This window comes from Bacillus sp. HMSC036E02 (assembly GCF_001836235.1).
Lineage (GTDB): Bacteria > Bacillota > Bacilli > Bacillales > Bacillaceae_G > Bacillus_A > Bacillus_A cereus.
On the sequence record NZ_KV827806.1, the window covers coordinates 115,344 to 222,212 of the forward strand.

Here is a 106,869-nt window from a genome sequence, read left to right on the forward strand (position 1 = left end):
CCTTCAAAGTTACGAAGTACAACTTTATCTGCACTTTGTGAGATTAAATAGTTTGGTTGAAGTGCAATTTTACCGCCTCCGCCTGGCGCATCAACAACGAATGTCGGAACAGCATAACCAGATGTGTGTCCACGTAAACCTTCAATAATTTCAAGACCTTTAGATACTGGTGCACGGAAGTGACCGATACCTTCAGATAAGTCACATTGATAAATGTAGTATGGACGTACACGGATTTTTACTAAGTCATGCATAAGTTTTTTCATAATTGGAACGCTGTCGTTAATACCAGCTAAAATTACTGCTTGGTTTCCGACTGGAACACCAGCATTCGCTAACATTTCACATGCCTTTTTCGATTCTTCAGTAATTTCAATAGATGTATTGAAATGTGTATTTAACCATACTGGATGGTATTTTTTAATAATGTTACATAAGTTTTCTGTAATACGTTGTGGGAATACTACTGGTGCTCTCGTTCCGATACGAATAATCTCAACATGCGGAATCTCTCGTAAATTTTTTAATACATATTCTAAAATTTTATCGTTAATTAGAAGTCCGTCACCACCGGAGATTAATACATCTCGTACTTGTGGCGTTTCACGAATATAAGCAATTGCATCATCTAATTGTTTCTTCGGTACACCCATTCCAATTTGTCCACTAAAACGACGACGTGTACAGTAACGACAATACATAGAACATTGATTCGTTACTAAGAATAGTACACGGTCCGGATAACGATGTGTTAGCCCTGGAACTGGTGAATCTTCGTCTTCGTGAAGTGGGTCTTCTAAATCATATTTTGTTTTATATAACTCTTCCGAAATCGGTACTGATTGCATCCGAATCGGACAGCGTGGATCATCAGGATTCATTAGCCAAGCATAGTACGGTGTAATGTTTAACGGGATCGTTTTCGTTGAAATTTTAACGCCCTCTTCTTCTTCAGGTGTTAAGTTAATCACTTTTCTTAAGTCATCTAACGTTTTGATCGTATTCGTTAATTGCCAAACCCAATCATTCCATTGCTCTTCAGTAACATCTTTCCATAATTCGATATCCTTCCAGTGACGATTTGGTTTGTATACATCATGTAACATTGCTATTCCCCCTTTTTATACGCTCATCCTTTATATAAGCAATAGTTATGCCAACTTTACATTGTTGATAAGTAAATGTGCGGAGAATCCTATTACATAAGCAAAAAAATATTTTTAAGCGTTGTATGAAATCAATACTTAACATCATATTCATTACTTTTTATATATGTAAACGCTCTTTTATTGGTGCAAACACACAAAAACCGCCGATTATTCGGCGGTTTTGTCGTACTTGCTCAGTTTATATTGAAGCGTTTGACGAGGGATACCCAACATTTTTGCGGCTTGTAATATATTCCCTTCCGTTTCAATCAACGCTTGATCTATTAATTCTTTTTCTGTTTGATGAAGTGCTTCTCTAAGTGGCATTATACCCTTCTTCTTCGAAAACTTCTCTTTCCGAAATGTACGTGGTAAACAATTGGCTGTTAATGTATTCCCTTCTGCAATAATAACAGCATGTTCAATCGTATGTTTTAACTCCCGGACATTTCCAGGCCACTGATAAGCTTGCAGTCTATCTTTCGCTTCCTCATCAATTTGAAGTACACCTTTTTTATAACTTTTATTATATTCTTTCAAAAAATAAGATGCTAATAATAGTACATCCTCAGTTCTTTCACGAAGCGGTGGGATATATAATGAAAATACGTTTAAGCGATAATATAAATCAGTGCGAATTTTATTCTCTCGTAAACATATTTCTGGAGGCTGGTTCATTGCGGTAATAACACGAACATCTACTTTTCTCGTCTTATTATCACCAATTCTTCTAATGACTCCATCTTCTAACACTCGTAACATTTTTGCCTGCAAATCAAGAGGCATTGAATTCAGTTCATCTAAAAATAATGTACCACCATCAACAAGTTCAAATAGCCCAGCTCTTTCAATCGCTCCCGTATAGCTTCCTTTTGTCGTTCCAAACAATAAACTTTCTAATAGCGACTCTGGTAAAGCTGCACAGTTTTGTGCAATAAATGGCTTGTTTTTTCTTTTAGAAGCTTCATGAATTGCTTGTACAAACAGTTCTTTTCCTGTTCCTGTTTCACCATATATTAAAACATTCGCGTCTGTTGGTGCTACTTTTTGTGCTAACTCTTTCGTTTGTTTAAACCGCGTATCATTTGTCACTATCGTCTCAAATGCAGCGTGCTTTTTAATCACTTTTTTTCTAGATGATCGCTTTATTTTCGACTGTAAGTCAACAATGGTGTCAGTAAGTTTTTGAATTGTAGAGTAATCCTTTGCAATTTCAACAGCCCCAGCAATATTACCATCTATAAAAATAGGTAACGTCGTATTTACTGTACAAACATCTTCACCATTTAAATTTTGATAATGTTGTACCTGATGTACGATAGGTTTTTTTGTATCTAGTACTTTCATCAATGTACTCGTTTCCCTTGATAAAGACGGGAACGCTTCTAACAGATGTTTCCCTAACACTTTTTCAATCTTGGATCCATCGTGTTTTGCAGCTACAGAATTATAAAATATTGTAATTCCATTTTCATCTACAGCGTGTATAGCCTCATCAATACTGCCCAAAATCGCTTCAATGACTTCTTGTGTCGAAACTGCTAGCAATGTCATCCCCCCTCTTGCCGAAAATCCGGCAATTACATGCCGGATTTTCGGCACACCTATGTGCGATTGTAAGCATGACGATTCCGTTCTATAATTTTGACCAATTTTATATTTTAATTAGATAACTCGAAACTCTAATTAGTACAGCTTTTCGAACACCCAGCTCCACCTAACTGTTTTGCTTTACAACCAAATTTTGAGACGGAAGTTTTACTGCTTTCGAATAACTAGATAGATCTTTCACCCATATATTCATATCTTCCAACTTATCGAAAATGTAGCAATTATTCGCCAGTCTTCCTGTATACGTATAGCCTAATTGATGAAAGGCAGCATTCATTCCGAAAGAAAGGGATCGAGCAATTGTATAGGAGCAGAAAATAGATCTTTCTCGAAGCTCTTCCTCTAATTTAATTAGTAAACTTTTCATAAATCCATGTTTACGATATTCAGGTAAAGTAGCACAATTCGTTAATTCTGCATTCCCTTCCTTTATGTTCATTTCTGCAGATGCTGTACTAATAATTTTCCCCTCAAATTCATACACGTAGTAAATTGTATCGTCTTCTTTCATCGTCTGTAATACATAACTCGCTTCATTTAAAGGTGTCGGATACACTTCAAATACTTTTCCGAAGACAGTTGCTAATTCTTCTGCATCTTCTTCAGTCGCTTTTCTCAGCAAAAATTTCTCTGGAACTACTTTTTCTTTTATTTCTTTTCCTTTTACACCGCTTAATATAGTATCTTCCTCAGTCCAATGCATACTATTTCGTCTTTGATCATTATTATATTTCACAAAAAAGTATGCATCGTGTCCTTGAAAATAATGAGGTATCGTTGCTTCCAACAAAAAACCGAAAGAGAGCCATGTTGAAACATGCTCTCCCTTTCCTTTAATAATACATTTAGTGAAAGAATGTTTCTCTGCTAGTTCGTCAATTGTCTGTATAATACTTTCAACATTTCCTGTATAGTGATCTACCCGGATACGTTTATTAAAATAATCTAAAACGCCTTCTACTGTATAACAATTCGTCTGTTCTCTAAAAGATTCATAGTATTTCATTTTTTCACCTCACACCAATCTAGTAATGTACATGCAATAATTTTTGCGGCAGCTATCATTTTATCAACTTCTATATATTCGTTTGGATAGTGTGCTACTTTCGTCTCTCCTGGACCAAATACTATTGTTGGTACGTTTGCAATTTGTGTAAATAAACCTCCATCAGTCCCCCACGGAGATGCTTCAATAATTGGTTCGTTCCCTTCGATTTCAACAAAGTTATGATGAAGTGTTGTAATGAGTTCATGATTTTCTTCTAATTCACCAGGAACCCATCTCGCTCCAAACCATTCTACTTCTACCGGATTTTCAACAAACCAATTGTCCACACCATTTAATTCAACAATCCAATTCTCAAACTCTTCTTTTGCCGCCTCTATAGTCTCATTCGGCGCAACACCGCATCTTCCTTCTAAAATTAATTCATCGGGAACAGAACTTGGCCAACTCCCTCCTTCAATTTTGCCAATGTTAATTGGAATTGGAATTGGAATTCCTTTAAATAACGGATCTGTAATTCGACTATTTCTTTTCTCCTCTAGCTTTCTTACATGTTCTATAACAAACATGCTTTTTTCAATTGCACTAACCCCTTCATAGCGCGTTCCACCGTGTGCAGCTTTCCCTTTTACACGTAGACGAAACCACATGGAACCTTGTTGTTTCGGGAAAAACTTCATATTAGTAGGCTCTGGAATAATGACACCATCTGCTTTATATCCTCGTAATATAGTTGCTAATGTCCCTGCTCCGCCACTTTCCTCTTCTATTACACTTTGAAAATAGATGTCTCCTTTTAATTCAATACTAGATTCAATGATCGCTTCCATCGCAAGCATAAGTGCGACATTTCCGCCCTTCATATCCGTCGTTCCACGGCCATATATACGATTCCCTATTTTCTCACCGCTATAAGGATGATGTTCCCACTGATTCACATCCCCTTCTGGAACTACATCAATATGCCCATTTAATATCATAGATTTCCCGTCGCCACTTCCTTTTAAAGTTGCTACAATATTTGGGCTATCTGAAAAACTTGTACGGGGTGATACAAAATAAGGATGATCTTTCATTTTAGAAAAGGAGGGCTCCCATATATCGAGATCTAAACCTAATTCACGTAATTTTTCAATCACAATTGCCTGCGCACCGCTTTCATCACCAGATACGCTCTTTTCTTGAATTAATCGCTTTAAAAATTTCACACTTTCCTCTTCATGGCTCTCAATATAATCACAAACTTGCTTTTTTAATTGCTCCATATATTACATCTCCCTTCATTCAATTACTAGTAAGTTAGAACTAATTTGAAAATCAGCTTCTGTATGTCGTTTTACATCTTCTACTGTGTATGGGCCCATTAATTCTTGTAATATAAGTCCACTCGGAGTTACCTCCATGACTGCCATATCAGTAATAATTAAATCTACACATTTCTTTGAAGTTAATGGCAATGTACACTCTGAAACAATTTTTGCATTTCCGTACTTATCAACATGATTCATCACAACAACGACCCGCTTCGCTTTTTGTGCTAAATCCATTGCTCCACCAATACCTGGAACACGTTTTCCAGGTACAATCCAGTTTGCTAAATCGCCATTTTCACTTACTTGTAATGAACCAAGAATCGTTATGTCTAGCAAACCTTTTCGAATCATCCCAAACGCTGTGCAGCTATCGAAATAACTCGCTCCTGTTATAAGAGAAGTTGGTAAACCTGCTGCATTACACAAATTTTCGTCTTCATTCCCTTTACTTGGCGTTGGTCCCATGCCCACGATTCCATTTTCGGCATGAAACATAACATTTATATCGTCAGGCAAATGATTTGGTACAAGCGATGGTATGCCAATACCTAAATTTACAATCATACCATTTTGTATTTCTTTCGCCGCACGCCTAGCAATCTTATCCCTCACTTCTACGCCCATACCCATTTCCAGTTCACTCCTTCCGACGGTACAATATAATTTACGAAAACACCTGGAACGACAATTTCCTCTGGATCTAAACTTCCAAGCGGGACTATTTCTTCCGCTTCTACAATTGTTATATCCCCAGCCATCGCTACGTGAGGATTCATATTTCGTGCACTTTTGTCAAATACAAGGTTACCAAACGGATCTGCCTTTTTTGCATATACAATTGAAACTTCAGCAGTTAATGCTGTTTCAACTAAGTAAGTCTTACCATTCATTTCAACTGTTCGTTTTCCCTCTTCCACAATCGTATCAACACCAACATCAACTAAAACACCACCAAGACCAACACCACCAGCGCGAATGCGCTCTGCTAATGTTCCCTGCGGAGAAAACTCAATTTGTAATCTTCCCTCGTTTAGTTGCCTTCCTGCATTTGGATTGGAGCCAATGTGAGAAGTAATTAGTGATTTAACTCTTTCATTTGTAACAAGACGACCGATACCTACATCAGGAAATCCAGTGTCATTTCCAATCAAATTTAAATTTGTAACGCCTTTTTCTAAAATTGCCTGTATTAAAGATGGAGGGGATCCAATCCCTCCAAATCCCCCAAACATTAATGTCATATCATCATGGAACAAAGAAATTACTTCCTCAATTTCTTTTAATTTACCGAATGTATTTGTAATAGTTGTCATGCGATACTATGCCCTCCTTTTTGCATCATCTCTTCCACACTTTTAGAGAAAATTGAAAGTAATTCATCTAACTCGGAATATGTAGTTGTCATTGGCGGTGCTACAAGCAGTGCACTATCTTCTTTTCCTGCTTGCCCTGAAACTGCTTGATATAAAAGCAGGCCGTTTTTAGCTGCAACTGAAATAAGCTCTGACGCTTTTGTAAACGGTTGCAATTCTACTCCGATTAGCAACCCTTTTCCGCGCACATCAGCAATGATTGTCGATTGTTGCTGAACTTTCTGTAAGCCTTTTATTAAATACTCTCCCTTTTCTGCTGTTTTTTCAGGAAGATTATGTTTCTCCATATATTCAATAACAGCTAAAGCCGTTGCTGCAGACAATGGATTTGCACTTAACGTATGACCGCTCATTACTGAACGTGATCCACGTAATATTGGTTCCATAACACGATCACTTACAACTGTCGCTGCCATCGGTGTATATCCCGCTCCTAACCCTTTACCAAGTGTCATAATATCCGGCTCTACGCCCCAATGCTCCATCGCAAACCATGCTCCAGTACGACCAAGCCCAGTCATTACTTCATCCGCAATAAATAAAATATCGTAATGATTACAAATCTCTTTAATGACTTTATAATAGTCTTTCGGCGGAACAACCGCGCCTCCAGCTGCTCCGATAATCGGCTCAGCAATAAAAGCAGCAATATGCTCTGCACCAATCCTTTCAATTGATCTTTCTAGTTCAGTCGCACATGCCAGCTGACAAGTTGGATATACCTTTTGAACAGGACATCTGAAACAATATGGAGCTGGTATAGTCGGATAATCTTCCAAAATAGATACGAAACGTTGTCTACGTAGTGGGTGACCAGACATCGATAAAGCACCCATCGTAATACCGTGATAACTCATCCATCTTGATAAAATTTTATGTTTCCCTTGAATACCTCGCTCTTGAAAATGCTGAATTGCAATTTTCATAGCTGTTTCATTCGCTTCCGTACCACTATTTACAAAAAAACTCCAGTTCAAATCTCCTACACTTAAATCACTTAACTTCTTCGCTAATTTTTCAGCTGGTTCACTCGTAAACTGTGATCTATAAACGAAAGCAATCTCCTCAGCTTGCTTTTTAATAACGTCTGCAATCTCCTTTACGCCATGCCCAATACCTGCCGTAATTGCTCCTGACGAACCATCAAAATATTTATTGCCATTTTGATCATACAAATAAACACCTTTTCCATGTGAAATCATTGGATACGGCTGACCAACAAGTGGTTTAATTAAGTAATCGCGCATAGCGCTCCCCCATTTCTCCAATTTGTATATATATATGAAGAAAATTGACGTTTCTTTCATAAAAAAGAATCCTCTGCAAAAGCAGTGAATTTATCAAAAAACTATTATAAAATATACAAATGAGTGCTTAAAAAAAATTATAAAACAGAAAATTCAGAACTAAAAAACCGAAGACCAACCCTTTTCTATACGCCCAAATAACCCTCCTTTTTATATGAAATGACTACATCACCAAATGTTTTTATAGCATAATGCCAGCTGTCCTTAAATGCCGACATTCTGTACACTTCGACGGAACTCCCGTTAAACTCCTTCCTATTATCCTACTTTAAATTGCATATTTTAAAACAAATTTCGACACCCACCTTACTAATCAATTCAGATTCCTATTCATTATGTAAACTTTTCATTTTTAAACTATAAAAAAAGAACCGATTAACCACACTAATCAGTTCGTCATGACGCTCTCTTATGGGTTAATACTGTCAATTGCTAAAATAAATAGAAAAATGAAGTTTACAAATTCATCCTACAGCCTATAACACAAAACCTTTTCATAACTTCATTCACATCACAATTACTATCAGGATATCCCTATCCCGAAGTGACACCCCTTTCCTCAGATTCAAACTATCTTTCCTTTATAATTTATGTAGGACAATTATCACTTTGTATGTGTATTTGCCTATAATTAAAAAAATCTCTAGTTTTCTAGCGATTTTTGGACATGTATTCAATATGTTAATTGAAATACACTTTCAATTTGGAATTTATTTTACTTTCGTACAGTCATATGTACTGCTTTACTCTACGAAATTCTCGTAAGCACCAGCACCTCTTTATGATAACATATTTGTTGTCAATTTTTAATTTTCCCTTTATAAAATCATTTTTTTGCATAACCGCTTTCTTGCTTCGCATATAGTTTTAATGATGACAAAGGAGGAATGTTCATGTCTCAATCTGAAATCGAAAAATATGGACAAGAAGTTACGCAATACGAACAGCTCGCACGTTACTATCAGTTTCGTAATCCTAAAAAATATATAGAATTATATATGAAATATTACGATGCACTATCAAAACTTGTACAGGTGTATGAAACAAGAGACTCACAAGAAGCTACTTTACCATCACATATAAGAATTTTTCATGCCAATCCAAATATACCGGCGGTTGACATTTTAGTAAACGGACAAAAGGTTATTAAAAATATTTCATTTAAGCAATTCAGCCCTTATTTATCATTAGTACAAGGGAAATACCGTATAGATATTGTTCCTGTCGGAAATGAAACTCCAATCTTTTCAGCGTTGGTACCAATAATGGGAAATCATACTTATACTCTTGCTGCAATAAATAGTGATAATCACCTACAATTACAACCCATACTTGATAATACACATTTACCAGCTGGTCAAGCAAAAATACGCTTTGCACATTTCTCTTCAGATACCCCTGTTGTAAATGTAGATTTAAAAGATGGAGATCATTTATTTGAAAATGTACTCTTTAAACAAATAACAGATTTTTTGCAAGTTAGCCCTGGTACAGCAGATATTGAAATTTCACTCGCAGATAATAAAAACGTTTTATTGACTATACCGAAATTCAATGTTGAACCAAATGTTATTTATACAATTTCAATAGTAGGTTATTCAACTAAAGATCCTAAATTAGAAGCCGTTATACTCACAAATTAAAACAGTCTACACCATTCATTTGGTGTAGACTGTTTATTTTTGAAATGCAATTTGAAATTCTGTCCAATCGTTATCTGATCGACACATAATGGATCCATTATGTTTTTCCACAATTTGTTTACATACAAATAATCCAATACCAGTTCCTAACTTTTTAGTAGTTACAAATGGTTCAAAAATCGTTTCTACATTTTCAGCTGGAATCATTGGTCCATTATTTTTTATCACAATTCGAATAGCTTGATCTTCTTCAAATACATCAATGATAATTTTTCGTTCTTCTTTCATTGATTCAAGAGCATCAATTGAATTCATTAATATGTTTAAAAATACTTGTCTCACTTCACTTCGATAACCAACAAGCGGAATTGGATACGGTAAATTCTTTTCAATCAAAACATTCGCATTGACCAAACTCGGATATAAAAATTGTATAATGTCTTGAAACAAGTCATTAAGCCAAAACCGTTCCGATTCATTCCACATTTCTTTTTTTGATACGAGTAAAAATTGCGAAATACGAAAATTTAATTGATCTAATTCATGCGAAATAATATCTAAATACGATAAACTCGGATGATCTGCCTTTAATAATTTGACAAACCCCATAATGGAAGTAAGCGGATTACGAAATTCATGTACAAAACTAGCTGACATTTGTCCTAAAATCGTCAGTCTTTCTTTATGTGTTTCGTTAATATATTGCTGTTTTTCCTCTAAATTCTTCGATATAATTTCCGAGTATTTTAAAACGGTATAATAAATTAATTTGTCAAAACAAGTATGTATTTTTGCCATAATTGGTTTCAATTCACGAGCACTAACATCTAATTCACACATCGCTTCGAAAAGTTCATTTCTTCCCACGTTTGCGTTATAAACAAAATCTCCAATATTCGCATCTGCTCCAGCACGTTCAATAGCAATTTTCTCACATAACGGTTGAAGATAATTTATATCTTTATCTTCCATAGTAAGTTCGATAATTAACTCTAGTAAATCCTCTCCATTTTGAACTACTTCTAGTTTAAATGGATCTTTTTCGGAAATTATCATTTTGTTTTTCCAGTTCTCTACGAATTGGTGCCTATTGTTTTTCAAGTGTGAACAAAATATTTCTTTAATATCCTTATCGATTGGAAAAACCTCCATTCCCTCCATTTCCATACGACGAATACCCTTTATATTTTGAATATTAACACAAAAAATACGATTCGTTAATAGATTTTTGTCACATTTTGTTAATTTCTGTTGATAAAATTATTTTTTCTTTCTTATTTAACTAATTGTATGCAAATCCCCTTTTTCCTTCACATATTTTCATTATTTCCGTAATCAAAACGACTTTTTTGCATCATTTTTAATTCTTGCGTACAATAGAAAATGAAAGGTGTGAAAAATATGGTAAATAAAAATGTGGAAGATTATCTCCAAGAAGGCATTTACGGCCAAAAGCAAAACAAACCAGAAGAACGTAATATGTATTTAACTACATTACGTGAGCGTGTGGAAATCGCTTTAACGATCGGTCAAGTAATGCAAAGTAATGTATACTCTGAAGTGGCGGGTAGCATGCGCCCTTCTCAATCATTACAACTCCTCCTAAATGGTGGCATTGCTTACCCACATTTATCAAAATACATTAAATTAGCAAACGAAAAAAATGTTCCTTTTACAATTGTTCAAAATAAAGATACAAAAACACCCATCGGTTTAGTATTAACTCATGCTACTGCTGTAGATAAAGAACAAATTTATGTAGAAGATACTATTTTCAAACAAGAAATGAAGTAAAAGTTACACTTAATTAAATAGTTACTAGCAGCGTAAAAAACGAGTATGGAATCGTAAACATTTCCTACTCGTTTTTTAGTGCAAGTTTTAAGTTTTTCTATTTTATTTTTTAATACATACTAATTTCATTTCTGTCATTTCTTCTATTGCATATTTAATTCCTTCACGCCCCGTACCACTTTCTTTCACACCACCATAAGGCATATGATCTACTCTGAACGTTGGGATATCATTAATCATGACACCACCAACCTCTAGCTCATCAATTGCACGCATTGCTTTAACTAAATTATTTGTAAATACACCTGCCTGTAAGCCGTAACGCGAATTATTTACTTGTTCAATCGCTTCATCAAATTCTTTAAATGTATTTACTGTCATGAGTGGGCCGAATACTTCTTGGCACTGCACAGATACATGATCTGGAACATTTGTTAATACAGTCGGTTCAAAAATTCTTGCATCCCGCTTCTTACCACCGCATAAAACAGTTGCTCCTTCCTTAATTGCTTCTTGAACCCACATATCAATTCGCTCTACATCTTTTTTTGAAATTAAAGCTGATACATCGGTTTCCTCAAGCAATGGATCACCAACAACAACTGATTCCATCGCTTTCTTCAGCTTCGAAAGAAATTCATGCATTTTCGTTTTATGTACAAAAACACGTTGTACGGAAATACAAACTTGTCCATTATTAACAAATGCTCCCCATTTTACACGTTCAATTATTTCATCTGTTAACTCTACATCTTCATCAATGATAACAGCAGCATTTGATCCTAGTTCCAACGTAACTCGTTTTAGCCCAGCCTTTTGTTTTATTCCAATTCCAACTTTTGGACTTCCGGTAAAAGTAATAGAAGCAACGTAATCATTTTTGACGATGGCCTCACCAACCGTGGAGCCAGGGCCAGAAATGATATTTAAAGCTCCATTTGGCAATCCTGCCTCTTCAAATAACTCAACTAATGCATAAGATGATAATGGCGTTTGATCAGCTGGCTTTAATACAACTGTATTTCCGGCAGCAATTGCTGGTCCAACTTTATGCGCTACTAAATTTAATGGGAAATTAAATGGTGTAATAGCCCCTATAACCCCAATCGGCTTTCGGATTGTATATGCGATACGCCCATCTGCACCAGGTGCGGCGTCTAATGGCAATGTCTCACCATATATACGCTTCGCTTCTTCAGCTGCAAATTTGTACGTTTGAACAGTACGATCTACTTCTCCCCTTGCAGCACGTATTGGTTTTGCAGCTTCTTTTGCAATAATCTCTGCAAATTCTTCTCTTCTTTCATCCATTTTTTGTGCAACTTTCTCTAAAATAGTCGCACGATCATATGCAGATAATGTATTCATTTTTGTCATTGCATTTTTTGCAGCAGTAACAGCCTCTTTTACATCTTCTTCCGTTCCTTGTGCAATTTCCGCTAATGTTTCTTCAGAATATGGTGCGTACAATGGTTTATACGTGTTTACAGATTTCCAGTCTCCATTTATATATAAATGCTTTTTCATACTTCTTCTCCTTCCAAATATATGTATACAACAATACTTCACCTAGTGAAAGGTTTGACTTATGTCATTGTATCATAGCTCCTATCCCTCAAAAAACATTATGCTCAAAAAAACTCTGCTATATAGCAGAGTTTACGAGCTAATTTGCTCTTGTAACGAAATTTGTTTTTCATCTTCTAAAATAACAATCGATTCTACTATCTTTGTAACTTCTAATCTTTTTATATAATGTCCATCTAATTCTTTCACACAAAACTTATAATTTTCAATTTCAATGGAATCCTCTTCAGCAATCTCTATATTCTTCGTTAAAATCCAACCACCGATTGTATCAACACCATCATCATCAATCCCTAAACCAAATAACGTATTTACTTCACTAACAAGTACTTTTCCCTCTAGTATCGTCTTCGTTTCACTAACCTTTTGAATTTCTGGCTGCTCATCCGTATCAAACTCATCCTGAATATCTCCAACAATTTCTTCCAGAATATCTTCAACAGTAACAAGTCCAGATGTTCCACCATATTCATCTATCAATATAGCAATATGTGTTCTTTCTTTTTGCATTTTCAAAAACAAATCATGAATTGGAATAGAATCGATAACTAAAATAATTGGTCTCATATATTGCTCTACTGTCTTCTTATTAACAGCTTTATGTTGTACAAATTCAGTAAAAATATCTTTGAAATTCACAAAACCTATTACGTGGTCTTTGTCGCCATCAACAACTGGATACCTTGTATATTTTTCACGAGACATTTTTTGCAGAGCTTCTTCAGCAGACATCTCTTTACTTATAATATTCATTTCAGTTCGAGGTACCATTATTTCTTTTGCAATGCGATCATCAAATTCAAAAATTTTATTCACATATTTATATTCAGATTGATTAATCTCACCATTTCTATAACTTTCTGAAACTAACAACCGTAATTCTTCTTCTGAATGAACCTCATCATGTCCCTTCGGCGGTTTCAGCCCTAGCAGCTTCGTAATGATTCGAGCTGAACCATTTAATAGCCAAATGAATGGGAATGCAATACGATAAAAGAAAATTAACGGCTTAGAAACAAGTAAACTCACTTGTTCAGATTTTTGAATTGCAAATGTTTTTGGGGCCAATTCACCTATTACAACATGTAAAAAAGTAATTAACAAAAACACTAAAATCACAGCAAAAATGTCTGCTAGTTGAGTAGAGATATTCCAATTTGCAAAAAGCGTATCAAACATTTGCTTTAACGCAGGTTTACCAAACCACCCAATTCCTAAAGCTGTAACAGTAATTCCCAGCTGACAAGCAGATAAATATTCGTCTAAGTTTGTAATGACTGTTTTGACCGATTTTGCACGATTATTTCCTTCTGCAATTAAATAGTCAATTCGTGAACTTCTCACTTTAACAATTGCAAATTCTGCTGCAACGAAAAATGCCGTTAAAGCAATTAAAACAATCACTATACTTATACTATATATGTCCAAATACTTTTCCTTACTTACATTGTAAGCAAGGAAGCCACCTCCTACTTAATTTTATTCAAGTGAAGTAAGCATTCTAATACTCTAACAAAATTCTACATTAGCAACCACCTTTTTATATATTATATGCATACATAAAAAAGATATTTATCATTATGATAATCTAATTCATTTACACTCGTCAAATTATTCTAAATGTTACGATAAAACATTTTTATTTAAACGAACTATTCTTCTCAACTCAATTTCGTGAAAAAACACTTTCTTTGCCGATTCCACACTTCTTTTGTCGCACTAGAAGGGAACTTACTTCATAGCTCGAAATCATTCAACAGGATATATATAGGAGGGATTATTTTGGAATATAAAACACCATTTATCGCAAAGAAATTAGGTGTTAGCCCAAAGGCTGTTGTCCGGATCGCACAACAATTAAATCTTACGATAGAGAAAAACAAATATGGCCACTTTATTTTCACACAAGAGGATGTCGATCAAATGTTAGAACACCATCGATTTCAAATAGAGCAATCTCAAAATTCTCAATCTACTCAAAAGGCTTCCTCAAATGAAGTTGAGGAATTAAAAACTCAAGTTAATACAATTGTTCAAAACATATCATCGAATGATTTTGAGCAATTAGCTGATCAATTAAACACTATTACGAGAAGACTTGATCGAATGGAAGAACAAATGCAAGATAAGGCAAATGATGTCGTCACGTACCAACTTTTACAACACCGTCGTGAAATGGAGGAAATGTTAGAGCGAATTCAAAAGTTAGAAGCTGCCCTAACGAAAGAAGAACCCATTTATATTACTCCTGATTCAAAACCAACATATGAACGAGAAAAGAAACCGAAGCGCCGCAAAATGATTTTTAGTATATTTGGATTATAATTTTTAGACCCTTATTAAAATAATAAGGGTCTTTTTTAATGAAGAGTTATATCCTATACAAATATTATTCTCTTTATTATACATATTCACTTCGCTTTATTTCGTTAACATAATATTTTTACTGTATTCTGCAATTAATGCCTGTGCATGAGCATTCCCTTGAATCACATCACGAAATTCTTTTAAAGAATACAAATGCGTAACCCCTTTTCGAGCATGAATTCTTACTGGTACACCTTGTAAAGTATCATGAAACTGAAATGGATTATCTATTGGCTCAATTGGAAAACCAAGTGTAAGTAAATACATATACATTCTTTTTGTTACTGCTGCAATGTACCATTCAGCTTTTGTTTCTAACGCATGTATAAATAAAATAGCTGTTAGCCTTTTGAAATGTCCTCTCCCACGAGACGTTTTCGAAATACTTAACTTGCCTATTTCATATACATTCTTCAAATCTTTCACTAAATCATTTTTAGAAAACGGATAGAAAAACTCAGAATTTGATTGTTCAGGTACCGTATACTTAATACATTCCACTGTACCAATAGGATGTTCATCTTCTATTAATAAAAATCGTGATGGATTTAAATTACGTTCTACGAACATTAAGTTTCTTTCCTCACAAAAATCTCCCCATAGTTGCTCGAACCCAAAATGTTCTTCCTTTGTTTGAACACGCTGGAACATATTTAACCGCCTTTCCCATCGCCGCTCTGTTTTTGATAACGCTTTCACTATCTATCATATAAGAACAAATCTTCGTATGCAACTAAAAATATTTATGACTTATTATATTCTGCAAAATGAATTAGATTCCAATTTAATCGACTTTTATCCCGCGCTCACATTCCTTTTAATAATACATTTGTAGCACTTTTCAAATCTAAATTACATTATGTTTCTTTCCATACAGCATATAATTCTTCTTAATCTAAAGAAATCCTTTATGAAAAAGGATTTCTTTTACTTCTTAATGCTTTTTAACCATTTTTCAAAAATTTGTACCATCCCATGTTTTCCAGCTAATTTCTCTTCCCCTTGTTTCGTCTTATATGGATATAACTGCAAGAAAACACCGCATCCAGACTCAATTTTTTTACTGTGCATATGGCTTCCTGGATATACACAAATGACTTCATAAATTGACCTTCGATAATAGACTCGCTTTCCATCCTGTTCTTCTACATACTTTATAGACCAGTACTTATACATTTGCTCAGTTGCTTTCGTATTTCCGACGTGCTGAAAAATATTGTACATTGGACTATACTTCACTTCAATAATAATAGAAGATTTATATACGTATTTCCCATCTTCTTTTACATAACAGTCTAAGCGAATATCTGGCTTCTTCGTATCCTCACCATTGTAAAAATTACTACCTTTACTTAATGCAATAAGAGGATGTGTTTCAATTAAGTCATTAAATGCAACATGCACCTTTATATCATCTCGTTCTAAAACTACTGTCGTTCCATCTTGTAATCCATCTACATAAAAATGTTCTTGTATTTGTTCACGGATAGAGTTTCTAGCTTCAAAACCAATTTGCTCTAAAATTGAAATAACGATAAAAAAAGCGTAATATTCATACACTAAAAACGTTGGCTTATAAACAAATAATAACGATGGAGATTGATCCGTATATTGCGGGAGTACTTCTAAATGATGTAGTAATTGTTGATGTGGTATCGGTAAATCATGTAAGTTCATGTTACTTGTTTCAGTAACTTCCCTCCAAAACGAAGAATGCATTAACATTTGAAAGTATTGTACATTTTCACGCACAATATGCGCCAATATTTTATATTCTTGTATTTTCATTGAGCTCTTTCGTAAATCAGCTTCTTTTAGTAAATGTATATTTTTATATTTTTGCTTCTCTCTATCAGTTACCGATCCATTACGCTCAATTGTTTGTATAATCGTTTTTACGGCTTGAAACTCTTCTGATTTTTTCTTTTTTTCTCTTTCTAAGATTTCAATTGTTTGACGTAAAAAACTTTTTGCTTCAATTAAATAATGATAAAATTGCATCGCTTTATATTTAAGAAATGCATTTTCCTTACTATTTTTTTGTTCCATAAACTTACGATTATAATGTTTGGCATAAGGTTTTCGTTCTGCCACTATAGTTCCTTTTCTTGTTGGCCTTCGCTCTTTTCCTTCCCATTTATATTCATTTATAAATTTTGAGCTTGATTCTATTTTCTTAAAGATTTGCTTTATCATTTTCATTTTTTGGGGTAACTTTCTAAGTAACACTAAATAAGAAGAATCCTCAATATCGCTAAGTGCAGAGAAGGTCTTTTTATAGTAACCTCTATCCAAAATCAACTCATTTAAAATTGACTTCACATAGTCTTGAATCATTTCAAATTGATCATCAAAAAAGTTTTTCGGTACGATTTGAAATGCGCCATAATACGTTGTCTCTTCTATACGCACTTCAAAATGGTATAAACCACAGCGCCATGGATAAAAGAATTCTGTTTTCCCATGTTCATATATTAATACTCTTTGTTTTTTTTCATTTATTTCATATTGAGCCTCTTTTATATTTTTCTGTCCCTCATATACTTTATTCCATATAAAAGTAATATTCATTGGAATTTCATAATTGTACTGCAATCTTATTGGTTTTAATTCTTGTACTTTATAAATACATTGAACTAATGCTGTAGTAGATGTACAAAGACGATTTAATAAAATATAATCTCCTTTCCCCTCATTTCCAATGATTAACTTTAATACAAAAGGGAGCGTTTCATTCGTATCAACGATTTTTGTTTCGTAACGCCCTTCATTTTGCATATCCATATAGCTCCAGTTCTCTACGTTTTTCTCGTATATATGCTAAAGAGTGTTCAAATGTAGATACTCTGTTTGCAAGTGTAGATTGCAAAAGAGGTACTAAGGTCGCCCCCCTTTTTGCTTCTTCAGAAAGTAAAGGCCCAACCATCATTTCGGTCCCTCTGATTTTCGTCAATACACGCTGCTTTATTTGTAAATCAAACCCCTCTTCTCTACTGATCATATAGGTATGATTATTTTGGAACGGTATGTTTTGCAAATAAGTCGCAATTGCATTTGCACATCGGAAAGAAATTCCCTTAGACGCGTCATGTGATGACAATACGACATGCAACTTATCTAATAGCTCTAATTCTTCTTCAGAAAACACTTCAATCATCGCTTTATTTCTCATCCAATTTATCCGAAATTCTCCCGCTGTTACTTTCAAAGGTGGATGTAATATGACTTTCCCCTGTTCCATGCCCATCTCACAAAACGGAATTTTCTGTAACGTTATTAGGTTCGTTCGATCTAATAATCGATCAGAGAGCTCTTTTGTTGTTTCATCAAAATTCACAGTACCTACAAATATAATATTTTCTCCAATTTCAATTGTTGATGGAATTGAATTCTCTATGTCCTGTACACCCTCATACAAGTTTAAAATACGATTTTTTGTTTCAAGTTCAAGAACAGATAGAAACGGAGTAAACCAATGCTCAATATGAGACATGTTCATTTCGTCAAAAACGATTATATACAGTTGATTTGGATTTTCTTTCGCCTTCATTAACGTCCTAACTAACTTCGTTTCACTTTCAATAAAAGTACCATTTGGATGAAGGTAACCAAGTAAATCATGTGGTTCTTGATACGATGGCGAAATCGGAATCCAAACCAACTCTTCCCCATACTGTAACCCTAATGCTTCTGCATAAGTTTGCACAAACCGTGATTTCCCAACGCCCGGTATACCACCAAGAATCGTTAACATATTTGTTTTTACACTTATATGGAAATTATAAATATCCGTTTCATCCAAATATAACCCTTTATTATGCACCATACTTTGTACATACTGTAAAAAAGACGATTCACGCTCATCCCATTCCCATTCATCTTTTTGTACTTTTATATCCTCTACTTCAACTAGCTTACCTTCTTCATGCATTCGTTTTTTTAATTGCTCATACACATAATCACTTACAAAATATAATTGATCTTCTACCGCTATTTCTACATACTTCGTCCAGTCACTGCAGTTTATATATTTACATTCACGTTTCTGTTCAAAATAGGCGATTGAGCTAATTGATGACTTTAGGGATATGTTTCCGTAAAGTCTTCCATCGTGCCACAATAATTCGGGAGGCTCAAAGTCTTTCGGAAATTTTGGCATAAGAAATGATAAATAACCGTTGCTAAGTTTTCGTTCTAAAGATTCTCTTTTTTTATTATTTGTAACTTTAGGTGCCGGAATCATTTTATAGCTGCTTGCTATTTCTTTCGGTTCTTCTGTACATATTAACTCCACGTATACATTTCCTCTTTCATAATAAAGACGAAACATTACTAGTTGCTTTTCTAATTTCCTCTTCTTTAATTCCGAAAAGATTTTTTCATTCTTTTTATTGCTACATAACCCTTCAAATACATATGGTTCATTTGTAAATTGTTCCTGTAAAGTGAATGGTATTGGCGATAAGCATTGTACAAAGAAATTCTCTCCACTCTTCTCTTTCTCAGCTTTTGTAAATTTCCCTAAAAATCTCATATAGTACATTCGTTTTATAAAACTTGGCTGAAGAGCTTTATGTAATTTCACCTTAGTCACCTTCTTTTTTCATACTATTCTTAGTGTATGAAAGAAACGAAAAACTAGAAATAAAAAACCTGACGTTATCCGCCAGGTTCAAAATAAAAACTTATATTAATGAGAAGGAAATGCTTTTTTCTCTTGTAAAATTGCATTATGAGCAATTTTCATTTTCGCAAGTACGTAACGTAATCGATCTTCAGCGTTTTCATCTTTACTTATTTGTAATTCCGCCAAATTTTCAACAGAACTTGCTAAATTTTCAATGACTCCTCTCAGTTCAGGATGATGATTAAAAAAAGATTCTTGCACTAATACTTTCCTTAACTCACTAGCTAAATCAATTATTCTAGACAACTGTTCTTTTTTTTCCATTCTCATCCCTCCTGAATATCTTATGTAGTAAATATTCTCTAAACAAAGAAAAAAGCCCTTTAAATGAAAAGGACTTTTTACATTTTTATATTTCCAGTTAATAACATATATATGGATGTGATAGCCGCAACAATAATTGCCCACATCACATATTTCTCTGCACCTACAAAGCAACGGTTCCCTTGTTCTTTTCTTGCAAACGTGTAAACAATAATTCCAATTCCATACACAATTGAAACGAGTAGTAAATTCTTTAAACCAGCTGCATAAAGAAGCCATACAGAGTAAATAGAAGCAATTAAAGCCAACGCTCCGTTTTTTAATTTTGCGTCTTTTAGCTCGTTTGTAATGACTAATTTAAATTGGAATAACGCTGATAATAAATATGGTAATAAAATTGATGTTGATGCAATGAAATACATAATTTGATATGTTGATTCCGAAAACAAAACGATGATAAATATAATTTGGGCAACACCATTTGAAATCCATAATGCCATGTGCGGTGTTTGCTTTTTATTTGTTTTCGTAAAGACTTTCGGAAATACGCCATCTTTTCCTGCTACATGAGAAATTTCAGAAACAAGTAAAAACCAGCCAATTAATGTACCGACAAGTGAAGCAACTAATCCGATGTTAATCGCAACTGCACCCCATGGACCAACAACGTGCTCTAATACATGTCCCATTGACGGAGTTTCTAACACAGAAAGTTCGCCTCTTGTCATAGCTCCCATTGACAGGACAGAAATTAAAATATAAATGGACATTACTAAAATAAGTCCCAATACTGTTGCCTTACCAACATCTCGACTATTCTTCGCTCTTCCAGATAATACAACCGCTCCTTCAACTCCAATGAAAACCCAAAGTGTTACAAGCATTGTATTTTTCACTTGACCAAGTATAGCGGAAAGTGAGATCGTTCCTTCTCCCCAAAAATCATGTGTAAATGTGTCCCAGCGAAAGGCTGTTACCATTACAACAATAAATAAAACGATTGGAACTAACTTCCCTATTGTTGCGATAACATTCATAATAGAAGCTTCACGGATCCCAAATAAAATTAGAAAATGAAGTGTCCATAATAAAAGTGATGCCCCAACGATAGACGCAACATTATTTCCTCCTTTGAAAATTGGAAAGAAATAACCTAATGTACTAAACAGTAACATAATTGTTGCGACATTACCTAAGATTCCTGCTAGCCAATATCCCCAAGCACTATTAAATCCAATATATTCACCAAAACCAGCACGTGCATAACTATAAATTCCACCTTCAAGTTCCGGTTTTTGTCTTGCTAACGTTTGATATACGAGCGCAAGGGGAATCATTCCCATCGCTGTAATACACCAGCCAATTATTATTGCACCACTGTTTGCTCCTACTGCTAAATCATGCGGTAAACTAAAAACACCGCCACCAACCATTGTTCCAACTACTAATGCGATTAATGGAAAAAATCCTAACTTCTTTTCTATTTGTACCACCCCATCTGTCATTCTAGGTGTTATGTTCGTTCAACTATTAAAGTCACCTTTTTCTCTAATAGACGTTTCTCTTATATTTTTTCAGGAAAACATTACTTATTCTAAAAGAAAATGAGCAAAAATGGAATACTTTTTTGAAAAAATGTATAAGTATGCACAAAAAAACCGCACATTTTGTAATGAACGGTCATTTCAAACATATAAATTTGTATATTTCTTGTAAATTTAACGAAGTAAATTCTCTTTTTGTAAAAATTGTTTTGCGACTTCTTCACTACTTTTACCATTTACGTTAACTTCATAATTCATTTTTCGCATTTCTTCATCTGTAATCTTTCCAGATAATTTATTTAATACCTTTTCAAGTTCAGGATATTTCTGTAACGTTTCTTTTCTTAATAATGGTGCTCCTTGATAAGGTGGGAATAACCCTTTATCATCTTTTAGCACTTTCAGTCCGTATTGCTCCAATTCACTATCTGTTGAATATGCATCAATTACGTTAACATCTCCAGATTCAATTGCGCTATAACGCAGCTTCGGCTCCATCGTTTTAACATTCGAGAACTTATAGTTATATAATTTTTGCATTCCTTTATAACCATCTTCACGATCAGCAAATTCCAATGTAAATCCTACTTTGGCTTCCTGCGCAACATTCCCTAAATCAGAAATTGTATTTATATTCTTTTGATCTGCTATTTTTTTCGGCATGGCTAGTGCATATGTATTGTTATACTCCATTGGCTTCAACATAATCATATTATATTTCTTTTCCATTCCAACGCGAGCCTGCTCATATACTTCATCACGATTTGTACTCTTTGGTTCTTCTTTCACGAAAGTAGATAAAGCTGTTCCTGAAAATTCTGGGTATATATCTACTTCCCCTGATTTCAACGCTTCAAATACAAATGCTGTTTTCCCAAGACCTGGTTTTAATTGTACGTGTAAATCTGTATCTTGTTCAATAAGCTGCTTATACATTTGAATTAAAATTTCAGGTTCTGATCCAAGTTTGCCCGCAATAACAATATCTTTCTTTTCTGTACTCCAAAGAAGTGGAGAAGCAATCATTATACAAACAATACATATCGTCAATATAACACGCTTAGAAGAGCGTTTCGGTCGTTCAAGTATGCGAAGTACTATATCAAAGAATAAAGCGAGTAACGCGGCTGGTACGGCCCCTAAAATGATAAGTGCATGATCATTTCGATCTATACCTAATAATATAAGCTTACCGAGCCCACCAGCACCAATGAGAGCTGCTAATGTAGCCGTTCCAACAATTAATACCATCGCTGTACGAATACCGGCCATAATAATAGGCAATGCAAGAGTAAGTTCTACCTTCCACAATCTTCTCCAACTATTCATCCCCATAGCTTTCGCGGCTTCTATTAGAGATTCATCTAATTCCCTTATTCCTGTATATGTATTTCGTAAAATAGGTAATAGTGCATACACAACTAATGCGATAATCGCTGGAAGTTTTCCGATTCCTACTAACGGAATTAAGAGTCCAAGCAATGCAAGTGATGGCACTGTCTGCATTACTGCAGAAGTTCCTATTATAAATTCAGCCATTCGTTCTTTTCTTGTTAATAAGATGCCAAGTGGCACTGCTATAATTACTGCAAAAAATAATGAAATAAGCGATATTTGTAAATGCTCACTTAATGCAGTTAGTAATTCTATTTTTCGTTCTTGGAACGTTTGTATAAAATTAGTCACTGTTTAGCCTCTTTCCTTCATTTGTTCAACAATGTAATTGACAATATGACGACTTGTTAACGCTCCAATATATTGACCGTTTTCTTCAACTGGAACGACCTCTTCATCACGCACACGAACTAGTGCTTCTTGTAAGGAAGAATGTAATGATAGCGCCTGCCCTTCTAATTGCACACTTTGATCAAGTGGCAATACATCTGCTACACTTTTCCCCTTATACCAAGTTCGCCCATGATTTCCAATGAACTCCTCTACAAATTCATTTTTCGGATTATGTATAATTCCTTCTGGTGTATCTAGTTGAACAACTTTTCCTTCTTTCATAATACAAATGCGATCTCCAAGTGATAATGCTTCTTGCATATCATGTGTTACGAACACGATTGTTTTTTGAATCTTTTTTTGCAACTGTACAATATCCTTCTGAAGCTGTTCCCTACTTAATGGATCTAACGCACTAAATGGTTCATCCATAAGAACGATTTTCGGGTTTGCGGCTAATGCTCGCACGACACCGACACGTTGTTTTTGTCCTCCTGACAATTCATCAGGCATACGATGTCGATATATATCCGGCTCTAATCCAACCATATGTAACAAGTCATCGACGCGTGCTTTAATTTCTTTTTTGCTCCATTGCCTCATTTCAGGAACAACTGCAATATTTTCAGCGATTGTCATATGAGGAAACAAAGCAATCTGTTGCAACACGTATCCTATATCCCAACGTAATTCGTTTATATTATATTGTTGAATATCTTTTCCATCGATTAAAATCGATCCTTCAGTCGTTTCGATTAAACGATTAATCATCTTCATTGTCGTGGTTTTCCCGCAACCACTCGGACCGATAAGAACAAAAAATTCTCCCTTTTTAATTTCTAAATGCAATGAATCCACTGCTTTCGTGCCATCTTCATACGATTTTGACACATGATTAAATTGAATCACAAATACAACTCCTTTACTGTTGTTTCCTTTATTTTGATGGAATATGGCATTCATTTCAAATGATACGCTTTTAAATTAAAAAAGAGCTCACATTTGAGCTCTAACGGTCGAACAATATTGTTTTCATAATAGCAGCATATTCGCGAACATACATTTTTCTCTTAGAACGAATTGGTGTTTCAGCAGCTAGTGCCTCCATCTTCATGCCTAAACGCTTTGCAATTATTTTCGTTCGATATAAATGATACGTATTACTTACAACTACCGCATGTTTCACATTATATAAATCCATACTAAACTTTAAGTTTTCATACGTATTTGTAGATTGATCTTCTATTAAAATACGACTCTCATCTATACCGCGCGCCATTAAATAGTTTCTCATGCTGTGAGCTTCCGGTATATCTTCATCTTCTCCTTGACCACCTGAAACAATTACTTTCGCTTCAGGATGGGAAAATAAATACTCCAACGCTACATCCAAACGATTTTGAAGAGATAAAGACGGTCTATCTCCAAATAACTTTGCACCCAGTATAAGAACGTACGGAGAGTGATAGCTCAACTTTTCACGAGCAACTTTGTTCATTCTAAACGTCATATAAATGATGTATAGTGGCGGTAATAATAAAATGATAAGAAAGATCCATTTGTTCATAAATAAGTTTGCACTCCCTTTCTTTTTATTATACAGAAAAAGAAAGGGCGGCAGAAGTGTTTTTTTAAACGATTGATTTATTAGAAACATTCGCCGCTACTTTACGTTGTGATAGTACATAATAAATAGCGATTCCTAATGAGAAGATCAATATGCAGCTTAATACGTAAAACGGAAGCATTACTCCGGCTTTAGATACACCCGCTGTAAACAGCATTAATAATACAATTCGTATTCCAGTACCAATTAGGCGAAATAAGCTGTCTACACGTCCCATTACTTCGTTTGGAATTTCCTCCATCATCAATACATTTCTCGCCACTCTTGTACCCGCATTTCCAACTGCTTGAAAAATTGCAAGTCCATATAAGAAAATTACGGAAGGTTCAATAATCATTGCGGTAATTGAAATTACATAAATGAACATCGTCATAACGATTGAAACTTCTGTTTTTACATATTTCATTATGAGTGGAATACAGATTCCTGCAACAACCGCTCCGACACCGTACATCATCCCCTCTATTGCGTATACAGAGGCATTGGCTTTAAGTATATCCGAAATATAAACTGGTATTAAATAATTTGCCATCATAACACCTATAAACGGCATATAAGTGGCCAGTAAGAACCAAAAGAGCTTAGGACGTTTTTTCATAAAGTGAATTCCTTCAAACAATTGCTTCTTAAATGTTATTTTTCTTTTCACTTCTTTTTTCTTTACGTACGGTATACATAAGAAAAGAAAAAATGCTCCAGCAAAAGTTAACATGTCTACTAACAAAATCCACTTCAAAGATACAATTTCAATTAAGAAGCTCGCGGCCGCTCCAGAAATAACTTGTGTTAACTGTCCTTGTATTTCCATCGTTCCACTTAAACTTTTATAATGTTCTGCTTGAAATATCTCTTGGTTGAACGCAAATATTGTAGGATAAAATAATAAATAGTAGAATGATCCGGCTATATAAATAAGAATATAGTGAATAGAATGATAAGGTTGCCCAGCAAATCCCCATATAACCATTATTCCGATTACGGCTATTCCGATTCCTTCGTTACATAGCAATAAAGATTTTCTTGAAAAACGATCAATACTTTGCCCAATGAATGGTGTTAATAAAAACATAATGAGGGTTGCAATGATAGAAACATAACCAAATGTTGTCTCTCCTCCACTCTCTTTAATTAACAGCCAAGGAATCGTTATCATAACAATTCCGGAACCAATAGCAGATAGACTATTGGCTCCTAGAATGTAATACAAGCGAGAATCATGATAAAGTGAGGACATATCATTCCACTCCTAGTTGTTTTTTCACCTCTTTATATACGCTCATATATGCTTTCAATTCTTTAACTACATCATGAATTAATGGTTTTGCATCTTCCCCAAGTTCACCATCTTGCACATGTAATCCATCAAGCACAACTTGTTTTGGAATTGCATTTGCATAAACACCTCTAGCGACCGTTCGCATGCTGTTTAATGCATTTATTCCACCTTTACCGCCACCAGCAACCGCTAACAATGCAACTGGTTTATGAATAAATTCACTACTACTTAAGTAATCTAAAGAGTTTTTCAGCGCACCGCTCATCGCATTATGATATTCTGGTGTACATAATACAACCCCATCCGCAGCTTTCACTAACGTTTTTAATTTTTTTACTGCCTCTAAATCACGTTGCGACTCTTCTCCATTGTATAAAGGTAACTCCTCAATTGCTAAATCATATAATTCCCCTTCAAATTGATCCGCAATATATTTTGCCACCACGCGAGTTCTACCAAATTTTCTTGGTGTACCGTTAATAACGACTAGTTTCATGATTATTTCTCCCCTTTGTTTTCAAGTTCTACTTATATATTATCAGAAATTTCTATACAAAACACAATATAAAGAGTTAACTTGTTTCATAAAATAGTATGATAAACAAAAAAGAACTCATACTTTCGTATGAGTTTCGTACAATTACTTTGATTCATCTCTCATGCTCAATGTACCTAAACTTTCATTTGCTTCAAAATGATTATATGCTTTTTCCGCTAATCTTTTCCGTTCTTCTGGTAATTCTATATATTTCATTACGTTTTCAATTACTTTTTCGTACGGAGTAAATACAATTCCTGGCCACTCTACCTCATCTTCTGGATTACTATTTTCGGAAATAATAAATTTCTTATTCGCAACTGCATAAGACACGCGAGGTGTTTCAAGAATTCCTGATAAGTAAAAATGAATATTTAATATAATTTTAGCTCTAGCAATCAATTCATTTCTAACAATTCCCCACGCATTATTTTTAAAAACTATATTTAAATTCGGGGCAATCGCTTTTAGATGATCAAAAATAGCTTGTCGCCTCGGATTAAGAGCACCTATAAACAGAATATCAATATCTTCAATAATCTCATCTTCAAACGCATCTTTTTTTATTTCCAAAGTTGGAGCATAGTTCATTTCTACATGTTTTATTTCTTTTCCTACCCCTTTTTGTTGAAGCCATTCTATATTTTGTTTACTATAATCCCAAATCACTCTATCTTTTAATAATATTAAATAAAGGGGATGCGCATATGGACTTCCTTCGTATAGCTGTTCTAAATTATAAATAATTGCATCTTTCGGAAGAAGATTCGGGTTATATGCGTATGTATGTGCTCCAAAAACAACTGTATTCTTTGCATTTTCCAGTATTGTTTCTGATATAATTACTGTATTTCCCTCCTGCTCCAACCGCCACTTTAAAGCTCGCGCAACATCTATGAAACTACCGTATGTCTTTGGGCATATAAAAAGACAATAATCATATTCTTTATTCAAATAAACTTCCATTAATCTTAAATTATTTTTATATAAATCTACATCTGGATGTTTAAGTACCAACTCATTTGCATGTTTTCTTGCTACTTTATATAATCCAGCATAATAAGCAGCGATGCATCTTCTTAATTCGATTCTTTCCCGGTCCTCATCTAATACATCCATGTTTAAAAGAAGATTTGCGATACAATACGCTTTTAAATGATCACGATCATAATAGTAGTCTAGTAGTGGCATCAATTCTTCATACGTATTTCCATGCACCGATTCTCCTAGTTCAATCGCCCATCGCATTAATTCCATGATTACTCCACTACTCCTTTAATCGAAAATGTATTTAATAAAATTTCGCATTATTCTCTACTATATTTGCTATATGAAATGGAATCTTTTCCTTTATCGATTCCAAATACTTTTGCGATACCACCCCTAAATGTTTTTTATGAGGTATATAGAAAGCACTAATAGAAATTTCATAGTCAAATAAGTAATCATACACATGATAATCTACAAATAGTAGATCATCCTTTGGAAAAGGAATTTCCTTCCCTTGCAGAGCATACATCAAAGCAATATTGTTTTGAGATCGTAATCGATACAACCTTGCAAGTTGGTATAATGGTTCAGCCCGGGTTGGTCTATATTCCCACGCTTTTTGAAAATAAAAAACAGCTAATGCTAAATATTGCTCTTCTTGCCCTTTAACAGTTTCTTTTTCATCAGCATCTGTCACTTCATTTTGTTTATTTGCTGAACGATTTGCTAACTGCTCATAACAAAATCCTATTCGCAATAACGAATAGAATACCTCTTCAACCCATCCTCCTGCTTCCACTCGTTTTTTATACCATTTAATTGAATTCTCAAATTGACTTAAATGAAAATAAGTCTGAGCTAAATAAAATAAATATCTTATATGCAAATCTGGCGTTGTTTCTGGGTCGTTTATTCCTTGTAACAACAACCTCTCATCTCTTTCAAATTTATCAGCTTTGCTCCCGCCATCTCCGGGATCATTCACGACAAGAGTCTCTAACCGAGCTACCCTCGTATTGTAATTCGCTCCAACTTTTGAACGATCTATATCCCAATACTCATGAGTAACACCGACAGATTTCCATGGTAAAGAAGCTTTTAAAAGACGCGTAAGCCAATATTTAATATGAACATCATATTGTAATGTAAGATAATGATCTTCCGTTAAGCTCGTTTTATCGAAATTCGGATCAACCTCTAAAATCATATCCGCATCTAATATTAATAAATAATCTGCTTCTGGGTATGTTTTTTGCGCTAACGAAACAGCTAAGCTTCTGTTATAACCAAAGTTTTTAAACGGCTCATGATGAACCGTCCCAGGTATCTCATTTTCCTTACACCAATTTTCAATAATTTCAGGCGTATTATCCGTCGATCCAGTATCACAAATAGAAACAAAGTCTACAATTGATTTTGTTGCATTTAAACATCTTTCCATAATTCTAGACTCATTTTTGACGATCATACAAAGACATAACTTTTTTTCTTCCTTTACAGACTTCACTTGCTCATTTCCCATTTAACCACCTCATATTTTATTAACACGCTCTTCTCATATGTAACAACATTTCTTAGCTATACTGATGACATAAGCACCCTTTTACTATTTATGAAAACTTCATTTTATTTATTCTTACTTTTATGTTGGGACATATTTCATGCAGCGCTTTATATTTGATACAATCAATACAAAAAACATAATGCGGGAATCCGTACATTTCAAAGTCTAAGAGGAGGTTAGTGTCATTTGTGACAAAAAAACGATGATTGATTGGTATTTTTAAATTAGTAGTTTCTTAAACTATAAAAAAGAAACTTGCGCTTATGCACAAGTTTCTTTTCAAAAACATCCTTATTTTTTCACAACTTCATGTCCACCGAACTGATTACGTAGTGCTGAAACTACTTTTCCATGGAATGTATCATCTTCCTGAGAACGATAGCGCATAAATAATGACATAGCGATTACTGGTGCTGCAGCTTGAAGTTCAAGTGCAGTTTCAACAGTCCATTTTCCTTCTCCTGAAGAGTTCATTACACCTTTAATGCCATCTAGTTTCGGATCTTCTGCAAATGCTTTTTCAGTTAAGTCCATTAACCAACCACGGATAACTGATCCGTTCGCCCATACTTTTGCAACATCTTCATAATTGAAATCAAAGTCACTCTTATCTAGTACTTCAAATCCTTCAGCGATTGCTTGCATCATGCCGTACTCAATACCGTTATGAACCATTTTTAAGAAATGACCACTACCAACACGGCCAGCATAAGAATAGCCATTTTCTACTGCTAAATCTTTAAATAAAGGTTCTAATTGGTCGTAAATTTCTTTTTCTCCACCAACCATTAAGCAAGCACCGTATCTAGCTCCTTCTACACCGCCTGATGTACCGATATCTACATAATGTAATCCGAAGCTTTTTGCTTCTTCAGCACGGCGTAACGTATCTTTATAGAATGAATTTCCGCCTTCAATAACGATATCACCTTCATCTAATAACGGATAAACATCTTTTAGTACTGACTCTACAACTTCTCCTGCAGGCACCATTACCCAAATTGTACGAGGAGCTTCTAGTTCAGCGATCATTTCTTTTAATGTATGACGTGCAGTAATTCCTAGTTTTCCTGCCTTTTCAACAAGCTCTTTATTTACATCGTATACTACTACTTCATGCTTGTCTTCATATAAGTGTTCAGCTAATGGGAATCCCATTTTTCCTAATCCAATTAAACCTAGTTTCATATTAATCAATCTCCTATTCTATACAAATATATTTAATATCGAAATTAGCCCAAGTGCTACTACAGATAATATAGTCTCCATTGCAGTCCATGTTAATAATGTTTCTTTCACAGTCATTCCGAAATACTCTTTAATCATCCAAAATCCTGAATCATTCACGTGTGATAAAATTAATGACCCTGCACCAGTTGCAAGTGCTAATAATTCAACATTTACACCTGGTGTGCTTGCTGCAATCGGCGCAACAATACCAGCTGCTGTCATCATAGAAACAGTTGCCGATCCAGTTGCAATTCGAATAAGTGCCGCAATTCCCCACCCTAATAATATCGGTGAAATATGTGATTCTTTCGCCATATCTGCAATTGTCGTTCCAATTCCAGAATCTAATAGTACTTTATTAAATGCGCCGCCTGCACCAATAACTAACAATATGTTTGCAATAGGTCCAAGGCAATCATTTGTAAATTGTAACACTTTATCTTTTGAGAAACCTTTTGCATATCCAAGACTAAAGAAAGAGTAAATGGTTGCAATTAATAAAGCGACAATCGGATCTCCAATAAAGTGTAATACTTGTGCTAGTTGACTTGTTTTATTTAATGCAACTTCCGCTATTGATGCACCAAGCATAAGAAATACTGGAAGTAAAATTGTAAACAATGTATTCCCAAAGCTTGGAAGCTCTTTTTTATTATCTTTTTCAATAAATTGCTCCGCTATATCTAATGGTACTTCCTTATGTATACGAGCACCAATCCATTTCCCGTAAAGTGGACCTGAAATAATTGCAGTTGGAAGTCCGACAATTAATGCATATAAAATTGTCTTCCCTACATCTGCTTTAAAAATACCAACTGCCGCCATTGCCGCTGGATGCGGCGGCACTAGTCCGTGCACAACGGATAGTCCTGCTACTAGCGGGATACCGATTGTAATAAGTGATACCCCTGTTTCTAATGCAATTGTAAATACTAACGGAATTAATAGTACAAATCCAACTTGGAAAAATACCGGAATCCCTACTAAAAATGCAACGAACATCATCGCCCAGTGAACTCGTTTCTTCCCAAAACGATTAATTAATGTGTTAGCGATACGTTCAGCACCACCAGATTCGGCCATCATTTTTCCAAGCATCGTTCCTAGTGCTAAAACTATTGCTAAAAATCCTAACGTATTACCAAGCCCTAGTTTAATAGAATCAATAATCCCTGGATCTTTTGGTGAAGTTCCAATTAAAGGCATTCCCATTGCTAATCCTACACCAATTGCTGTTAAAATTAATGCGACAAATGGATGCCATTTTACTACCGTAATAAGTAAAAGTAGTATGACAACTGCCGCTAGTACGATCCCAACTACCATTTCTCCCAATCCCCCTATTTTTTACGTTGGAAAGCAGCTATACAATCAAATTCTTCTTTCAAGCGATTGTAAAGTCGTTCATACATATAAAACATTTCTAAATATATAGCCGTATTTTCTTTATTCGGTACATGATGATGGACAATATCAATCCAATCCTTTACCTCTTCAAGAGAATCAATTTTTCCTACAGCATACAAAGCAACTGCCGCTGCCCCAAGCGCAGATGCTTCATGACTTTCAGGTACAAGCAATTCTTTTCCCATCATATCGGACAACATTTGTCTCCAAAATGCAGATTTTGCAAACCCTCCTGAAACTCGTATTTCAGTAAGTGGCCCTGTACAATCCCTGATTGCGAGTGCTACTGAATATACACTCATACAAACACCTTCCATCACTGCACGTATAAAATGTTCTCGCTTATGCTGAAGATTGATTCCAAAGAATGTACCACGAGCATTTGCATTCCAGTAAGGTGCGCGTTCTCCAGATAAGAAAGGTAAGAACAATAGCCCATCCGCTCCAGCTGGTACGCTTTCTGCATATTTAATTAATAAATCATAAGGATCAATGCCGAGCTTTCTTGCTACTTCTTGCTCTGGACTACCAAATTCATCACGTAACCATCTCAGTAATATTCCGCCGTTATTCGTTGGACCACCGATTACCCAGTGCTCATCTGTTAATGCGTAACAAAACGTTCTCCCTTTCTCATCTGTATTTATATTTGATGAGATTGTTCGAACTGCACCACTCGTTCCAATCGTAATCGCAGCTGAGCCAGGCGATATTGCCCCAACGCCTACATTCGCAAGAACACCATCACTTGCACCAATAACAACTGGAGTATCTTCACGAATACCCATCTTTTGTGCTATTTCTCGTTTCATACCCGATAAAATATATGTAGTTGGTACTGGGGTTGATAATTGTTCTGGTGACATATGTAACATAGTTAAAACATCTTCATCCCAGTTTAATGTTTCTAAATTAAATAACCCTGTAGCAGAAGCAATCGAATAATCAACTACGTAGCGTGAAAATAATTGGTAAATCACATACTCTTTAATGGAAATGAATTTATAGGCACTTGTATATAACTCTGGTTCCTCTTCTTTCATCCATAACAATTTAGAAAGTGGTGACATCGGATGAATCGGTGTACCTGTACGTCTATAAATTTCATGCCCATTCATTTGTTGTAATAATTTTTCTGATTGCTTCGTACTTCGATTATCTGCCCAAATGATAGAACGCGTTAATGGCGCACCATTTTCATCTACTGCAATTAATGCGTGCATAGCTGTACTAATACCGATTGAAGAAATATCTTCTGGTAATACATTACCTTTTTCAATGGCAACGCTTACACTTTTGTATACAGCGGCACATATTACATCAGGATCTTGCTCAGCCCATCCTACATTCGGTTGAATAATTGGGTAATCGATTGCATGTGATGCAATGACTTTTCCTTTTTCTGTGAACACAACCGTTTTTGTACTTGTGGTACCGATATCAATCCCGATTACTCTCCCCCTTGTTTCCATGCGAATCTTCCCTTCATTTCTAGCAAAATACGATTTAGTAAACCGTTTACATGAATTAGTATATAAAATATTTTTTCATTTATCAAGTTATACAAAGAAAAATTTTTTCATACCAAAAAAATAAATCCCCTCATTCCATTTCACTTATATACTACATTTAGCTTTTCCATGCGGTAAACTTACGTTATATTCGTTACGCAATACACTCTTTCCTCCCATTAACAACACATACATACTCCTCCATACGTTCTACTTATTTGCATGAAGAAAGAGTTGAAACGCAATATTCATTTTTAGGGTTCACGTAACATCACCATCAAGCCAAGAAAAGTAACTAACCGCAGAATGAGAATTCTGTGCATTTTGCTCTTGTTTATTGTTTTAGGTTCACTAGTCCTTTTATCTTGATAAACATAGAGCGCGGCCCCCTACTATCACTTTTTTATCTTGTAAATATATCTTGCATACTATAAAACCGAAAAGTATTTTTATTTTTCAGAAAAATAAAAACAATAACATGAAATTTATTGTATAATGTTGTAAAAAGATGTCGGAGGGATTTAATGTTAAATAAAATATCTCAATTCACAATTAAGCTTTCATCAATTCTTTTATCACTCTTACTATTATTAAATTTACCTTATTTATTTATCACTCAACAAGGATTTACCTTTCAACCAATTTATTTTTTTAATCAGACCGTTACTATGTTAAAACAGGTTTTTTCCCCTGAATCATTAGTGATTATAGGATCAGACCCGAAGTTTGGCCATTTCAAAAAAACACCATTATTTCCAACTGTTTTAGAACCTTACCTATATTCATTTACTATATTATTTTTAGCCTTTTTTCTTGCTCTCTTTTTATCATCTAGCATGGCATTTTTTTATTTTTTAGCAAAAGATTATATAAAAAAATGGATAAACCGAATTGTGTTCATATTAGAAGCTGTCCCTGATATGATGATGATGATTTGTTTGCAAATATTTTTCATATGGGTACTTCAGAAATTTGGGGAATCTCCTGTCACTATTATTTCTTTTAATGAAAATCGAGCTTATTTACTCCCTATTTTATCATTAGCTGTCTTACCTACATTACAAATGTTTCGGATGATGGTGTTATACATAAAAGAAGAGCAAGGAAAACATTACGTAGAGGTTGCATATGGAAAAGGCCTTTCATCAAGTTATATACTATGCATTCATTTATTCAAAAATATATCTATCCACTTCTTCCACCATTTAAAAACAATTTTTGTTTTCTTACTTTCTAATTTATTCATTTTAGAATTTGTTTTTAATATGGAAGGCATTATTCAATTTTTATTTAATAAGGCGTTTGTTTCACCTCCAGCTGCATTTATCATACTTGTTATGATTGTTTTACCATTTTACGCCATTTTCCAAATAGTCTCATTCATGATGAATAGATGGAAAAAGCAATTGAAAGGAGTATCATTATGAAATCTATTTGGAAATCAAAACGCTTTTTAATCGGCTTTGCTTATCTATTCATACTTATTTCAGCTAGTTTTATTTATAGTTGGTTCTTTAAAGATAACATCCCAAAACCTCCTCAGTTACTTTACAATGAAAATAACGAATTACTTGGAAAGGCCCCCTTTCCGCCATCGTTAATTCCACCTTTTGGATCTGATCGTTTTGGAGAGTCTGTTTTCTTACAAATTGTAGAAGGAGCAAAATTCACTATTTTATTAGCCGTGGCAATTAGCTTCTTTCGAATTTTATGCGGAACATGTATAGGAATCCTCTTAAGTTTATTTGCTCCAAAACTCAAGAGATTTTTCCAGTCATGCTCAGAAGTTTTTTATTATATTCCAACTCTATTTATCGCATTCATACTCATCACGCCCGTTAATATTATAATCACATCAAATGCTGATGGGGTAGATCCAAATATTTCATTTACGTTTTATCAAGTACTCGTACTTATTTTCGTCGCTCTGCCTACACTTTCTTTATACATATCCTCAGAAGTTGATGAATTTATGAAACAAGATTACATCTTAAGTTCACAATTACTGGGGGCTAGTCGTTTTCATATTATAAAAAAACACTTACGAGTCTTATTACTTGACCGCTTATTTGTATTATTTATGGAACATATCGTCCAAACACTCATACTCGTTATCCATTTAGCGTTGCTTAACATTGTAATTGGCGGCATACAAATGCGTGAACTCTATGACGGAGTGCTCAAACCTGTTTCTCTATCTAATGATTGGGCAGGTCTTATTGGATTAAATCGTAATGAAATGAATCTTTCATGGTGGATTATTTTTTATACTCTCGCTTCATTCTTTATTACGATTCTATTTATTAAGCTTATGACCATCGGGATTCAAGATGCACTGAAAGCAAGAGATTCGCAAATTATAGCAATTCAAAACGTTCCAGATCATAAAAAATTCGTTAAACATAAAGATTCCTTTTCGTTTGCAAATAAAGTAAACCTTTAATCATTTCTCATTAATCAAGTATTAATTGGCATTGATATTATAGAAAATAAAGAAGATGATTCCTATTAAATACAGGGATCATCTTCTTATGCTGTCTAACTTTTTTACATGTATTTGCTAGACTCATGCTTTTTATATTTAAAGTGAATTATTTGCAATCACAATTATGTTTTTTAAAATCAATTACCATACGCCCTTGAATTCTACCTTGTTCCATTTCTTCGAATACATTTTGTACTTTATCTAGAGAACAAGTTTGAACAACTGGCACTACTTTTCCTTCTGCCCCGAACATAAACGCCTCTTCCAAATCTTTACGAGTACCAACTAGAGAACCAACTACTTCAATTCCATCCAGTACAAGTCGTGGGATGTTTAAGTCCATTGTTTCTACTGGTAGCCCTACTGCAACTACTTTACCGCAAGCACGTACTGCATCAACTGCTGAGTTAAAGGCTACTTTAGAGACTGCTGTTACTACCGCAGCATAAGCGCCACCAAACTCCTCTTGCACAATTTTATCAGCAGGACCTTGAGAAATTGGATTGATAGTCATATCAGCACCAACTTCTTTCGCTAAGGCTAATTTGTCGTCATTAATATCTACTGCGATTACCTTTGCACCAAATACATTTTTAGCATATTGGATAGCTAAGTTACCTAATCCACCGCAGCCATAGATTACAATAGGTTGACTAGGTTTAATATCTGATACTTTAATAGCTTTATATGTAGTTACACCAGCACAAGTAATTGATGATGCTTGAGCAGGATCTAATCCTTCTGGTACTTTTACCGCATAATCAGCTGTAACGATACATTGTTCAGCCATACCACCATCCACTGAATAACCAGCGTTTTTAACTTCACGGCAAAATGTTTCTCTACCAGTTACGCAATATTCACAACGTCCACAAGATTGGAACATCCATGCAATACTTACACGGTCACCTATCTTTAGTGAAGTAACATCATCAGCTATTTTCGTAACAATACCTACACCCTCATGGCCAAGAATACGGCCATCAGTGTTACCAAAATCATGATTCGCAACATGTAAATCAGTGTGGCAAACTCCACAATACTCTACATCTACTAACGCTTCACCTGAGTGTAACGGACGTAATTCTTTGTCAATCACTTCGATGTTTGCTTTGCTGTTTTTATTAACCACTACTGCTTTCATATGTGATCTCCCCTTTAGTGTTTTAGCATTTTAATGAGTTTATCTCACAACTACTTTCTTCACTACTTTGGCTAGTTATTGTACCAAATTTAAGTGTTCAATCATCATTACATCTTCATCATAACATGACACTTCATAAACAACTTGTGAAATTATGAACAATATTTGAATTATTACACAAATCGGTCTTTATTTTAAATTTTTAAAAATGAGAGTTTATCATTGACTATAAGTAAGTCACATATTTCTAAAAGAAAATAAATTAACAAACTTCTTACCGATAAAAAAGCTCTTCACTCAATATTTTCTACATGTAAACACTTAGTTTCACAGTAATATCCTTTGCCACCAACATAAACTTTTTCTATTTTATTTTTGCTATTGGTTGCTAATTTAACTAATATTTCAGAAGGCGAGTGTAAAGAATAACCTTGTTCAAATACATAGACTTCTTTTTTCAAGTAGTCCTGTTCATAAAGATAGCAAGCTAATGCACCGTTCGAAGTTCCAGTCGCTGCTTCTTCATTAATGTCGTATAGCGGAGCAAAATTTCTGCATATAATTCGATTGTCATTAAAAGTATATAGATGCATCCCGACAACATTATAATACTTGCTAATTTCTTTAATTTTTTCAAAATTAGGTTGCAGTGCATGTAATTGTGTTTCGCTTTTTATAGGAATTAAAATATCTTTTAAGCCCGTGGAGACAATTTGAATTGGGTATTTATTGTCTATATCTTTACTATCAAAACAGTCGATGAACTCGTTTGGAGATACAACATCATAGAATATCGGTTTATTTTGTTCCATGAATATGATGTCATCTTTTATAGTAATAGTAAGAACACCGCTGTTCGTTTCAATCGTATAGCGATTCCTGAAAAGTTTATTTAAATGCATTAGTATCGCGAAAGAGCCAATTGTCGCATGACCACATAAATCAACTTCTTCTTTTGGTGTAAAATACTCAAATTTATAATCAGCAAGTTCAGATTCTGATATAAATGCGGTTTCCGCATAGCCCAGTTGTTTGGCTATTTCCATTTTTTGAGTAGTGGTCAATGTATTCTCAATAAATACCACTCCTGCTTTATTTCCGCCTTTATGATCCTTGCTAAATGCACTTGCAACATAAACGGATATTTTCATAAGACACCTTCCTCACTTATAGTAAATTATAGTATAGAAAGCACTACATATAAATTCCATTGGATAAATTATCCCTAAAATAAGAAACAAACTATTTTTAGCATTTGAACTCTCCAAAAATAGTTTGTCTACAGTCTGAAAGCTCTTCATTTGAAGAGCTTTTTTTATATTCGCTTCATCGAAATCGTTTCACGTATACTTTGTAAATTTTTTAGAGTTTCCTCTTGTCGCTGCAACGACAACCCTACATACAAAGTATCTAATAAGCTTAACTGTGCTAATCGTGATGAACTTGCTTCTGTGCGGAATTCAGTCTCACGTGTTGATGTATATAACGTTATATCAGCAAGTTGACTTAATGCTGATTTCTTATAGCTCGTAATCGCAATAATTTTGGCCCCTCTTACTTTCGCTACTTCTAACGCTTCAAGTAATCCTTTATTGCTACCAGAATGAGAAATACCAATAACAACTGAATTTTCCGAGAGTAAACCTGCCCCCATAATTTGAAAATGCGAATCAGTATGAGCGATACAAGAAATACCCGTTCTCATAAACTTATGATACGCATCCATTGCAATAATACCAGAGCCACCATTTCCATAAAACTCAATTCGACTTGCTTCTTGTAAGGCTCGTACAGCCTGCTCAAGTGCCGTTTCATTAAGCAAATGTAAAGTATCTTGCAGTCCTGTAATATGCGAATGAAAAACTTTTTTAGCAACAGTTACCATACTATCTTCTGCTGATACCTCTTCATGGATATTTTGCATCGGTGTATGTACAATTTCACGAGCTAATGTAATCTTTAAATCTTGAAAACCTTGCAAACCAAGGTTTTTACATAAGCGGAATATCGTAGCTTCGGAACTATTCGTAACTTCAGCTAATTCTGTAATAGATTTATGTACAACATCTTGTGGATGTTTCAAAATATGTTCCGCAATACTTCGCAATTTCGGTGATAAACCATTTAACGAAGCCTGAATCTTTCCAATCCCACTTCTTGTACCAGGCATAGCATATCCTCCCCTTCCATCGTAGCTTTATCCTGTAAAAACCGATTAGTTGAACTAATCATCAGTGGGGATGGTCCTCCACTGATTAGAGTTTCACTTTATTGTACCTAATTATCGAAAGAAGAAAAACCTATATTAGGGATTACTATAATTTTTAATTGCTCCTATGTATTCTGTCATACGATATAACAGAATTATTCATGCTTATGAATAATTCTCTCCATGTTTCACTGCGTATAATGCGGCTTGCGTACGATCATCCACTTCCAATTTAGCTAAAACGTTTGAAACGTGTGTTTTCACAGTTTGTTCTGTAATATGAAGTTCTGCTGCAATCTCCTTGTTGCTTCTTCCTTTCGCAATTTCGCGAAGTACCTCTTGCTCTCTTTTCGTTAACATTGAAAAAGGATTTTCTACTTCCTTCTTTACTGCAGAACGCCCCATTAATGCAGGTGTTACTTTCGGGTGAAAATTCGCATTTCCTTGATGTACTGCAATAATAGAAGCGACAAGTTGCTCAGGTTGTACTTCTTTTAATTGATAACCATCTGCTCCAGCTTCAAGTGCTGGTATAACATAATCTTGCTCTGAAAAACTACTTAATATAAGTACCTTTATTGTCTCATCATATTGCTTTAGACGTTTTGTTGCCTCAATTCCATCCATTTTCGGCATCGATACATCCATTAGCACGACATCTGGTTTTTCTTTTTGCACGAAATGTAATGCCTCTTCGCCATTTTCCGCTTCCCCAATAATTTCAAATTCTTCTCTCGTTTTCAAAAAGAATACAAGTCCTCTTCGAACGATATGATGATCCTCAACTAGTAGCAGTTTAATCTTCAACCTTATTCTCCCCTTCAAATCGGCAATTGAATTTCTATTTTTGTACCCTTTTTCAGCTCTGTTATAATTTGAAACGATCCCTTCATTAACTGAATACGTTCCTTCATACTTTTCAGGCCAAGTGCTGATTCCCTTACTTGTTCTTGTATAAATCCTATTCCATTGTCTTCTATGTAAAAATGTAACTGGTTATTTTCTATTTTCAAAAGAATATGTACCTTTTCACACGAAGCATGCTTTTTACAATTATGTAGCGCCTCTTGGCTAATACGCCATAAAACTTCTTCTATTTCATCCCCCATTGAAACCATCCCATCAATTCGAACTTCCACTTGAACTCCTAATAACTTCCCGTAATTTTGAATTGCTTCTACTAATCCTTTCTCCAATCCTTCAGGTCTTAATTGCCAAATTAATAGCGTCATCTCTTGTAATGCTTCTTGTGATAATTCCCCAATATAACTTAACATCTCTTGCAATTCTCTATCTTGCGTCATATTCAGAGTACCTTTCGCTGTTAGCATAATAGAAAATAACAATTGTTTTACTGAATCATGTAAATCACGTGCAAGTCGATTTCTTTCCGCTACCACTACATATTTACGTTCTTTCTCAACTAATTGAATACGTTGTATTGTCGTTCCAATTTGAAATGCAATTGATTCTAATAATGCTAACTCTTCCTCAGAAAAATGAGTCTTATGAGGTGCAGCCACATTTAGTAGACCAAATTTTTCTGATCCAGACCTAAGCGGAATTGTCGCATGATGTGTAACATCTTCTGTCTCTCCCCAATTACATTCAATTGCATCTTCTATTCGCTTACATTCAATAATATTAGTCGCTTTTTCCAATCTCCCATTCACAAAACGTTCTACACACCAACAGTTTCCTTCACACATCGGCTTCTTCTTTTGCCACGTAAGAGCCTCTGGTAAATTTTCGTCTACAAGCATACTGTGCTTTCCACTTTCATCAATAAAGAATATCCACCCTGTTTGTAAATTCATTACTTGTAACAATGTATGCAACACTTTTTCTAACATATCCTGTAAGTTTGTTGCTTCATTTAATAATTCAGCAATTTCTTTTAATGCTTCTAAACGACGCATTTCTTTTTCTTCAAAGTTCATTCTCATCACCAACTACAATTATAACATTAAGAAATTTCTAAATTCTATAAATAAAAAAAGAACCGAATTCCTTCAGCCCTTTCTTTATATCAATCATTTTATTATTGTTATTCTATCCAATGTTGGAAGCAGAATTTTTGTTAACAAACGATTCTACTTTAGTTGTCCGATAAAGATTGTCCACCATGGATATGCTGTAAACCTTCAGTAGTAACAACCATATTCGCTGCTGGCATTTGCACTTGATTTTTATGGAACATAGACATTAATTCAAATCTTACTTGTCTAGAAGTTTCAAAATAATCTTCTGGCTTTATTAAACCTGTAATACAAAATTCATAGCCAACATATTTCAAGTTAGGATTTAAGTCTGTAACACCGACGTATTTAAATGGTTCAACAGCCTCATCCTCTACTCTATAAAGAGTTTGATTCAATTTTTCATTGCATATAACACATACTTCTTCTAACAATTCCTTCACTCTTGTTGGATCTTCCTGATAACTTACCGTGATGCGTTCAATTACACGCATCCATCCTTTATTAAAATTTTGTATCGTTCTAATCTCTCCGTGCGGGATGGTAAGTAGTTTTCCTGACCATTCACGAATTTGCATAAAACGAATACTAATCTCTTCAATAGTTCCTGAATTTGTTCCGTTAAAAGTTACAAAATCACCAACCCGAAACTCTTTGTCCGCTAATCTTGCAAAGCCTAATATAACATCTTTTAGCATCTGTTGTGCAGCAAAACCGATGACAACTCCAGCTATCCCTGCACCTGCAATAATACTTTTTATATCTACAAATTGGCTAATTAAATATATGATAAGACTGATGATAATGATATATCTAAAAATAGATCGAATTACACTTTGAATTGTCTGCTCTACCTCTTCATCAAAAAAGCTTGATTTCCTAAAAAACCAATCAATAATACGGTTTATTACAAAAGAAATAATGATTAAAACTAAAGCAAATAGTAAAAATCTTAAAAGTAAAAACTCTCGTACATAATTAAAAAATTCTTCCGTATACGTTAATAAGCTCATTTAACCACTTCCTTACTAATTAAAAAATTCATAATCGCCTAAGTTTGTTCCAGAAAAATCTATTATCCTAATCTTAAATGCCACTACCCTTACTATGTATTTTGACTCTATTACTAATTCACTTTAAACAGTATGTCTAGCTGTTCTTTTTCCTGTCCCTTTAAATATACCCTTTTTAATAATCTAAAGGGAGCTAATAGTGATTTTTTAATATTACAACTTTATTCTACTCATTACGATTTCAATTAATTTATTAACTAAGTACAAAAAAGAGCTGAAATCATCAGCTCTTTTATTCGATGTTAATTGTTGTCTTACTGTTTTTTTCTTCTTTCAGTTTTGGTAATTCTATTGTCAGTACGCCATCTTTATAATTTGCTCTAACATTTTCTTCCTCAACTTGTTTAAAACTAAAGCGTCGAGTTACAGAACCTATAGAACGTTCTTTACGAATATATGTGCCATTCTCATTTTTTTCTTCTACTTCATTATGGTTAGTTGCTTGAATCGTTAATACATCTTGTTCAAAATCAACTTGAATGTTTTCTTTTTGAAAACCTGGTAAATCTGCTTTCACAGTATATTTATCAGATTGCTCATGAACATCTACTTTAAAAGTATCCATGTTCAGTGGCTTAAAGAAAGCATCTGTCATCCCTTCTAATAAAGAAGGCCCAAAATCAAAAATACCATTTTGACGTTTTGTTATCTCTGGAAATAAATTACGCATATTTTTTCCTCCTTATTATTTATGAATGAAAGATTATCTCTTTCTGCCTTTATTATAACATTTGGTCAAAAAAGGTCAAAGGTTTTGTTTGACCTTTTTTGATGTATATTTTACCAAATAACACAAATAAGTTATATGTCTTCTCTCCCCTTATAAAGAGGAATATATTTACATAATAACGAATAGTTTATTTGCTCTTATTTTTTCTTACGGAGGTTACATACAATGGGATATATTGAAGAACTTAGAAAAGTTGTCGGATCAAGACCACTCAATTTATTAGGCGTTGCGGTAGCTGTTTTCAATGAACAAGGACAAATAAAAGAGACCTTTTTTAAAGGCCTCTTTTTTCACTTCACTTCTGCATGTAAGCATGACTTAAAATGTCCAAGTGCAAATTCATGTCCTTGCGCATTAAAAGATGCAACTGCCTTTTCATAAACAACAATTTTAAACCCTTTATTATACGCATCTACTGCTGTATGAAGAACACAAATATCAGTACATACCCCTACAAGATGAACCTCTTCAATTCCTCTTTCTCTTAGCTTCATCTCTAAATCCGTTCCAGCAAATGCACTATACCGTGTTTTATCCATGTAATATACATTCTCTGCATTTTTATATGTTTCGTACACATCTTGTAATTCACCAAACAAATCTCTTCCATTTGTACCAGCTATATTATGAGACGGGAATAACTTTGATTCTGGATGATATACATCATTTTCTTCATGTTTATCAATAGCAAAGACAACGTAATCTCCATTTTCAATATATTGCTTCGTTATATGTACAATTTCCTTCTCAATTTCCTGTCCTGGTTTCCCGCATGTTAAAGCGCCTTTCTCAGCTACAAAATCATATGTATAATCAATATTTATAAGAGCTCGTTTCATTACTATCTCTCCTTCTTCTGTTTCACAGTAAACAATAGAAAATTTGTTATTACGACATCGTATGTACTATTCGACATTTCAAATGAAATACCTACATTTTTCTTCTGAAACTTACCTTAGCCCGAGTTTATCATATAATAGTTAAACAATGGTAAAACAAATAGCTCCTATTAACAAGTCATGAATTTGATAATTGAGCGTTATTTGCATAAACTCTTGTATCGTAAACCAAATTACTGCCATCATTAGGCTAATCAAAATGATACGAATACACCGATTCACATCTTCAACCTCTTTCTCTGTCATAGTAGTAACAAGTGATTACTTCCTATTTAATCGTATTAGAAAATGAAATAAGTTATTCACTCTTGCACACTCTAGTCCAAACAAAAAAGCACACTACTTTTTGAGTAATGTACTTTTTATTCATATTAAGACGCTGGTTTTGTCTCAAATGTTGCTTGATTAAAACTAATAACCTTTCCTTTCGGGTCATTGTTTTCATACTGAACTGCAGTAATTGTATGACTACCTGTTTCCAGCGTTTTTTCTTTTAACTGCACTGTTGTCTGCGTTGTACTAGTTACTTGATGTTTATCCGTATACATTTGATCTACAAATACGAATGTTTCTTTATCACTTTGAAAATTAGAAAGCTCTAATTCAACTTGCTGAATTAACGTATCCTTTTTGATGAATACAGTCGGTATATTGCCGTTTTCAGAAGTACCATCTGGAGTAATAACTTTTACTTTCCCTTCTCCAATTGACATTGCTCCTTCAGGAAATACAACCATATTCTCATCACTTGCGTTTACAACTTGTTCTTCCTGTTTTGATTGCGCGTCCTCTTTTTCCTGTGGAGCACCGCAACCAACTAATAACAATACAGACAATCCAGTGATTATGAATTTTTTCAAAATTCATCCCCCCTGTAACTTCATTATAATTTATTATACAAAAATAACTTTTAAATTTTGAGACTACTTTCAACACTTTCATGAACAAATAGAATCTTGCTCACGATTAATGTATCATACTTTCCTTAATAGAACATTAATTTTTTTTATGAAATAAATAGTAATTTCCTCTTATCTATCATTTTAGCCCAACATATGAATTACATACCCTCAAAAATAAAAAGACATTGTTAGTTCAATGTCTTTTCTATACAGCAATTAAAAAACAAACGTTGTAATCTCATCTACTTCTTTTCTTGGAAGTTTCTTCGGTTTATCTTTCGGAAATCCGAGTGAAATAACCATATTTATTTGTTTTTCAGGCTCAATTTGTAAATATTGGCGCAGTTCATCTTGAGCTAGCAATACTGGCCCTGTCATTGGACAAGTACCAAGTCCCTTTGCATGTGCAGCTAACATTAAGTTTTGTGCCGCTAAACAGCTACTCTTAATGCCTTCTTCTTCCCAAACTGAATCTGGAACAAAAGCAATTGGATCAAATATCTTTTCACGGAACTTTGATTCATATGGTGTTGCCAAACATACGATTAATACTGGTGCCTCCGAGAAAGCTGTTGCATATGGTCCGAAAGAACGTGTAAGTAATTTCCCTGCTTTCTCTTCTCCATTTTCTGCTGCTTTTGTCGCAAGTTTATGTAATGCATCCCATGTCATTTGTTCAATTTCTTTAATCTTCTCTCGATTCATGATAACTACGAATTCCCACGTTTGTGAATTCGTATCACTCGGTGCGTAACGAGCACAATCAATTATTTCTTTTATATCATTAGTAGATACTTCTTGATCTGTAAACTTTCTAACACTTCGTCTTCCGTGAATTACTTCTTTAAAATCTTCATAATTCATATATTAAATCCCCTTTTTACAGCGTTTTCAAAACTTGTCCTATGCTTGAATTATATCATGAAAAAAAGCCGGAAGAATACCAGCTTTTTTCTTCATAATTAATTTGTCACTTTAAATAAACGAATACTCTCTTCGTATGCAGCTTGTAGTTTTTTCGTAATTGGTCCTCTTTCACCAGCCCCGAACTGTTCATCACCAATTTGAACGACTGGGAATATTTCAAGCGGCGTCGCTGTAAAGAAGCACTCCTCAGCGTCATATACTTCTTGTAATGAAAACTCTCGTTCCTCTACATCGATATGTAACTCTTTCGCTAATGTAATTACGTAGTGACGTGTAATACCATGTAAAATGAAATGATCCGCTGGATGTGTAATCAACTTATTATTCTTCACGATAAAGAAATTGGAATGACACCCTTCAGTCACAATACCATCTCGTACTAATATTGCTTCTTGATACCCTTGTTCATTTATTTTGTTTTTGATCATGATATTAGGAAGCAGATTTAAAGATTTTATATGGCAAAACTTCCACCTGATATCCTCTTCTACTGTCACCTTAATCCCTGCCTCCATTGAAGCAACTGGTCTTGGGAACGAAACGAGATTTGCAAAATATGTCGGTTGTAAATCTGATTCATATACATGATTGCGCGGTTGTGCCCCTCTTGATATTTGTAAATATACATTCCCATCTTCTTGAAATTGATTTTTTTTAATCATTTGATATAACTCTTCTACTAATTCTTCCTTCGTAAATGGTGGAATTAGTTTTATTTCCGCCATAGAGTTAAAGAATCGTTCCAAATGTAAATCTAATAAATGAGGCTTGCCATCGTATAGTCTAAATACTTCATAAATCCCATCACCAAATTGGAAGCCTCGCTCTTCTAATGCGACCATCGGCTGTTCTTCCTTCGTATTAATCATTCTCCCATTAAACAAGATCCAATCTTTATGAGTAGCTTTCATTCTTCCCCACTCCTTTATCACATGATTGATTTTATTGTACAACTTATGACACCCTGAAAGAAGGAATTTTCTGTATTTTCACAAACAAAAAATACATCACTTCGTAAAAGTGATGTATTTTATCATTTATTTAAGGAAATATTTTTCAATATCATCTAACATAAGGTTCGCAGCTTTAATACCGCCTGCTGTATTCCAGATTACCTCATCTACTTGGAATACTTTGTTATTTTTAGAAGCCTGTAGTTGCTTAAAGAGTGGATCTTCTGTCCATTCCTTTGCTAACGAATTTCCTTCATTATTCTTATCTGCATCTTTATCAGACGTGAAATAGAATAAGTAGTCTCCGTCCATATTTGGAATCTGCTCTTTTGTAATTCCTTTTATCGCAAAATCATCTTTATCTTGTAATGGTGGTCGTTTAAATCCAATATCATTTAAAACAACGCCCGAGAATGAGTTTTTTTGATAAATGCGAACATCACCTGGCACGAAACGAATAATAGAAACTTTAGAATTCAATTTATCGCCTAACTTCTCTTTCATTCCTTCAATGCGTTTTTTATAATCATCAAGAGCTTTTTGCCCTTCTTTTTCTTTATTTACAGCTTTTGTATAAAGTGTAAAGTTTTCTTTCCAATCACCGCGTAATGTTTCTGCATAAACAGTTGGTGCGATTTCTTTTAGCTGATCATATATTTTTTCATGACGCATTTTATTTCCGATAATTAAATCTGGCTTAAGCTTCATTACAGCCTCTAAATTAATATCACGTTCAGTTCCTACAACTTTCGTGTTTTTTAACTCTTTCGCTAAATGAGGATACCATTCATCACCAGCACGTGGTTTCGTAGTCCCCACTGGCGTTACGCCCACAGCTAGGAGAGCCTCTGCGCCTTCATTTGTTAAAACAACAACTTTTTTAGGTGTACCATTTACTGTCGTTTCACCCATTGCATGCTTTACCGTATATGAATCTTTTGCTTTCGCTGATATATTATTTTCTTTTTTCTCTTCTTTACTACATCCTGCAATTACAACCATGAGTATCATAATGCAGAACATAATTAGTTTTTTAGTATGTATCATATGTCCTCCCTAGATGAAATCGATTATCATTAACATTTAAAGATTAATGTATCTTACATACATTGTCAATGTATATAAGAAAACTTTTTTAATATATACTTTTTAGATTCTATCCACTTTTCTAATGTTTCTTTTTAAAATATAGTGCATAAGTATGAAAATAAATGTTGTTATTAAAATGCGCATCCTTGTTATACATAACAAGGATACGCATCCATATTGCATTATCATTTTAATTCCTAATATTGAGTATATTTAATATACGCTGGGTCATTATATACCCACTGATTTCCACCAAGGTTTAACCAACCATTTTCATTTATATATACTAAATAAGATTCTGGAGAATTTAATTGGCGGATAACTGCAGATGTAGTTGATGGACCACTTCTTAAATTTACATTCATCCCTTGTATATATGCAACCCCAATCGGGCTTCCATCACTATTGCTTGTCTTTACAAAATTAATGTACGAAGGATCATTATACACCCATTGTCCATTCCCCAAATCTAGCCATCCGTTACTTTCCTGATATACAACGTAAGATTCTGGTGAATTTAATTGACGAATAACTGAGGAAGAAGTTGATGGACCATTTCTTAAATTTACATTTTTCCCAAGAATATAAGCGATTCCCTTCGTTTGAGGTGTCGGTTGTGGGTTAGGAGGTTGTGGATTTGGAGCTACTCCAAAAATAGCTGCTATTCCATTTGCATACGCTTGACTTAGATCTTCAATAAATTGTGGATTTTTTAATAAATTTGCATCAAACGCTGTATCAATAAAAGCAGTCTCAGTTAAAATTGCATCCATTGCGGTTTCTCTTAATACCGCATAATTTTCTTTTTTTGCTCCTCGATCACGAAGACCATATTTTGTTAATACAGGATTGACAGCTGTATGCATTTTTTGTTGCTTTGCATATGCAGTGCTGCTATTGGATAACGCATTATAAATATAACTTTCAAAACCTGTACCCCCGCCGCTATTAATATGAAATGAAATAAAATAATCCGCACTGAAAGCATTAGCAATATTAGCACGTTCCGATAAAGAAATAAACACATCACTATCACGTGTCATTTTAATTGTAATTGGGTAATTTACCGTTAAAATGTCTCGAACGCGTCTAGCAATTTGAAGTGTTAAGTTTTTTTCTACTAAACCATTACCAACAGCACCAGAATCATATCCACCGTGCCCTGCGTCTATAACAAGTTTCATTTTATTGCCCCGCCCCTTTCTTGTAATATGTTTGCATTTCTACTCGTCCTATTTTATGTGAAATGTACAGGTTCTGTTACAATTGCAAATAAAAAAACCGCCTTATGTAAGGCGGTTTCTATCATCTTGCTTTAACCAATTTAAAATAAATATATACGATTGATAGTGAACATAACGTATGCAAAATAAAATAAATAAAAGTGCTATTCCAACACCACTATAAAGTAAACCAAACTTTAAAAAAACATTTACAAGTGGTGGAAAGTTCATTAAATTTTGTAATGTACTAAGCATACAAAACATAATGAAAAAGACAGGGATGTATTGTAATTCATACGGCTTTTTTTTCTTACTCATTCTTTTCCGAATGATTATATGACATAATTCTGCTACTATAAAGCACCCTCCAATTAATACAAGACCAGAAGTCATCGTCATACATCCACCTGCCTTATATTTATTGTATCGCATAAATAATCATCGTTATATTTTCTTTACATACTCTTCATCTTCTGAAGCAAAACCAAAACTCTCTATGAAAGACTTCGCCTTTTCTGTTAATTTCTCTTGTAGCACTTTTATTTCTTTCACATTTCTTTGTTTCATCATTTCTTCAAATGTAAAATACGTATTTGTACCATAACCGTAACCTTGGTAATCAAAATGAATAATTAGCTGTGATAAAACAGCCCGTTCCTCTTGTACACTATAATCTATTACACCAATATATGTATCATCAACTTTCACACAGTACTGTACCTTTTTCTCACCTAAACTATGCGATTTAAACATTTCTTTAACAACGCTTTCATTTTCTACAGTAACTTTCTCAAACGTAATCATATGTTGTCCATCCTTTTACTATTATTGTATCAATAATACTTCTTATTTATGAAAAAAACCTTAAGACCGTATGCGATCTTAAGGTTTTTCTAATTAAACTAAGCTATACGCACGTTTTGTTTCTTCATGGAACTTATTCGTATCGTATTTATGCTCAACATAAATTTGGTGCCATACCATAAACGCAAGTACAGTCCAAATTTTACGGCTATAATCGCCTTTATCTGCACAATGTGCTTCCAGTAAGTTTAATACATACTGTTTGTCGATTAAATGCTCTGTCTTACTTTCGTTTATAATATTTATAGCCCAATCATGCATTTCGTCTTTTAACCAGTGACGAATTGGTACTGGGAATCCAAGTTTTTTACGATCTAATACGTGATCTGGAACGATTCCGCGTGCTGCTTCACGTAAAATAGCTTTCGTAGTTCCGTTAGCAATCTTAAATTCAGTTGGAATTTTAGATGCAACATCGAATACTTCTTTATCTAAGAACGGTACACGAAGTTCTAATGAGTTTGCCATTGTCATTTTATCAGCTTTTAATAAAATGTCACCGCGTAGCCATGTGAACATGTCAATGTACTGCATTTTACTTACATCATCATAATCTTTAATCTCGTTATACAATGGTTTCGTGATATCCATATAGTTAACACTTTCATTGTAATACTTCATTAATTCAGCTTTTTCTTCTTCACGGAAGATTTTAGCATTTCCATAGTAACGCTCTTCAATTGGTGTACATCCACGCTCTAGGAAGCTCTTACCTTTAAATCCTTCTTTAAGAGCACCACTTAATGCTTTTAGAACGCTCTTACCTGGGCTAGGAATGTAAGAGAACATTTTTAGTGAGTTTGGCTCACGGTAAATGTTATAACCACCAAATAGCTCGTCTGCGCCTTCACCAGAAAGAACAACTGTTACATGTTTACGTGCTTCTTTCGCAACGAAGTACAATGGTACAGCTGCTGGATCAGCTAAAGGATCATCCATATGCCAAATGATTTTTGGGAACTCATCCATAAATTCTTTCGCTGAAATGAATACGTTATGGTTTTTAACGCCTAATTTCTCAGCAGTTTCTTTCGCAACATCAACTTCACTGAAACCACGTTGCTCAAAACCAACAGAGAATGTTAAAAGATTTGGATTCATTTCTCTTGCGATAGAAGCGATGATAGATGAATCGATACCACCAGATAAGAATGAACCTACTGGTACATCACTACGCATATGCACTTTTACTGAATCATATAACACATCACGAATTGCTTGGATATGCTCCTCTTTCGTTGCACTTGAAGCGTTGAAATAAGGTTTCCAGTAGCGATGGATTTCCATCTCTTTACCGATTTCTTTTACGAAATAATGACCAGGCTCGATTTTATTAACATCAATTGTTAACGTTTCTGGCTCTGGACCATATTGGTACGTAAAGTAATGTTGTAGTGACGTTGGATTAACGCCTTTATCTTCCATCACATGCATAATACTTTTCTTCTCAGATGCGAAGAATGTAGTATCACCTTGTTGTGCAATGTATAAAGGTTTAATACCGAAGTGGTCACGTGCACCGAAAAGTTTCTTTTCCTCACGATCCCAAATCATAAATGCAAACATACCACGAAGGTAGTCTACACATTTTTCTTTCATATGTGCATACAATGCAATGATAACTTCTGTATCAGATTGCGTTGCAAACGTTGCACCTTTTTCAAGTAACATTTCACGTAATTCTACATAGTTGTAAATTTCACCATTAAAAATAATTACATATCGATCATTTTCATAAGTTAGCGGCTGATGTCCTGCCTCTAAGTCAATGATGCTTAAACGGCGGAAGCCAAATTGTACATGTTCATCACGAAAATATCCTTCGTCATCTGGACCACGGTGGAAAATCATCGTGTTCATATTTTCAAATTGATGTTTTTCTGTTTCTGAAAACTCTCTAGGGTTTTCACATAAACATCCTACAAAACCACACATACTTCTTACCCTCTTTCAGTTTTCATTCTGTCTCTATACTACTATATCAACCCTATTTATACTAGCATAATCAACTGAATATGGCGACCAAAAACTATAAAAAAATCACTCCATTTCACATTTTTAACAATTTTTTATGAAAACATGAAAACTAGGCACTCACCTTTCTCCGCTTTTGTCATATGATATTGCAAATTGATTTCTAGGAGGGAATACCATGAGTGAAGAAAAAAAAGATTCTTCTCGCCCACCGGTTCGTAATTACTTAAAGCAAATTGATGATTTCTTCGAGCAAACACCTCTTCGCAATGTAATCGCTGATTTAAATCATTTTTTCCAAAAAGGAAACCGTTTATTAACATTCCCTGTAGATTTATATGAAGTTGGTGAAGAACTCGTTGTTACAGCTGAACTACCAGGTATACAAAAAGAACAAATCCAAATTGAAATACAAAGTGAATACTTAAAAGTCTCTGTAAAAGAAGAGATACTTGAAGAAGAAGAAGAACAAACATCCCATAACTATTATCGCCGAGAACGTTCCATTTCAGAAGCATCAAGATTGATTAAATTGCCGTATTCAATTAATAAAAAAGCGGCAAAAGCTTCTTATCAAAACGGCGTATTAGAAATTCGTGCGCCGAAACTTCCCCAGCAACATGACATTTTATCGATAGACTAATACAAAAAAAATAAGGGTGCTATGCACCCTTATTTTTAACCCACTAATCGCTTCATATCACGTATAATGTCTTCGTATGGCGTATTACTAATGCCACTATACTTTTTCATTACTTTTCCGTTTTGATCAATTAAATAAAATGATGTCCCATGCATGACCTGACCGTTCTCCGGCTTATCAACAAGTGATTGGAAATTATCTTTTGAAAACTTTGTAATATCTTCTAACGAATACCCCGTTAATAAATTCCAGTTACTAGTATCCTCTGTAAACTTTTGAATAAAAGCTTTCAGATTTTCTGGCTTATCAAGGTCTGGATCTACACTAAATGAAACAAACTGAACGTCTAATTTCTCTTCTTTTGCCATCTTTTGAAGCTTGGCCATATTTGCAGTCATTGGTGGACAAACTGTCTGACAATTTGTGAACATAAAATCTGCAACCCAAACTTTCCCTTTTAAATCTTTTGTACCAAATTTCTTTCCATCTTGATTTGTAAATTGGAAGGTTTCTAAATCCCAATTTAATGGTTTACGAAGCTTTGAACCTGATTCACTACATCCAGCAAGTACAAAGAGACAAAATACAACCATAAGACCAATTATTTTTTGATAACGCTTCATTTATAAACCTCTTTTCTCTATCCTAAATTTAAATAGGTTATGTTTATAATAACAAAAGTTAACACTACGAGAAAATTGTTTACTACATTTGTTCACGAAATCGTACGAATTTACGTATGTTACTTCTTTATTTCAAGCGAATTACTAGACAAAATATATTTTTTTACTATTATTTCTCTAAATAAAAGTGATAAAACTAATTTCATTGTTACTTTTGTAAATACCTCTCCCTATTTTTTAACAATTCCTTAAACATTAATCCATGTTTTACACTGTATTCCTTAACAACATTTCGGTACAATACAAATACAACGATTTTAAATGAGGTGATGTTCATGGCAAAGCGCTATGAAAATATGGATAATGTTAGTACAAAAAAATCAATTCGCTCTTTTTTACGCTGGCGTAAAGAACGAAAGCAAAACAAAAAAGATTTTTCTTTCTTAGTAGAACAATCACCCGTTAAACAAAGTGCATTTTTGCAAAGTAATGTTGAAAAAACGACTATCACATGGATTGGGCATTCCACTTTTCTTATCCAAACGAATGGACTTAATATATTAACAGATCCAGTATGGGCTAATAAATTAAAGCTAGTTCCAAGACTTACAGAACCTGGACTCTCTATAGAAGCACTACCTAAAATTGATATTGTCCTTATTTCACATGGTCATTATGATCATTTAGATTTTTCAACTCTTCGTCAGTTGAATGATGATGTTCTATATCTTGTACCTATTGGATTAAAAAAATTATTTACTCGTAAGAAATTTAAACATGTAGAAGAGTATAAATGGTGGGAAAGTACGATAATTAACGAAGTTTCTTTTCACTTCGTACCTGCTCAGCACTGGACGAGAAGATTCTTATTTGATATGAATACGTCTCACTGGGGCGGATGGATTATTGATAATGAAACGACTATGGAAACCATATATTTTTGTGGCGACAGTGGCTATTTCCAAGGTTTCAAAGAAATTGGTGAACGCTTTTTAATTGATATTGCTCTTATGCCCATTGGCGCTTATGAACCAGAATGGTTTATGAAAGTATCTCATGTTTCACCTGAAGAGGCCGTGCAAGCTTATTTAGATTTAAACGCTACACATTTTATACCAATGCATTACGGAGCTTTTGCACTCGCCGATGAAACACCTCGTGAAGCAATAACTAGACTTCGAAATAATTGGAATTTGCGCATGTTACCGTGGGAACAACTGCATGTACTCTTTTTAGGTCAAACTTTTATTTATAGTAACGCAACAAATGATAAGCAAATAAACGAAAAAATTGAAACTTTACATGTGTAACGTAATGACTGATTTTCTATATCCAACATATAATATAGAAAATCCTATAGTGAAACTTTAATTAGTGGGATTTCTTCATCCCCACTGATTATTTACCTTCATCAATCAAGCTTTTACGGGCAGCCCGCTACCTAACCTCTTTGCTCCAGCTAAATTTGAGGTAGAGAGTTTTACTGTCCGCAAATAGCGGGATAAAGGGTGTTTTCTATGAATGAATATTTACAGACTCGCTATATCATTAGCGGTAGTGCCTGTGTAGCTCTTCTTATTTCTTACTTTCTATTTACATAAAAAAGCTACTTGAAATATATTTTCAAGTAGCTTTTTTATTACTCTGCTAAATACATAAATCCGATTGCGCCCGGACCTGTATGAGTACTAATAATAGGCGTTGTGTAGAAAATTTCTGATTGAGCAAATCCACTCACTTTTTCAACCGCCGCTTTCATACTTTCAGCTAAAGGAATTGCTTTCGCATGCGGAATTGCAACAGCTTTTACGACTTTTCCAGCCGTATCTTGCTCAAATAACTTAGCTAATGTTTTTACAATTTGGCCTTGGCTACGAACTTTCGTTACAGGATTATAAACACCGTCTTCAAGACTAGCAATCGGCTTTATATTAAGTAGCGAACCGATAAACGCTTTTCCTTTACCGATACGTCCACCCTTCACTAAGTTTTCTAATGTATCCACTACTACATATAAACGAGTATTCTTTCTTACTTCATCTACACGTTTTAAAATTTCTTCTAGTGAGCGTCCGTCATTTGCCATTTTGGCAGCTTCAATTACTTGATATGCTAAAGCATGTGTAATAAATTGAGAATCAACAACTGTTACTTTTGTATCAGTCATTGATGCAGCGCTATTTGCAGTTGCTACAGTACCGCTCATTCCACTTGTCATATGGATAGAAAGGACTTCGCTTCCATCTTCCCCTAGCTTGTCATACATTTCTACAAATGTACCCATAGCTGGTTGTGATGTTTTTGGTAATTCCTCTGATTTAATCATTTCTTCAATAAATTCGTCAGGTTGTAAATCAACGCGATCTAAATATGTTTTTCCATTTACAGAGATTGATAATGGTAAAACATGAATGTCATACTTTTCGATTACGTCTTGTGATAAATCTGCCGTTGAATCTGTTACAATTTTAATTTTTTGCATACTATACTTCTTCCCTTTCCAATACGCTCTCCTTGTTATTATACTAGTATTCCCATTGCTTTCAACAATTTGGAACGAAATTTCATCAAATTAATTATATTTTCATATCTAAAATGAAAAAGACAGAGTTTACTAACCCTGTCCGTACTTCGTATCATGCATTTTTTTCAAGGGTATTTGTTTTATATACATTTAAATAATCATTCCACTTCAAACAATTTTGTAAATATTCACGGAAAGAATACGAAAATCTTGGGTGTTTTTGTTTTTGAATTTTTGCAATAAATAATTGAAGACGAGACTGAATTAGAAACGATAATGGATGCTGTGCCTGTAGGACAGGGATTTCGAATATTTTAATGCAATCCCCTGTTGAATGAGTGAAATAAAAACTTTTCGTAATCACAATATCAATCCTCTTTTTCATTGGATTTTTGAACTTCCTCTACTTTGCGCTGTAACACGTTGTTTAAAGTGGAGTAAAATCAGACTTATATGATTTCTGTAGTCCTTATGGCTAGAAGATTTATACTCTATTCATCTCCACCTAATTCACCTTCCCGTCCTAAATATCTCTGAGACGGGAATCTCATTATCCATCAATTGTTTAATACATTTAGTATAAGCTTATAAAAGCGCAAAGTTTGTCTAAATTTTGGAGATTCTATAATTTTTTTCTTCTATATATTGTATACGTTTATAGCTATAGTATAACAAATAAATAAAAAAGTGCCTTTATAACGAGGCACTTTTCGACTGCATTTCTTCTCTTTTCTTTTTCCTCTTACTAACAACCTTTGATAACGCAATACTTACTTCATAAATACAAATAAGCGGCACTGCAACTAAACTATGAGATAAAAAGTCTGGCGGTGATATACAAGATGCAATGATAATTAATGCTACGTAAGCATACCTTCTTATTTTTATTAAAAATTCCGCCGTAAGTATTCCAATACTAGTTAAAAACATTACAACGACTGGCAATTCAAAAATCACAGCAAATGGAACTGTTAAATTAAGTACAAAATGAAAATACTTTTCTGTCGTAAACATCGTATTAAACATTTCATTACCTATCGTAGTTAAAAAGTGAAATAGAAACGGCATTACAATGAAATATCCAAAACATAAACCTGCGAGAAATAATATAGACAATACCGGTATATACATTATTGTCATCTTTTGTTCATTTGGATGTAAACCCGGTTTTACAAATAACCAAATTTGTATAGCAGCAAAAGGAATTGTACAAACGATAGCAAATACTGTAGCAATCGAGAAAAAAATCCACAATACATCACTTGGACCGAGAACAGTTAATTTCATTGGTAAATCTTTTACAAGCCAAAAATAAATATCCTTTGTAAAAGTAAATCCAATAATTAAAAATAGTACAAAGGATAACACCGTATATATTACTCTTTTTCGAAGCTCAACAATATGTTCTACTACGCTCATTTCCCGATCTTCCATCTCGTTCACCACACTTTATTTATCCATTACAAGGAAAATACACTACATTTTTTCTTTCTTTTCCTTTTCTTGAAATGCGTCATCTGTCAATTCTTTCGTTGATTTTTTAAACTCTTTTAACGTTTCCCCTAAAGCCTTCCCGATTTCCGGCAATTTTTTAGGTCCAAATAAAATGAGTACTGCTACTAAAATTAAAATTAACCCTGGAAAGCCAATATTTGAAAACATTTCCCCATCCCCTTTATTAGTAGTTTCCTTGTCCTACTATTACATAATTTTATTTTGTCAAAAAAGTTTGAAAACGTCAACAAATCCATTGTCTTTTGTCAAAAAAATTCAAAAATATAATCAATTATACAAATTTCATTTTCTATTGCTCTTGTGTATGATATGGTAAGGGAAATGACATATTATTTTATGATAGTAGAAAGGATTTGCATTATGACTGAAAAAATGACACGAATGACCCAATTTGTAAAAGAAGAAATTGCAAATGCAATTACACATGGTATCGGTGCCATTTTAAGCATCCCTGCCTTAATCATATTGATTATTCATGCTTCTAAGCACGGTACCGCATCAGCTGTAGTTGCATTTACTGTTTATGGTGTAAGCATGTTCTTACTGTACTTGTTTTCAACATTGCTACATAGCATTCATCATCCTAAAGTAGAAAAAATATTTACTATTTTAGATCATTCAGCCATTTACTTATTGATTGCTGGCACGTATACTCCTTTTCTACTTATTACACTTCGTGGCCCATTAGGATGGACGTTGCTTGCTATAATATGGACACTAGCAATCGGAGGTATCGTCTTCAAAATTTTCTTTGTACGTCGCTTTATAAAGGCTTCAACTTTATGTTACATCATTATGGGTTGGCTCATAATCGTTGCCATTAAACCACTTTATGAAAATCTAACTGGACATGGTTTTTCACTACTTTTAGCAGGTGGAATTTTATATTCTGTCGGAGCTATATTCTTCCTTTGGGAAAAGCTACCTTTCAACCATGCCATATGGCACCTGTTCGTTTTAGGTGGTAGTGCGATGATGTTCTTCTGTGTACTCTTTTATGTCTTACCTACAGCATAATAAAAAAGGATTCAGCTTACTATAAGCTGAATCCTTTTTTATTACTTATGTAATTGTGATGCGATAACTTCCTGTGTATGCTTCGTTAATTCTTTAATATCCATATTCGCATAATCTTCAGGTGTAATCGGCTTAGAAATTGTTACTGTTGCATGAGCTGGCTTCATACGATTTCCATTCGCTTCAAACATCTTATATGTACCATCTAACGTTACAGGTAAAATTGCTACACCTGACTTTACTGCAAGATGAAAACTACCAGCCTTAAACTCTCCAACTTCGCCGCCCTTACTTCTCGTTCCTTCAGGGAAAATTACGATAGAATGTCCATTCTTTAATAGTTCAATTCCATCTTTAATCGCTTGAAGAGATTGACGACGATCGCTACGATCCATAAATACGCAATTCATAAGTTCCATCCAAGTTGGTACAACTGGGAACTTTTTAATCTCTGCCTTTGAAACGAATCCAATTGGTTTATTTAAGTAACCTAGTAAAACAGGGATATCCATATTACTTTGGTGATTACTTACAACTAGTACTGGCTTATCTTTCGGAACATTTTCAAGTCCTTTCACTTCTACTGCCCCTCCAGCTACACGTACCATTTTCTTACCAAACCAATTTGTCGTTTTATACACAGCATTGTCTTTTTCTTTTGGCGCCATCGTATTTACTTGTCTTTTAAGACGCCACATTCTCGGTGTAATCGCAATTACGATTAAAATTAAATAAAAGATTTTAAAAAACGTTTGAATCATACAGAACCCCCACCTATTATCATTCCGACCTTCATTATACTAGACAAACGAAGGAAAAAGAAGAAAAAAAGTCCAAACAGCAAGTGTTCGGACTTTTTAAGCATTCTATATTAGAAACGTTTTGCTAATTCACGAGCATTAGCAATTGCTGCTTCTTTAATTTCTTGTGCTTTTTCAGGGTTTGCATTCATGCCTTCAACTGCAATATATTCAGTATCATTCACACCGACAAATCCTAATACAGTCTTTAAGTGATTGCGACCGAAGTCTACAGCTGCGTATGCTCCTTCAGAATATACGCCACCTGTTGCTTGAATGTGAAGTGCTTTTTTACCTTCTAATAAGCCGACTGGACCATTTTCAGTATATTTGAATGTTTTACCTGCGATTGCTACGTTATCTAAGTATGCTTTTACTACTGGTGGATAGCTAAAGTTCCACATTGGAGTTACGAATACATAACGATCTGCATTCATAAATGTTTCTAAGTTTGTGTTCATTGCTGCTACTTTTTGTTGTTGAACTTCAGTTAAAGCTTCAAAGCCTTCACCTGCTGCAAATTTACCCCAAGCAGCAAATACATCTGCATCAATTGCTGGTACTGTAGTGTTGAATAAATCAATTGTTACAACTTCGTCTTGTGGATGTTCGTTTTTATAAGCTTCGATGAAAGCCTCCCCTACTGCCATTCCGAAAGAACCTTCTGCTGAATTTGGATTTGCTGTAATAAATAGTACTTTTGTCATTGTATTCTCTCCCTTTTTTCTCTTTATCTTCAATTCAAGATTTGTTTTTTAAAAGTTAATAACTTACCTTATGTAAGTATAATACAAAAAGTTTTAATCAATGTCAATAAAAAATAGCTACTTTTTTTTCGTAAGTTAATGATTTACTTTGTTTCCTTAAAATTTAGTATACAGATATTAAGAATTCTTTCGTATAAAAAGGCTACCTCTACAACTTATAGAGATAGCCTTCTATTACATATTATTTTTGAAATACATGTTTTACTTTTTCAGCTGGAATATTACTCCCGCCTCTACCTTTTACATCTTCAATCATCATTGTAATGACCATATCTGGTGAATTTAAATCAAATGCAGCGAACCAACCTAGTTCTTTTCCTTCGGCCTCTTTTGATACTTTTAATTCCGCTGTACCTGTTTTTCCAGCAAGAGTCATACCATCAATTTTAGCAATTTTCCCTGTACCATCTGGATCATTAATTACTTTCGTCATTGCAGTTTTTAATATATCCTGATTTCCTTTAGAAATTACATTTTCTTTCCAAGCTTTTGGTTGTTTATCTGTTTTAATAATATACGGTGACGGAATCGTTCCATCATTTACAATCGGCGCATACGTTAAAGCTAAATGAAGAGGAGTCATTAATACTTGTCCTTGTCCATATCCCGTATCTGCCATTTGAATATCATTTTTAATGCCGTCATTTGCAATTTTAGAAGCAGGGAATCCATATTCAATTGGTAGTTTCTCATCGAATCCGAATTTTTTCGCTTCACTCATAAACTTGTCTTTTCCGATTTTTAAAGCTTCTTGTGCGAAGTAAATATTATCCGAGTATTTCATCGCCTTATCAAGATCAATCGGATTTGCATCTTTCACACGCGTTACATAGTAATTACCCCAAGAAGAATCTTTTGTCCATTTTAATCCTTCAATTTTCAACTCTTCTTTTGGATCAATCGTTTTCGTTTCAAGACCAATTGCAGCTGTAATAGGTTTAAATACAGAACCTGGTACCGACAATTGTGTAAAGCGATTTGTCATTGGTTTTTTCGGATCATTATTCCAAGCTTCGCGTTGTGCCTTCGATGTCCCTCGTGCAATTATATTAGGATCATATGCTGGACTACTTACTAGTGCAATTGTTTCTCCACTTTTCGGATTAATTGCTGCACTTGAACCAGCTTCGCCCTTCATTTCATTATACGTTTTTTCTTGAACAACACTATCAATAGTTAAAGTTACATTTTCTCCATCAACAGCATCTGTTTTTGCTAAATTTTTAATTTCTTTTCCTTGCGCATCTTCTACAAAGACACGGCCACCTTTTTTACCGCGTAGCTTTTCCTCTAATACTTGCTCTAAGCCAGCTTTACCAACTGGGTCATCAGCTTGATAGCCTTTCTTTTGTAGCGTTTTTAAATCTTCAGCATTTACCTTTCCAATATAACCAGTCAGATGAGCTGCCGCTTCCCCTAACGGATATGTACGAACATTTACAGGTTTTGTTGAAACACCTGGTAAATCAATGTACGTATTTTGTGTTGCCCCTTCAGGCAAAATTCCAATTGGTACGAGATACCCTGGTTTTACCCATTTAGCAGCTAATTTTTGATCAATTTCTTCTACAGACATATTTAATAACTTCGCTACTGTTTCTTTCGTCTGCGGAGCAGTATCGCCTAACTTTTCAGGAATCAACCCGATTTCAGAAGCTTTCCCATTCGTTGCAAGACCTTTTCCATTACGATCGTATATTTCACCACGTTTTGGCTGTGTTGTCTGCATACGCACTTTACTATCTTTCGTCATGCCAGGGAAAATAAAATCAGGAGTCCAATCTATTTTCCAAGATTCTTTATCTCCATCTTTTTCTTTCACCATTTTTGCTTCATGACCAAATGTGATTTTACCACCAACTGTATCCATGCTTACTTTAAAAGGAACAGGACCTTCATCTTTTTTATCTTCTTTTACTTCCCCTGTTCCTACCTTTAAGTCTTTCACTTCGATACCAGAATAAATTTTTTCATATTTCTCAGTAAACTCTTTCTTTGAAATATCTTTTTTTGCATTTTTTGATAGTTGATCATACATATCTGCAAATTTTTGTTTATTCCACGCTTTTACATATGTATCAAACGCTTCTTGTGGTTTTTCTTCTTTACCACATCCAACTAACATGAATGTTAAGCAAAGAAAAAGAATCCCCCATATCTTTCTCAATCGATTCTCCTCCTCTTTCTATATTAGTACTTTTGAAAATTTTAGCATTTTTACATGCTACCTATCATTATAGCACTATCGAATCTCATCTATAAACTTATATTGGTGAATACAAATAAAAAGATTGATGTGAATTCTCACATCAATCTTTTTTATTATTGTTGCTTCTCATATACATGGTAATAATACGTATACGGGTTTTTTTCATCCGTTAAACCTTTTTCTACAAAAATCTCTTTCCAATTTGTCATATCCATTTCTGGGAAGAATGTATCTCCTTCAAATGCATGATGGATTTTTGTTATATACAACTTGTCTACATAAGGTAAAAAGAGATCGTAAATTTGCGCTCCGCCAAAAATAAAAATCTCTTCTTCATTTTTACATAGTTCAAATACTTCTTCTACAGAATGAACAACTTCACAGCCTTCAACATGATACCCTTCATTACGAGTTACAATAATATTACGTCTTCCAGGCAGTGGTCTACCAATCGCTTCATAGTTCTTTCTTCCCATAATAAGCGGGTAGCCCATCGTTGTTTTCTTCACGTATTGTAATTCACTCGGCAAACGCCAAGGTAAATTATTATCTTTACCAATTACTCTATTTTCGTCCATCGCGACCATAAATGAAACAATCATTTTTTCATCTCCTCTACAATTATACTGCAACCGGTGCTTTAATTGCTGGATGCGGATCGTATCCTTCAATCGTTAAATCTTCCATTTCAAAATCAAACACAGATTTCACATCTGGATTTAATGTAAGTTTCGGGAATGGACGTGGTTCACGTGCCAATTGCTTTTCTACTTGTTCAAAATGATTCGTATAAATGTGTGCATCTCCAATTGTATGAACAAATTCTCCTACTTCAAGACCACATTCATGTGCAATTAAATGTGTTAGTAGTGAATAACTTGCGATGTTAAATGGAATTCCAAGGAATATGTCACCACTTCTTTGATATAGCTGACAAGAAAGTTTTCCGTCCGCTACATAAAATTGGAATAATGTATGACAAGGCGGTAATGCCATACTCGGTACGTCTTCAGGATTCCAAGCAGAAACGATTAAACGACGTGAGTCTGGTGTTTTTTTAATCATTTCAATTACATCTTTTAATTGATCAAGTGTCTCACCAGCTGTCGTTTTCCAAGCACGCCATTGTTTACCGTAAACGTCTCCTAAATAACCATATTTATTTGAGAACTCATCATCTTCTAAAACGTTCTTTTTAAACAATTCCATTTGCTCATCGTACTGTACTTTAAATTCTTCATCTTGTTGTGAGCGAAGACCAAAATCAGTCATGTCAGGACCAGTATACTCATCACTTTCTACCCAGCTCTTAAACGCCCATTCATTCCAAATGTTATTATTATGCTGCAATAAATAGCGAATATTTGTATCACCTTTCATAAACCAAAGTAGTTCACTTGCTACAAGGCGAAATGGTACTCTTTTTGTCGTTAATAAAGGAAATCCTTTGCTCAAATCAAAACGCATTTGATATCCAAATACAGATACAGTTCCTGTCCCTGTACGATCTTCTTTCTTCGTACCATGTTCCATTACATGGCGGCATAAATTTAAGTATTCATTTTCAGCATGTTTCATATGTAGGAAAACCTTCTTTCAATCGTATATGGAATTTATCATAACATGAAAAATGGTAAATTTAATAATCTTAATTAATAAAATTTCTTATGCTAATTCTTACAAAATTATTAACTTTCCATATTTTAAAAGGTTTTCATTTTCTATTACCGAAAGTATAGTGCGGTAGATCAAAATTTATATTTGGAGGTTAGAAATATGTCTAAAATTGAAACACCTGTTATGACTTCTTTACAAACCACGGTTGAAAAAATGATGAAGGATTTAAATGTTCCTGGTGTTGCTGTCGCTGTTATAAAAGACGGTGAAGTTATTCTTTCAGAAGGTTTCGGCTATCGTAATATAGAAACAAAAGAGGCTGTTACACCGAATACTCGATTCGCAATCGGTTCCTCAACGAAAGCGTTTGGTACACTTTCATTAAGCTTGTTAGCACAGCAAAAAAAGTTTAATTGGGATGCTCCTGTCCCGTCTTATATACCTAACTTTACTTTATCTGAACTACTTGCTAGCTCACAAGTTACAGGACGGGATTTAGCTTCTCATCGAACTGGAGTGAGTCGTCATGAGACTCTTTGGTACAGTTCTTCCTTATCTCGAAAAGATCTCGTTGAAAAAATAAAACATTTACCACTTGATGCACCGTTCCGGACTGCATTTCTATATAACAACTTAATGTATGCAACAATTAGCTACATTGTTGAAAACATTACAAATCAAACGTGGGAGCAATACACTACAGAACATATTTTAGAACCTTTAAATATGAGACATACAAACTTCTCTGTTAACGATTCACAAACTACAGATGATTACGCTTTACCTTACATTGAAAATGACGGTGAAATAAAAGCAGTTCCATTCCGTAACATCGATACAGTTGGCGCTGCTGGGTGTATTAATTCCACAATTGAAGATATGGCAAATTGGGTACTTCTCCACTTAAATGAAGGAAAATTTGGAGATCATGAATTAATCTCCTCTGAATTATTACAACAAATGTATACACCACACAATTCAATTCCAGACCAACCGGTTTTATCACTCCCTGAATCTCCATTAAATAGTTACGGTCTTGGTTGGTTTATTAGCGCTTATCGTGGTAAAAAAGTGATTCATCATGGCGGTAATATCGATGGATTTTCAGCGCTTGTTTCATTCATACCAACAGAAAACATAGGCCTTGTTATTTTAACGAATGCTGGAGGAACATTACTTCCTACTTATCTCGCTAATCAAATTTATGACGAACTACTTGAATTAGAATCCATTGATTGGCATAAACGTGCTGTAGAAGATACTAAAAAAATGAAGGAAATGATGAAAGAAGCAACTGAATCCCTCCCTGAACAAATTAAAGGGACTACACCTTCGCACAAGTTAGAGGATTATACTGGTACTTTTGAACATCCTGCATACGGAACATTACAAGTATACAAACGAGATGATTCGTTATATGTACAATTTATGGAAATGGATATTCAATTAGGGCATCATCATTACGACATCTTCTCCACAAAAGTTGACTTATTCCAAATGAAAATGAGCTTATTATTCGCTTATGAAATGAATGTAAGTGGTGAATTCCCATCCCTTCAGTTACATGTACCAGCTACATTAAGTACTCAGCCGCTTACATTTAAGAAAATTAAATAAGTATCTTGATGTTAAAAAATAAAGGTAGGTGCGAATCACACCTACCTTTTCTATTTCATATCAATCTTATCTGGTTGAAACCAAATTGGCTTCGATAACTCAAAGTTATTATGATCCTCTAAAACTATAGTAAGACGCTCCAACATATCATCTAACATATGCGGCGCTGCTCGTAATGTCCAGACAACTGAGGAGAAAACTGTCATGCCAACGTACACCGTGTATAATTTCCAGAACTCCTCTGGTATTTTCCTATTAAAGTATCCTTCTATTTGTCCGATTGAATACGGAATACTAATATCCCTTGCAAACAGTGCAATTTTTACGAAATCATGAATTGGGTCGCCCCAGTCATAGCCATTAAAATCAACAACACCTACATATTTTCCATCCCGTACAATTATATTTTCTAAATGAAAATCATCGTGTTGAAATCGATTCGGGCGGCTCTTTAAATATATTTCATTTTCTTCTATAAACTTTATGATTTTATCATCATTTTTTATTTTTATTCCGCATGTTTTATATACCTCTACATATTTACTATGTTTTTTCATAGCTCTTTCATACCATGGAAGTATATCCTTAGGAGCTTCAAATGTATGCATTTTTGCTAAATCTTTTCCTGCCTCTATACCAATATCATATTGTTCTTTTGGTGAATACGTAGGCAATAGCTTCTTCGCATCTTCCCCTTCTAAATATGAAAAAATACTATAGCATACACCTTCTTCTTCCAATATACCTATTTCAATTGGCCTTTGTGCCTGTACGTTACGTTTTACCATTTCATTTAAAATTTGAAACTCTATTTTCTTTCTTTCATACTCTTTTATATCGCCTGTCCGAAATAAATATTTTTCATTATTTGCATTCGTAATTACATATTTCTTATCTGGAGAGAAACCTTTAGAAATTTCTTCAATATTCGCTGCATCTTTTACTATTTGTATATTGCTTTGCCGTGCTGTAATTATCTTCATATCTATTCCCCTTACATTTCTGCATTTGGTGTATAGGCAACTTCTACAATAAATCCATTCGGATCGTAAAAATCAATCGTATAGTAACCTTCCGAATAATGATTCATTTCAATTGGACCACGTATTACCTTCACTTTCGTACTAGAAAGAAAATCTGCTACTTCATCAACTACTTCTCTATGAATAGCTTGATAACAAATATGTCTAGGCCCTAACGTCCTTACAATTTCCTCATCTACTTCTTTAAAGTATATTTCACTTTCTCCTGTGCTATATGCTACTTCATTTAACTTTCTCCACCCAATTATGGAAAACAACTTATTATAAAAAGAAATGGACTCCTCTAAATTTGCTACCCAAAATTCAATATGATGAATGCCTGCTCGCAGTGTATTCATATTAAGAATACGCTCCTTGTACTACTTGCACAATTTCCATCGGCTTATGAACCATGTAATCTGGTGCATCTTTTTTCACTGTTTCAATAACATCATATCCCCAAGATACCCAAATTACGTTCACTCCAGCCTTTTTACACGCTGCTACGTCTCGCTGTTCATCACCGACATATAACATATCTTTCTCTGTTATCTTTTTCGATTTTAAAAATCTTTTTATCATCTTGTCTTTACCGAACAAATTTTTAGAACAATACACTTCTTGTATATTTTCTATATCATTCTTTTGTAAAAACGCCCGAATATGCTCTTCTGAGTTCGATGATATGACTGCAATTCCGTAGCCTTTTTTATGTAGTTCATCTAATACTTCCTTCATCCCATGGAACAAAATAAGATCTTTTATAGCAGGTTGATACAATTTATAAAACTCCAGCGCTAATATCGGTAGTTTATACAGTGGTACATCGAGTTGTTTACATCTCTCCGCCATCGTTAACTTGCGTAAATACTCAATTTCTTCTTCTCTTACCGTTTTATATCCGTGCTTTTCAGCAATTTGATTATAAATTGGTACAAATATATTTTGTGAATCTACTAATGTGCCATCAAAGTCAAAAACAATATATTTTTGCATTCCCATACTCCCTTTGCTTCTTTTTTCTAAACCTATGTTATTCAACAACATGGTTGTCTGTCCCTTCTATAAAAATAAAAAAGAACAAGATTTTCTCTTGTTCTTTTTAAGAAAGCCATTTCGGCGGTACATTCGTATTCCAATAAATATTTCCTAACTCATGATGTCCTGAGTATCCATCATCAAAACGATGATAATGGAAATTAAAATAATAACCATCTTGCGGTGGATGATCTCTTCTTACATGGAAACGCAATAAATCATTTCCTGATTTCGTATCGTAGACATGAAAAATCTTTTCATTATTCCCACCAGCTGGTTTTTGAGAAATCGCTAATGATTGTAGTGAATCTTCTGGTACATCACTAGCAAGCTCAGCAATTGCCTCTTCAATCTTTGGTAATATTACATCTTTAAATTCATCTTCAATTACTGGACCAATTTTAGTACCAAACTTTTGCATCGACTGCTTCTCTGCTTCTTGCATCGCATAAGTAATAAAAGTATCGGTGGTTAACCTGTCATTCGTTTCTTCATATGTATAGGACGTACTCTCCAAACTTTGTTGCCCAGCTGTGCTCGTAGGCTTGTCCGCAGCTTTGGCATTATCAAGCAATATGGAAGGAGGCGTCACTAAACCAAATGTAAATACGGTAATTAATGCGACTAAGGTTTTTCTAAACCAATTTGGCATTTATGTTCCCTCCCCTTTCACTCATTATTTTTTATATAACGGTGGTTTCTTCTATTATACAAAATGATTGTAATTTTTGCACTTTACAATTTTGTTAACGTTCACATATTTTTCACTTGAATATGAAATTGTAAGATTTCATACAATATTAATACCACGATATTGAGGAGGCACTTGAATGACTTTAGATGTCATGTATTCCGCCGCAAGCATACTCGTTTTAGTATATTTTATTTATCAATGTGTTACAGACTAGAAAAAGAGCCGTCAATGGCTCTTTTTTAATGGTAGAAATACAATCCATACAATTAATAAAATAAAAACAACGCTGCCTACCACAGCTGGCAATAAATAAAACTGTGAAAGTATAACTATTCCATATAAAAGTATTGCTGGTAGTAGTAAATAACGATCTGCCTTCCATCTTAACAATAGTAATTTCCCTTCATCACAATATAAACGAAGAAACATCTTATTCGTAAATTCATTCCAATAATCACGTGCATAGCGAGAAATTGCAACTACAGCAAATACGAGAACAATAGCTGCAATCCACCTTGGAGTCATAATTATACTTGCAGTACTGATACATACAATTTGAATATAAAATATTCGTGCAGTACTTGTACGGAAAAATTCTTTCAAAAAAGATTCGACAATACGAGAATCAGCTTTTTTCCCTAAAAGTCTTTTAGAGCGCGGAAACATCCACGGTTTTTTATTCGAACTACTCGGTTTAGCCGCATGACCACCAACTTGCATAATTCCGCTCGTCCAGCGCATGCTTTCCTCCTTTTCTTTCTCGATTTCTTTAAAAAAGAACTTTTTATAATTCATTTTCTCTTTTACTAATACACTACTTAAGAAAATTACTAGACCGATAAATAAAATTGAATACAACGGATTTTTATAAATAAAAAATAAACTAATTCCAAAAAAGGACACGCTCATAGAAAATACTACATTTTTTACAATCCATAAAACCCATCGTTTCCCCACATGTACATGAACAAATCTCGTTAACAACGACAACATAAATCGAAATATAGTAAAGAATACCCAAAATAATAGGACTTGTATCTCTGTTACTTCGATACTTTTCATCAACACCGGTAACATAATAACGACTACTATTATATTCGTTATCGCTATTCGAACAAATGTGTACATCATGCCATACTGGACTAATTTTCGCATATGTGTTGCATACGAAATTAAAAATAAACTATCCGCTTGCTCAAAAAATGAACGAACTCCTCTTGGATATGTTACTAGATAAAATGCGAGTAATCCTAATCCGAAATAAATCGTCTCTTCCGTTGATAATTCATTTATCCATAGCGATCGATAATAGATTCCCATAAATATAAGTGCTGGAATAATAATATATAATGCGACTGTCCAATCTGTTACCGAACGTATAGACTTCCATTTCCGCTGGAGTTCATGGCGTAATCTCTTATAAAATTGTTGTTTAATCATGTTGTTCACGCCTTACAATTACATCAAAGCAGTCTAATAATGAACTACCCGGCATTTCCGCTAATATTTGAATAGATTCTAAATGTCCATCTGCGACTAATGTACCTTGTGAAATGAGTAAAAATCTTTCACAAATTTTTTCAGCAGTATCTAATACGTGCGTACAAAGTAAAATTCCTGCCCCGCGCTCTTTTTCTTTATATAAATAATTTAAAAACTCTTTCGTAGCTACCGGATCTAAACCGATAAAAGGTTCGTCAATGATATAAAAATCTGGCTCAGTTAAAAACGCCAATATTAGCATCGATTTTTGTTTCATGCCTTTTGAAAATTTTGATAAATACTCATGTTTATGCTTATTCATTCGAAAAGTATGTAATAATTGTTCCGCTCGTTCTTCCCAACTTCCCATTTCACTTCCACGAGCTGCCATTAATAATTCAATATGTTCCCAGAGCGTCAAGTAATCATAGTATGTTGGATGTTCTGGTACGTATGCATACGGATTTTTCTTTTCACCGAATGATATTTCACCGTCCATATTTACAAGTAATCCGAGTATCGTTTTAATCGTCGTACTCTTCCCAGCACCATTTGCTCCAATAAGAGCAACTAGTTCACCTTTTTCGATAGAAAAAGCTATATCATGAATTATTTTTTCGCCCATTTCATATCCAGCTGAGCGGATATTTACTTTTAACATGCATTCCCCTTCTTTCCATTTCTAATACAATCAAGGAAAAGAATAACATATAACTATCTATATATCATTATAAAATATTTATTTTCATAGCAGGAAAAAACATTTTTTAACAGAATATTAAATGTTTGATTACATTTTATTGGAGTGGATAATATGTCTTTTCAAATTCGTGAAGCAACGATAGATGATATAGACGCACTTTGTTCTTTAACGAAAGAATTAAAAGGTTCCTCTATTTCCTATGAAGATATGAACAACCGATTACAATTCGTACAAATGAGTCCGTTTGATTTTTTATATGTTTACGAGGAAGAAGAAGCTATATTTGGATTACTTGGATTTCGTATACGTGAAAATTTAGAAGATGTAACACGTTATGGAGAGATTTCAATTATTAGCGTTGATTCTAACATACGACGGAAAGGCATTGGACAAGTGTTGATGGATTATGCCGAGCAATTAGCAAAGAAACATAATTGCATTGGCACATGGCTAGTTAGTGGAACAAAAAGAGTAGAAGCTCATCCTTTTTACAAAAAATTAGGATATGAAGTAAATGGCTACAGATTTGTAAAACATTTTTAAACTACTTATAAATTGAAGGGACTATAACTATGACAAACATTAAAGCAATTTTCATTGATCGTGACGGTACAATTGGTGGTGACACTACAATACATTATCCAGGATCTTTTTCATTATTTCCATTCACAAAAACATCCTTGCAAAAACTAAAAGCTAAAAATATAAAAATTTTCTCTTTCACAAATCAACCTGGTATCGCAGATGGAATTGCAACTGTAGCCGATTTTGTACAAGAATTAGAAGGCTTCGGTTTTGATGATATTTATGTATGTCCTCATAAACACGGTGATGGTTGTGAATGCCGTAAACCAAGTACAGGCATGCTGCTTAAAGCAGCAAAAAAACATGGACTTAATTTAACACAATGTGCTGTAGTTGGTGATCGCTGGACTGATATTGTTGCAGGAGCAAAAGTAAATGCGACTACGATTCTAGTCCGAACAGGCGCTGGATATGATGCTTTGCATACGTACCGAGACAAATGGGCACATATTGAACCAAACTACATTGCAGATAACTTTGAAGATGCAACGAACTGGGTTTTAAATCAACTATAATACAAATGAAGTTTTTGATTCACTCGAAATAATTTAAAACATAGTTTAAATAGCCTTTTTGGCAAATAATTGTCTTCCACAAAACGGATCACCTCAAAAGGTAGCAAGTTCCCTTTTGATACGCAAACATTGCAATTCAAATTATATTTTTTATTAGTAACAGCAATTAACGTAAAGAAGGAATAGCTTAGTGGCTATCCCTTCTTTATTGACTTCTATTATTTACATTTGTTATCTGTTTTTATTGAGTATTCTCATCGTTTTTATACTCCAAAACATCCCCTGGCTGACACTCCAAAGCTTTACATATCGCTTCTAATGTTGAAAAACGAACCGCTTTTGCTTTCCCATTTTTCAAAATAGAAAGATTCGCCATCGTAATTCCAACCTTCTCCGAAAGCTCCGTTACACTCATTTTTCGTTTTGCTAACATGACGTCAATATTAATAATGATTGTCATATCCGCCACCTCAGACCGTCAAATCATTTTCTGATTTTATGTTAATTGCCTCTTGTAGAAGTCGTTGGAGGATAGCAGCAAAAACGGCGATAACGAGCGAAGCAAAAACGATAATGAGTCCCACTAGCCCAATAGGAGGGTCCATTTTTTTCGCTATAAAATGAAAAAGTGGCAAACTTAATACATACAAACCACTGATTGTAATTGCACAGCGCTTTATATTCTTTAACGCCTTTACTGATAATTCCGAGAACGCTGTGTTCTCATCAATGTACTGTAAAAGATTGAAAGCCTGATAAAGAGCAACGTAAAAAGGCACAGCTGCTCCATACATCACAATGAAAACAAGATATTTCATCGGAGCAATATTAGGATACAAATTTGCTGCGAAATTCGCCATTTCCGGCACTAAAAATATGCATAAAGCAAGTACTGAAATTCCAGCAAGAAAAATAATTACTTTTAAGAACGTTGTTGAACTTCGTTTAAGATTCATTTATAATACCTCACTTATTTAATGGCAACATAATTTTATCACAACATTTATTGTTTAACAATAAATAAATATCGTTTTATTTTTGTCATGTTTTTTAATTTAGGCAAAATAAAAAAGAATTTCTCATTACAAAGAAATTCTTTTTCTTGAAAATGTCTCTTTCAACTTAATTTTTTAAAACGTTAATTCGTAATGGAAATAACGATTATCTCTCAAATAACCATTTTCAGCGTATAATCGTTGTGCTGATAAATTATCAATCTCCGTTTGCAGCTTTACACCTTTTGCTCCATTTTCTAATGCGTATTCTTTAGCAGCTTCTAATAATTTTTTACCTGTTCCGGCTCCACGCTTCGCCGCTTGTACAAATAAATCATTTAAAATCCATAATTCTTTCATTGAAATAGAAGAAAATGATGGATATAGTTGCGTGAACCCAATATATTCGCCGTCTTCAACTGCTACGAAAATAACAGACTCTTTTTTCTCAATTCTATTTCGTAAAAATACTTTTGCCCCTTCTAAATCAGAATCTTGCCTATAAAACATACGATAGTTATTAAAAACTGATGCTAGTCCATCTAAATCTGCAATTGTTGCCTCATATATTCTCATTTTACTCCATTCCCCTTCCAATACTGTCTCATTATATCCGTTGCCCATTTAGGCTGGTGTATTTCTTCTGTCGGCATAAACTCTTTCATTATTGGTTTTATATCCAATATAGGAGTGCCATCTATAGCATCTAATCCCTCAACAATAATTGATTTACCTTCTCTTTTGATCACCTTTACAATTGTTACAGCTATGCGATTTGGGCGATTTTTCCCGCGCTGTGCAAAAATACCTACTTCAGGATAATCCTTATTATTTCTAGGATGTCTAGCAAAATACTGAATTTGCTCGTCAGTTACTTTATGAAAATAAAAAACAACTTCAATATGAGAAAAATCTTCAACCCCTTGTATACTCTCTTCTGCATACATTTCAGTTAAAGTTATACGAGATCTTACTTCTCCCCACTCATCATCTTTTATTTCCTTTCTTTCATTATGTACAAATGCGATTGGTTGAACTGAAAACATACGCATTCCCCCTTAAATGTAACCACTTACATTATAAAATATTTTCTGAATGTTTTCCAGATATACGAATAAAGTTTACATAATATAATTATACTCTATCTAGAGCTACCTTGACTGCTTCAATTGCATGTATATGAGTTGTATCAAATATCGGGACAGATACGTTTTCTTGCTTTATTAATAACCCTATTTCTGTACAACCTAATATGATTCCCTGTGCTCCTTTTTGCACTAACTCTTCGATGACTCTTTTATAATATTCTCTAGATTGAGATACTATTTTTCCTAAACATAATTCTGTATATATTACTTTATTTATTTCTTTTCTATTTTTTTCTGATGGTACTATTACTTTTATATTATTTTCTTCTATACGTGACTTATAGAAATCTTGCTCCATTGTATATTTAGTTCCAAGCAGACCAACCTTTTGAATGTCTTTTCTTTTAATTTCTTTTGCAGTTGCATCAGCAATATGTAAGACTGGAATATCAATTTTCGCCTTTATTTTTCCAACTACCTTATGCATTGTATTTGTACAAATGATTATAAAGTCTGCTCCTCCCTTTTGTAATGAATATGCCGCATTCCCTAGAATTTCTCCAGCACCATCCCAATCTCCGCTAGACTGACATCGTTCAATCTCTTCAAAATCCACACTATTAATCAAACATTTTGCTGAATGTAGCCCTCCTAATCTCTCTTTTATTTCTTCATTAATAATTCGATAATATTCAGAAGTTGATTCCCAACTCATACCACCTATAAGACCTATCGTTTTCATATAAACAAACACCTACCTAAAATTTTTTATAAAACTAATAACAACATTTTATTATGTATATTATACACAATAAAACAAGACTTTAAGTTTGGAATATAAAGTCTTGTTTTAACGTATATAGAATAATTGTACTTTCATTTCCAAGGAAATTTTTATAGAATATTCTGAAATTAATAATCTGATATTTTTATAAATTCTTTATACTTATAATTAAAACACTCTCGATACAACTCTTTGATTTCATCATATGATGGAACACGTGGGTTATTAGCTGGGCTACCACTTTCAATTGCATCTGATGCCATTTTAGAGATAGCATTTTCAAATTCAATTTCATCGATACCGTATTCTTTTAAATTTGGAATACGAAGATCATAGCAAAGCTTTTTTATTTCCCCAATCGTATAGTCTGCTACTTCCTCATCAGAATTCGAATACAAATCCTTATTTAAGTTACGTCCAATTTTTGCTAACCTTTTCACTGCACTTGTTTTTGTAAACTCTAACACTGTAGGTAATAGTATGGCATTTGATATTCCATGCGGTACATGAAATAATGCTCCCACTGGCCTTGACATTCCATGAACTAATGTAACTGATGCATTCGAAAATGCAATTCCAGCTTGTAAGGAAGCAATCATCATCGCTTCTCTTGCCTCCATATTATGTCCATCTTCATATGCTATACGTAAATATTTCATAATACTTTCAATAGCTGAAAGAGCAAGTACATCTGTAAGTGGTTGTGAAAATTTAGAAATATAAGCTTCAATCGCATGACATAACGCATCTATTCCTGTTGCTGCCGTAATTTGTGGTGGTAACGAACTTGTCAAAACTGGATCTATAATTGCTACTTTCGGTATAAAACTAGGATGCTTCATCATCATTTTTACATCTGTTTTTTTATTCGTAATTACTGCTACACTTGTAACTTCCGAACCAGTACCAGAAGTTGTTGGAATTGCAATAAGTGGTAGTGGATTGTTTTCTATTTCAATATCCTTTTGGACATAATCCTCAACTTCTCCACCATTTGTATATAAAACCGCTACCGCTTTCGCAGCATCAATACAACTTCCACCACCAATACCGATAATAAAATCGCACTTTTCCTCTTTACAAAGAGATAACGCTTCTAATACGTGTATATTTGTAGGCTCAGCATCCACTTTATTATATGTGCTAACAGTAATACCTTTCTTATTTAGTTGTTGCATACACTTTTCAACATATCCTAATTTCTCCATAATTGTATCAGTAACTATAAAAGCTTTTTTCCCTAACTTTTTTGATTGTTCTCCCAGTTTTTCAAGCGAATTTCTTCCATATAATACCGACTTTGGCATACGAAACTCAGAAACCTCTTGCAAGTCCCCCACCCCTTCTTATCCTAATTAATATTTTATAATATAAATTATCGATTTGATGAATCTTTACGATTCAAATTTTTTAATAGAGTCCTGTTAAAGTATAGAATGCGATAACTAAAAATACAGCAACCGTTTTCAAAATTGTAATAGCAAATATATCTTTATATGACTGTTTATGTGTTAATCCTGTTACTGTAAGAATAGTAATAATAGCCCCGTTATGTGGTAGTGTATCCATTCCTCCTGATGCCATTGATACGATACGGTGCATAACTTCTAATGGAATATCAAATTGATTGGCCGCTGCAATAAATTTATCTCCCATTGCGCTTAATACTATTCCCATTCCTCCTGATGCCGAGCCTGTAATTCCAGCTAAAATATTCGTCGTTACTGCACCATTCACTAACGGATTTGTGAAAGTAGCAGAGATGCCATCTCTCATAATTGCGAAGCCTGGAAGTGCTGCAATGACACCACCGAATCCAAACTCAGCTCCTGTATTCATCGTTGCAAGTAGCGCTCCACCAATACTTGTATTCAATCCAGCTTGGAAACCTGTTACTACTCGCTTCCAATATAATAATAACGTTGTTAAGATCCCTATAATAAGTGCCAATTCTACAGACCAAATTCCTACCACTGCACTTAATTCTACTTTTCCAAATGCTTTCATACCAATTGCAGAAAAATCAAAACCGCTTGGATACCACTTTGGTATCATAATAGTAAACACTTTATTCATTACACCTACTAAAATAAGTGGTATAAATGCAATAAGTTGTTGTGCTCTTGTGATTTCAATGTTATTAATTAATGGCATATTTTTTTGTTCTACTTGCAAAGATGCTGCCATTTCAGTATTTCCATCATTAAAACCAAAATATCCTTCACCTGCTGCTTTTGCCTTCTTACGTCTACTCTCTAAATATAGTAAACCTAATGTAAGAACAAAAATTGCTCCTACAATCCCAAGTATCGGTGCAGCATAAATATCCGTTTTAAAAAATGTTGTAGGTATTACATTTTGAATTTGTGGTGATCCAGGTAGCGCATCCATTGTAAACGTTACTGCTCCAAGAACAATCGTTCCAGGGATTAAACGCTTTGGAATATTAGCTTGTCGAAACAACTTAGCTGCGAACGGATAAACAGCAAACACTACTACATACACACTAACACCACTATACGTTAAAATAGCCCCCATTAATACAATCGCTAATATAGTACGTTTTTCACCAACTAACTCAATAATTGTTTTTGCGATAGAATCTGCAATTCCTGACATTTCCACTACTTTTCCAAATATTGCTCCTAATAAAAACACAGGAAAATATAATTTTATAAATCCAACCATTTTCTCCATAAAGATATTAGAAAAGAAAGGTAATACATAACTAGGTTCTGTCAAAAATACTGCAAATAATGCAAATATCGGCGCGAATAAAATAACAGAAAAACCTCTGTATGCTACGAACATAAGTAAACTTAGTGCTAATAATATAATAACTAACTCCAATTTTACCCCTCCATTAAACAGAATATTCTAAATTTTATTGATAAATTTCTACTAAACTTTTAATTCTGACATCCCTCCTCTTATTCATACAAATTTTTATGCTAAAAATGTCTAATTATAATTATTCGATTACATATGAAAAATCCCTTTAAACAGAAACGAATTCATCGTCATACGTTATAAAGGGATTGCTAGAATCTATATTTACTGCTGTATTAAATTTTTCTCTACATAAAAATGATACAGTTCTTCAACATCTTTCACTATGTAGGTCGCACTAACTTCAGTCAGTTCTTTTTCACAGCCATAGCCATATAAAACACCAATTGAAGCAATTCCATTCTGATTCGCACCTATTATATCGTGCTTTCTATCACCAATCATTATCATTTCTTCTTTATTTAGTTCTTCATGTGTTTGTAAAATATGAGCAATTATTTCTTCTTTTTTTATTCTCGTACCATCTAAATTACTTCCAATGATGTCTTCGAAATAATTCGTTAATTGAAAATGCTCTATAACTTGTTTCGCAAATACAGTGGGCTTTGAAGTTGCTACGAATATGCGATTCCCTGAACTTTTTAATTGTTGCAAGAGCTTCAGAATCCCCTCGTATACATTATTTTCAAACAATCCACGCTGCTTTAAATACTCACGGAAGTAAAAAACAGCACGTTCAACCTCTCCTTCACTCATATTATATCTCTCTATGAATGATTGCTGAATAGGAGGACCTATAAATGAATCTAACTCACTTATATGTACTTCTTCAATTCCTACTTTTTTTAATGCATATAAAACCGAGTTTACAATCCCTTCTTTCGGATCCGTTAAAGTTCCATCTAAATCAAATAGAAATGTTTTATACATGCTTCATTCCTCCACTTAATTTGCTGTATAAATAAGTGCTAACATCTCTTCCACTTCTCCCTATTATACTATTATTATCTATTTTTTCGAAAAATCAATTTCCATATGTCACATACTTTCAGTTACAAAATACGATAGATATGATACAGTAAAAAAGTTACAATTATTTTAATAGAAACTGGTGAAACAAATGTCAATTACGTTAATTTTTATAATGGCTTTCACAATTGTGATCCACGCAGTTGAAACAAGCTCTTATAGTATTCGATTAGCTGGAGTACGTTTAAAGAAGATTGCGGTTGCCTTGTCTGTTGTAGGAATGGTGTTACTTATTTCAAGAACATCAAACTTACTACAAGCCTTTTTAATCGGTGGTATTGTCGATGAAGCAAAACTAGATTCTTCTATTAATTTAGAGCATATTATACGACTCGTACTATTATCGGCTTCTATCGGTACATTAATCGCGATCATTCTTTATCCAACTTTGACAAAATTATTTGGATATGTCATTCAAAACTTTGAAACAGACGGTTCTTTCATTCGAATGATGAAAACGAATAACATTCAAAAATTAAAGTACACAAAAAAATATGTCCGTTTTCCAAAGTTAGAAATGATTCATAGACTGCGTATCGGTGGTATTCCAAAGCGTATTATGCTTATTAACATGTTTGCTACTGCTATTTATACAGCAGGGGTACTTTCAGCCCTTTACGCTTCTTTTTTAAATCCAGATTATGCAACAAATGCAAGTACAGCTTCTGGCCTTGTAAATGGTTTCGCCACTATTTTATTAACTGTATTACTCGATCCACGCATTGCTCTTTTAACAGAACGTGCTCTACAATCAGAAAGCGGTGCTGAATCTATGAGTAAAATGTATGGTTGGCTAATGATTTCTAGACTTCTCGGCACATTATTAGCACAACTGCTATTTGTACCAGGTGCTTACTGGATTTTATGGATTATTGAACTGATGCATTAATTTACTAGAAAGGTGAATTTATCAATGAAGATCAAAACAGAGAAAGATATAATTCGCTTAATAGAAAACGACGAATGGATGATGAATGTATTACAAATGGCAAAACCACTAGAGCTACCTGATTGGTGGATTTGTGCCGGATTTGTTCGTTCTAAAATTTGGGATACTTTACATGACTATGAAGCGAAAACGGCTATGCCTGATGTTGATGTGATTTATTATGATAGTCTACATCAAGATGAGATATACGAACAATCATTAGAAACGAAATTAATGAATATTGATGCTACTATCCCTTGGTCTGTAAAAAATCAAGCTCGTATGCATGTAGTGAATAATATGCCACCATATTCTTCTTCTGTTAATGCTATTTCTAAATTCCCTGAAACAGCAACGGCTTTAGGAGTTACACTTGATGAACTAAACAACGTTATCTTAACAGCCCCATGGGGTATTGAAGATGTCCTTTCCTTACAAGTGAAACCAACAGCTCATTTTCTTGAATCGAAAGAACGATTACATATGTACAAAAACAGAGTTATAAAAAAGAATTGGCAAAGTAAGTGGCCTAACATCACAATCACATATCCAGAAATTTAGAAAGGGTGCCTCTCATTTATAGAAGCACCCTTTTCTTCATTTCAAAAAATGTATGACTGTTTCTGCAAATCTATCTGCTTCCTCATAATGAGGTGAATGACCGCTCTCTTCAAATACGATATACTTGCCGTTTCGGGCATCTTTATTAAATGTTTTAATTTGTTCTTCACACGTTACTACATCATGTTTTCCTACTATTAATAACATTAGATTTTGTACATCTTTTATTTTTGATAATAATGATGTATGACATGCTCTCTCTAATTTTAATCTATCAAAGTGAATTTTGGAGCGATTTGAAAATATTTCCCACTCTTCATCACTGTATAAACTCTCATCTGTCCTATCTTCCTTATTATTGTAAATCTCCATTCTTTTTTCTTCTAATTCAGCGCTTAATCTTATATAAGCTTCTAACAACTCTTCTGAACTAGCATCGCTAGATGAATAAGCAAAGCATTCTTTTGCTATTTCTTCTTTTCCATACTTTTTTAATAAATGCCCTGTCTTTTGTAACAAAGCCCTACTTGTTAATGCAAAATTAAAAGTTGGTCCTTCAAATATTATTTTCTCTATTGAACTTGGATATATCGACGCATAAAGCAATGCTACATATCCACCGAAAGAGTGTCCAATTATAGACCACTTCTCCATTTGTAATACTTTTTTTAATTCCTCACAGTCTTCAATCAAATCATTTAATCCAAAAGCTTCGTCTTCAGTAATTTCTTCTGAGCGACAAACACCTCTTTGATCTATCATAATTACATATAGAGAATCTTTTAAACGTTCCGCTTGATGAAATGAAAAATCATAACAACTTTCTCCTGGTCCACCATGCAAGTATAAGACTGGCTTATTTTTAGGATTTCCATGTGTTTCAACGTATAGCTTTTTCCCTCTAATATTCATATATTTCCCTGCTTCTATCAAATTTTTCTTTATGATCATCACCCCTTTTTTTACTGAATATTATAACATTTAATATTAAATAATCCCTATCACATTTAAGAAGACGATAATTATTGCAAGTGGTGCTACAAATCGAAGTAAAAATACCCAACAAGTAAATACTTTCTTTCCATAATTTCCACCTACAAAAAACTCTGCTTCTAGTACCTTCTTCTCCATTTTGAATGAAACGAAAATACTAATAAATAGTGCTCCAAGTGGCATTAATATATTACTAGATAAAAAGTCTACTGCATCAAAAATATTCTTTCCAAAAATCGTAATATCACTCCATACTCCAAATGATAACGCAGATGGTATACCTACTAAGAAAATGCAGAAGCCGATCATCCATGATAATTTCGTTCTTCTTTCTTGTTCACCATTTGCTAATGCTGAAACAACAGTCTCTAGTAAAGAAAATGCCGATGTTAATGTCGCAAATGTAAATAGTGCAAGAAATACTGTTAAGAAAAATCCACCGAATGGGATTTGACTAAATACAGATGGTAATACGATAAACAGTAATCCAGGTCCTTCTGTTGGCTCCATTCCTAATGAAAATACAGCTGGAAAAATAGCAAGACCTGCAAATAATGAAACAAATAAATTTAATCCAACAATTGTTATTGCTGATTTTGGTAAACTTTCTTTTTTATTTAAATAGGAACTATACGTAACCATAATTGAAATCCCGATACTAATTGCAAAGAATGATTGCCCCATTGCGAACAAAATACTTTCCGAAGTAATCTTTGAGAAATCTGGTTGTAAGAAAAACTTCACACCTTTCATTGCATCATCAAGTGTTAACGAACGAATAATAAGAGCGACAAATAAAACGAACAATGCTGGCAACATATATTTACTTGCTTTTTCAATTCCGTTTTGTACACCCTTTGATACAACCCATATCGTAATGAACATAAAAGCGAAATGTCCCATAATAGCCCAAGCAGGATTCCCAATTGTTTCAGTAAATAATGTACCGTAATTTTGTCCTGGAGTAATCAGTTGTCCAGTTATTCCTCTGAATAAATAAATTAATACCCATCCACCTACAACACTATAAAACGAAAGTAGTATAAAACAAGTTCCAACACCAAGGCGTCCAATCCAATGCCATCCTGTATTTGGTGCGATGCTTTTAAATGCTCCAACTGCTTGTTTCTGCGTACTGCGTCCAATCATAAATTCAGCTATAAGTAGCGGTAGTCCAATTAAAACAGTAAATAATATAAATATTAAAAAGAACGCTCCTCCCCCACTCTTCCCAGCGATATAAGGGAACTTCCATATCGCCCCAAGTCCAATTGCTGATCCGGCTGCCGCCATTATAAAACCTAATTTCGAAGTCCATTGCTCCGTCTGTTTCATCTCATTTTCCTCCTAATTAAATCTTTTTATATAAATAAATAAATTTTATAAACCTATTCAAATAAACCCTCCATTTCTTCTTCCATATAATAAAAAAATGGCCTAGCATCTCTATATAAAGAGACGCTAAGCCATTTACTTAACGCGGTACCACCCTTATTGATTCCATTATGAATCCACCTTAGTAGTAATCGTTTGATTACAAACCTAATATCGAAGGTTAACCGTTAAGATTTACTAAGAATGTAATTCCGTTCCACCTTACTGCTCCTAGGCGAGTTCAGGATGTCATTTGACTATGTCACACCAACCCATAGCTCTCTGTACAAATACATGACCTTACTACTCCTATTCAACACATTTTAATATTTAGAATATATTTTCTTTTGAAATTAATATGAAGTATATCTGTTATATTTGTAACTGTCAAGGGTATATTGATTTTTTTGTCGAAATGGTTCATATTTCAACTGACTTTTACTAAGCTTATTAGAAAAAGAAAGAGTCTATATTTTCACCTTTTTAAACGAACTATAAAAAAAGAATCTTCGCGATAATCGCGAAGATTCTTTTTACGGTATGAGACGAGTACAATCTCTCGGAAAAGCACTCGCCTCTCGTACATTTGTTAATTCTAAAAGTTTATATACAACCCTTTCTAACCCAATTCCGAAACCTCCATGTGGTGGACAACCATATCGAAATGTATTTAAATAAGATTGAAATTTATCTGGGTGTAATCCTTTTTCTTTAAACGAAGCGAGTAACATTTCATAATTATGAATTCGCTGTGCCCCTGACGTTATTTCTAATCCTTTATATAATAAGTCGAATGAATCAGTAATAGCTGGATTCTCTTTATTCAGCATCGTATACATCGGTCTCGCTTTTTTCGGATAATGCGTAATAAAAACAAATTCACTATTATATATTTCCTTCACATATTTCCCTAGTAACTTTTCACCTTCTGTATCTAAATCCCCTACAGGAGATTCTTTACGATACTTACTTTTCAAAATTTCTTGTGCTTCTAACAATGTAATTTTAGGTATTTCAGTAATAACAGGTACTTCTATTTGTAATAGTTGTAGTTCTATTTCACATTTTTTCGCTACTTGTTGAAACATATATCGTAAAACATCCGTTTCTAGTTGCATCACTTCATAAAAATCATGAATAAAACCAAGCTCTACGTCTAACGATATATATTCATTCAAATGACGGGAAGAATTATGATGTTCCGCTCTATATACAGGTGCAATTTCAAAAACTCGTTCTAACCCACCTGCCACCATCATTTGCTTATAGAACTGTGGTGATTGTGCTAAATAAGCTTCTTTTTGGAAGTATGGAAGCTTAAAAACATTTGCTCCTCCTTCTGCCCCTTGCGAAACAATTTTCGGCGTAAATATTCGTGTGAAATCGTTCTCTATAAGAAATTCACTAAAGCTTTGAACGAGTGTAGATTTCACTTTAAAAATTGCTGCGGTTCGCTCATGCCTTAATGATATTACTCGCTCATTAAGTAGTTGATCTAAGCCAACTTGTAACTTCTTTTTATTTATTTCAAATGGAAGTGGCTCTGCACCGTTTATTACTTTCACTTCATGAGCAAGTACTTCAACACCCAATTCTGTTTTCGATGTCTCGACTATTTCACCAATTACGTGGACGACACTTTCTACATCAACTTTATATCCAGCCAATTCATTTTCTAATACACATTGAATTACTCCTGTTCTGTCTCGTAATAATAAAAAACTAACATTTCCAAGATGTCGAATCTTTTTTACCCATCCTTGAAGTAATACAACCTTTCCACTTTGCTTTGTACATTCTTTTGTGAGTGAACGCTTCATTATTGAATCCATTATTTTTCCCTCCAGTAATTTTATATTTATTTACGTTATTGTTGTCATCGTCATCATCCACGGTCACTCACCCCCTTTCAAAGAATACAAAAATCCGCCCCTATAAATAGGGACGGATTTTTTCCGCGGTACCACCCAAATTGTCATACTGACCATCTTAGCCCTGATAACGGTAGGTACCGTTTGCTTTTACTAATAATCACGTTCAAAGCAACACTCACAGGTGTCTTTCCATCATGCGGTATCGCAACCTTCCCAGCAACTGGCTGCTCTCTGTAGACCTTTGCACCATGTACTTTTCCTGATCATCACTTTTTATATTTACAGAGTATTCTAACTCCTTACCTTATAAAACGCAAGCTTTTTTTGAAACATTCTGGTTTTATAACTCCTAACTTCTTCTAAAGTGTGAAAAGTTAATTTTGTAATACATATTCTTATGTATTACATCCAAAATTACACCTTTAATATTTTCCAATTTTTACATAAAAACTAATTCATTTACGCATATTAATAAAAATTTTAAAGCGAGGTGTGTATATGCAAAAAGCAATTAGTTTCTTTCTCCTTTTGTTTTGCTTAATTGTAGTAAACGAAACGTATGCCTATTCACCAAAATCTTTACCAATCTCTCAAAACTCTGATCAATGGCAAGTGAATATTGATAAACCGAAAAAAACAAACAAGAATATGCTTCAAGCTAAAAAAGATGAATTTCAAACATATCATTTTTCAGTAAAGAATGTCGGGAATAGTGAAGTATATAATGTAAACGTCGAAGTATTCCGCAACGAACCAAATAAGAAAACGAAATATGAACTCTTTTCCCTAAAGGAAAGTCGTTTGGCAAGTGGAAAAACTGGATTTGAACACGCTAATTTACCCGTTGCTACAAAAGCAGATGAAGTTGATGTTATTATTACATGGCAAGAACACCCATTCCGATCGATGCGAAATGGTCAAAAAGTTGAATCTAGAAAATTTAAAGAGCATTTTGTTTTTAAAGAAGCTAAAAAGTAAATGGGATACGGATATATTCACACTATCATTGATATAGCTTTATTTACTAGTACCAGTTCTTAAGCAAATTCAAAAGTCGTGGCTTATAAATGCCACGACTTTTTATATTAATTCGTACTAATGCCTCTCGCTGCCCAAATGCGATCGATATCAGCAGCATGTTGTCCGCCATATAAAAGAGCATCCGCTTGCTTAATCGCTTTTGCTCCATCACTGAATTTAGAGTTTGGTGTTAATGACCAGTGCGATTGTAAAATAATTTTCGTTGCTACATCACGTCCAAATGCTTGTGCCATTTCATATTGGCCTTGTGCCCAAATTTCCCCATCATCATGTACCTCATTTGTAATATCTTTCGGATACACTTTATTCGTATCTAATCGGCGTAAGCACGTCGGATCTGAACTAGAATAAGCAGTCGCATCCCATTCTCCAACACATGCTTTACCATATCCAGTAGTCGATACTGCATCTTCATATGTAGCACCTAAGAAGTCGCCAAATCCTTCTCCCATCGCTCCACCTTCTGCTGAACTACCAAAGCCAGGAACTTGGTTATCTTGAATCGAATGCCCATACTCATGTGCGATAATACCAGCATCTTCTGCATCATCAACACCGCCAGTACCGAAAGTTAAAGCTTTTGTTGATGGAGAATAGAATGAGTTATCATCAGTTGTACCATTAACATTCACTTTTATCGAACGGTTATTAATATTTTTAAAACCTAGACTTTGAATGTAACGTTGCAATGTATCAATATGATAATATGACATTACATCTTCAAAGCTATCATTTGCACGTGTATAGTTGAATTGTAAGTTTGTAGATTTTGTTTTCGCTTTTGAAGAAATCGTTACATATTCTCCAATTAAAAATCCTGTTCCATCTAAACCTTTTAACGTAACAGTTTTTAATTGGTTCGTTAGAGCTGTTGAATCTGCATCGTTATTATCTTTTAAGCCTACTTTACTACCGCTAGATACGACTGGGTTAGGTAAAAATACTTTTCCTGACCCTTCAGCTTTTCGGTTTATATCAACCTTTTTAATTAACTTTCCATTTTCTGCATCAATAAATGTTTCCCATGCACCAAATGGATTATTAGAATGGACTACAACTTTATATACTGGACGAGCAATTCCTTCTTCAACAATATATCCGAACTCTTTATCTGTAGGAGCCCATAAATTTTGCTCACTTGCTTCTCCAACATACGCCATTGATTTTTGTATTGCATCTTTTTCACTAATTTTTGTCGTTACTTCCTTCACACCTGTAACAGGCTGATAATCGGAAACAGCGAGTACTCCCTTTCCCTCTCCGTTAAGCGTAACTGTTATTTGTTTTGAAAATACAGGTGCACCATTAACAACTTGTTGGAACCTAACATATGAAGCTACTGATGTTTCTGTTGTAGAAATATATTGCAAGTCTGAAAGATCTGTTTTCAATCCATACTGCGCAGCATTTTCTTTTAAATATTCAGTTGCTTTTTTCTGTGGCGAATAAGCTTCTAACTTTACTTGCTGTTGTTTTTCCAATGCCGAAACCGTAGAAATCGTCCCCATTACTAACGGCACGGTCATTGCCATTGCCACCATTTTTTTATTAAACATAGAACCACTCCCCCTAATAAAGTAGCTCAACCTTATCCCATTACCACTAGGCAATCATTCCCCGCAAAACGGATGGATAAAAATTGAATCTACGAGTAATTCTCTATGAACACTTCTATTACCTTTCCATTTAGGGTAAGTGAAATTTTCTCAATATTTATGTATGAATTGAACACAATACTGTAGAAATATATTTCTACGGTATTGTGTTCGTTACGCTATGAAAAAAGACAATTGCTAGTGGTCCTATCGAATGTATAGTCAAATAAATTCTAATCATACAAAAAAGGAAGTTGGAATCATTCCAACTTCCTTTTTTCTTTAATTAGCTGCACTTAATTTAATTCTAAGTTTTGTTTCACCTAAAGAAAGTTCATCGTCTTCGTTCGTTAAGTGACCAAATGTAAATTGTTTAACGAGTAAGTTTTCTTCCAATAAATCTTTATGGTTCGTTAACGTTCGCTGTAGTTCTTCTTCTGTATCAAGAATAATATCGACTCGTAAATTAACTGGTAAATTCAACTGTTTACGATATTCTTGAACCGCACGAATGAATTCACGCGCTACTCCTTCTTGTAACAATTCTTCCGTTACATTCGTATCTAACATAACTGTATATTGTCCGTTAGTCGTATTAGAGAATCCTGATTTTGCAACTTTCTCAACTAACACATCTTCAGCAGTTACAACTACTTCTTCTCCTGGTATTGCTTCGTAAACTGCTCTTCCTGTTGATACAAAGTTTTGCACTTCTTCTTGTGATAATTGTTTTAGCCAACCATTCACTGCATTCACATTTTTACCGAACTTCGGCCCCGCTGTTTTAAAATTAAGCTTCAATTGATATGATGTGTATTTTGTTTCATCGAGTTCAACATGGAACGCTTTTACATTTAACTCATCCATAACGATATCACGATAAGATTCCCAATCCATATCATTCTCGTTATGCTCAAGTAATACAAGTTCTGCTAGCGGCTGTTTTACTTTTAAAGAATGCTGATTACGGTTACTTCTTCCAAGTTCAACAACTTGTAAAACAGCATCCATTTCCGCTTCTAATTTCGGTTGAAGTAGTGATTCATTTACAACTGGATAATCGGCTAAATGAACGCTGCTTCCTTCTAAATTTAGATGAATGTCTTCCGCGACAAACGGTGTAAATGGTGCAATTAATTTACTAATTGTTACAAGCACTTCATGAAGTGTCTCATACGCAGCTGCTTTCTCAGCGTTCATACCGGATTCCCAGAAACGATTACGTGAGCGTCTTACATACCAGTTACTCACTTCATCTACAAGTGCTGCAATTTCACGAGCTGCATTCGTAAATTGATAATCATCAAGTCCAGTTCTCACTTTTTTCGTTGTACTATGCAACCTTGATAATACCCATTCGTCTAATTTTGTAAGCTTTACATCATACTTTTCTTTCGGATTATACTCATCTAAATTTGCATATAAAACGTAGAAGCTATACACATTGACTAATGTATCTACAAATTTAGATTTCGCTTCCAGTACTGTTCTTTCAGAAAAACGCTTCGCATTCCACGGGGCACTATCAACAAGTAAAGCCCATCTTAGCGCATCTGCACCAAACTTATCTACTAAATCAACTGGGTCTAGTGCATTCCCTTTACTTTTAGACATTTTCTGGCCTTCTTCATCTAAGACATGCCCTAATGATAACACTCGTTTATACGGTACTTTTCCTGTATATAGTGCTGAGACTGCTAATAAACTATAAAACCAGCCGCGTGTTTGATCAATTCCTTCTGCAATAACATCCGCTGGAAACTGCTCTTCAAATAACTCTTTATTTTCAAATGGGTAATGATATTGTGCAAATGGCATAGAACCACTATCAAACCAAACATCAATTACTTCTGGTGTACGATTCATTGTTCCTCCGCATTTCTCGCAGCAGACTTGCACTTCATCTACATACGGCTTATGCAATTCCAAATCTTCCGGTGTTTCTTTCGTACTATGCTTTCTTAATTCGGCAATGCTCTTCGGTGCGAACTGATGATTACAACTTTCACATTCCCACACGTTTAATGGTGTTCCCCAATATCTATTTCGGCTAATATTCCAGTCCACCATATTTTCTAAAAACTTACCAAAACGTCCATGTTTCATATGATCCGGATACCAAGTAACAGAATCATTATTTTGTAAAAATGTATCTTTAATTGCAGTTGTTCGGATTAACCAACTTTCTCCTGCATAATAAAGTAGTGGTGAATCACAACGCCAGCAATGCGGATAGCTATGTTCATATTTTTCTTTATGATACAGTAAACCTTCCTTCGCTAAATAACGAACGATATCCACGTCACAATCTTTTACAAATCTCCCTTTCAAAAATGGTACTGCTTCTGTATACTCACCTTTTTCATCTACAACGTGCAAAAATGACAATCCTTCACTTTGAACGACTCTATAATCGTCCTCTCCATATGCTGGAGCAATATGAACAAGTCCTGTACCACTATCTCCCGTTACAAAATCTGCTGCAATAACGCGGTAACCATTTGTAACTTCTTTCATCGGAAATGGCGCTGTATAAGATGTGTTTAATAATTCTTCGCCTTTATGAACAGATAATACTTCATAGTTCTCTTTTAATACTTCTTGTACACGTTCTTTCGCAACAATGTATACATGACTTTCTTGTTTTGCTTTAACGTATTCCATATTTGGATGGACAGCAAGCGCAACGTTTGCTGGAAGTGTCCAAGGTGTTGTGGTCCAACCTAAGAAATACTCATTTTCACTATCTTTCACTTTAAACTTCACAGTTGCACTTAAATCTTTTACTGTTTTATACCCTTGTGCAACCTCATGTGAGCTCAATGAGGTTTGGCAGCTTGGGCAGTATGGTGAAACTCTATGTCCTTTATATAACAATCCTTTTTCATGGATTGTCCCCAAAATATGCCATACACTTTCGATATATGGATTCTTTAAAGTTACATATGGATCATCCATATCTACCCAATAACCAATACTTTCAGTGAATTCACGCCACTGCTTCTCATATGTGAAAACACTCTCTTTACACTTTTGAATAAATGGTTCAATGCCATATTCTTCGATCTCATGTTTACCAGAAATACCAAGTTGCTTCTCAACGCCTAATTCTACAGGTAAACCATGTGTATCCCATCCCGCTTTTCTTAACACTTTATAACCAGCCATCGTTTTATATCTTGCTACTAAGTCTTTAATTGTTCGTCCAAGTGCATGACCTACATGCGGTAGTCCGTTCGCCGTTGGTGGTCCTTCATAAAATACGAAAGACTGTGCGCCTTCTCGATTCTGAATTGATTGTTCGAAAATATTTTGTTCGTTCCACTGTTTGCGAATTCGCATTTCTCTTCCTACAGCTGATTCTTTTACATCTACTTTTTCCATATACAATCACTCCTTTGAATATTTTAAAGCACACAAAAAACCCGTCCCTATAAAGTAGGGACGGGTTTACCCGCGATACCACCCTAATTCTATTAGCTTTTTCACTAATAGCACTTAGCAACGTACTATCATACGTGTTCTTTGTAACGGTAGACATCCGTCCGGGCTTACTTACTTTCAGCCTCGGCTCCTCGGAGATGATTTTCAAATAATGTCTGCACACCGGCTTTCAGCAATATACCGGCTCTCTGGAGAACAGCTCACTATTTTACTCTTTCTCGTCTTCAGATTTGTATACTTTGTTAAAAGTTATTTTATGCCATTTAGCAACTAATTGTCAACTAATTCAAAATATATCCTTATCTTTTTCCCCTATTCTTATACAATTACTTTTCAAATTCTCGCAATGCTGCTAAATTTTCATCATCCTCAATAAGTTCAGCAAAAAATCCCGATTCATCCTCACGAAGGACAAATTCAAGCTCTTCCTTCGCCTCTTCATTTCTATTTAACTGCGCTAAATAACAAGCACGATCATATCTTGCTAACAAATCACTCGCGTCAATTATTAATACTTCATTTGTTATTTTTTCTGCCTTTATCGTTTGGGCGACACCATGATATGAAGATGCTAAAGAAAGAAGAATTGCTGTTTCATTTGGATGATGTACAGAAGCATTTTCTAATACATGAATTGCCTCTTCAAACCTTTCTTGACTTTGATATATTTCTCCTAAAGCAAGAAATGCTCTACTTACAAACGGTGTTTGCTCTGTTAATTGTAAGATAATCTTTTCTGCTTTTCTTTCTTCCCCTGCTTTAAAGAATACTTGTGCTTGCAGAAGAAGAGTATCATAATCATCTGGTAGTTCTCGAACCATTTGTTTCGTTAATTCCAAAGCATCTCTTAACATATCTTCTTCCTCGCACTCAACGAAAAGATTTACAAGTTGCTTCGCTACGTCATAATCCCATTTATTTTCTAGTGACGTGTGCAGAATCTCTATTGCTTCTTTATTCATCTCTACATTCTCATAAAATAGCGCAAATCGCTGTGCTGCCATACTATTTTTCGGATTTAACTTTAAAGAGATTTCATATAAATCAATTATCATAGTAACCATTGAAATTTCTTTCGCACGATTTTTCATACGATAAAAAGCTCTCGTAATGATAGATCGTTTCGGCTGTTCATGCAGCTGGCGTTCAATCCATATTTCCGTAACCGCAGCTGCAGCATACATGAATGCTGTACTTCTTTCTGCTTTTTTCACCTTTAATGTATGAAGAAAATCTCGTATGTTAGACAATTTTTTATGTTGCTCTACTGCTTTTACATAAACATCAAATATACGTTCATTATCAAAATCTTTTTGTATTACTTTCATTGCAACTTCAATTGCTTTTACATTTCTTTTTTTCACTAATACTTTTGCATAATGATATAGTACTTCTATATGCTCACCATCTAATTGTAGCGCGTATTCAATCTGTGCTTGTTCTTTATCTGTTTCATTCATCGCTCCGTACACATATGCAATCGCATCTAAACGCCATATTTCAGGTACTTCGTCCACTAATTGTTCTAGTTCAATCAGTAATTCTTCCTGAAGGTTCATTTCTACTGAAAGCTGTGCCAAATATTCCATATTAATATGCAACGGCTCTTCTTTCATCGCCTGAACCATATGACTTTGTTCTTTAGAACGGTTTTCTTCTTTTTCGTATATTTCCGCAAGCTGTAAATGTACACCTACGAAATTCCCATTAAACTCTAAACATGTTTCATACGCCTGCTTTGCTTCCGTCAATTGCCCTAATGCCATAAGTGTTTCGCCAATTCGGTAATACGGTAATGCCGTTTCCATTTGTTCTATCGCCTTATTATATCTTTTCATCGCTTGGCCGTACTGTCCAATAGATTCATATAAAATACCTGCATAACAACCGTACTCACTTACTTCATTTCTTTCTTTGTGTAACGTTCTTAAAAATGCTATACCTCGTTGTACAAATTCCGTTCCTTTAATTCGATTCACATATTCATCTAACGCACTTGCTACATTATAATCACTTTTCTTTATACCATTTTCTAACTTAGATAGCGCTACTTTAAATCCTTCTTCATTTCCACCAAGTTCTATTTCAGCATCCCATAAAACCATTCCTGCATTCATGAGGAAATCTTGACTCTTTTCAATTTGCTTCTCAAGACCAAGAATATATTCTTTTGCTTCCTTATATTGTTCTCTTGCCATATAAACTTGTGTAAGTCCGAAGTGAGAATAAACATCCTCATCATTTTCTTCTAAAGCACGCTTATACAATACTTCTGCTTCTTCCAAGCTATCATTTTGAAAATGATAGTCACCTAATTTTACGTAAAGAGGTGCTTTATCATCACAATTCTCAATACCGTTTAATAAAATTTCTTTCGCACTTTCCTCATCCTTCAAATCAGATTCGTATATTTCCGAAAGTTTCGTATAAATGTAAGGTGCATTACTATCCAAATGAATCGCTACTTTAAGCCCTTTTATTGCTAAATATAATTTCCCTAGTTGATGTGCACATCTCGCTCGTTCATACCATACATGCGCTTCATATTTATACTCTTTTAACAAGTCATTAAAGATTTCATATGCTTCTTCATATCTTTCTAAATCTATTAATATTAAACCGTGATTTGTTAAAGTGAACCTTTCAGGACTACGCTCTAACGCAACTTGAGAGTATTGCAATGCTTTTTCAGATTGATCAATATACATATAGGATAAAGCGAGAAAACTCCAAGCAATAGGCTGATCTGCGTCTAATTGTAACGATGAACGAAAGCTTGAAATCGCTTCTAGATAACTTTCCTGTTCAAACGCATATCTTCCGTTTATTAAATGATATAAAGCACGATTATTTTTCTTCTCAACGCTTGTCAGCATTTGCTCCGCTTTCTCTACTTCCTGAAGACGAATAAAACACTGTGCACCATGCAATTTAACAAAGTCCGAGTTCGGAAACTTTTCCATTAACTTATCGATACAATATAAAATAAATTCTTTATCTACTTCAACATCTAAGTGCTTTATCGTATATAACCACGTATTTGGATTATCACTCGTTTCTTTTAAAAATTGTACTAGGTTACTAATTCCCTCTTTGTCATGTTCATCTAAATGATCCGTAAGAGAAAAAATAGATTTAAAATAACGATTTTCTTCTTCACTTAGAAACGCTAGTTGCTCCTTCTTTTCTTTCGGAACAAACGTGATTGCTAAACAGCCTGTATAACGATATTTTTCTTGTACTTTACTATATTCCACAAGAACTGGCTCTATAAAGTTTGGATCTTGAACATAGAAAGCTTGCAATGTATCATCATATCCAGATAGAACTTGTACGTGTGAAGCATGCTCAATATCTATACTTAATAAAACAGGAATTCCTTCGTCAATCAGTCTCTTATAATTCTCTTCATTCCCTTTAAAATAACGATATTCATAACCTAATTCTTCTAAATAAGAAACAGTATCTGAAAACTTCGAACCTGTCATATCAAAAATAAACTCTGCTATTTCATCTTGTGTACGTTTCTCTCCCCATATACGCAACATCATCTCTAAGCTTGTCGGAACACAATAATTATCCTTTTGTACAATAGGAACTATCGGCAAGTGAACCTTTTTTCCATCCGGATTTTTTTCTAAATTATGATATAAAGATTCTTTTAAACTCTTTTCTTCTTTTAATAATTCTTGTAAATCTGCAAATTTATTCATTTTGTACAGCGCTTCTGCACGTAAATGTACAAAGTAAGTATTATAGGCATGATATGGCAGCTGAGTATTTATATTATCTATTACCGCTAACATCTCTTCATATTGCTCTAAATCTAATAAATACTTTATCTTCTCAAAATGAAAATATGGTACTTGTGGGAATTTTACAATCGCATCATCGATTAACTGTATCGCGCGTTTTTGTTCTCCTTTATTCGCATACAATTGTGATAATAAATAGGTAGATAACTCTTCACAATCTTCATGCTGCATGCCAGCAATAAATTGTTCTTCCGCTTTCTCCCATTCACCTGTATGCATATAAACGTAGCCCCATTTATCAAACACTGCGCGTGCACTGTACTCCTCTGCTTTTTGCATATACATTAACGCTTCTTCGTTTCGTTTCATTTCTAAAAGACATCGTACTAACGTAAAATATGTTTTCGCTAAAAAATCTGCATCTATTTCTTCTTTACTTAACTCTTCTAAAGAAGATTTTAACAACTGCTCCGCTTCAAGAATTTTCCGCTCATCAATTAACTCATCACAATATAAAGAGAGCGTTCTCATATTTGGGAATTTTTTATAAGCGTAACGAATGAGGAATGAACTGTATTGGTGCATAAGCCCTTCATCAGTAAGGCGAATTAATATATCGAACTCCTTATGCGAAGGAATATTGGCAAGCCAATTCTTCACAGAGGATAAAGTATTCGTTTCTTTTATATATGCAATTTCATTATTTATTTCCTGTAATCCATCTACAAATCTCTTGTCTTTTAAACAAGTTTCTAACTGCTTAAAATCTAGCATGCATTCACCTCGAATTTATATTTATACTGCTACTTGCTTAGATTTTACACACCATATAGTATGTATTCAACTAAAATCTCTTATAATGGATGGTATTAATTAATATTATTCAAATTTATAACAAAATATAGTAAAAATGATTGTTTTTCTCCGTATTTTGTTTAATTATATGGAATAACGTAACATGCGGTTTTAATCTTGTAGAAGCTGAAATTAGTACATAAAATTATATCGGCGATAATTCAAATATATCAGCGATTCTTTCATTTTATCGGCGATTTTCAAATTATATCGACCGATTCTTAACATTTATCAGCGATTATATGTCGAATATCGACTTATCGACATTAAACGACAATCCTTATACATCATACCTTTTAACAAACTATGTCACCAAATGTAATTTTCATATTGGGAGCGTATACAAAAGAAGAATACACATGAAATATTTTAAAAAATCGTAGTTCAGCTTCATATTGAGCTAGCGCATTATCATATGTTAATCCTCTGGCTATTAAACGTTCTACAAATTGTTGCTTATCACCCGGATCACCTGCAATCCCCTCTTCTTTTAATGATTGATACAAATCGTTTTTATCATTGTGATGCATATTTGAATCTAAAAAGTTCACTTTATCGCTTACTCTACATTCAATTTTTTTCACACCTAATTCACTTAAATATATCGGTATTTTCATGCCTATATTGCCATCTTTACCATTTCTTTGCGTATCACTTTCAAATAATTTCTGCAAAACACCTAGCTGAATAAATTCCGATTGTTTCTCCCCATCTAGTAAATAAGAAGCCATATTAGAAATCCAATGTGGTTCAAAACAGATTATTTTCCCACCCTTTTTAACTGAATGTATCATTTTTTGTAGCATTGTTTCTGGAGTAGTCATATGTAATAAGAAAGCATGACAGATTGCTATATCGTATTTATCGTTCAGTTCAATTTCTGTAGCATCTCCTTCAAGAAATTCTGAATCATACGGAAGTAAACGAAACAACTCTCTGGCTTCAGCTAATAATGTTTCTCCACTATCAATACCTGTATACTTTGAACCTTCTGGGAGTAATGGCATTAATACTAACCCTAAATAACCATATCCACAACCGTAATCAACGATATGTACAGGCTTAGTAATCTTCCAAACTGTATTTACTAAAAAGCTTACATAATCGTCGTTGTAATATAAATCTCTCGTGTTTTTTAAATATGTTAGTTTATTGTTCCAATCATACGTTTCCAACATCTAACGCCTCCTTTTATATACAAAACTAAAGTTCTCTATAGAATAGCCGTATTCCTACACTTTTCTTAAAATTTCAAAGCAAAAAAGCTAGTGTATTTTTAATAATACACTAGCTTTTTATTTGGAAGAAAAATTTAACAAGTACAATCACAATCAAAACAATCCGTACAGTCTAAATCGTCACAATCTGCTTTTCTCTTTCTTTTGTTTCTTTTAAGATAATAATACAGTAGCCCAAACAATAGTATACAAATAACAAAAGCTATTATTGCTTCTGTATACTTATTTTGAGTCATAAAACCAATTCCACTTCCGCCTGAAATAAAAATTAGAATTAAATAAATCCAGAACATCTATGTAAATACCTCCATTACTATATATCTTAAGATAATATCCATATAACACTAGAGGAAATGAATAATCCCATACCATTACCGCTTAATACACCAGTAGTTATTCTTAGCAAATTTGAGCTACTTCTCCATTTCCACTTTTGGGTGAACCCATCGATAAGTAACGGAATTTGAGCGAAAAATGATAGTATGATTGCCAAAAGAAATGAAGGTGTCATATAAAAATAAATTGGAAACATTAAAATACCAATAAGCATGCCTGTACAACGCGCACATAAAGGTATGTACTTTTGTAGTTTAAAAAAACTCCTATCTAATCTTCTATGACAAGGAATTTGTAAAATAAAAGTTCGAATCAATATGAATCACCCTCTCTAAAAAGATTTTAATTGATTTTGCAAAAAAAATATATATCCAATAAAAAAACAAACCAGGTTTATACTAGACCCAGTTTGTCAGTTTACTACTATGTTACATTTCCTCAGGTGCCTCCACCCCAAGTAAACGTAATCCTTCTTTTAATACAACCGTCACAGCATAAACCAATGCGAGTCTGCTGTCTTTTTCTGCGCTCTCTTCTAATATACGAACATTACCGTAATATTTATTGAATGATTGTGCTACATCTAATATATATTTCGAAATAATAGATGGCTCATTTTTATTGAAAGCTGCTTCAATTACTTGAGGGAATTTATTAAGTAATTTTACGACACTCCAGCTATGATCGTCTTTTAAAGCAAATGTACATGTTTCAAATTCTACACTTTCTTTTCTTAAAATAGAACAAGCACGTGCATGTGTGTACTGTACGTAAGGTCCTGTTTCTCCTTCAAATTTCAGCATATTTTCTAATGAGAATTCGATATTATGCATACGCTCATTTTTTAAATCATGGAAGATGACTGCACCAACACCGACTTGCTTTGCTACTTCTTCTTTTTGTTTTAAGTTTGGATTTTTCTCTTCAATATTTTGTTTTGCAAGTTCGATTGCTTCTTCGAGTACTTCTTCAAGTAAAATAACTCTTCCTTTACGTGTCGACATTTTCTTACCATCTTTTAAAATGAAGCCAAACGGTACGTGTTCCATACCATCAACCCAAGTATAGCCAAGTTTTTTTAATACGGTGAAAAATTGATTGAAATGTAAGCTTTGTTCTGGACCAACAACATATAGCGCTTTATCAAACCCATAAGTGTTTTGACGATATAAAGCTGCCGTTAAGTCACGCGTTGCATAAATCGTCGCACCATCTGATTTTCTAATTAAGCAAGGCGGCATTCCTTCTTCTTCTAAATTAACGACTAATGCACCTTCTGATTCTTCAAGCAACTCATGTTCTTCTAAAATCCCAATAAAATCTTCCATTAAATTATTATAAAATGCTTCTCCCTGAAAATTAGTAAATTCTACGCCGAGAAGTTCATAAATGCGAGAAAATTCTTTAAGGGACTCATGACGGAACCAATTCCAAAGCTCTACCGCTTCTTCATCACCTTCTTCTAATTTCTTAAACCAAGCACGTCCTTCTTCTTCTAGTTCTTCGTCGTCTTTTACCTCTTCATGGAATTGGACATATAACTTAAATAGATCACGTATTGGATCTTCTTTAACTACTGCTTCATTTCCCCATTTTTTATAAGCCGTAATTAACTTTCCAAACTGTGTTCCCCAATCTCCTATATAATTAATCCCTACAACTTCATAGCCACATTTTTCAGCGATATGTTTCAGCGAATTTCCTATCATTGTAGAACGTAAATGCCCCATCGAAAAAGGTTTCGCGATATTAGGAGAGGAATAATCAATTACTACTGTTTTTTCACAGCCAAAGTGGTTTTGACCGAACTCTTCTTTCTCCGCTAAAACTGTTTTTAATACTGCATCACTTACAGTTTCACGATTGAAAAATACATTTACATAAGGACCAACGGCTTCTACTTTCGTAAAAAACTGATCATTGAATTTCTCAGCAACTTCCTTTGCGATAAAAGCTGGTGCTTTTTTATATTGCTTCGCTAATGAAAAGCATGGGAACGCTGCATCTCCAAATTCATCTTGTTTCGGTGTTTCAATTAAATCTAAAATTTGTTTTTGCGTTAATTCATTCGTGAAAATATTAGATAAACTTTCCGCAAACTGCATTTTATAATCCATGATACAACCTCCTTATTTTTTAAAACACAAAAAACTCGTCTCTAAAAAAGAGACGAGTTTTAACCCGTGGTACCACCCTTGTTGTTCGTTACGAACCACTTTCCCGTTTATAACGAGGACAGGGGGCCTCGGCTTTCTCTACTATTCGTTCAAGAAGCATCTCCGAAGTGCGCTTCATCTTTTTCTTCCGTACTAGGCTCACACCATCCCTAGCTCGCTTTCCTTCTAAAAAAGACTACTCTCTTCATCACAGACAGTATATTTAATTAATTATTGCTTATTATACATCTTTTCAAACAATTAGCAAGGGTCAATTACACCAAAGTGAAACTTAGCACTTTTTCTTTTGTATACGTAGAAATTGTGTTTTTCAAATCTAGAACTACGAAAATGATCTTTTAAAACGACACGTTTTCTCGCCACTCGTTTTGCCTCCGCAATTGTTTCGTCAGTAATATCATGATACAAAGCGAAGTGTTTTAATCCTTTAATTCCGTCAGATTCTATGACAGTTTCTTCAAACATCGGATCAAGGTAAACGACATCGTAACTATTGTCTTCACATTGCGCTAAAAATGAAAAATGCTCCATTTGCTTTACTTGAATTCTTTGCATTGCTTCATCAATTTCAGAAACGGATGAAGACCATGTTTTCAAACCATTTTCCATAATATAAGCCATATACTCATTGCCTTCAAGTCCTGTTACTTTTCCGCTTTCACCAACAACATAACTAGCTACAATACTATCTGATGCCATACCGAGCGTACAATCTAACACTGTCATTCCTCTCTCTAATTGCGTGGCTTGTACAAACGGATCGTGTTCTCCACGCATTAACCTTTTCACACGAAACATCGCTGAGTTCGGATGAAAGAAAAACGATTCTTCCGTACCTTTCGGATAAATAGCTAATCGGTTCTTCCCTACGACAAGCACATCTTGTTCATACTGCTCATGCAGCTTATGTACTGGTATGTCATTACGTTTAACGAAAGAAGCATTTAATTCTGCTGCTACCTCGTTTGCATAATCTGTCATTTCTTTATTCGTTCTTCCTGCTGTTGTTACGATCATGGTTTCACCTCTATATAAAGAAAAGAGGGAGATTTACTCTCCCCCTTCTTTAGCAATTCTTTTCGAAAGCTTGTTCTAAGTTCGTAATAATTTCGTCCATAGTTGCACCTTCAATTTCATGACGGTGAATGAAGTGAACAACTTCTTTTCCTTTTAATAATGCCATAGATGGTGAAGATGGAGGAATTTCTCCGAAGTATTCACGCATTTTTGCAGTAGCATCTTTATCTTGACCTGCGAATACAGTTACAAGATGATCAGGTTGTTTTTCAGCACGAACAACCGCTTGACCTGCTGATGGACGTGCTAAACCAGCTGCACAACCACAAACAGAGTTTACAACTACTAAAGTTGTACCTGATGTATTTTCCATAAATTCTGTTACAGCTTCTTCTGTAGTTAGCTCTTCAAACCCAGAACGCACTAACTCTTGGCGCATTGGGATTACCATTTGGCGCATGTATTCTTCATAAGCATTTGACATCTTGTAATCTCTCCTTCAACTTTCATTCCAAATTCATCATATCACGCTCTATTAATAGGTGCAAAAGAAAGATAACGATGATTTCATTTTTTTGTAGGGATTTCACAAACCCCACCGCGGCAATGCCCCACTGGAACAAGTTTTCTATTGTTAGCGATATAATCGTATACTTTACTTCCAAAACCAAGTACGATAGATAACTTTATAAAAGGAACGGCAAACCAATAAGATGGAACGGCCTTTGCTAATACATGTATGCTATGAATGCCGTCATACCACTTATTATTTTTTAAAATATACAGTCTTTGTTCCATCTTACTTTGTAGTTCTTGAGAAAGCTCATACTTCTCAACTACATCTTCATTTCGAAATGAAACAAATTTCATCTTACCCTTTTTATCTAATTTTTTCGTACGTTCTGCAACGGCCGTACACATCGGACACCAACTATCATAGAAAACAATCATACATTATTCCCCTTTACGTGACTCCGTCATTTGTTTCCATACAGAACCTTTTGCTTCTTCTCCGCCTTCAATACGCTCTAATGCTAGACGTGCTTGCATCGCTACTTCAAACTCTGGATCATCTTGCGCTGCTTTTAATGCTGGAATCGCACTTTCATCTCCAAGTTCAAATAAGAACATCGCTGCACGCCAGCGTACTAATTTACTTGGATCTTTCAGAGATTTAATCATAACGAACATCGCTGCCGGATCACCTACATCTGATAAACAATCTCCTGCAGTACGGCGAACACTTACAGAGCGATCTAACAACGCTTTATATAATAACGGTAATACTTCATCACCTTTTACCATACCTAAATACGCTGTTGCTAAGCGGCGTATTGAAACTTTTTCATCATCTAACGCCATCTTCAACACTGGAATATCTTCTTCAGTAGGATCCATTTGTTCTAATGCTGCAAAACGGTTTTTCCAGTCAGAATCTTTCATCATCTCTTCTGTTACTTTATATGGCTCACGCTTTTGAATCGTTACTTCAACAGCACCTGCTTGATTTAATAATTCTTTAACCGTTTCATTTACACGTTCTTCTGAATAAGCAGCAACAATCTCTTCCACTACTTCTTTCCCAATTTCTTCAAAATTACCGTAACGTGTACTTTGTTCCACCCATTTACGCTCTTTTACAACGTTTGGTGCAGACATTTGCACTTTCATAATTGATTCTTTAAAACGATCTGGTAAACCAACACGTTCTTCCGTCGTTCCATCTGTTAACTTTACTTGCATTGGAATTGTAAAGAACATTTGAACAAACACTTTCACTTCTCCAAAATGAGCAAGTTGTTGTTCTTCACTTTCTTCCACTACTTCTTCGCCGAAAACAGCACGAACTTGTTGTAATAAAACTTTCCAGTCATACTTCGCATTTCGCTCCACTGCTAAAAAGTCGGCTACATGATATACACCTTTAATGCCTTCAATTTTCAAAATTTCTTGCACTTGCATTGGTGCTTGTTCTTTATTTTCATTTGTATAATTATTACGCGCTCCTGATGGTAATACTTCATTCAAAATAACTTTCATTGTATTTGGACTTGGCGTCGGTTCAATTGCTTTAATCTTCACGTAAAAAACTCTCCTTTATTGCATGTTCTTAGCTGTATTGTAACATGTTATCACTCTATACTCCTACTCGGATGCTTAATTTTACTACTTTCTTCCCGCTACCATACTATTTCATTCTTTTTACATTTTAAATTAGGAACGGGATTTTAAAAGCTTTCGTTTCCGATGATTTTTATTTTTTATCCATTTCTTGAGGCATCGCCATTATTTTTGAAAAAAACACGCTAAGCAAAAAAATATAATAAGCTATCCATATGGATAGCTTATTTACATAATTTTCGTTATTGGAAGTTGATTAAGGGGTCCAGTCTCGAAAATGCGGATTTACAATGCCTAAGCTACTTACTAAGAACAACACATTATAGCATCATCAAATGCATCTTCTGGAATATATACTTTATTGCCCTCTACTTTATAGGGAATGTTATTTCTTTCTAGCCTTTCTGTGTTAACAGTTTCTATAGTGTCGCCCCATTTTACATATTTTCCATTGTATTCTTTTTGACAAGCAGACAATATGAATAAAATAGATAGACAAAAAATCAGTATCAAATTCTTTTTCAAAGTCTTTGTCTCCTTTTAATTCCATTTTATCAGAAGGGATACTGTATAACACCATGTATATTCTATACATGTAAAGTTAACATAACGTCTCATTATCGGTAGCAACAAAAAGGAGGATTCCTTACGCTCAGAAGGAATCCCTTTTTTTATTTTCTATCACTCGATTCATCTTTTTATACATTCCTATCCTGTGATGGGTTTTACGATTCTCGTTTGTTACTGGATTAGCCAAAAAACGTTCTAAAATTTTGTATACTCTTTACTTGTTTTTTCAAAAAAGCTGGCGGTATCCCCCTCTTTAAGTTTATTAAAATACTTTCCACAATTTTTTCCGAAGCTATTACTTCAAATCACCTTTTATTACGATGCCCCCTCCCGCCTTCTCTCCAAAAAGGTAATACTCTCAATCACAACTTCAGTTCTATATATTCTCTTGCCTTGTTCATCATCGTAATTACTAGTCTGAATACGCCCTGTAATCCCAACGAGCGACCCCTTCTTACAATATTCAGCTACATTCTCAGCCGATTTGCGCCAAACGACACAATTAATAAAATCGACTTGTTGTTCACCTAAACTATTTCGAAATCCTCTATTCACCGCAACACATATTCGTGCATAAGCGACGCCTTGTTTTGTGTAGTATAATTCTGGCTCCTTTGTCAATCTACCGATTAATACAACTCGATTCATCATAAGTTATACCACCTCACATGTTTTTCTTCATTGTAAGGAGAAATGTTTGAATGGTAAAAAGCACAAAATGATATATCCGTAAGTAGAAAGTATTATTTTGGACCTTACAAAACAAAAAAAGAAACCATACATAGTTCAAACATGTATAGTTTCAAAATTTATTACACTTCAGTACAAGATATGTAATATCCTCCGCGAGCCATCTTTATTTCAGCACGGTACATTACATTTTCTAAGTAGAAAGTAATCGGTTTAACTTTACTCTCAAATTTTAGTCTTTCATTGCATTCAGCCGCATATCTCTCTATTGCTGAAGTAATGACTTTTGATGATGGATACGTTAAAGCATCATCTAGCTCTATGAAAAAACTTTTAGAAAATAGCTTTTTCATAATCCCTTTCTTCTCTTTCATCATACTCCATCCCCCCTTAACTCAAGTTACAAATATCCATATTATACCATAAAATCAATTTATCTTTAAAAATAAAAAAATCCTGCATTTCTCATGCAGGATTTTTTTATTAGTCATTTTTCGTAAAGTAAGAAACGAAACGAAGAATTTCTAAGTATAACCATACTAATGTAAGCATTAGTCCCATCGCAGTGTACCACTCCATATATTTAGGAGCTTGACTACGTACACCATTTTCGATTAAATCGAAATCTAGTAATAAGTTTAATGCAGCAACTACAATAACAACTGCACTAATAATAATACCGATTGTACCACCTTGGTGAATGTATGGAACAGTTACACCAAACATATTTAGTAGGAATACGACTAAATACATAACCATAATTCCAAGTGTTGCTGCCATAACGCCTGTACGGAATTTATCCGTTACTTTTACTACGCGTGTTGCATATAACACTAACATTGCAAATAGAATTGAGATTGTTAGTAATACAGCATTTAAAACGATAGAATCGCCAAATTTCATTGTATAAACTGCTGAAATACTTCCTAACACAACCCCTTCTACCGCTGCATAGATTGGTGCACCAAAAGGTGAAATACGCGGGAAGAACATAGACGCGAATGCGATGATTGCCGCAACGATTAAAGCACCAATTAATACTGGCATCTTCATCGTCCCCTGCATCATCTGTATGTATGAATAGACAGACGTTGCAAGTAGCAAGATAAGCATAATAAACGTTTTGCCTACTGTTCCGCCAATCGTCATCGCAGAAGCGCTTGCTCCCTCTTTACGGAATGCCTCTTTTTTCAACATTGGATTAGATGTTCTCATTTTTTCCCTCCTAAAATAGGTTCTACCAATAGTGTAAAGTTTTTCTCTTTACTTTTCAATATATGCAGCTTGTTTTTATTTTAATCCTTCAACGATGTCTGATAGTTCACTCCATCTTTCCATCTTTTTTTCTAGCTCTTCTTCTGTTTTCTGCTGTGCTTCAGATAATTCTTGTGCCTTTGTGAAGTCAGATCCAACTTTCGCAAGTTCTTCTCCAATTGACTCAATTTTTTCTTCAAGTTCGGCAATTGTATCTTCAATCGTTTCCCATTCACGCTGCTCATTGTATGAAAGTTTACGTTTACGTTGTTGTTTTGGAGCTTCTTCTACTACTTTTTTCTCTTTTTGAACTTCCGCTTTCTCCATAAGTTCTCTCGTTTTTTCCATTTCTAAATAATCTGTATAACTACCTAGAAACTCACGCACTTCGCCTCCGCCAGTAAAGATGAACAGTTCATCTACTACTTTATCTAAGAAGTAACGGTCATGCGATACAGTTAAAACGACACCTGGGAAATCCTCTAAATAATCTTCTAGTACTGTTAATGTTTGTGTATCTAGATCATTCGTAGGTTCATCAAGTAAAAGTACGTTTGGTTCTCCCATTAAAATACGTAATAAATATAAACGTCTTCTTTCACCACCAGATAGTTTACCAAGTGGTGTACCATGTGAATGCGTCGGGAATAAGAAACGTTCTAACATTTGAGATGCACCAATTACTTTTCCATCTGTCGTATGAATAACTTCTGCAATCTCTTTAATGTATTCAATCATACGCTGATTTAAATTCATCTCTTCATTTTCTTGCGTATAATAAGCAACTTTTACAGTTTGTCCTACTTCCACTTCACCACTATCAGGAGATAACTTACCTGCAAGCATATTTAATAGGGAAGATTTCCCGCTTCCATTCGCCCCAATAATTCCGATACGATCACCCGGTTTCACAATATGATTAAAATTATGTAATACCGTCTTATCGCCAAATTTTTTCGTTACATCTTTTAACTCAAGTACTTTCTTTCCTAGACGACTTCCGCTTAGTGCAATATCAACTGACTGTTTTGCAGCTGGTCCTTCTTGTGCCTTTAGCTCATCAAAACGCTGAATACGCGCCTTTTGTTTCGTAGAACGGGCTTTTGCACCACGACGAATCCAAGCAAGTTCACGACGATATAAATTTTGGCGTTTCGATTCTTGTGCCAATTCTTGCTCTTCACGAAGTGCTTTCGCTTCTAAAAATGTACTATAGTTTCCTTCGTAGCTATATAATTTACCATTATCTAATTCAAAAATACGATTCGTCACACGATCTAAGAAATAACGATCATGGGTTACAAGTAATACCGAACCTGTATATCTCGCTAAATATTCTTCTAACCATTCAACTGTCTCATGGTCAAGATGGTTCGTAGGCTCGTCTAAAATTAATAAATCAGGTGTTTCAATAAAACATTGTGCCATTGCGATACGTTTTTTCTGTCCACCAGATAAGTTCCCAACAATTGCAGTGAAGTCCGTAATTCCTAATTTCGTTAAAAGAGATTTCGCATTTGCATTTGCTTCCCATGCACTCATTGCATCCATACGTTGCTGCACTGCAAATAATTGTTCCTGTACTTTTTCATTACTTGGATCTTTTTCAATATTTAATAGTGCTTTTTCATAATCACGAAGAAGACGAATTAAAGGTGTATCACCATGGAACACTTGCTCTAATACTGTCAGTTTTTCATCAAACTCTGGTTGCTGTGATAAATAACTAATTGTATACCCACGTGAATGCGTCATATCACCTGTATCAGGAGTTTCTAATCCTGCAATAATTTTTAATAATGTCGATTTACCAGTTCCGTTTACACCAATAATTCCGACACGTTGTCCTTCTGTAATACTACATGATAATCCATCAAATAACGGCTTTTCCCCATATGATTTTGATAAGTTCTCCACAGTTAACATTTTCATATTTGTGCATTCCACTCTTTCATAAATTGTTCAATAAACTGTTCCATATAACGATGACGAATTTCAGCCTCTTGTTTTGCTGCATTCGTATTCATTAAATCTTTTAATTTCAAAAGTTTTTCATAAAAATGATTTAAAGATGGATCATTATTTTTTCTATATTCTTCTTTCGTCATTTCTTCACGCGGCGGAATAGTTGGGTCATACATTAATCTCCCTTTCGCCCCACCATATGCAAATGTACGAGCAATTCCTATTGCACCAAGAGCATCTAAACGATCCGCATCTTGAACAATTTTCCCTTCAAGTGACTCTACTGTGCCGCCATGGCCACCTTTATAAGACATATTGGCGATGATATGAAGAATATGTTTACTTTCCTCTTCTTCAACCCGTAGCTCTTCTAACCAATCAGAAACTTTTTTCATTCCTGCTTCTTCACTTTCATTTAGCTTTTCATCTGCCACATCGTGAAGTAATGCTGCCATTTCAATTATAAAACGATTTCCACCTTCTTGCTCAGATAAAGAAATCGCCATTTTATGTACACGTTCAATATGATACCAATCATGCCCACTCGCATCTTTTTCTAAAATATGTTTTACAAAAGTAATTGTTTTTTGAATTTTTTCTTGTTTTGTCATTTTATCTTCACCCAGTTACTTATTGTAACACGCCCGCATTTTTTCATCACATATTTTCTTGTCCGCCCATACACTAGGTGGTAGGCATCATCATGAAGGAGGAATAAACATGTTCTATAATAATCAACCGCCTTATCCAAGGCAACCATTGTATCCTCAACAACAAGAACAGAGATACACAGAACAATACGAAGAACAAGAGTTACAACAGCAAGAGCCACAATATGACGAAAACCCATATGCAACAACGCAAAACCAAGAAACTGAATTTCAACAAAATCCATATGACACACGTCCAAATTATGAATATCCTCAAAATCCATATGCAGCACTACAAAATCAAGAACAGCGATATCCTCAAAATCCATATGTAATACCACAAAACCAAGAACAACAATATCAACAAAATCCATATGCAGCACCACAAAACCAAGAACAACAATATCC

100 protein-coding genes, 2 pseudogenes and 4 other annotated features (1 of these 106 cut by a window edge) are annotated in these 106,869 nt (G+C 34.3%); of the genes and pseudogenes, 16 read left to right on the forward strand and 86 right to left on the reverse strand.

Annotation, left to right across the window (positions count from 1 at the left end):
- The 7 genes from kamA to HMPREF2590_RS02915 all read right to left on the reverse strand — a co-directional run.
- Window positions 1-1,106: the 5' portion of a lysine 2,3-aminomutase gene (gene kamA, locus HMPREF2590_RS02885; RefSeq protein WP_000902142.1), read on the reverse strand. 316 nt of this gene lie to the left of the window's left edge; 1,106 of the gene's 1,422 nt are visible here — the first part of the coding sequence; its start codon is at window positions 1,104-1,106; its stop codon lies off the left edge, out of view.
- 210 nt (window positions 1,107-1,316) lie between these two features.
- Window positions 1,317-2,702: an arginine utilization transcriptional regulator RocR gene (rocR, locus tag HMPREF2590_RS02890; RefSeq protein WP_011110073.1), complete on the reverse strand. Its 1,386-nt coding sequence runs from the start codon at window positions 2,700-2,702 to the stop codon at window positions 1,317-1,319.
- Between the two features lie 163 nt (window positions 2,703-2,865).
- Entirely contained in the window at window positions 2,866-3,765 is a 900-nt protein-coding gene (gene ablB / locus HMPREF2590_RS02895) for a putative beta-lysine N-acetyltransferase (protein WP_000878606.1), read from the reverse strand.
- Window positions 3,762-5,030 carry a peptidase gene (locus HMPREF2590_RS02900; protein ID WP_050821817.1) on the reverse strand — a complete coding sequence of 423 codons (1,269 nt, stop codon included), beginning with the start codon at window positions 5,028-5,030 and terminating at the stop codon, window positions 3,762-3,764. Before HMPREF2590_RS02900 ends, ablB begins: the two co-directional genes overlap by 4 nt.
- Before the next feature lie 15 nt (window positions 5,031-5,045).
- Window positions 5,046-5,708, reverse strand: coding sequence for a CoA transferase subunit B (locus HMPREF2590_RS02905; RefSeq protein WP_000525275.1), 663 nt, complete (start codon window positions 5,706-5,708; stop codon window positions 5,046-5,048).
- Window positions 5,693-6,391, reverse strand: coding sequence for an acetate CoA-transferase subunit alpha (gene atoD / locus HMPREF2590_RS02910; protein ID WP_000208107.1), 699 nt, complete (start codon window positions 6,389-6,391; stop codon window positions 5,693-5,695). Before atoD ends, HMPREF2590_RS02905 begins: the two co-directional genes overlap by 16 nt.
- Window positions 6,388-7,698, reverse strand: a complete 1,311-nt coding sequence (locus HMPREF2590_RS02915; RefSeq protein WP_001205884.1) for an aspartate aminotransferase family protein — start codon at window positions 7,696-7,698, stop codon at window positions 6,388-6,390. The genes atoD and HMPREF2590_RS02915 overlap by 4 nt, the downstream gene beginning before the upstream one ends.
- Before the next feature lie 953 nt (window positions 7,699-8,651).
- Between HMPREF2590_RS02915 and HMPREF2590_RS02920 the strand changes: the two genes are divergently transcribed.
- Window positions 8,652-9,401, forward strand: a complete 750-nt coding sequence (locus HMPREF2590_RS02920; protein WP_000083288.1) for a DUF4397 domain-containing protein — start codon at window positions 8,652-8,654, stop codon at window positions 9,399-9,401.
- 33 nt (window positions 9,402-9,434) lie between these two features.
- Here HMPREF2590_RS02920 and HMPREF2590_RS02925 read toward each other — a convergent pair whose 3' ends face one another.
- Window positions 9,435-10,568, reverse strand: coding sequence for a BA2291 family sporulation histidine kinase (locus HMPREF2590_RS02925; protein WP_000425086.1), 1,134 nt, complete (start codon window positions 10,566-10,568; stop codon window positions 9,435-9,437).
- 234 nt (window positions 10,569-10,802) lie between these two features.
- Here HMPREF2590_RS02925 and HMPREF2590_RS02930 point away from each other — a divergent pair, with 234 nt between their 5' ends.
- Window positions 10,803-11,195: a YueI family protein gene (locus HMPREF2590_RS02930; protein WP_000247557.1), complete on the forward strand. Its 393-nt coding sequence runs from the start codon at window positions 10,803-10,805 to the stop codon at window positions 11,193-11,195.
- Between the two features lie 102 nt (window positions 11,196-11,297).
- Here HMPREF2590_RS02930 and HMPREF2590_RS02935 read toward each other — a convergent pair whose 3' ends face one another.
- The gene (locus tag HMPREF2590_RS02935) at window positions 11,298-12,722 is read right to left on the reverse strand and encodes an aldehyde dehydrogenase family protein (protein ID WP_000716461.1); all 1,425 of its coding nucleotides are present in this window, start codon (window positions 12,720-12,722) and stop codon (window positions 11,298-11,300) included.
- A gap of 132 nt (window positions 12,723-12,854) precedes the next feature.
- Window positions 12,855-14,210 (reverse strand): hemolysin family protein, encoded by a 1,356-nt coding sequence (locus HMPREF2590_RS02940; protein ID WP_002098489.1) that lies wholly within the window; start codon window positions 14,208-14,210, stop codon window positions 12,855-12,857.
- 354 nt (window positions 14,211-14,564) lie between these two features.
- Between HMPREF2590_RS02940 and racA the strand changes: the two genes are divergently transcribed.
- Window positions 14,565-15,107, forward strand: coding sequence for a chromosome-anchoring protein RacA (gene racA / locus HMPREF2590_RS02945; RefSeq protein WP_000456022.1), 543 nt, complete (start codon window positions 14,565-14,567; stop codon window positions 15,105-15,107).
- A gap of 96 nt (window positions 15,108-15,203) precedes the next feature.
- On the opposite strand, the gene HMPREF2590_RS02950 is transcribed toward racA, so the two are convergent.
- The 12 genes from HMPREF2590_RS02950 to HMPREF2590_RS03005 all read right to left on the reverse strand — a co-directional run bounded on the left by HMPREF2590_RS02950 (window position 15,204) and on the right by HMPREF2590_RS03005 (window position 29,325).
- On the reverse strand, window positions 15,204-15,800 hold the full coding sequence (locus HMPREF2590_RS02950) for a hypothetical protein (RefSeq protein WP_000487795.1): 597 nt from the start codon (window positions 15,798-15,800) through the stop codon (window positions 15,204-15,206).
- A 276-nt stretch (window positions 15,801-16,076) separates the two neighbouring features.
- Entirely contained in the window at window positions 16,077-17,927 is a 1,851-nt protein-coding gene (locus HMPREF2590_RS02955; protein ID WP_050821815.1) for a hypothetical protein, read from the reverse strand.
- Window positions 17,917-19,734 (reverse strand): AAA family ATPase, encoded by a 1,818-nt coding sequence (locus HMPREF2590_RS02960; protein ID WP_000766198.1) that lies wholly within the window; start codon window positions 19,732-19,734, stop codon window positions 17,917-17,919. The genes HMPREF2590_RS02955 and HMPREF2590_RS02960 overlap by 11 nt, the downstream gene beginning before the upstream one ends.
- Window positions 19,735-19,839: 105 nt before the next feature.
- Window positions 19,840-20,100, reverse strand: a complete 261-nt coding sequence (locus HMPREF2590_RS02965) for a hypothetical protein (protein ID WP_000412089.1) — start codon at window positions 20,098-20,100, stop codon at window positions 19,840-19,842.
- Window positions 20,101-20,177: 77 nt separating this feature from the next.
- Window positions 20,178-21,605 (reverse strand): basic amino acid/polyamine antiporter, encoded by a 1,428-nt coding sequence (locus tag HMPREF2590_RS02970; RefSeq protein WP_000129444.1) that lies wholly within the window; start codon window positions 21,603-21,605, stop codon window positions 20,178-20,180.
- Window positions 21,606-21,818: 213 nt separating this feature from the next.
- Complete coding sequence (locus tag HMPREF2590_RS02975; RefSeq protein ID WP_000181019.1) at window positions 21,819-23,330, reverse strand: ABC transporter permease/substrate-binding protein; 1,512 nt, start codon at window positions 23,328-23,330, stop codon at window positions 21,819-21,821.
- A 3-nt stretch (window positions 23,331-23,333) separates the two neighbouring features.
- The gene (locus HMPREF2590_RS02980; RefSeq protein WP_000614083.1) at window positions 23,334-24,281 is read right to left on the reverse strand and encodes an ABC transporter ATP-binding protein; all 948 of its coding nucleotides are present in this window, start codon (window positions 24,279-24,281) and stop codon (window positions 23,334-23,336) included.
- 100 nt (window positions 24,282-24,381) lie between these two features.
- Entirely contained in the window at window positions 24,382-24,939 is a 558-nt protein-coding gene (locus HMPREF2590_RS02985) for a YdcF family protein (RefSeq protein WP_001987388.1), read from the reverse strand.
- 64 nt (window positions 24,940-25,003) lie between these two features.
- Complete coding sequence (locus HMPREF2590_RS02990; RefSeq protein ID WP_000097161.1) at window positions 25,004-26,233, reverse strand: MFS transporter; 1,230 nt, start codon at window positions 26,231-26,233, stop codon at window positions 25,004-25,006.
- A gap of 1 nt (window position 26,234) precedes the next feature.
- Entirely contained in the window at window positions 26,235-26,771 is a 537-nt protein-coding gene (locus HMPREF2590_RS02995) for an NADPH-dependent FMN reductase (protein ID WP_000780355.1), read from the reverse strand.
- Between the two features lie 144 nt (window positions 26,772-26,915).
- A complete protein-coding gene (locus HMPREF2590_RS03000; protein WP_000422326.1) occupies window positions 26,916-28,070 on the reverse strand; it encodes a CgeB family protein in 1,155 nt (384 codons plus the stop codon).
- Between the two features lie 34 nt (window positions 28,071-28,104).
- The gene (locus tag HMPREF2590_RS03005; protein WP_000526220.1) at window positions 28,105-29,325 is read right to left on the reverse strand and encodes a glycosyltransferase; all 1,221 of its coding nucleotides are present in this window, start codon (window positions 29,323-29,325) and stop codon (window positions 28,105-28,107) included.
- 139 nt (window positions 29,326-29,464) lie between these two features.
- Here HMPREF2590_RS03005 and HMPREF2590_RS30620 point away from each other — a divergent pair.
- Window positions 29,465-29,544, forward strand: a pseudogene (locus HMPREF2590_RS30620) (DUF2711 domain-containing protein); the annotation flags it as partial.
- A 114-nt stretch (window positions 29,545-29,658) separates the two neighbouring features.
- Here the strand turns inward: HMPREF2590_RS30620 and gnd are convergent.
- Genes gnd through gntK form a run of 3 tightly spaced genes read right to left on the reverse strand, consistent with a single transcriptional unit; the run spans window position 29,659 to window position 33,476 of the window.
- Entirely contained in the window at window positions 29,659-30,555 is an 897-nt protein-coding gene (gene gnd / locus HMPREF2590_RS03010) for a phosphogluconate dehydrogenase (NAD(+)-dependent, decarboxylating) (RefSeq protein WP_000765995.1), read from the reverse strand.
- A gap of 18 nt (window positions 30,556-30,573) precedes the next feature.
- Entirely contained in the window at window positions 30,574-31,923 is a 1,350-nt protein-coding gene (locus tag HMPREF2590_RS03015; protein WP_000260202.1) for a GntP family permease, read from the reverse strand.
- A 14-nt stretch (window positions 31,924-31,937) separates the two neighbouring features.
- Window positions 31,938-33,476 carry a gluconokinase gene (gene gntK, locus HMPREF2590_RS03020; protein WP_000450001.1) on the reverse strand — a complete coding sequence of 513 codons (1,539 nt, stop codon included), beginning with the start codon at window positions 33,474-33,476 and terminating at the stop codon, window positions 31,938-31,940.
- Between the two features lie 563 nt (window positions 33,477-34,039).
- On the opposite strand from gntK, the gene HMPREF2590_RS03025 reads away from it, so the two are divergent.
- Complete coding sequence (locus HMPREF2590_RS03025) at window positions 34,040-34,942, forward strand: ABC transporter permease subunit (protein WP_000932684.1); 903 nt, start codon at window positions 34,040-34,042, stop codon at window positions 34,940-34,942.
- Window positions 34,939-35,958 carry an ABC transporter permease gene (locus tag HMPREF2590_RS03030; RefSeq protein WP_000836557.1) on the forward strand — a complete coding sequence of 340 codons (1,020 nt, stop codon included), beginning with the start codon at window positions 34,939-34,941 and terminating at the stop codon, window positions 35,956-35,958. Before HMPREF2590_RS03025 ends, HMPREF2590_RS03030 begins: the two co-directional genes overlap by 4 nt.
- A gap of 148 nt (window positions 35,959-36,106) precedes the next feature.
- Here HMPREF2590_RS03030 and adhP read toward each other — a convergent pair whose 3' ends face one another.
- The 17 genes from adhP to asnB form a co-directional block, all read right to left on the reverse strand.
- The gene (gene adhP / locus HMPREF2590_RS03035; protein ID WP_000649109.1) at window positions 36,107-37,144 is read right to left on the reverse strand and encodes an alcohol dehydrogenase AdhP; all 1,038 of its coding nucleotides are present in this window, start codon (window positions 37,142-37,144) and stop codon (window positions 36,107-36,109) included.
- A gap of 293 nt (window positions 37,145-37,437) precedes the next feature.
- A complete protein-coding gene (locus HMPREF2590_RS03040) occupies window positions 37,438-38,295 on the reverse strand; it encodes a PhzF family phenazine biosynthesis protein (RefSeq protein ID WP_000704320.1) in 858 nt (285 codons plus the stop codon).
- A gap of 164 nt (window positions 38,296-38,459) precedes the next feature.
- Window positions 38,460-39,314, reverse strand: coding sequence for a MurR/RpiR family transcriptional regulator (locus HMPREF2590_RS03045; RefSeq protein WP_001119649.1), 855 nt, complete (start codon window positions 39,312-39,314; stop codon window positions 38,460-38,462).
- 204 nt (window positions 39,315-39,518) lie between these two features.
- On the reverse strand, window positions 39,519-40,160 hold the full coding sequence (casR, locus tag HMPREF2590_RS03050; RefSeq protein ID WP_000694626.1) for a two-component system response regulator CasR: 642 nt from the start codon (window positions 40,158-40,160) through the stop codon (window positions 39,519-39,521).
- A gap of 14 nt (window positions 40,161-40,174) precedes the next feature.
- Window positions 40,175-41,293 (reverse strand): two-component system sensor histidine kinase CasK, encoded by a 1,119-nt coding sequence (gene casK / locus HMPREF2590_RS03055; protein WP_001008468.1) that lies wholly within the window; start codon window positions 41,291-41,293, stop codon window positions 40,175-40,177.
- Window positions 41,294-41,451: 158 nt separating this feature from the next.
- Window positions 41,452-42,345, reverse strand: coding sequence for a mechanosensitive ion channel family protein (locus HMPREF2590_RS03060; protein WP_000055433.1), 894 nt, complete (start codon window positions 42,343-42,345; stop codon window positions 41,452-41,454).
- Between the two features lie 292 nt (window positions 42,346-42,637).
- Complete coding sequence (locus HMPREF2590_RS03065; protein WP_001245052.1) at window positions 42,638-43,075, reverse strand: Hsp20/alpha crystallin family protein; 438 nt, start codon at window positions 43,073-43,075, stop codon at window positions 42,638-42,640.
- A 350-nt stretch (window positions 43,076-43,425) separates the two neighbouring features.
- Complete coding sequence (locus HMPREF2590_RS03070) at window positions 43,426-43,974, reverse strand: cysteine hydrolase family protein (protein WP_000816766.1); 549 nt, start codon at window positions 43,972-43,974, stop codon at window positions 43,426-43,428.
- Between the two features lie 141 nt (window positions 43,975-44,115).
- Window positions 44,116-44,280 (reverse strand): hypothetical protein, encoded by a 165-nt coding sequence (locus HMPREF2590_RS30270; RefSeq protein ID WP_043328393.1) that lies wholly within the window; start codon window positions 44,278-44,280, stop codon window positions 44,116-44,118.
- Window positions 44,281-44,405: 125 nt separating this feature from the next.
- Window positions 44,406-44,894 carry a putative periplasmic lipoprotein gene (locus tag HMPREF2590_RS03080; protein WP_000713496.1) on the reverse strand — a complete coding sequence of 163 codons (489 nt, stop codon included), beginning with the start codon at window positions 44,892-44,894 and terminating at the stop codon, window positions 44,406-44,408.
- A 258-nt stretch (window positions 44,895-45,152) separates the two neighbouring features.
- Window positions 45,153-45,800 (reverse strand): nitroreductase family protein, encoded by a 648-nt coding sequence (locus tag HMPREF2590_RS03085; RefSeq protein ID WP_001105291.1) that lies wholly within the window; start codon window positions 45,798-45,800, stop codon window positions 45,153-45,155.
- Between the two features lie 98 nt (window positions 45,801-45,898).
- Complete coding sequence (dat, locus tag HMPREF2590_RS03090; protein ID WP_000648387.1) at window positions 45,899-46,774, reverse strand: D-amino-acid transaminase; 876 nt, start codon at window positions 46,772-46,774, stop codon at window positions 45,899-45,901.
- Between the two features lie 126 nt (window positions 46,775-46,900).
- Window positions 46,901-47,863, reverse strand: coding sequence for an ABC transporter substrate-binding protein (locus HMPREF2590_RS03095; RefSeq protein WP_000581993.1), 963 nt, complete (start codon window positions 47,861-47,863; stop codon window positions 46,901-46,903).
- A gap of 239 nt (window positions 47,864-48,102) precedes the next feature.
- A complete protein-coding gene (locus HMPREF2590_RS03100; protein ID WP_000779890.1) occupies window positions 48,103-49,089 on the reverse strand; it encodes an N-acetylmuramoyl-L-alanine amidase in 987 nt (328 codons plus the stop codon).
- Between the two features lie 102 nt (window positions 49,090-49,191).
- On the reverse strand, window positions 49,192-49,521 hold the full coding sequence (locus HMPREF2590_RS03105) for a hypothetical protein (RefSeq protein WP_000200459.1): 330 nt from the start codon (window positions 49,519-49,521) through the stop codon (window positions 49,192-49,194).
- A gap of 51 nt (window positions 49,522-49,572) precedes the next feature.
- Window positions 49,573-49,932 carry a GNAT family N-acetyltransferase gene (locus HMPREF2590_RS03110; protein WP_000627522.1) on the reverse strand — a complete coding sequence of 120 codons (360 nt, stop codon included), beginning with the start codon at window positions 49,930-49,932 and terminating at the stop codon, window positions 49,573-49,575.
- Between the two features lie 93 nt (window positions 49,933-50,025).
- A complete protein-coding gene (gene asnB / locus HMPREF2590_RS03115; RefSeq protein WP_000333816.1) occupies window positions 50,026-51,927 on the reverse strand; it encodes an asparagine synthase (glutamine-hydrolyzing) in 1,902 nt (633 codons plus the stop codon).
- Window positions 51,928-52,144: 217 nt separating this feature from the next.
- Between asnB and HMPREF2590_RS03120 the strand changes: the two genes are divergently transcribed.
- Window positions 52,145-52,609 (forward strand): Hsp20/alpha crystallin family protein, encoded by a 465-nt coding sequence (locus tag HMPREF2590_RS03120; RefSeq protein WP_001288085.1) that lies wholly within the window; start codon window positions 52,145-52,147, stop codon window positions 52,607-52,609.
- 35 nt (window positions 52,610-52,644) lie between these two features.
- Here the strand turns inward: HMPREF2590_RS03120 and HMPREF2590_RS03125 are convergent, their stop codons facing one another.
- Window positions 52,645-53,232, reverse strand: a complete 588-nt coding sequence (locus HMPREF2590_RS03125) for an SCO family protein (RefSeq protein ID WP_000833331.1) — start codon at window positions 53,230-53,232, stop codon at window positions 52,645-52,647.
- 335 nt (window positions 53,233-53,567) lie between these two features.
- On the opposite strand from HMPREF2590_RS03125, the gene HMPREF2590_RS03130 reads away from it, so the two are divergent.
- Window positions 53,568-54,542 carry an MBL fold metallo-hydrolase gene (locus tag HMPREF2590_RS03130; RefSeq protein ID WP_001129628.1) on the forward strand — a complete coding sequence of 325 codons (975 nt, stop codon included), beginning with the start codon at window positions 53,568-53,570 and terminating at the stop codon, window positions 54,540-54,542.
- Between the two features lie 329 nt (window positions 54,543-54,871).
- On the opposite strand, the gene HMPREF2590_RS03135 is transcribed toward HMPREF2590_RS03130, so the two are convergent.
- The 4 genes from HMPREF2590_RS03135 to HMPREF2590_RS03150 form a co-directional block, all read right to left on the reverse strand.
- A complete protein-coding gene (locus HMPREF2590_RS03135; RefSeq protein WP_001169468.1) occupies window positions 54,872-55,714 on the reverse strand; it encodes a DegV family protein in 843 nt (280 codons plus the stop codon).
- A gap of 154 nt (window positions 55,715-55,868) precedes the next feature.
- Window positions 55,869-56,120: a DUF2535 family protein gene (locus HMPREF2590_RS03140; RefSeq protein ID WP_000629012.1), complete on the reverse strand. Its 252-nt coding sequence runs from the start codon at window positions 56,118-56,120 to the stop codon at window positions 55,869-55,871.
- 329 nt (window positions 56,121-56,449) lie between these two features.
- Complete coding sequence (tatC, locus tag HMPREF2590_RS03145; RefSeq protein ID WP_000390120.1) at window positions 56,450-57,190, reverse strand: twin-arginine translocase subunit TatC; 741 nt, start codon at window positions 57,188-57,190, stop codon at window positions 56,450-56,452.
- 42 nt (window positions 57,191-57,232) lie between these two features.
- A complete protein-coding gene (locus HMPREF2590_RS03150) occupies window positions 57,233-57,418 on the reverse strand; it encodes a twin-arginine translocase TatA/TatE family subunit (protein ID WP_000492443.1) in 186 nt (61 codons plus the stop codon).
- 213 nt (window positions 57,419-57,631) lie between these two features.
- Between HMPREF2590_RS03150 and trhA the strand changes: the two genes are divergently transcribed.
- Window positions 57,632-58,288 carry a PAQR family membrane homeostasis protein TrhA gene (gene trhA, locus HMPREF2590_RS03155; protein ID WP_000136889.1) on the forward strand — a complete coding sequence of 219 codons (657 nt, stop codon included), beginning with the start codon at window positions 57,632-57,634 and terminating at the stop codon, window positions 58,286-58,288.
- A gap of 41 nt (window positions 58,289-58,329) precedes the next feature.
- Here trhA and HMPREF2590_RS03160 read toward each other — a convergent pair whose 3' ends face one another.
- The 5 genes from HMPREF2590_RS03160 to HMPREF2590_RS03180 all read right to left on the reverse strand — a co-directional run bounded on the left by HMPREF2590_RS03160 (window position 58,330) and on the right by HMPREF2590_RS03180 (window position 63,642).
- Entirely contained in the window at window positions 58,330-59,049 is a 720-nt protein-coding gene (locus HMPREF2590_RS03160) for a lysophospholipid acyltransferase family protein (protein ID WP_000616577.1), read from the reverse strand.
- A 110-nt stretch (window positions 59,050-59,159) separates the two neighbouring features.
- The gene (locus tag HMPREF2590_RS03165) at window positions 59,160-59,795 is read right to left on the reverse strand and encodes an FMN-dependent NADH-azoreductase (protein WP_000170025.1); all 636 of its coding nucleotides are present in this window, start codon (window positions 59,793-59,795) and stop codon (window positions 59,160-59,162) included.
- 241 nt (window positions 59,796-60,036) lie between these two features.
- Window positions 60,037-62,022 carry a penicillin-binding protein 3 gene (pbpC, locus tag HMPREF2590_RS03170; RefSeq protein WP_001227252.1) on the reverse strand — a complete coding sequence of 662 codons (1,986 nt, stop codon included), beginning with the start codon at window positions 62,020-62,022 and terminating at the stop codon, window positions 60,037-60,039.
- A gap of 155 nt (window positions 62,023-62,177) precedes the next feature.
- On the reverse strand, window positions 62,178-62,666 hold the full coding sequence (locus tag HMPREF2590_RS03175; RefSeq protein ID WP_000637218.1) for a dihydrofolate reductase: 489 nt from the start codon (window positions 62,664-62,666) through the stop codon (window positions 62,178-62,180).
- Window positions 62,667-62,685: 19 nt separating this feature from the next.
- The gene (locus HMPREF2590_RS03180) at window positions 62,686-63,642 is read right to left on the reverse strand and encodes a thymidylate synthase (RefSeq protein WP_000679609.1); all 957 of its coding nucleotides are present in this window, start codon (window positions 63,640-63,642) and stop codon (window positions 62,686-62,688) included.
- 198 nt (window positions 63,643-63,840) lie between these two features.
- Between HMPREF2590_RS03180 and HMPREF2590_RS03185 the strand changes: the two genes are divergently transcribed.
- Entirely contained in the window at window positions 63,841-65,298 is a 1,458-nt protein-coding gene (locus HMPREF2590_RS03185; RefSeq protein WP_000034352.1) for a serine hydrolase, read from the forward strand.
- A gap of 50 nt (window positions 65,299-65,348) precedes the next feature.
- On the opposite strand, the gene HMPREF2590_RS03190 is transcribed toward HMPREF2590_RS03185, so the two are convergent.
- The 6 genes from HMPREF2590_RS03190 to HMPREF2590_RS03215 all read right to left on the reverse strand — a co-directional run bounded on the left by HMPREF2590_RS03190 (window position 65,349) and on the right by HMPREF2590_RS03215 (window position 70,195).
- Window positions 65,349-66,281, reverse strand: coding sequence for an aminoglycoside phosphotransferase family protein (locus HMPREF2590_RS03190; protein WP_000692082.1), 933 nt, complete (start codon window positions 66,279-66,281; stop codon window positions 65,349-65,351).
- An 11-nt stretch (window positions 66,282-66,292) separates the two neighbouring features.
- Window positions 66,293-66,679 (reverse strand): VOC family protein, encoded by a 387-nt coding sequence (locus HMPREF2590_RS03195; RefSeq protein WP_001094668.1) that lies wholly within the window; start codon window positions 66,677-66,679, stop codon window positions 66,293-66,295.
- A 1-nt stretch (window position 66,680) separates the two neighbouring features.
- Window positions 66,681-67,316: an HAD family hydrolase gene (locus HMPREF2590_RS03200; RefSeq protein ID WP_001987851.1), complete on the reverse strand. Its 636-nt coding sequence runs from the start codon at window positions 67,314-67,316 to the stop codon at window positions 66,681-66,683.
- Window positions 67,317-67,422: 106 nt separating this feature from the next.
- Window positions 67,423-68,010, reverse strand: coding sequence for a YpjP family protein (locus HMPREF2590_RS03205; protein ID WP_001134421.1), 588 nt, complete (start codon window positions 68,008-68,010; stop codon window positions 67,423-67,425).
- Between the two features lie 267 nt (window positions 68,011-68,277).
- Window positions 68,278-69,492, reverse strand: coding sequence for an ABC transporter permease (locus HMPREF2590_RS03210; protein ID WP_000595456.1), 1,215 nt, complete (start codon window positions 69,490-69,492; stop codon window positions 68,278-68,280).
- Complete coding sequence (locus tag HMPREF2590_RS03215; protein ID WP_000921914.1) at window positions 69,485-70,195, reverse strand: ABC transporter ATP-binding protein; 711 nt, start codon at window positions 70,193-70,195, stop codon at window positions 69,485-69,487. Before HMPREF2590_RS03215 ends, HMPREF2590_RS03210 begins: the two co-directional genes overlap by 8 nt.
- Before the next feature lie 153 nt (window positions 70,196-70,348).
- Here HMPREF2590_RS03215 and HMPREF2590_RS03220 point away from each other — a divergent pair, with 153 nt between their 5' ends.
- Entirely contained in the window at window positions 70,349-70,780 is a 432-nt protein-coding gene (locus HMPREF2590_RS03220; protein ID WP_000009776.1) for a GNAT family N-acetyltransferase, read from the forward strand.
- A gap of 29 nt (window positions 70,781-70,809) precedes the next feature.
- The gene (locus tag HMPREF2590_RS03225) at window positions 70,810-71,337 is read left to right on the forward strand and encodes an HAD-IIIA family hydrolase (RefSeq protein WP_000181772.1); all 528 of its coding nucleotides are present in this window, start codon (window positions 70,810-70,812) and stop codon (window positions 71,335-71,337) included.
- 241 nt (window positions 71,338-71,578) lie between these two features.
- Here the strand turns inward: HMPREF2590_RS03225 and HMPREF2590_RS03230 are convergent, their stop codons facing one another.
- From HMPREF2590_RS03230 to HMPREF2590_RS03265, 8 genes are all read right to left on the reverse strand, one after another.
- Complete coding sequence (locus HMPREF2590_RS03230; RefSeq protein ID WP_000152535.1) at window positions 71,579-71,797, reverse strand: helix-turn-helix domain-containing protein; 219 nt, start codon at window positions 71,795-71,797, stop codon at window positions 71,579-71,581.
- Window positions 71,798-71,807: 10 nt separating this feature from the next.
- On the reverse strand, window positions 71,808-72,293 hold the full coding sequence (locus tag HMPREF2590_RS03235) for a DUF2975 domain-containing protein (protein ID WP_001050149.1): 486 nt from the start codon (window positions 72,291-72,293) through the stop codon (window positions 71,808-71,810).
- Between the two features lie 174 nt (window positions 72,294-72,467).
- A complete protein-coding gene (locus HMPREF2590_RS03240) occupies window positions 72,468-72,908 on the reverse strand; it encodes a GNAT family N-acetyltransferase (RefSeq protein ID WP_001223866.1) in 441 nt (146 codons plus the stop codon).
- The gene (locus HMPREF2590_RS03245) at window positions 72,905-73,378 is read right to left on the reverse strand and encodes an SAM-dependent methyltransferase (RefSeq protein ID WP_000493253.1); all 474 of its coding nucleotides are present in this window, start codon (window positions 73,376-73,378) and stop codon (window positions 72,905-72,907) included. The genes HMPREF2590_RS03240 and HMPREF2590_RS03245 overlap by 4 nt, the downstream gene beginning before the upstream one ends.
- Before the next feature lie 88 nt (window positions 73,379-73,466).
- Entirely contained in the window at window positions 73,467-74,162 is a 696-nt protein-coding gene (locus HMPREF2590_RS03250) for an aspartate/glutamate racemase family protein (protein ID WP_000848571.1), read from the reverse strand.
- Between the two features lie 170 nt (window positions 74,163-74,332).
- Window positions 74,333-75,535 carry an iron-containing alcohol dehydrogenase gene (locus HMPREF2590_RS03255; RefSeq protein WP_001158663.1) on the reverse strand — a complete coding sequence of 401 codons (1,203 nt, stop codon included), beginning with the start codon at window positions 75,533-75,535 and terminating at the stop codon, window positions 74,333-74,335.
- A 79-nt stretch (window positions 75,536-75,614) separates the two neighbouring features.
- Window positions 75,615-77,054: a GntP family permease gene (locus HMPREF2590_RS03260; RefSeq protein ID WP_000424327.1), complete on the reverse strand. Its 1,440-nt coding sequence runs from the start codon at window positions 77,052-77,054 to the stop codon at window positions 75,615-75,617.
- Between the two features lie 204 nt (window positions 77,055-77,258).
- Window positions 77,259-77,924: an HAD family hydrolase gene (locus tag HMPREF2590_RS03265; RefSeq protein WP_000278479.1), complete on the reverse strand. Its 666-nt coding sequence runs from the start codon at window positions 77,922-77,924 to the stop codon at window positions 77,259-77,261.
- Window positions 77,925-78,114: 190 nt separating this feature from the next.
- Between HMPREF2590_RS03265 and HMPREF2590_RS03270 the strand changes: the two genes are divergently transcribed.
- The gene (locus tag HMPREF2590_RS03270; protein ID WP_000028915.1) at window positions 78,115-78,912 is read left to right on the forward strand and encodes a lipid II flippase Amj family protein; all 798 of its coding nucleotides are present in this window, start codon (window positions 78,115-78,117) and stop codon (window positions 78,910-78,912) included.
- Between the two features lie 24 nt (window positions 78,913-78,936).
- Complete coding sequence (locus HMPREF2590_RS03275; RefSeq protein ID WP_000695355.1) at window positions 78,937-79,512, forward strand: nucleotidyltransferase family protein; 576 nt, start codon at window positions 78,937-78,939, stop codon at window positions 79,510-79,512.
- A 36-nt stretch (window positions 79,513-79,548) separates the two neighbouring features.
- On the opposite strand, the gene HMPREF2590_RS03280 is transcribed toward HMPREF2590_RS03275, so the two are convergent.
- The 3 genes from HMPREF2590_RS03280 to aspS all read right to left on the reverse strand — a co-directional run bounded on the left by HMPREF2590_RS03280 (window position 79,549) and on the right by aspS (window position 83,711).
- Complete coding sequence (locus HMPREF2590_RS03280) at window positions 79,549-80,424, reverse strand: alpha/beta fold hydrolase (protein WP_002098510.1); 876 nt, start codon at window positions 80,422-80,424, stop codon at window positions 79,549-79,551.
- A 75-nt stretch (window positions 80,425-80,499) separates the two neighbouring features.
- On the reverse strand, window positions 80,500-81,840 hold the full coding sequence (locus HMPREF2590_RS03285; RefSeq protein WP_000814540.1) for a sodium-dependent transporter: 1,341 nt from the start codon (window positions 81,838-81,840) through the stop codon (window positions 80,500-80,502).
- Window positions 81,841-81,956: 116 nt separating this feature from the next.
- Window positions 81,957-82,205: a binding site (T-box leader), on the reverse strand.
- A gap of 207 nt (window positions 82,206-82,412) precedes the next feature.
- Window positions 82,413-83,711: an aspartate--tRNA(Asn) ligase gene (aspS, locus tag HMPREF2590_RS03290; RefSeq protein WP_000377344.1), complete on the reverse strand. Its 1,299-nt coding sequence runs from the start codon at window positions 83,709-83,711 to the stop codon at window positions 82,413-82,415.
- Between the two features lie 105 nt (window positions 83,712-83,816).
- Window positions 83,817-84,029: a binding site (T-box leader), on the reverse strand.
- A gap of 222 nt (window positions 84,030-84,251) precedes the next feature.
- Between aspS and HMPREF2590_RS03295 the strand changes: the two genes are divergently transcribed.
- Window positions 84,252-84,731: a hypothetical protein gene (locus HMPREF2590_RS03295; RefSeq protein ID WP_001167912.1), complete on the forward strand. Its 480-nt coding sequence runs from the start codon at window positions 84,252-84,254 to the stop codon at window positions 84,729-84,731.
- Between the two features lie 107 nt (window positions 84,732-84,838).
- Here the strand turns inward: HMPREF2590_RS03295 and HMPREF2590_RS03300 are convergent, their stop codons facing one another.
- From HMPREF2590_RS03300 to HMPREF2590_RS03380, 17 genes are all read right to left on the reverse strand, one after another.
- Window positions 84,839-86,350 (reverse strand): M36 family metallopeptidase, encoded by a 1,512-nt coding sequence (locus tag HMPREF2590_RS03300; protein ID WP_000482274.1) that lies wholly within the window; start codon window positions 86,348-86,350, stop codon window positions 84,839-84,841.
- Between the two features lie 321 nt (window positions 86,351-86,671).
- Window positions 86,672-89,773 (reverse strand): isoleucine--tRNA ligase, encoded by a 3,102-nt coding sequence (gene ileS / locus HMPREF2590_RS03305; protein WP_000416539.1) that lies wholly within the window; start codon window positions 89,771-89,773, stop codon window positions 86,672-86,674.
- Between the two features lie 53 nt (window positions 89,774-89,826).
- Window positions 89,827-90,067, reverse strand: a binding site (T-box leader).
- 92 nt (window positions 90,068-90,159) lie between these two features.
- Window positions 90,160-94,362: a bacteriocin-processing peptidase family protein gene (locus HMPREF2590_RS03310; protein ID WP_050821813.1), complete on the reverse strand. Its 4,203-nt coding sequence runs from the start codon at window positions 94,360-94,362 to the stop codon at window positions 90,160-90,162.
- Between the two features lie 377 nt (window positions 94,363-94,739).
- On the reverse strand, window positions 94,740-95,618 hold the full coding sequence (locus HMPREF2590_RS03315; RefSeq protein ID WP_043328692.1) for a class I SAM-dependent methyltransferase: 879 nt from the start codon (window positions 95,616-95,618) through the stop codon (window positions 94,740-94,742).
- Window positions 95,619-95,755: 137 nt separating this feature from the next.
- Window positions 95,756-95,974 carry a hypothetical protein gene (locus tag HMPREF2590_RS03320; RefSeq protein ID WP_000498604.1) on the reverse strand — a complete coding sequence of 73 codons (219 nt, stop codon included), beginning with the start codon at window positions 95,972-95,974 and terminating at the stop codon, window positions 95,756-95,758.
- A gap of 29 nt (window positions 95,975-96,003) precedes the next feature.
- A complete protein-coding gene (locus HMPREF2590_RS03325; protein ID WP_000621475.1) occupies window positions 96,004-96,333 on the reverse strand; it encodes a DUF2085 domain-containing protein in 330 nt (109 codons plus the stop codon).
- A gap of 112 nt (window positions 96,334-96,445) precedes the next feature.
- Complete coding sequence (gene argS / locus HMPREF2590_RS03330; protein ID WP_070861317.1) at window positions 96,446-98,134, reverse strand: arginine--tRNA ligase; 1,689 nt, start codon at window positions 98,132-98,134, stop codon at window positions 96,446-96,448.
- Window positions 98,135-98,179: 45 nt separating this feature from the next.
- Window positions 98,180-98,394: a binding site (T-box leader), on the reverse strand.
- A gap of 40 nt (window positions 98,395-98,434) precedes the next feature.
- Complete coding sequence (locus HMPREF2590_RS03335; RefSeq protein ID WP_000637458.1) at window positions 98,435-99,211, reverse strand: class I SAM-dependent methyltransferase; 777 nt, start codon at window positions 99,209-99,211, stop codon at window positions 98,435-98,437.
- 49 nt (window positions 99,212-99,260) lie between these two features.
- Window positions 99,261-99,695, reverse strand: a complete 435-nt coding sequence (locus HMPREF2590_RS03340) for a BrxA/BrxB family bacilliredoxin (RefSeq protein ID WP_000063706.1) — start codon at window positions 99,693-99,695, stop codon at window positions 99,261-99,263.
- A gap of 83 nt (window positions 99,696-99,778) precedes the next feature.
- Window positions 99,779-100,162, reverse strand: coding sequence for a thiol-disulfide oxidoreductase DCC family protein (locus tag HMPREF2590_RS03345; protein ID WP_000634885.1), 384 nt, complete (start codon window positions 100,160-100,162; stop codon window positions 99,779-99,781).
- 3 nt (window positions 100,163-100,165) lie between these two features.
- A complete protein-coding gene (locus HMPREF2590_RS03350; protein WP_000692580.1) occupies window positions 100,166-101,293 on the reverse strand; it encodes a conserved virulence factor C family protein in 1,128 nt (375 codons plus the stop codon).
- Between the two features lie 345 nt (window positions 101,294-101,638).
- Window positions 101,639-101,857, reverse strand: coding sequence for a hypothetical protein (locus HMPREF2590_RS03355; RefSeq protein ID WP_000739870.1), 219 nt, complete (start codon window positions 101,855-101,857; stop codon window positions 101,639-101,641).
- Window positions 101,858-102,217: 360 nt separating this feature from the next.
- Window positions 102,218-102,553: a single-stranded DNA-binding protein gene (locus HMPREF2590_RS03360; RefSeq protein WP_000982014.1), complete on the reverse strand. Its 336-nt coding sequence runs from the start codon at window positions 102,551-102,553 to the stop codon at window positions 102,218-102,220.
- A 161-nt stretch (window positions 102,554-102,714) separates the two neighbouring features.
- On the reverse strand, window positions 102,715-102,969 hold the full coding sequence (locus HMPREF2590_RS03365; RefSeq protein ID WP_000975130.1) for a DUF4318 domain-containing protein: 255 nt from the start codon (window positions 102,967-102,969) through the stop codon (window positions 102,715-102,717).
- Between the two features lie 106 nt (window positions 102,970-103,075).
- Complete coding sequence (locus HMPREF2590_RS03370) at window positions 103,076-103,807, reverse strand: Bax inhibitor-1/YccA family protein (protein WP_001260655.1); 732 nt, start codon at window positions 103,805-103,807, stop codon at window positions 103,076-103,078.
- Window positions 103,808-103,882: 75 nt separating this feature from the next.
- Window positions 103,883-105,778 (reverse strand): ABC-F family ATP-binding cassette domain-containing protein, encoded by a 1,896-nt coding sequence (locus HMPREF2590_RS03375; RefSeq protein WP_000783169.1) that lies wholly within the window; start codon window positions 105,776-105,778, stop codon window positions 103,883-103,885.
- Window positions 105,775-106,422, reverse strand: a complete 648-nt coding sequence (locus HMPREF2590_RS03380; protein ID WP_000165966.1) for an HD domain-containing protein — start codon at window positions 106,420-106,422, stop codon at window positions 105,775-105,777. Before HMPREF2590_RS03380 ends, HMPREF2590_RS03375 begins: the two co-directional genes overlap by 4 nt.
- 109 nt (window positions 106,423-106,531) lie before the next feature.
- Between HMPREF2590_RS03380 and HMPREF2590_RS03385 the strand changes: the two are divergent.
- Window positions 106,532-106,869: pseudogene (locus tag HMPREF2590_RS03385) on the forward strand (hypothetical protein); the annotation flags it as partial.

Excerpts from the sequence above, each read along its gene's own strand:
- rocR (WP_011110073.1), bottom strand. The coding sequence starts at position 2,702 with ATGACATTGCTAGCAGTTTCGACACAAGAAGTCATTGAAGCGATTTTG.
- ablB (WP_000878606.1), bottom strand. The coding sequence starts at position 3,765 with ATGAAATACTATGAATCTTTTAGAGAACAGACGAATTGTTATACAGTA.
- HMPREF2590_RS02900 (WP_050821817.1), bottom strand. The coding sequence starts at position 5,030 with ATGGAGCAATTAAAAAAGCAAGTTTGTGATTATATTGAGAGCCATGAA.
- HMPREF2590_RS02905 (WP_000525275.1), bottom strand. The coding sequence starts at position 5,708 with ATGGGTATGGGCGTAGAAGTGAGGGATAAGATTGCTAGGCGTGCGGCG.
- atoD (WP_000208107.1), bottom strand. The coding sequence starts at position 6,391 with ATGACAACTATTACAAATACATTCGGTAAATTAAAAGAAATTGAGGAA.
- HMPREF2590_RS02915 (WP_001205884.1), bottom strand. The coding sequence starts at position 7,698 with ATGCGCGATTACTTAATTAAACCACTTGTTGGTCAGCCGTATCCAATG.
- HMPREF2590_RS02920 (WP_000083288.1), top strand. The coding sequence starts at position 8,652 with ATGTCTCAATCTGAAATCGAAAAATATGGACAAGAAGTTACGCAATAC.
- HMPREF2590_RS02925 (WP_000425086.1), bottom strand. The coding sequence starts at position 10,568 with ATGGAAATGGAGGGAATGGAGGTTTTTCCAATCGATAAGGATATTAAA.
- HMPREF2590_RS02930 (WP_000247557.1), top strand. The coding sequence starts at position 10,803 with ATGGTAAATAAAAATGTGGAAGATTATCTCCAAGAAGGCATTTACGGC.
- HMPREF2590_RS02935 (WP_000716461.1), bottom strand. The coding sequence starts at position 12,722 with ATGAAAAAGCATTTATATATAAATGGAGACTGGAAATCTGTAAACACG.
- HMPREF2590_RS02950 (WP_000487795.1), bottom strand. The coding sequence starts at position 15,800 with ATGTTCCAGCGTGTTCAAACAAAGGAAGAACATTTTGGGTTCGAGCAA.
- HMPREF2590_RS02955 (WP_050821815.1), bottom strand. The coding sequence starts at position 17,927 with ATGCAAAATGAAGGGCGTTACGAAACAAAAATCGTTGATACGAATGAA.
- HMPREF2590_RS02965 (WP_000412089.1), bottom strand. The coding sequence starts at position 20,100 with ATGGAAAAAAAAGAACAGTTGTCTAGAATAATTGATTTAGCTAGTGAG.
- HMPREF2590_RS02970 (WP_000129444.1), bottom strand. The coding sequence starts at position 21,605 with ATGACAGATGGGGTGGTACAAATAGAAAAGAAGTTAGGATTTTTTCCA.
- HMPREF2590_RS02985 (WP_001987388.1), bottom strand. The coding sequence starts at position 24,939 with ATGAACAAATGGATCTTTCTTATCATTTTATTATTACCGCCACTATAC.
- HMPREF2590_RS02990 (WP_000097161.1), bottom strand. The coding sequence starts at position 26,233 with ATGTCCTCACTTTATCATGATTCTCGCTTGTATTACATTCTAGGAGCC.
- HMPREF2590_RS02995 (WP_000780355.1), bottom strand. The coding sequence starts at position 26,771 with ATGAAACTAGTCGTTATTAACGGTACACCAAGAAAATTTGGTAGAACT.
- HMPREF2590_RS03000 (WP_000422326.1), bottom strand. The coding sequence starts at position 28,070 with ATGGAATTAATGCGATGGGCGATTGAACTAGGAGAATCGGTGCATGGA.
- HMPREF2590_RS03005 (WP_000526220.1), bottom strand. The coding sequence starts at position 29,325 with ATGGGAAATGAGCAAGTGAAGTCTGTAAAGGAAGAAAAAAAGTTATGT.
- gnd (WP_000765995.1), bottom strand. The coding sequence starts at position 30,555 with ATGAAACTAGGTTTAATTGGATTAGGAAAAATGGGATTCCCATTAGCT.
- HMPREF2590_RS03015 (WP_000260202.1), bottom strand. The coding sequence starts at position 31,923 with ATGGTAGTTGGGATCGTACTAGCGGCAGTTGTCATACTACTTTTACTT.
- gntK (WP_000450001.1), bottom strand. The coding sequence starts at position 33,476 with ATGGAAACAAGGGGGAGAGTAATCGGGATTGATATCGGTACCACAAGT.
- HMPREF2590_RS03025 (WP_000932684.1), top strand. The coding sequence starts at position 34,040 with ATGTTAAATAAAATATCTCAATTCACAATTAAGCTTTCATCAATTCTT.
- HMPREF2590_RS03030 (WP_000836557.1), top strand. The coding sequence starts at position 34,939 with ATGAAATCTATTTGGAAATCAAAACGCTTTTTAATCGGCTTTGCTTAT.
- adhP (WP_000649109.1), bottom strand. The coding sequence starts at position 37,144 with ATGAAAGCAGTAGTGGTTAATAAAAACAGCAAAGCAAACATCGAAGTG.
- HMPREF2590_RS03040 (WP_000704320.1), bottom strand. The coding sequence starts at position 38,295 with ATGAAAATATCCGTTTATGTTGCAAGTGCATTTAGCAAGGATCATAAA.
- HMPREF2590_RS03045 (WP_001119649.1), bottom strand. The coding sequence starts at position 39,314 with ATGCCTGGTACAAGAAGTGGGATTGGAAAGATTCAGGCTTCGTTAAAT.
- casK (WP_001008468.1), bottom strand. The coding sequence starts at position 41,293 with ATGAACTTTGAAGAAAAAGAAATGCGTCGTTTAGAAGCATTAAAAGAA.
- HMPREF2590_RS03060 (WP_000055433.1), bottom strand. The coding sequence starts at position 42,345 with ATGAGCTTATTAACGTATACGGAAGAATTTTTTAATTATGTACGAGAG.
- HMPREF2590_RS03065 (WP_001245052.1), bottom strand. The coding sequence starts at position 43,075 with ATGCGTAATTTATTTCCAGAGATAACAAAACGTCAAAATGGTATTTTT.
- HMPREF2590_RS03070 (WP_000816766.1), bottom strand. The coding sequence starts at position 43,974 with ATGAAACGAGCTCTTATAAATATTGATTATACATATGATTTTGTAGCT.
- HMPREF2590_RS30270 (WP_043328393.1), bottom strand. The coding sequence starts at position 44,280 with ATGACAGAGAAAGAGGTTGAAGATGTGAATCGGTGTATTCGTATCATT.
- HMPREF2590_RS03085 (WP_001105291.1), bottom strand. The coding sequence starts at position 45,800 with ATGAATTATGAAGATTTTAAAGAAGTAATTCACGGAAGACGAAGTGTT.
- dat (WP_000648387.1), bottom strand. The coding sequence starts at position 46,774 with ATGAAAGCTACTCATAAAGATTGGATCTTGTTTAATGGGAGAATGATT.
- HMPREF2590_RS03095 (WP_000581993.1), bottom strand. The coding sequence starts at position 47,863 with ATGATACATACTAAAAAACTAATTATGTTCTGCATTATGATACTCATG.
- HMPREF2590_RS03100 (WP_000779890.1), bottom strand. The coding sequence starts at position 49,089 with ATGAAACTTGTTATAGACGCAGGGCACGGTGGATATGATTCTGGTGCT.
- HMPREF2590_RS03105 (WP_000200459.1), bottom strand. The coding sequence starts at position 49,521 with ATGACTTCTGGTCTTGTATTAATTGGAGGGTGCTTTATAGTAGCAGAA.
- HMPREF2590_RS03110 (WP_000627522.1), bottom strand. The coding sequence starts at position 49,932 with ATGATTACGTTTGAGAAAGTTACTGTAGAAAATGAAAGCGTTGTTAAA.
- asnB (WP_000333816.1), bottom strand. The coding sequence starts at position 51,927 with ATGTGTGGTTTTGTAGGATGTTTATGTGAAAACCCTAGAGAGTTTTCA.
- HMPREF2590_RS03120 (WP_001288085.1), top strand. The coding sequence starts at position 52,145 with ATGAGTGAAGAAAAAAAAGATTCTTCTCGCCCACCGGTTCGTAATTAC.
- HMPREF2590_RS03125 (WP_000833331.1), bottom strand. The coding sequence starts at position 53,232 with ATGAAGCGTTATCAAAAAATAATTGGTCTTATGGTTGTATTTTGTCTC.
- HMPREF2590_RS03130 (WP_001129628.1), top strand. The coding sequence starts at position 53,568 with ATGGCAAAGCGCTATGAAAATATGGATAATGTTAGTACAAAAAAATCA.
- HMPREF2590_RS03135 (WP_001169468.1), bottom strand. The coding sequence starts at position 55,714 with ATGCAAAAAATTAAAATTGTAACAGATTCAACGGCAGATTTATCACAA.
- tatC (WP_000390120.1), bottom strand. The coding sequence starts at position 57,190 with ATGGAAGATCGGGAAATGAGCGTAGTAGAACATATTGTTGAGCTTCGA.
- HMPREF2590_RS03150 (WP_000492443.1), bottom strand. The coding sequence starts at position 57,418 with ATGTTTTCAAATATTGGCTTTCCAGGGTTAATTTTAATTTTAGTAGCA.
- trhA (WP_000136889.1), top strand. The coding sequence starts at position 57,632 with ATGACTGAAAAAATGACACGAATGACCCAATTTGTAAAAGAAGAAATT.
- HMPREF2590_RS03160 (WP_000616577.1), bottom strand. The coding sequence starts at position 59,049 with ATGATTCAAACGTTTTTTAAAATCTTTTATTTAATTTTAATCGTAATT.
- HMPREF2590_RS03165 (WP_000170025.1), bottom strand. The coding sequence starts at position 59,795 with ATGACAAAAGTACTATTTATTACAGCAAATCCAAATTCAGCAGAAGGT.
- HMPREF2590_RS03175 (WP_000637218.1), bottom strand. The coding sequence starts at position 62,666 with ATGATTGTTTCATTTATGGTCGCGATGGACGAAAATAGAGTAATTGGT.
- HMPREF2590_RS03180 (WP_000679609.1), bottom strand. The coding sequence starts at position 63,642 with ATGAAACATGCTGAAAATGAATACTTAAATTTATGCCGCCATGTAATG.
- HMPREF2590_RS03185 (WP_000034352.1), top strand. The coding sequence starts at position 63,841 with ATGTCTAAAATTGAAACACCTGTTATGACTTCTTTACAAACCACGGTT.
- HMPREF2590_RS03190 (WP_000692082.1), bottom strand. The coding sequence starts at position 66,281 with ATGAAGATAATTACAGCACGGCAAAGCAATATACAAATAGTAAAAGAT.
- HMPREF2590_RS03195 (WP_001094668.1), bottom strand. The coding sequence starts at position 66,679 with ATGAATACACTGCGAGCAGGCATTCATCATATTGAATTTTGGGTAGCA.
- HMPREF2590_RS03200 (WP_001987851.1), bottom strand. The coding sequence starts at position 67,316 with ATGCAAAAATATATTGTTTTTGACTTTGATGGCACATTAGTAGATTCA.
- HMPREF2590_RS03205 (WP_001134421.1), bottom strand. The coding sequence starts at position 68,010 with ATGCCAAATTGGTTTAGAAAAACCTTAGTCGCATTAATTACCGTATTT.
- HMPREF2590_RS03210 (WP_000595456.1), bottom strand. The coding sequence starts at position 69,492 with ATGATTAAACAACAATTTTATAAGAGATTACGCCATGAACTCCAGCGG.
- HMPREF2590_RS03215 (WP_000921914.1), bottom strand. The coding sequence starts at position 70,195 with ATGTTAAAAGTAAATATCCGCTCAGCTGGATATGAAATGGGCGAAAAA.
- HMPREF2590_RS03220 (WP_000009776.1), top strand. The coding sequence starts at position 70,349 with ATGTCTTTTCAAATTCGTGAAGCAACGATAGATGATATAGACGCACTT.
- HMPREF2590_RS03225 (WP_000181772.1), top strand. The coding sequence starts at position 70,810 with ATGACAAACATTAAAGCAATTTTCATTGATCGTGACGGTACAATTGGT.
- HMPREF2590_RS03230 (WP_000152535.1), bottom strand. The coding sequence starts at position 71,797 with ATGACAATCATTATTAATATTGACGTCATGTTAGCAAAACGAAAAATG.
- HMPREF2590_RS03235 (WP_001050149.1), bottom strand. The coding sequence starts at position 72,293 with ATGAATCTTAAACGAAGTTCAACAACGTTCTTAAAAGTAATTATTTTT.
- HMPREF2590_RS03240 (WP_001223866.1), bottom strand. The coding sequence starts at position 72,908 with ATGAGAATATATGAGGCAACAATTGCAGATTTAGATGGACTAGCATCA.
- HMPREF2590_RS03245 (WP_000493253.1), bottom strand. The coding sequence starts at position 73,378 with ATGTTTTCAGTTCAACCAATCGCATTTGTACATAATGAAAGAAAGGAA.
- HMPREF2590_RS03250 (WP_000848571.1), bottom strand. The coding sequence starts at position 74,162 with ATGAAAACGATAGGTCTTATAGGTGGTATGAGTTGGGAATCAACTTCT.
- HMPREF2590_RS03265 (WP_000278479.1), bottom strand. The coding sequence starts at position 77,924 with ATGTATAAAACATTTCTATTTGATTTAGATGGAACTTTAACGGATCCG.
- HMPREF2590_RS03270 (WP_000028915.1), top strand. The coding sequence starts at position 78,115 with ATGTCAATTACGTTAATTTTTATAATGGCTTTCACAATTGTGATCCAC.
- HMPREF2590_RS03275 (WP_000695355.1), top strand. The coding sequence starts at position 78,937 with ATGAAGATCAAAACAGAGAAAGATATAATTCGCTTAATAGAAAACGAC.
- HMPREF2590_RS03280 (WP_002098510.1), bottom strand. The coding sequence starts at position 80,424 with ATGAATATTAGAGGGAAAAAGCTATACGTTGAAACACATGGAAATCCT.
- HMPREF2590_RS03285 (WP_000814540.1), bottom strand. The coding sequence starts at position 81,840 with ATGAAACAGACGGAGCAATGGACTTCGAAATTAGGTTTTATAATGGCG.
- aspS (WP_000377344.1), bottom strand. The coding sequence starts at position 83,711 with ATGGATTCAATAATGAAGCGTTCACTCACAAAAGAATGTACAAAGCAA.
- HMPREF2590_RS03295 (WP_001167912.1), top strand. The coding sequence starts at position 84,252 with ATGCAAAAAGCAATTAGTTTCTTTCTCCTTTTGTTTTGCTTAATTGTA.
- HMPREF2590_RS03300 (WP_000482274.1), bottom strand. The coding sequence starts at position 86,350 with ATGTTTAATAAAAAAATGGTGGCAATGGCAATGACCGTGCCGTTAGTA.
- ileS (WP_000416539.1), bottom strand. The coding sequence starts at position 89,773 with ATGGAAAAAGTAGATGTAAAAGAATCAGCTGTAGGAAGAGAAATGCGA.
- HMPREF2590_RS03310 (WP_050821813.1), bottom strand. The coding sequence starts at position 94,362 with ATGCTAGATTTTAAGCAGTTAGAAACTTGTTTAAAAGACAAGAGATTT.
- HMPREF2590_RS03320 (WP_000498604.1), bottom strand. The coding sequence starts at position 95,974 with ATGTTCTGGATTTATTTAATTCTAATTTTTATTTCAGGCGGAAGTGGA.
- argS (WP_070861317.1), bottom strand. The coding sequence starts at position 98,134 with ATGGATTATAAAATGCAGTTTGCGGAAAGTTTATCTAATATTTTCACG.
- HMPREF2590_RS03335 (WP_000637458.1), bottom strand. The coding sequence starts at position 99,211 with ATGATCGTAACAACAGCAGGAAGAACGAATAAAGAAATGACAGATTAT.
- HMPREF2590_RS03340 (WP_000063706.1), bottom strand. The coding sequence starts at position 99,695 with ATGTCAAATGCTTATGAAGAATACATGCGCCAAATGGTAATCCCAATG.
- HMPREF2590_RS03345 (WP_000634885.1), bottom strand. The coding sequence starts at position 100,162 with ATGATTGTTTTCTATGATAGTTGGTGTCCGATGTGTACGGCCGTTGCA.
- HMPREF2590_RS03360 (WP_000982014.1), bottom strand. The coding sequence starts at position 102,553 with ATGATGAATCGAGTTGTATTAATCGGTAGATTGACAAAGGAGCCAGAA.
- HMPREF2590_RS03365 (WP_000975130.1), bottom strand. The coding sequence starts at position 102,969 with ATGATGAAAGAGAAGAAAGGGATTATGAAAAAGCTATTTTCTAAAAGT.
- HMPREF2590_RS03370 (WP_001260655.1), bottom strand. The coding sequence starts at position 103,807 with ATGAGAACATCTAATCCAATGTTGAAAAAAGAGGCATTCCGTAAAGAG.
- HMPREF2590_RS03375 (WP_000783169.1), bottom strand. The coding sequence starts at position 105,778 with ATGAAAATGTTAACTGTGGAGAACTTATCAAAATCATATGGGGAAAAG.
- HMPREF2590_RS03380 (WP_000165966.1), bottom strand. The coding sequence starts at position 106,422 with ATGACAAAACAAGAAAAAATTCAAAAAACAATTACTTTTGTAAAACAT.